The sequence below is a fragment of the Flavobacterium tyrosinilyticum genome, from assembly GCF_023656565.1.
Lineage (GTDB): Bacteria > Bacteroidota > Bacteroidia > Flavobacteriales > Flavobacteriaceae > Flavobacterium > Flavobacterium tyrosinilyticum.
The window spans coordinates 1,106,539-1,195,282 of the sequence record NZ_JAMOKG010000001.1; the positions used below are offsets into that span (position 1 = coordinate 1,106,539).

General features: G+C 31.9%; 82 protein-coding genes and 1 tRNA gene (1 of these 83 cut by a window edge). 31 read left to right on the forward strand and 52 right to left on the reverse strand.

The annotated features are described in order from the left end of the window. The 5 genes from NCC77_RS04915 to dusB all read left to right on the forward strand — a co-directional run. Positions 1-1,978, forward strand: partial view of a 1-acyl-sn-glycerol-3-phosphate acyltransferase gene (locus tag NCC77_RS04915; RefSeq protein WP_250834592.1) — the 3' portion only. 1,700 nt of this gene lie to the left of the window's left edge; 1,978 of the gene's 3,678 nt are visible here — the last part of the coding sequence; its start codon lies off the left edge, out of view; its stop codon occupies positions 1,976-1,978. After that, positions 1,975-3,492 carry a phytoene desaturase family protein gene (locus NCC77_RS04920; protein ID WP_250834593.1) on the forward strand — a complete coding sequence of 506 codons (1,518 nt, stop codon included), beginning with the start codon at positions 1,975-1,977 and terminating at the stop codon, positions 3,490-3,492. The genes NCC77_RS04915 and NCC77_RS04920 overlap by 4 nt, the downstream gene beginning before the upstream one ends. Positions 3,493-3,499: 7 nt before the next feature. Beyond that, positions 3,500-5,164, forward strand: coding sequence for a C45 family autoproteolytic acyltransferase/hydrolase (locus NCC77_RS04925; protein WP_250834594.1), 1,665 nt, complete (start codon positions 3,500-3,502; stop codon positions 5,162-5,164). Then, entirely contained in the window at positions 5,161-6,450 is a 1,290-nt protein-coding gene (gene flxY, locus NCC77_RS04930; protein ID WP_250834595.1) for a flexirubin biosynthesis putative acyl-CoA ligase FlxY, read from the forward strand. The genes NCC77_RS04925 and flxY overlap by 4 nt, the downstream gene beginning before the upstream one ends. Before the next feature lie 148 nt (positions 6,451-6,598). Beyond that, the gene (gene dusB / locus NCC77_RS04935) at positions 6,599-7,591 is read left to right on the forward strand and encodes a tRNA dihydrouridine synthase DusB (RefSeq protein WP_250834596.1); all 993 of its coding nucleotides are present in this window, start codon (positions 6,599-6,601) and stop codon (positions 7,589-7,591) included. Between the two features lie 61 nt (positions 7,592-7,652). Here the strand turns inward: dusB and NCC77_RS04940 are convergent, their stop codons facing one another. The 5 genes from NCC77_RS04940 to rbfA form a co-directional block, all read right to left on the reverse strand. Next, positions 7,653-7,928 (reverse strand): Txe/YoeB family addiction module toxin, encoded by a 276-nt coding sequence (locus tag NCC77_RS04940; protein WP_109191262.1) that lies wholly within the window; start codon positions 7,926-7,928, stop codon positions 7,653-7,655. Positions 7,929-7,933: 5 nt separating this feature from the next. Beyond that, positions 7,934-8,191 carry a type II toxin-antitoxin system Phd/YefM family antitoxin gene (locus NCC77_RS04945; RefSeq protein WP_250834597.1) on the reverse strand — a complete coding sequence of 86 codons (258 nt, stop codon included), beginning with the start codon at positions 8,189-8,191 and terminating at the stop codon, positions 7,934-7,936. A gap of 120 nt (positions 8,192-8,311) precedes the next feature. After that, positions 8,312-9,739 carry an MATE family efflux transporter gene (locus NCC77_RS04950; RefSeq protein WP_250834598.1) on the reverse strand — a complete coding sequence of 476 codons (1,428 nt, stop codon included), beginning with the start codon at positions 9,737-9,739 and terminating at the stop codon, positions 8,312-8,314. A gap of 171 nt (positions 9,740-9,910) precedes the next feature. After that, on the reverse strand, positions 9,911-11,110 hold the full coding sequence (locus NCC77_RS04955; protein WP_250834599.1) for an ABC transporter permease: 1,200 nt from the start codon (positions 11,108-11,110) through the stop codon (positions 9,911-9,913). 1 nt (position 11,111) lies between these two features. Then, on the reverse strand, positions 11,112-11,504 hold the full coding sequence (rbfA, locus tag NCC77_RS04960) for a 30S ribosome-binding factor RbfA (protein WP_095930618.1): 393 nt from the start codon (positions 11,502-11,504) through the stop codon (positions 11,112-11,114). Positions 11,505-11,628: 124 nt separating this feature from the next. On the opposite strand from rbfA, the gene NCC77_RS04965 reads away from it, so the two are divergent. The 3 genes from NCC77_RS04965 (at position 11,629) to NCC77_RS04975 (ending at position 17,002) form a co-directional block, all read left to right on the forward strand. After that, positions 11,629-12,048 (forward strand): CBS domain-containing protein, encoded by a 420-nt coding sequence (locus tag NCC77_RS04965; RefSeq protein WP_250834600.1) that lies wholly within the window; start codon positions 11,629-11,631, stop codon positions 12,046-12,048. A 365-nt stretch (positions 12,049-12,413) separates the two neighbouring features. Further along, positions 12,414-15,404, forward strand: coding sequence for a SusC/RagA family TonB-linked outer membrane protein (locus NCC77_RS04970; protein ID WP_250834601.1), 2,991 nt, complete (start codon positions 12,414-12,416; stop codon positions 15,402-15,404). Positions 15,405-15,421: 17 nt separating this feature from the next. Continuing rightward, a complete protein-coding gene (locus tag NCC77_RS04975) occupies positions 15,422-17,002 on the forward strand; it encodes a RagB/SusD family nutrient uptake outer membrane protein (RefSeq protein ID WP_250834602.1) in 1,581 nt (526 codons plus the stop codon). A 66-nt stretch (positions 17,003-17,068) separates the two neighbouring features. On the opposite strand, the gene NCC77_RS04980 is transcribed toward NCC77_RS04975, so the two are convergent. From NCC77_RS04980 to NCC77_RS05070, 19 genes are all read right to left on the reverse strand, one after another. Further along, complete coding sequence (locus NCC77_RS04980; RefSeq protein ID WP_250834603.1) at positions 17,069-18,322, reverse strand: murein hydrolase activator EnvC family protein; 1,254 nt, start codon at positions 18,320-18,322, stop codon at positions 17,069-17,071. A gap of 23 nt (positions 18,323-18,345) precedes the next feature. After that, positions 18,346-19,125 carry a lipoprotein insertase outer membrane protein LolB1 gene (gene lolB1 / locus NCC77_RS04985; protein WP_250834604.1) on the reverse strand — a complete coding sequence of 260 codons (780 nt, stop codon included), beginning with the start codon at positions 19,123-19,125 and terminating at the stop codon, positions 18,346-18,348. A gap of 13 nt (positions 19,126-19,138) precedes the next feature. Beyond that, positions 19,139-20,491 carry a tetratricopeptide repeat protein gene (locus NCC77_RS04990; RefSeq protein WP_250834605.1) on the reverse strand — a complete coding sequence of 451 codons (1,353 nt, stop codon included), beginning with the start codon at positions 20,489-20,491 and terminating at the stop codon, positions 19,139-19,141. A gap of 47 nt (positions 20,492-20,538) precedes the next feature. Then, positions 20,539-21,555 carry a sugar phosphate nucleotidyltransferase gene (locus NCC77_RS04995; RefSeq protein WP_250834606.1) on the reverse strand — a complete coding sequence of 339 codons (1,017 nt, stop codon included), beginning with the start codon at positions 21,553-21,555 and terminating at the stop codon, positions 20,539-20,541. Positions 21,556-21,619: 64 nt separating this feature from the next. Beyond that, positions 21,620-22,054 carry a dUTP diphosphatase gene (gene dut / locus NCC77_RS05000; RefSeq protein WP_198855027.1) on the reverse strand — a complete coding sequence of 145 codons (435 nt, stop codon included), beginning with the start codon at positions 22,052-22,054 and terminating at the stop codon, positions 21,620-21,622. Positions 22,055-22,082: 28 nt separating this feature from the next. Next, on the reverse strand, positions 22,083-23,543 hold the full coding sequence (locus NCC77_RS05005) for a lipopolysaccharide biosynthesis protein (protein ID WP_250834607.1): 1,461 nt from the start codon (positions 23,541-23,543) through the stop codon (positions 22,083-22,085). A gap of 95 nt (positions 23,544-23,638) precedes the next feature. Beyond that, entirely contained in the window at positions 23,639-24,085 is a 447-nt protein-coding gene (locus NCC77_RS05010) for a GNAT family N-acetyltransferase (RefSeq protein WP_250834608.1), read from the reverse strand. A gap of 792 nt (positions 24,086-24,877) precedes the next feature. Further along, entirely contained in the window at positions 24,878-25,738 is an 861-nt protein-coding gene (gene atpG / locus NCC77_RS05015) for an ATP synthase F1 subunit gamma (RefSeq protein WP_250834609.1), read from the reverse strand. A gap of 90 nt (positions 25,739-25,828) precedes the next feature. After that, positions 25,829-27,406: a F0F1 ATP synthase subunit alpha gene (atpA, locus tag NCC77_RS05020; RefSeq protein ID WP_111378768.1), complete on the reverse strand. Its 1,578-nt coding sequence runs from the start codon at positions 27,404-27,406 to the stop codon at positions 25,829-25,831. A gap of 37 nt (positions 27,407-27,443) precedes the next feature. After that, complete coding sequence (gene atpH, locus NCC77_RS05025) at positions 27,444-27,977, reverse strand: ATP synthase F1 subunit delta (protein ID WP_250834610.1); 534 nt, start codon at positions 27,975-27,977, stop codon at positions 27,444-27,446. 4 nt (positions 27,978-27,981) lie between these two features. Continuing rightward, a complete protein-coding gene (locus NCC77_RS05030; protein ID WP_095930604.1) occupies positions 27,982-28,482 on the reverse strand; it encodes a F0F1 ATP synthase subunit B in 501 nt (166 codons plus the stop codon). Positions 28,483-28,572: 90 nt separating this feature from the next. After that, positions 28,573-28,770, reverse strand: coding sequence for an ATP synthase F0 subunit C (gene atpE / locus NCC77_RS05035; RefSeq protein WP_008465835.1), 198 nt, complete (start codon positions 28,768-28,770; stop codon positions 28,573-28,575). A gap of 33 nt (positions 28,771-28,803) precedes the next feature. Then, positions 28,804-29,979, reverse strand: a complete 1,176-nt coding sequence (gene atpB / locus NCC77_RS05040) for a F0F1 ATP synthase subunit A (protein ID WP_250834611.1) — start codon at positions 29,977-29,979, stop codon at positions 28,804-28,806. Between the two features lie 118 nt (positions 29,980-30,097). Then, positions 30,098-30,490 (reverse strand): hypothetical protein, encoded by a 393-nt coding sequence (locus NCC77_RS05045; RefSeq protein WP_250834612.1) that lies wholly within the window; start codon positions 30,488-30,490, stop codon positions 30,098-30,100. A 58-nt stretch (positions 30,491-30,548) separates the two neighbouring features. Continuing rightward, positions 30,549-30,776 (reverse strand): AtpZ/AtpI family protein, encoded by a 228-nt coding sequence (locus NCC77_RS05050; protein ID WP_095930601.1) that lies wholly within the window; start codon positions 30,774-30,776, stop codon positions 30,549-30,551. Next, positions 30,757-31,155, reverse strand: a complete 399-nt coding sequence (locus tag NCC77_RS05055) for a bactofilin family protein (RefSeq protein ID WP_250834613.1) — start codon at positions 31,153-31,155, stop codon at positions 30,757-30,759. The genes NCC77_RS05050 and NCC77_RS05055 overlap by 20 nt, the downstream gene beginning before the upstream one ends. Positions 31,156-31,167: 12 nt before the next feature. Further along, on the reverse strand, positions 31,168-33,780 hold the full coding sequence (gene porW / locus NCC77_RS05060; RefSeq protein ID WP_250834614.1) for a type IX secretion system periplasmic lipoprotein PorW/SprE: 2,613 nt from the start codon (positions 33,778-33,780) through the stop codon (positions 31,168-31,170). A 90-nt stretch (positions 33,781-33,870) separates the two neighbouring features. Beyond that, a complete protein-coding gene (locus NCC77_RS05065) occupies positions 33,871-34,566 on the reverse strand; it encodes an ABC transporter ATP-binding protein (protein WP_095930598.1) in 696 nt (231 codons plus the stop codon). 81 nt (positions 34,567-34,647) lie between these two features. Further along, complete coding sequence (locus tag NCC77_RS05070; protein ID WP_250834615.1) at positions 34,648-36,108, reverse strand: DUF5687 family protein; 1,461 nt, start codon at positions 36,106-36,108, stop codon at positions 34,648-34,650. Between the two features lie 128 nt (positions 36,109-36,236). Between NCC77_RS05070 and NCC77_RS05075 the strand changes: the two genes are divergently transcribed. From NCC77_RS05075 to NCC77_RS05085, 3 genes are all read left to right on the forward strand, one after another. Continuing rightward, positions 36,237-37,289 (forward strand): 2Fe-2S iron-sulfur cluster-binding protein, encoded by a 1,053-nt coding sequence (locus NCC77_RS05075; RefSeq protein ID WP_250834616.1) that lies wholly within the window; start codon positions 36,237-36,239, stop codon positions 37,287-37,289. Between the two features lie 160 nt (positions 37,290-37,449). Further along, entirely contained in the window at positions 37,450-37,758 is a 309-nt protein-coding gene (locus tag NCC77_RS05080; protein ID WP_250834617.1) for a hypothetical protein, read from the forward strand. 140 nt (positions 37,759-37,898) lie between these two features. Beyond that, positions 37,899-38,333 carry a hypothetical protein gene (locus tag NCC77_RS05085; protein WP_250834618.1) on the forward strand — a complete coding sequence of 145 codons (435 nt, stop codon included), beginning with the start codon at positions 37,899-37,901 and terminating at the stop codon, positions 38,331-38,333. A 200-nt stretch (positions 38,334-38,533) separates the two neighbouring features. On the opposite strand, the gene NCC77_RS05090 is transcribed toward NCC77_RS05085, so the two are convergent. Both NCC77_RS05090 and NCC77_RS05095 read right to left on the reverse strand, forming a co-directional pair. Further along, positions 38,534-39,544 (reverse strand): glycosyltransferase family 9 protein, encoded by a 1,011-nt coding sequence (locus tag NCC77_RS05090; protein WP_250834619.1) that lies wholly within the window; start codon positions 39,542-39,544, stop codon positions 38,534-38,536. Positions 39,545-39,587: 43 nt separating this feature from the next. Further along, positions 39,588-40,193 carry a DUF4254 domain-containing protein gene (locus tag NCC77_RS05095; RefSeq protein WP_250834620.1) on the reverse strand — a complete coding sequence of 202 codons (606 nt, stop codon included), beginning with the start codon at positions 40,191-40,193 and terminating at the stop codon, positions 39,588-39,590. A 110-nt stretch (positions 40,194-40,303) separates the two neighbouring features. Here NCC77_RS05095 and upp point away from each other — a divergent pair, with 110 nt between their 5' ends. Next, positions 40,304-40,957 (forward strand): uracil phosphoribosyltransferase, encoded by a 654-nt coding sequence (gene upp / locus NCC77_RS05100; RefSeq protein ID WP_250834621.1) that lies wholly within the window; start codon positions 40,304-40,306, stop codon positions 40,955-40,957. Here the strand turns inward: upp and NCC77_RS05105 are convergent. Then, complete coding sequence (locus tag NCC77_RS05105) at positions 40,952-41,881, reverse strand: DUF6427 family protein (protein WP_250834622.1); 930 nt, start codon at positions 41,879-41,881, stop codon at positions 40,952-40,954. The genes upp and NCC77_RS05105 overlap by 6 nt on opposite strands. A 142-nt stretch (positions 41,882-42,023) precedes the next feature. Here NCC77_RS05105 and NCC77_RS05110 point away from each other — a divergent pair, with 142 nt between their 5' ends. Then, positions 42,024-42,254, forward strand: coding sequence for a DUF6341 family protein (locus tag NCC77_RS05110; RefSeq protein WP_041519835.1), 231 nt, complete (start codon positions 42,024-42,026; stop codon positions 42,252-42,254). Between the two features lie 42 nt (positions 42,255-42,296). On the opposite strand, the gene purD is transcribed toward NCC77_RS05110, so the two are convergent. After that, positions 42,297-43,571: a phosphoribosylamine--glycine ligase gene (gene purD / locus NCC77_RS05115; protein ID WP_250834623.1), complete on the reverse strand. Its 1,275-nt coding sequence runs from the start codon at positions 43,569-43,571 to the stop codon at positions 42,297-42,299. Positions 43,572-43,693: 122 nt separating this feature from the next. Here purD and NCC77_RS05120 point away from each other — a divergent pair, with 122 nt between their 5' ends. Both NCC77_RS05120 and NCC77_RS05125 read left to right on the forward strand, forming a co-directional pair. Beyond that, positions 43,694-45,004 carry a phenylacetate--CoA ligase family protein gene (locus NCC77_RS05120; RefSeq protein WP_250834624.1) on the forward strand — a complete coding sequence of 437 codons (1,311 nt, stop codon included), beginning with the start codon at positions 43,694-43,696 and terminating at the stop codon, positions 45,002-45,004. A gap of 42 nt (positions 45,005-45,046) precedes the next feature. Continuing rightward, complete coding sequence (locus NCC77_RS05125) at positions 45,047-45,577, forward strand: ORF6N domain-containing protein (RefSeq protein WP_250834625.1); 531 nt, start codon at positions 45,047-45,049, stop codon at positions 45,575-45,577. Between the two features lie 35 nt (positions 45,578-45,612). Here NCC77_RS05125 and NCC77_RS05130 read toward each other — a convergent pair whose 3' ends face one another. The 13 genes from NCC77_RS05130 to NCC77_RS05190 all read right to left on the reverse strand — a co-directional run bounded on the left by NCC77_RS05130 (position 45,613) and on the right by NCC77_RS05190 (position 59,773). After that, positions 45,613-46,380 carry a glycosyltransferase family 2 protein gene (locus NCC77_RS05130; RefSeq protein WP_250834626.1) on the reverse strand — a complete coding sequence of 256 codons (768 nt, stop codon included), beginning with the start codon at positions 46,378-46,380 and terminating at the stop codon, positions 45,613-45,615. Positions 46,381-46,409: 29 nt separating this feature from the next. Continuing rightward, positions 46,410-47,393, reverse strand: a complete 984-nt coding sequence (locus NCC77_RS05135; RefSeq protein WP_177211503.1) for a UDP-glucuronic acid decarboxylase family protein — start codon at positions 47,391-47,393, stop codon at positions 46,410-46,412. 1 nt (position 47,394) lies between these two features. After that, positions 47,395-48,519: a glycosyltransferase gene (locus NCC77_RS05140; RefSeq protein ID WP_250834627.1), complete on the reverse strand. Its 1,125-nt coding sequence runs from the start codon at positions 48,517-48,519 to the stop codon at positions 47,395-47,397. Further along, a complete protein-coding gene (locus NCC77_RS05145) occupies positions 48,512-49,699 on the reverse strand; it encodes an O-antigen ligase family protein (protein ID WP_250834628.1) in 1,188 nt (395 codons plus the stop codon). The genes NCC77_RS05140 and NCC77_RS05145 overlap by 8 nt, the downstream gene beginning before the upstream one ends. Beyond that, a complete protein-coding gene (locus tag NCC77_RS05150; protein ID WP_250834629.1) occupies positions 49,696-50,487 on the reverse strand; it encodes a glycosyltransferase in 792 nt (263 codons plus the stop codon). Before NCC77_RS05150 ends, NCC77_RS05145 begins: the two co-directional genes overlap by 4 nt. Further along, complete coding sequence (locus NCC77_RS05155) at positions 50,480-51,487, reverse strand: O-antigen ligase family protein (protein WP_250834630.1); 1,008 nt, start codon at positions 51,485-51,487, stop codon at positions 50,480-50,482. The genes NCC77_RS05150 and NCC77_RS05155 overlap by 8 nt, the downstream gene beginning before the upstream one ends. A 377-nt stretch (positions 51,488-51,864) precedes the next feature. After that, complete coding sequence (locus NCC77_RS05160; protein ID WP_250834631.1) at positions 51,865-52,944, reverse strand: glycosyltransferase; 1,080 nt, start codon at positions 52,942-52,944, stop codon at positions 51,865-51,867. Next, the gene (locus NCC77_RS05165; protein WP_250834632.1) at positions 52,931-54,232 is read right to left on the reverse strand and encodes a flippase; all 1,302 of its coding nucleotides are present in this window, start codon (positions 54,230-54,232) and stop codon (positions 52,931-52,933) included. The genes NCC77_RS05160 and NCC77_RS05165 overlap by 14 nt, the downstream gene beginning before the upstream one ends. Before the next feature lie 85 nt (positions 54,233-54,317). Beyond that, entirely contained in the window at positions 54,318-54,854 is a 537-nt protein-coding gene (locus NCC77_RS05170) for a hypothetical protein (RefSeq protein WP_250834633.1), read from the reverse strand. 104 nt (positions 54,855-54,958) lie between these two features. Beyond that, positions 54,959-55,942, reverse strand: coding sequence for a hypothetical protein (locus NCC77_RS05175; RefSeq protein WP_250834634.1), 984 nt, complete (start codon positions 55,940-55,942; stop codon positions 54,959-54,961). 12 nt (positions 55,943-55,954) lie between these two features. After that, positions 55,955-57,631: a DUF6909 family protein gene (locus NCC77_RS05180; RefSeq protein ID WP_250834635.1), complete on the reverse strand. Its 1,677-nt coding sequence runs from the start codon at positions 57,629-57,631 to the stop codon at positions 55,955-55,957. 139 nt (positions 57,632-57,770) lie between these two features. Beyond that, positions 57,771-59,255: a GH3 auxin-responsive promoter family protein gene (locus NCC77_RS05185; protein WP_250834636.1), complete on the reverse strand. Its 1,485-nt coding sequence runs from the start codon at positions 59,253-59,255 to the stop codon at positions 57,771-57,773. A gap of 11 nt (positions 59,256-59,266) precedes the next feature. Next, complete coding sequence (locus NCC77_RS05190; protein WP_250834637.1) at positions 59,267-59,773, reverse strand: peptidase; 507 nt, start codon at positions 59,771-59,773, stop codon at positions 59,267-59,269. Positions 59,774-59,986: 213 nt separating this feature from the next. Here NCC77_RS05190 and NCC77_RS05195 point away from each other — a divergent pair, with 213 nt between their 5' ends. From NCC77_RS05195 to NCC77_RS05210, 4 genes are all read left to right on the forward strand, one after another. After that, positions 59,987-60,166, forward strand: a complete 180-nt coding sequence (locus NCC77_RS05195) for a Sec-independent protein translocase subunit TatA/TatB (protein WP_008465789.1) — start codon at positions 59,987-59,989, stop codon at positions 60,164-60,166. Between the two features lie 243 nt (positions 60,167-60,409). After that, positions 60,410-61,819 (forward strand): DUF1266 domain-containing protein, encoded by a 1,410-nt coding sequence (locus NCC77_RS05200; RefSeq protein ID WP_250834638.1) that lies wholly within the window; start codon positions 60,410-60,412, stop codon positions 61,817-61,819. A gap of 59 nt (positions 61,820-61,878) precedes the next feature. Beyond that, a complete protein-coding gene (locus NCC77_RS05205; protein WP_250834639.1) occupies positions 61,879-63,273 on the forward strand; it encodes a DUF1266 domain-containing protein in 1,395 nt (464 codons plus the stop codon). A gap of 140 nt (positions 63,274-63,413) precedes the next feature. After that, entirely contained in the window at positions 63,414-64,811 is a 1,398-nt protein-coding gene (locus NCC77_RS05210) for a glycosyl hydrolase family 8 (protein WP_250834640.1), read from the forward strand. A 61-nt stretch (positions 64,812-64,872) separates the two neighbouring features. Here NCC77_RS05210 and NCC77_RS05215 read toward each other — a convergent pair whose 3' ends face one another. Both NCC77_RS05215 and NCC77_RS05220 read right to left on the reverse strand, forming a co-directional pair. Continuing rightward, the gene (locus NCC77_RS05215; RefSeq protein WP_250834641.1) at positions 64,873-65,499 is read right to left on the reverse strand and encodes a hypothetical protein; all 627 of its coding nucleotides are present in this window, start codon (positions 65,497-65,499) and stop codon (positions 64,873-64,875) included. 241 nt (positions 65,500-65,740) lie between these two features. After that, positions 65,741-67,864, reverse strand: coding sequence for a Tex family protein (locus tag NCC77_RS05220; protein WP_250834642.1), 2,124 nt, complete (start codon positions 67,862-67,864; stop codon positions 65,741-65,743). 115 nt (positions 67,865-67,979) lie between these two features. On the opposite strand from NCC77_RS05220, the gene NCC77_RS05225 reads away from it, so the two are divergent. Continuing rightward, entirely contained in the window at positions 67,980-68,249 is a 270-nt protein-coding gene (locus NCC77_RS05225) for a DUF1294 domain-containing protein (protein ID WP_250834643.1), read from the forward strand. Between the two features lie 153 nt (positions 68,250-68,402). On the opposite strand, the gene rpiB is transcribed toward NCC77_RS05225, so the two are convergent. Beyond that, positions 68,403-68,834 carry a ribose 5-phosphate isomerase B gene (rpiB, locus tag NCC77_RS05230; protein WP_250834644.1) on the reverse strand — a complete coding sequence of 144 codons (432 nt, stop codon included), beginning with the start codon at positions 68,832-68,834 and terminating at the stop codon, positions 68,403-68,405. Positions 68,835-69,764: 930 nt separating this feature from the next. Here rpiB and NCC77_RS05235 point away from each other — a divergent pair. Further along, on the forward strand, positions 69,765-71,246 hold the full coding sequence (locus tag NCC77_RS05235; protein WP_250834645.1) for a T9SS type A sorting domain-containing protein: 1,482 nt from the start codon (positions 69,765-69,767) through the stop codon (positions 71,244-71,246). Positions 71,247-71,286: 40 nt separating this feature from the next. On the opposite strand, the gene NCC77_RS05240 is transcribed toward NCC77_RS05235, so the two are convergent. Then, positions 71,287-71,520, reverse strand: a complete 234-nt coding sequence (locus tag NCC77_RS05240; protein ID WP_095930570.1) for a putative signal transducing protein — start codon at positions 71,518-71,520, stop codon at positions 71,287-71,289. Between the two features lie 110 nt (positions 71,521-71,630). On the opposite strand from NCC77_RS05240, the gene rnr reads away from it, so the two are divergent. The 3 genes from rnr to NCC77_RS05255 are packed head-to-tail and all read left to right on the forward strand — an operon-like array spanning position 71,631 to position 75,204. Next, a complete protein-coding gene (gene rnr / locus NCC77_RS05245; RefSeq protein ID WP_250834646.1) occupies positions 71,631-73,814 on the forward strand; it encodes a ribonuclease R in 2,184 nt (727 codons plus the stop codon). Positions 73,815-73,837: 23 nt separating this feature from the next. Beyond that, complete coding sequence (locus NCC77_RS05250) at positions 73,838-74,506, forward strand: head GIN domain-containing protein (protein WP_248728823.1); 669 nt, start codon at positions 73,838-73,840, stop codon at positions 74,504-74,506. Between the two features lie 14 nt (positions 74,507-74,520). Beyond that, positions 74,521-75,204, forward strand: coding sequence for a LysE family translocator (locus NCC77_RS05255; RefSeq protein WP_250834647.1), 684 nt, complete (start codon positions 74,521-74,523; stop codon positions 75,202-75,204). A gap of 275 nt (positions 75,205-75,479) precedes the next feature. Here the strand turns inward: NCC77_RS05255 and NCC77_RS05260 are convergent. The 4 genes from NCC77_RS05260 to NCC77_RS05275 form a co-directional block, all read right to left on the reverse strand. Then, positions 75,480-75,550, reverse strand: a tRNA-Cys gene (locus tag NCC77_RS05260). 94 nt (positions 75,551-75,644) lie between these two features. Beyond that, a complete protein-coding gene (folB, locus tag NCC77_RS05265) occupies positions 75,645-76,004 on the reverse strand; it encodes a dihydroneopterin aldolase (RefSeq protein WP_250834648.1) in 360 nt (119 codons plus the stop codon). Between the two features lie 2 nt (positions 76,005-76,006). Next, positions 76,007-76,303: a hypothetical protein gene (locus NCC77_RS05270; protein WP_250834649.1), complete on the reverse strand. Its 297-nt coding sequence runs from the start codon at positions 76,301-76,303 to the stop codon at positions 76,007-76,009. A 2-nt stretch (positions 76,304-76,305) separates the two neighbouring features. Further along, complete coding sequence (locus NCC77_RS05275; RefSeq protein ID WP_250834650.1) at positions 76,306-76,524, reverse strand: hypothetical protein; 219 nt, start codon at positions 76,522-76,524, stop codon at positions 76,306-76,308. Between the two features lie 142 nt (positions 76,525-76,666). Between NCC77_RS05275 and NCC77_RS05280 the strand changes: the two genes are divergently transcribed. The 5 genes from NCC77_RS05280 to NCC77_RS05300 all read left to right on the forward strand — a co-directional run bounded on the left by NCC77_RS05280 (position 76,667) and on the right by NCC77_RS05300 (position 81,455). Then, on the forward strand, positions 76,667-78,784 hold the full coding sequence (locus NCC77_RS05280; RefSeq protein WP_250834651.1) for a glutamine--tRNA ligase/YqeY domain fusion protein: 2,118 nt from the start codon (positions 76,667-76,669) through the stop codon (positions 78,782-78,784). Positions 78,785-79,873: 1,089 nt separating this feature from the next. Then, positions 79,874-80,353 (forward strand): hypothetical protein, encoded by a 480-nt coding sequence (locus NCC77_RS05285; protein ID WP_250834652.1) that lies wholly within the window; start codon positions 79,874-79,876, stop codon positions 80,351-80,353. Between the two features lie 93 nt (positions 80,354-80,446). After that, positions 80,447-80,773, forward strand: a complete 327-nt coding sequence (locus NCC77_RS05290) for a YtxH domain-containing protein (protein ID WP_095930164.1) — start codon at positions 80,447-80,449, stop codon at positions 80,771-80,773. A 74-nt stretch (positions 80,774-80,847) separates the two neighbouring features. Continuing rightward, on the forward strand, positions 80,848-81,198 hold the full coding sequence (locus NCC77_RS05295; protein ID WP_250834653.1) for a competence protein: 351 nt from the start codon (positions 80,848-80,850) through the stop codon (positions 81,196-81,198). 2 nt (positions 81,199-81,200) lie between these two features. Beyond that, on the forward strand, positions 81,201-81,455 hold the full coding sequence (locus NCC77_RS05300; RefSeq protein ID WP_250834654.1) for a DUF6327 family protein: 255 nt from the start codon (positions 81,201-81,203) through the stop codon (positions 81,453-81,455). A 25-nt stretch (positions 81,456-81,480) separates the two neighbouring features. Here NCC77_RS05300 and NCC77_RS05305 read toward each other — a convergent pair whose 3' ends face one another. Then, positions 81,481-82,461: an SPFH domain-containing protein gene (locus NCC77_RS05305; protein WP_095930167.1), complete on the reverse strand. Its 981-nt coding sequence runs from the start codon at positions 82,459-82,461 to the stop codon at positions 81,481-81,483. Positions 82,462-82,715: 254 nt separating this feature from the next. Further along, complete coding sequence (gene gltX, locus NCC77_RS05310) at positions 82,716-84,221, reverse strand: glutamate--tRNA ligase (RefSeq protein ID WP_250834655.1); 1,506 nt, start codon at positions 84,219-84,221, stop codon at positions 82,716-82,718. A 161-nt stretch (positions 84,222-84,382) separates the two neighbouring features. Here gltX and NCC77_RS05315 point away from each other — a divergent pair, with 161 nt between their 5' ends. Further along, positions 84,383-87,784, forward strand: a complete 3,402-nt coding sequence (locus NCC77_RS05315; protein ID WP_250834656.1) for a hypothetical protein — start codon at positions 84,383-84,385, stop codon at positions 87,782-87,784. After that, positions 87,781-88,200 (forward strand): rRNA maturation RNase YbeY, encoded by a 420-nt coding sequence (gene ybeY, locus NCC77_RS05320; protein ID WP_177211524.1) that lies wholly within the window; start codon positions 87,781-87,783, stop codon positions 88,198-88,200. The genes NCC77_RS05315 and ybeY overlap by 4 nt, the downstream gene beginning before the upstream one ends. 344 nt (positions 88,201-88,544) lie before the next feature. Here ybeY and NCC77_RS05325 read toward each other — a convergent pair. Beyond that, positions 88,545-88,744, reverse strand: a 200-nt coding sequence (locus tag NCC77_RS05325) for a hypothetical protein (protein ID WP_250834657.1), incomplete at its 5' end; no start/stop codon positions are given.

Consider the following 88,744-nt stretch of genomic DNA (forward strand, 5'->3'; position numbering starts at 1 on the left):
ACTTGGTTTTAAACCTTCAACTTATAATTTATTTTTTGACCATTTAGATTTTGATTTCAAACCGATTTCTGCCAATGATTATCTTCAAATTAAAGCACTTCAACTACAAGAATTTATAACTGAAAAAAATGGTTTTTATACCATTTCAACTTTAGTAAAAGTATCGCCAGAACAACGCGATACGTTTGTAAAATCGGCTTCAGCAAAAGAAAACGTAATTGCAATCGATCGCCAGCAGATGAACGAAACGTTTTTCAGCACCTTAAAAACCGATTTTAATTCGCTTGTAAATTATTCTTTTGTAGCCGTAATTTTAATTTTGTTTTTCTTTTTCCGAAGAATCGAATTGGTGATCATCAGCTGTATTCCAATTGCTTTGACGGGAATTGTAACCGCAGGAATTATGGGCATTTTTGGCATTCAAATGAATATTTTCAGTATGATTGTCTGCACTTTGATTTTTGGTCACGGAGTCGATTTTAGTATTTTCATGACCAGCGCATTGCAAAAAGAATACACTAATGGTGTCAACGAAATTGCAATTTACAGAACCTCAATTATTCTGGCAGTTATCACAACAATTTTAGGAATTGGTGCAATGATTTTTGCCAAACATCCAGCACTTACTTCAATTTCATTGGTTTCGCTAATTGGAGTTTTTGCCGCGTTGATCATTACTTTCATTTTCTATCCGATTTTATTCAAACTGTTTTTATCAAATCGTCCTAAAAAAGGAAATCCGCCTTTTCAATTGCGAACTTTTGTTCATGGTGTAATTTCGTTTGCTTATTATGGTTTGGGCGGTATCGTAATGTCGATTTTCAGTTTTACTATCATGCCGATTTTGCCTTTCAGCAAAAAAACAAAAATGAAAGCTTTCCGATATGTGATTTCAAAATTCATGAAATCGGTATTGTATTCCAATCCATTTATACGCAAAAAAGTCATTAATAATTTTAATGAAACTTTTGAAAAACCCGCAGTAATTATTGCCAATCATTCTTCATTTATAGACATTCTAACAATCGGAATGCTGAGTCCAAAAATCATTTTCTTGGTAAGCGACTGGGTTTACAATTCTCCTATTTTTGGCGGTGTTGTGAGAAAAGCTGGTTTTTACCCAGTTTCTGAAGGTTTGGAAGGTGGAGTTGAACATTTACGCAAAAAAGTAGAACAAGGTTATTCTTTAATGGTTTTTCCAGAAGGAACGCGTTCAGAAAGCAATGTGGTGAAACGATTCCACAAAGGTGCTTTTTTCCTTGCTGAGGAATTTAAAATTGATATTATTCCGGTGGTTATTCATGGTGCTTCGGAGTTAATTCCAAAAGGCGATTTTGTCATTCACCACGGAAAATTGACCGTTACTATTTTAGAAAGAATTGCTCCAGATGATCTTTCTTTTGGAACTAATTATACCGAAAGAACCAAACAAATAAGTACTTTCTTTAAAGCAGAATATCGCAAAATAAGACAAGAACTTGAAGGTCCGGATTATTTCAAAACAATGCTAATCAACAGTTACGACTATAAAGAAATCGAGGTTGGAAATAGCGTAAAAAAAGATTTGAAACAGAATCTGGAAGTTTATTATAATTTAAACAAACACATTACACCAAAAGCAAAAATCCTTCATTTAGGAAATGATTACGGTCAGTTGGATATTTTGCTCGCTTTGCAGGAACCACAGCGAAAAATAGTTTCTTTTATAAATGATGAAGAAAAATTGCTGGTTGCCAAAACGAATTATATCGTTACAAAGAGAAAAATAGTTTATCTCGACAAATTAGAATCCGCACTTGAAGGTCATTTTGATGTACTCTTAATTTCTGATGAAAGTTATAACGTAGAAATCGAAAAAGTAATTTCTAATGTTTCTATTATAATTTTAGTCAATTGTTCTCGTTTGAAAAATCAGTTTGAGAATTTTGAAATTGCTTCTGAAGAAAATGCTTTGCTAGTTTTAAAGAAAAAAGAATGAAAAAACAGTACGATGTAGTCATAATTGGCAGCGGTTTAGGCGGATTGGTTTCTGCGGTAATTCTGGCGAAAGAAGGCTACAGCGTTTGTGTACTCGAAAAAAACAATCAATATGGTGGAAATCTTCAGACTTTCGTAAGAGATAAAACCATTTTTGATACGGGAATTCATTATATCGGAGGTTTAGGCGAAGGCCAGAATCTTCATCAATATTTCAAATATATTGGAATAATGGATCATTTGAATCTAAAAAAACTGGACGAAAATGGTTTTGATATTATTTCTTTTGATGACGATCAAACTGAATATCCGCATGCTCAGGGTTTCGAAAATTTCATTCAGCAACTGACAAAATACTTTCCTGAAGAAAAAGAAAATCTCGAACAATATTGCCAGAAAATAAAAACGGTCTGCAAAGCATTTCCGCTTTACAATCTAGAATCGGAAGGAAAATATGATGATGAAATTTTAGCGCTTAACGCAAAAGAAACGATTGATTCTTTTACTCAAAATGAAAAGCTGAAAGCTGTTTTGGCTGGATCTAATTTTCTCTACGCCGGAATTCCTGATAAATCGCCTTTTTACGTTCATGCGCTTGTAGTCAATTCGTATATCGAAAGTTCGTGGCGATGTGTAAATGGCGGAAGTCAGATTACCAAACAATTGCTGAAACAATTAAAAAAATATGGTGGTGAGTTTTTCAAACACAAAGAAGTCACAAAAATCGAAGTCGAAAACCAAAAGGTAAATTCGGTACAAATGAAAGACGGAACCGAAGTTTCTGGATCGTATTTTATTTCGAACATCGAACCTAAAACGACTTTGAAAATGGCTGGTCAGGAAAACTTTAGAAAACCGTTTTTCAATAGAATTCAAAATCTGGAAAGCGTACTTTCTGCTTTCAGTTTATACATTGTTTTTAAACCTAAAACTTTTAAATACATCAATCATAATTATTACCATTTTAAAAGTGCTAATGATGTCTGGACCGCTTATGATTATGATGAAAATTCGTGGCCAAAAACTTTTATGGCTTCTATGAATCCGTCGAAAAAAGACGAAGAATGGGCAGATGGAATGACGTTTTTGACTTATATGAAATATGATGATGTCAAAGCTTGGGAAAACACTTTCAATACTACTTTTGAAGAAAACGACCGAGGAGAAAGTTATGAGGAATTCAAAACCAAAAAAGCTGCAAAGTTTTTAGAAGAAATCGGGAAAAAATTTCCTGGAATAAAAGAATGCATTAAATCGGTTCATACTTCTACTCCACTTTCCTATCGCGATTATATTGGCGGAGACGGCGGAAATATGTACGGATATGTTAAAGATTCAAATAATCCGATGAAAACTATGATTCCAACTAAAACTAAGGTAGAAAATCTTTATCTTACAGGCCAAAGTATTAACATGCACGGTGTCTTGGGAGTTACGGTTGGAGCGGTCATAACCTGCTCTGAAATTGTAGGAAAAGAATATCTGCTGGAAAAAATTAAAAAAGCATCTGAATAATTGCATCATGAAAAGCCGAATTTTTTATTTCTTTCTTATCGGTTTTTTAAGCTTGATGACTTCCTGCGGTACTTCAAAATCAAAAAAACATATACCAGATATCACTGCTTTTAATTCGACAAAACCTATTGTCGAAAAAATATCAGACAGTATTTTTCTCTCTGGAAAAAATTCACTTTTAAAAAACAAACAAGGTCTTTGGGAATTATACGTAGAAGGTGATCCGCTCGAAATTGGACTTTCGACTGGCGCATTGACTGATTCTCTTTTGCACAAACAACAGCGCATTTTTTTCTCAAAAATAACCGATTTAATTCCGTCAAAATTCCAGCAGAAAATGCTCCGTCAGTTTTTAAAATGGTACAATCGTAAATTGTATCTAAATGTTCCTGACGAATATCAAACCGAAATTTATGGCGTTTCGCAATATACATCAAACGAGTTTGACAATATTGCACCGCAATATCAGCGCGGTTTGTACTTACATGCCGCTCATGATATTGGACACGCGTTACAAGATTTGGCATTAGTGGGCTGTTCTTCTTTTGCGGCTTGGAACGAAAAATCGGAAGATGGAAATTTAATTCTGGCTCGAAATTTTGATTTTTATGTGAATGATGCTTTCGCGGAAAATAAAATCGCGGCCTTTATAAAACCAAAAGAAGGATATCCGTTTATGATGGTAACATGGCCCGGAATGATTGGCGCTGTTTCTGGAATGAATTATGAAGGATTGACTGTAACGATAAATGCTTCTAAATCTAAAATTCCGCTTAGCGCGAAAACTCCGATTTCGATCTTGACCCGAGAAATTTTGCAACATGCGAAAAATCTGGACGAAGCCATTGCCATTGCAAAAAAAAGAAAAGTCTTTGTTTCTGAATCCATTATGGTTGGAAGCGCTAGTGATAACAAATCCATTTTAATTGAAGTTTCTCCAAATAAAATGGACATTTATGATGTTCCAAACAGCGATCAATTAATTTGTTCGAATCATTTTCAAGGTGAAGCTTTTGCAGCAGATAAACGAAATCTGGAACAAATTGCCAACAGCCATTCTGAATACCGTTATGAAAAAATGCAGGAATTGCTGTCTGAAAATCCGAAAGTAAATCCTGAAATTGCTTCAAAAATTCTTCGAGACAAAGATGGCTTAAAAAATATTTCTTTGGGATATGGAAATGAAAAAGCCTTGAATCAACTTTTGGCACATCACGGAATTATCTTTAAACCAAAAGAAAAATTAGTTTGGGTTTCGGCAAATCCGTTTCAATTGGGTGAATTTGTCTGTTATGATTTAAATCTGATTTTTGGTGAAAACCATAATGCAGCAAAATCTTTTCAAAAAGAAAATCTCAATATTGCCAAAGATCCTTTCTTAGAAACGACCGCTTTTCAGAACTTTAAAAAATTTAAAATTGAAGATCATAAAATAGATTCGATTTTAGAAAAGAAAAAAAACGTTTCTCCAGAGTTTCTTCAGAATTATCAAGCATTAAACCCTGATTATTGGGTTGTATATTATAAGGTAGGATTGTACTTTTACCAAAAAAAGGAATTTCTTCAGGCCAAGCTTAATTTTGAAAAGGCTTTAAGTCATGAAATCACTACAGTTCCCCAAAAAGAAGAGATTGAAAAATATTTAAAAAAAGTCAAAAGAAAATTACAATGATTCCAGCAATAGAAAAAGATTCTTTAGAAGAGATTAAAATTTTTCAAGAAAAAAAATTAGCCGAACTTTTAGCTTATATCAGCGAGAATTCTCCTTTTTATAAAAGACTTTTTGCAGGACAGAATATTGATATTTCGAAAGTAAAAACACTGGAAGATTTACAACATTTACCTGTTACAACCAAAGAAGATTTACAGCAATATAATGATGATTTTTTGTGCGTTCCGCAACATAAAATTATAGATTACGCTTCGACCTCAGGAACTTTAGGCGATCCCGTTACTTTCGGTCTAACCGATTCTGACTTAGATCGTTTGGCTTATAATGAAGCGATTTCGTTTGCTTGTGCCGGAATTGCAGAAGGCGATGTGGTACAGTTAATGACCACAATTGATAGAAAATTTATGGCTGGTTTGGCTTATTTTCTTGGTCTTCGAAAACTGAAAGTTGGCGTAATTCGTGTTGGCGCTGGAATTCCAGAAATGCAGTGGGATTCTATTTTAAAATACAATCCGTCTTATTTGATTACGGTTCCTTCTTTCCTTTTAAAATTAATCGAATATGCTGAAATGCACGGAATCGATTATAACAATTCGAGCATAAAAGGTGCCATCTGTATTGGGGAATCTTTGAGAGAGCAGGATTTTTCAATGAATATTCTATCGAAAAAAATCACAGATAAATGGGATATTAAATTGTTTTCGACTTATGCTTCTACCGAAATGAGCACCGCTTTTACAGAATGTGAACACGGAAAAGGCGGACATCATCACCCAGAATTGATCATTGTTGAAGTTTTAGACGAAAATAATCAGCCAGTAAAAAACGGGGAAACGGGCGAACTAACCTTCACTACTTTAGGAATTGAAGCGATGCCTTTACTGCGTTTTAAAACGGGAGACATGGTTCAGTTTCACGACGAACCTTGCGCTTGCGGAAGAAATACTTTACGTGTTGGTCCAGTTGTTGGCCGTAAAAAGCAGATGATCAAGTATAAAGGAACAACGCTTTATCCGCCAGCGATGAACGATGTTTTGAGCAGTTTTGATAATATCGAAAATCATTTGATTGAAATCTCTACAAACGATTTAGGTACTGATGAAATCCTGATTAAAATCGCGGTAAAAAATCAAACCCCAGAATTTTTACAAGAAATAAAAGATCACTTTAGAGCCAAATTGAGAGTGACTCCAAAAATAGAATTTGCTTCAAAAGAAGTTTTGAATCCGCTGGTTTTTAATCCAATGAGCCGAAAACCAATTCGATTTTTTGACTATAGGTCTTAATATAGGAGCAAAGTAACAAAGCAACAAAGGTTCAAAGGCTGTTAATCAGTACTATAAAAAACCTTTGTCACTTTGTTACTTTGAGCCTTTGTCTCTCGAATTGTGCCAATTCGACTAAAATGTTGTAATTTTGCAAAAAATTACGAAGATGGTCAAGATTGGCAACATAGAATTACCTGAATTTCCTTTATTACTAGCTCCGATGGAAGATGTTAGTGATCCGCCGTTTCGCAGGTTATGCAAAACGCATGGAGCGGACATGATGTACTCTGAATTTATTTCGTCGGAAGGATTAATTCGTGACGCTATAAAAAGCCGCATGAAGCTGGATATTTTTGATTACGAACGTCCTGTTGGAATACAGATTTTTGGTGGTGATGAAGAAGCGATGGAAATGTCGTCTAAAATTGTTTCTACTGTAAAACCAGATTTAGTGGATATCAATTTTGGATGTCCGGTAAAGAAAGTCGTTTGTCGTGGTGCTGGGGCAGGAGTTTTAAAAGATGTTGATTTGATGGTGCGTCTAACGAAAGCAGTTATCAAAGGAACTGATTTGCCTGTTACGGTAAAAACGCGTTTAGGCTGGGATGAAAGCTCAATCAATATTGATGAAGTTGCAGAAAGGCTTCAGGATATTGGTGTTCAGGCTTTAACAATCCACGCAAGAACTCGTGCTCAAATGTATAAAGGTCATTCTGACTGGTCGCATATTGCGCGTGTTAAAAACAATCCAAGAATTACAATGCCTATTTTTGGAAATGGCGATATCGACAGCCCTGAAAAAGCATTAAAATATAAAAATGAATACGGAATTGACGGAATCATGATTGGCCGTGCTGCAATTGGTTATCCGTGGATTTTTAACGAAATCAAACACTATTTCAAAACTGGCGAGCACTTGCCTGCTCCAACGGTTATTGATCGTGTTGAAGCTGCAAGAAACCACTTAAAATGGTCTATGGAGTGGAAAGGCGAGCGTTTAGGAATTGTAGAAATGCGTCGTCATTACACCAACTATTTCAAAGGAATTCATTCCTTCAAAGAATTCAAACAAAAGTTAGTAACAACTGATGCTCCTGAAGATTTATTCGCTATTATGAAAGAGATTGAAGAGGTTTATGCTGGATATGAGTTTGTTTAAAATAATCTTTGATAAAGAACTATAAAAAGAAAGACCTTCAAAAATTTGAAGGTCTTTCTTTTTAATCATCATAATGGAATCGACATTGTAAAATCACACATTTTTGATCAACACTTTTCGTTCCTGAAACTTTGTAAACCAGCCGATGCTCTCCTGTAATTCGGCGAGACCAAAAACTTTTTAAATCATGTCTTAAAGGCTCGGGTTTTCCAATTCCTTTAAAAGGATTCTCCCGAATAGATTTTATTAATTCTTTTATTTTTATCGCGGTATCTGTATCGTTTTCTAACCAATATTCAAACTCTTCCCAACCATTTTTAGTAAAACAAATATCCATACAATCTAAATTTCATCTGGGTTAAAGTCCACAAGTTTTCCTTTTTCCATTTGTTCTATAGATTCTGAAAGTCTTTTTCTATTTGCTTTAGTTGATAACAAATGTTGTGTTTCTAATATTGAATTGTATTCCTTCATAGAAATTATTACAACCGCATCTTCTTCCGAATTTCTCGGAACAACAATTATTTCTGATGATTCTGAAACTTCATCAAAATAATTTTTAATATTCTTTCTTAATGTTGATATCGTAATTGCCTTCATAAATTGGTACTTTAAAACGTACGTTCAAATGTACAATATTTTACATTTATAAACTGGCTATGTAGAATATTTAACTTTTAATTGAAAAAAGGCCTTCAATTATGAAAGACGTTTTCTTTATTATACTTGAACTCTCTTCCACCTTCCTCTTTTATAGAAAAATATTCCCGCTAAAGTGATTGCGGTTTCTGCAACTGGAATCGCAATAAAAACACCAGTTGGTCCCATATTGAAATGTTTGGCTAAAACAAAAGCAAGTGGAATTTGAAACAACCAAAAACCAAAGAAGTTAATTCCGGTTGGTGTCCAAGTATCTCCTGCTCCGTTGAAAGTATTGATTAAAACCATTCCGATTCCGTAGAAAATAAAACCGATACTCATAATCTGTAAAGCTTCAACTGCAATAGTTTTTACTGCTTCATCATTTGTAAAAAATGATATTATATATTTTCCAAAAACCAAAGTAATAATCATAATCGAAGCCATGAAAAGTACATTATATCTGGCTGTTGTATAAACCGATTTTTCTGCGCGCTCAATTTGTTTGGCTCCTAAATTCTGTCCTACCAAAGTCGCAGCGGCATTACTCAATCCCCAAGCTGGAAGTATGAAAAACATCATAATTCTTAAAGCCGTCTGATAACCTGCAGAACCGTGATCACCGCCCGTCGTCGCGACTAATTGTGCTAAGAAAATCCAGCTGCAAGATGCTATTACAAATTGCAAAATTCCAGGTGCTGCAATTTTTACTAAAGCCCGTATCTGTTTAAAATCGGGAGCAAAATAAGGAATCTTAATTTTTAAAATGCCGTTCCCAAAAAACAAATGATAAACCTGATATAAAACCCCAATACTTCTTCCGATAGTGGTTGCCAAAGCTGCACCAACTAGTCCGAAAGCGGGAATTGGCCCTAAACCATTAATTAAAATCGGACATAAAATAATATTACAAATGTTCGCAATCCAAAGACTTTTCATGGCAATGGCAGCATTTCCAGCTCCGCGAAAGATTCCGTTTATTAAGAACAAAAGCATAATGCACAAACTAGAGCCAATCATAATCTGAGTAAATTGGAAACCATGTTCAGCAGATTCTACAGAAGATCCCATTAAAATCAAAATCTCTTTGGCATATATAATTCCTAAAATGCTCATTATACTATTGATTGCAAATGCAATTATAATGGCTTGCATTCCGGCTTTTGCTGCAGCGACAGGATCTTTTTCTCCGATTCTTCGTGCAACAACTGCTGTTGCTGCCATACTCATTCCGATGGCGAGAGAATAAATTACTGTCAATACAGATTCGGTCAAACCAACAGTCTGGATGGCAAAACTGCTATGCTCTAAATGTCCGACGAAATATAAATCGACTAGGGCAAAAACCGATTCCATCATCATTTCTAAAACCATCGGAATGGCTAGTAGAATTACGGCTTTTTTGATACTCCCAGAAGTATAATCAAAAGATTCGTCGCCTTTTAAGGCTTGTTTTAGTGTGGTAAAAATTTTGGAAATCAAACTTTCCTTTATAGATGTTTCTGTCATGATATTTTAGGATAAATGATAAAATTGGTTCAGATGTAGTTGCAATCTGAACTGGAAAAGTAAACGTAAGTATCCTAATTATTCTAAAAAATAAAATAGGATTAGGCAGAAACAATCATATGCTGTAGATTTTCAAGGCAGTAAATATAAGTAATATTTCTAAAGAAGAAATTAATCCAGTAATTTTTTACTTACTCGGCTGCTTGCAATTAATGAAGCAACAAACCCTAATGAAATAATGGTCGTCATTACTATTAGAACATTTTCTATTGTAAAAACAACAGGGTAAGCCAAAGTTGGCGTGATCATGATAAGTTCAAACTTCTGCTGTAATAGGACAAGGACTATACCTAAAGCAAGTCCGATTAAACCACCAAAAACACTCAATAAAGTACCTTGAAGCAAAAATATTTTTCGAAGTCCCGTAATGTCTGTTCCTAAGTTGAACAGCGTTTTAAGATTTCCTTTCTTTTCTAAAATCATCATAATCAATGCGCCAATCAAATTAAAAAGAGCCACAATAATTACTAAGGTAAAAATCAGATAAACTGCAATATTTTCGGTATTTAGCATTCTATACAAAGACTCGTTTAGCTGTGCTCTATTTTTTAAAGTGATTTTATTTTTAAAAATAGATTTGAGCTGAGTCTTTACTGCTCCTTCATCTGCATTTTCTTTTAATTTAAATTCAATTCCAGAAATCTGATTTGGTTTGTACATGAGTAATTCCTGTGCCAATCCTAAATCTGCAAATACATATTTTGAATCTAAATCTTCACTGATCGAATAAATTCCAACAGGCAAAACATCGGTTTTAGTGAACGCTTCTTCTGGATTTTCGATTGCGCCTTTTCCTGGTTTAGGAGCAAAAACCTGAAGTGGGTTTTCAAAATCAAGAATTCCCATGGAGAAATTTTGAGCTAATCCGTAACCAATTACAACCTGATAACTGTCTGGTTTTAGCCACTGTCCATTAAAGAGTTTTTTCTTAATATCGTTAACAACTGGATAAACACTATCAACTCCTTTTAGATAAGTAACTTGTTGTTTGTCTTTAAATAAAAACAAAACACGCTCTTCTATAATTTTGGTATAAGAAGCAACACCATTGATTTTCTTAATTTCGTTTTCCTGATCGGGAGTAAGTAAAAAAGACTTTCCATAGGTATTTGTCAATTTTAAGTCCGGATCAATTTCGTTTGTAAACGAAAGACTAAAAACTTTAAGTCCGCTAAAAACAGATAAAACCACAAACAAAGCCATAGTACCAACAATGATTCCCATGCTGGCAATACGGTTAATAATATTGATAGCATTGTTTTTACTGCTGCTAAAAATATATCGTTTGGCTATGTATAAGGGGAAATTCAAATTAGGACTTTCTTCTTTTTTCTAAAAGATCTCTGTTTTCTATTGGGTTTTCTTTTCCTGCAAGTGCATTGTCGATTTTCTCGATGTAATCTAATGAATCGTCTATGAAGAATACTAAATTTGGAACACGGCGCAATTGTAAACGTACACGTTGTGATAAATCATGTTTGATTAAAGTGGTATTGGTTTTAATTGCCTCTAAAGTTTCTTTGGCTTTTTCTTGTGGAAAAATACTTAAATATACTGTCGCCACAGACAAATCTGTAGTTACACTCACTTTGGATACAGAAATTACCAAATTTGTAATTCCGTTTTTTCTCACTTCACCTTGCAAAATGTCAACCAGATCTTTCTGAATAACACCGCCTATTTTTTTCTGTCTATTTGTTTCCATACTGCAAAAATACTAAAATTTAGTCGTATTACATGCTCTTTTAATTGTTTTAAAAGCTGATAAAGGTCATAGCTTTTGAGGGAATTATTCTACATATTTGATATAAATATAAAACTAATCTATCATGAAAAAAAGAGAACCAATTAGTCATATTATGACTAAAACTGTAGTGACTGCAAACGAAAAAGATGATCTTAAAAAAGTGGTCGAAAAATTAAAAGCACATGCAATACGTCACATTCCGATTGTAAAAGGTAAAGAAGTTGTTGGAATTATTAGCCGAACGGATATAAATCGATTAACTTTTGGAGCTTTATTTGAAGGTCAGGAAAATGCCGATGAAGCGATATTAGAAATGTTAACTATTTCTCAGGTTATGACTTCGAAACCGAAAACAGTATCATCTGATACCATAATAAGAGATTTGGCTGAGATTTTTGTAAAAGAAGATTTTCATGCTCTTCCAGTTGTTGACAATGGAGAATTGAAAGGAATTATTACTACAACCGATGTCATGAAATATCTCTTAGAACAGTACGATTAACAAATATCAATCTCACATACATTTAATCTTAAAAGTGGCAGAGCATTCTTCTGCCACTTTTGTTTTTTATACAACACATATTTCAATAAATTATATAATTTCTTAAACATCATAACAAAAAATCAACCCATATTTGATTATTAAATAATTTTATTATTGTTAAAATTTTACATTTTTTTTGATAAAAATAAAATTAGTAATACTAAACTTAAAAAGCAGTAAATCAGCGTTTCAAAGAAAAAAAGACTCAAGGATTCTTGTAAAAAAGAACTTATTCAATTCAAAACTAACAGGATAGAACAGGATACTAAGGGTTTCTGTTATAAATAAGTTTAAACAACTTTAACTAACCGAAATCTATTCTTATGAAAAACAAAATTAGCCATTTGTTAATTTTGATCTTTTCCATTTTTGTGCATCTAACCACACTGGCACAAAACAAAATGGTAACTGGATCAATCACGGATTCCAACGGAATTCCAATTCCCGGCGCGAATATTGTCGTAAAGGGCTCACAAATCAACACCATTTCCGACTTTGATGGAAAATATTCCATAAACGCCAATACAGGAAGCGTTTTAATTTTTAGTTCTACTGGTTCTAAAACAATCGAAAAAACGGTTGAACAATCTTCCATTATCGATATCACATTAAGCGATGAAGTTGCCGAGCTTAAAGAAGTAGTTGTTGTGGGTTATGGAACTATGAAAAAAAGTGATTTAACGGGTTCGATCGCACAAATTAAAGGTGATGTTCTTAATACCGTTACCAGTTCTAATCCATTAGAAGCTGTTCAAGGACGAGCTGCTGGTGTAGCTGTTTTAAACAACGATTCTTCTCCAGGTTCTTCTCCGAAAATAAGAATTCGCGGAAACGGATCTGTCAGTGCAGGTAACGATCCTTTAATTGTTGTTGATGGTTTTCCGCTTGTAAATAGTAACTTAAACGACATTAGTTCTAACGACATTGAGTCTATGGAGATTCTTAAAGATGCTTCTTCAGCAGCAATTTACGGATCCAGAGGAGCAAACGGTGTTATCTTGATTACTACAAAAAGAGGTAAAAAAGGGCAAAATAATTTAGAGATCGTTGGTACTCAAGGAATCTCAACTCCTACCCGACTTCCTAAAACATTAAGCAGAGATAGTTTTGTCAATTTTATAAATGATGCCTACACGTATTCTACAGGAAAACCTGTTTACTCTGCTACCAATCCTGCCCCAAATATTAACACCGACTGGCAAGACGAAATTATCCAGAATATGGCGCTTATGCAAAACTATTCTTTGTCTTTTAGCGGAGGAAAAGACAATACAACTTATCTGCTTTCTGGAAATATTTTTTCGCAAGATGGAATCGTAGAAGCATCTGGTTTTAAGAAACTAACTCTTAGAACCAATTTAAATCACGAATACAAGCCTTGGCTTACCGTTGGAACGCATTTACAAGTTGGCCGTTCGCAAAGAGACATTCGAAACAATCCGACTGGAGATATCTTCAGATATGGGTGGCCAACAATACCTGTAAAAAATCCTGATGGCAGCTGGTATTATGCCACAGAAGATCCTGCAGTAAGCTCTTATTTTGAAGGAACTTGGAATCCTGTTTCGGAGGCATCAGAAATGACAAACGAAATTTCTACAGATCGTATTCTTGGCGATGTGTATGCCCATTTTAAAGTTGCAAAAAACTTGACTTTCAAAACCAATTATGGCGTAGATATTTCTAATGAAAAACAATATGAATACTACACTTCAAAATCTACAGCTGGAATTGGATCTGGAAACACAGGAACTGGAGGACAATATTACAGAAGACAAAGTTCTCAGCTAACCGACAATATTTTAAGTTATGCTAATACTTGGAAAGATAAACACAGTCTTACCGCAACAGCCGTTTATTCATGGCAAGAATATGTTTATGAAGATTTGGGAGTTAAGGGCTCTGGTTTTCAAAATGATGCAACGGGAGCAAATGATATTACATATGCAGATCGAGCAAGTATTACCAATTCTTCAAACAAATATTCTAGCAAATTAATTTCCTGGACAGCCAGAACTTCTTATGCTTACAACGAAAAATATCTTATAACCTTAACTGGGCGTTATGATGGATCTTCTCGTTTTGGAAGCAACAACAAATGGGGATTTTTCCCTTCTTTGGGACTCGGCTGGAATGTTGACAAAGAAAACTTTCTTAAAGATAGTAACGTAATTTCTGCTTTAAAACTTAGAGCTAGTTATGGTGTTACGGGTAATCAGGAAATTGGTAATTATCAATCTTTGTCTAAACTTGTTAAGGCAAATTATGTGTACGATAACAATCCGATTTTTGGATTTGTGGAGACAATTGGAAATCCTGATCTGAAATGGGAACGCAACATTCAGTACAATGCTGGAGTCGATTTAAGCTTATGGAAAAGATTTGATTTGAACTTAGATTTTTATCAGAGACAAACTTCAGATCTTTTATACAACGTTCCTATTCCTACCACTTCTGGTTATTCTAGTATGCTTCAGAATATTGGCGAAGTCAAAAATATTGGCTTTGAAGTTACGGCAAGAGTAAAAGTAATAGACTCTAATTTTAAATGGGATATAAGCGGTAATTTCTCTAAAAACAAAAACGAAATTGTGAGCCTTTACGGAGACGTAAGCCGTATAAATGTTGGAAGTTCTTCTGCTGGAATTGCTAAATATCTAGTTGTTGGCCAGCCTGTAAATAGTGTTTGGGCTAGAGAATCTGCTGGTATTATTAAAACTCAAGAACAACTGACGGCTTATCAGCAAATACGTCCAACAGCACAGCTTGGAGAAGAAATGTATGTGGACAAAAACAACGATAAAATCATTAATAATGACGATTACGTAAATATCGGAACAACTTCTCCTGATTTCTTTTACGGAATATCAACTAATCTAAGTTATAAGAATTTAACGTTAGACATTTACGGACAAGGGGCAACTGGTCTAGCTTCTGATGAAGATAGCAATTATATGATTTTTGGTGAAAACCAGATTCAGAACAGAAATTATATTCCGACTCAATATGCTTATGATAGAATGTGGAGTCCGACAAATCCGTCTGGAAATTTCCCAAGAGCAGGTGCTAAAGATGTATACCTGTCTGATCGTACAAACGGAGATTGGAATTATTTTGTAGTTAAAAACATTAAACTAGCTTACAATTTATCTAACGTAATCAAAAGTGTTGATTGGGTAAAACAATTAAACGTGTATGTGAATGCACAGAACTTTATCAATATTGCAAACCACAGAGGATATAATCCAGAAAGCGGAAATGTAACTTCTCCTTATGTAAAAACAATGCTGATTGGTTTTACTGCGAAATTTTAATTTAAAAATCTACACAAATGAAAATTCTAAAATATATCTTTTCGGGTTGTGCATTATTGCTTTTTTCACAGTGCACCGATTTGGCTGAAGAACCTTTTACTTTCCTATCGCCTAGTAATTACTATAAAAATGCAGATGAATTAAATACTGCTTTGGTAAGCGTTTACGATGGCTATCAAAATGGCTTTAATGGAAATTACAAATATATTATGTACTTGGAAGTGTTAACCGAATTTGGTTCGCCTGCTTACGCAAAAGACGATGCCCAACTTTGGAACGTTTGGTCAGACATGAATAATGCTGATAAAATGGTGATTACCAATTGGGATGATGCCTACAACATTATCAACCGAGCAAATTTAGTTATTGGCAGAGGGGAAGATGTTGAAATGGACGAAACGCTTAAAAAGAGATATTTTGCCGAAGCACGATTTCTGAGAGCGGCAACGTATTACAATTTAGTGCGCATGTACGGCGGTGTTCCAATTCCGGAAACTTTTACAGAAGGTTTAAAAAACTTGGCAATACCAAGAAAAACAACAGAAGAAACCTATGCTTACATTATTGCTGATCTTGAATATGCTGAGGAAAATTTACCTCAAAAATCTAATTATCAAAGCGACAACATTTGGAGAGCTTCAAAAGGAGCTGCGCAAGCCCTGCTTGGAGATTTGTACCTTACAAGAGGAAGCATGACGGGCGACAAAACCTTTTTTCAAAAGTCTAAAGAGTACACCACAAAAGTTATTCAGTCTGGTCAATACGATTTACAAGCCAACTTTAAAGATTTATGGTATTGGTGGAATATCAACAATAAAAACGGAATAGAATCTGTTTTTGAAATGCAGTATGGTGGTGTCGAAAATGAATACAACAATAACCATGTTATGTTTGGTGTAAATATAACTGAGACGACATTGGGCTGTTATATGTATCACAGATTCGGTCCTTCAATTCAGCATTATCTTTCTTATAACAATGACGATACAAGAAAAGAAGGAAGTTTTTTAACAAAAGTAAATGTCACTGAAAAAGGAAATTCAAGTCATATTTTGCAAACCATCGAATTTGTTCCAGCTGATAAAGGTTTCTTTCCCGGATCGAAAGGATGGAAAACGGCCTCTCCAGGAAATCTGAAATTTTATGATAGAACCGAAAGTTCTGCTTCGCTAAAAAAACCTCAGGCAAATTCTTATGTCATTCGTTATGCCGATGTGTTGCTAGATTATGCCGAAGCAGAAAATGAAATCAACGGTCCTGCTGCCGCTTACGCGTATGTAAACAAAGTACGAAACAGAGCAAAACTGCCAGATTTAACTCCAGGCTTAAGCAAAGAGCAATTTGCAGATGTCATTTATAAAGAAAGAGGATGGGAATTTGTTGGAGAGGGATTATTATTTTTTGATGAATTGAGAACCAATCGAATTGGGAAAAATGTTTCCGAACATGTAAAATATGGAAATGACAACGGAATCAACATGTACGTAAACAATCCTTTACAGTTTGTTCCTTCTAAAAATTTCTTATTTAAAATTCCAAGATATGATTTAGATTCTAATCCTGCACTGATTCAAAATCCTGATAACGTAAGCAATTAAAACAGAAAAACCTTTCCATCAGTTTGATGGAAAGGATTTTTTATAGGATAATCTTTTGGAAGAACTTTATCTACTTTGCAGCCATCCTTCTGGATTATTATTCGATGTGTTTTGAAGAATCAAGAATTTAATAATAGTTTTTCCTGTATCACCACTTGTTCTCACTTTTCCAATGTTTTGCTTAATAGTCACTTTATCTCCCTGACTAACAGAAACTGAACTTAAGTTCTGATACACGGTAAAAAAGTCTCCATGCTGAATCACGACTGCTTTATTCACAGGTGATAAAACGATTACTTTAGAAACTTCTCCAGCAAATACTGCTCTAGCGCTTGCCCCGTCTTCTGTTGTAATCTCAACTCCAGAATTGTGAACTGTAATTGAAGGATGCAATGGGTGTGGCTGATCTCCATATCCAAGAGAAATAAATCCTTTTTCAACTGGCCATGGTAATCTTCCTCTATTTGCTTTAAAATCTGCAGCTAAAATTTTATCTTCTGGTGTCAATGCAATTTTAGAAGAAGACACTGGTGCTTTTGCTTCACTAGATCCTGGATTCGCTTTTGCTCTTTCTGCAGCTGCTTTTCTATTGGCTTCAGCAATGGCTTCACGGATTAAACGATCAATTTGTTTATCAATTCTTTTCGCTTCACTTTGTTTTGATCTGATATCTGCAGCAATTTTATTCTTATCCTTTTTAAGGGCATTAACTAATTTCTGCTGTTCTTTTTTTTCTACTTCCAGCGTAACTTTCTCTTTCTGGTTTTCAGCAATTACCTTCTTTTTTATTTGTCTTTGTCCATCCAATTTAGCATTAAAATCTACTAATTGAGCCGTTTTGGACTGAATTTCAAGACCTTGATTTTTTCTAAAAGCAGTATATTGTTTTAGATATTGTGCCCTTTTATAGGCTTGTAAGAAACTTTCAGAAGATAAAATGAACATTGCACGGCTCTGTTCAGAACGGCTTTTGTATGATTTTAAAATCATCTCAGCATAATCTTCTTTTAGAACTTTTAGTTCTTTTTTAAGTTTATTTACCTGAACCTGATTAATATACATATCATTACTAATCAGCCTTTCTTGTTTTGCTGTAGTATTGATTAATTTCTCTTTTAGCTTGATTTTGTTTGCCTGAATTAAATATTCATTCACAGCAGATTTCTCTTTTTTTCGAACAGACTGTAGCATCTTTTCGTTATCTCTGATTTCCTGCTGAATTTGAGCTTTACGCTGCTCCAGTTTTTCTTGCTGAGAATCTTGCGCCCATACAAATGTAGTGGCACAAACTAAAACTAGGCTTAGGAGAAATTTTGGCATCTTTCTATTTTTATTTTGCAAATTTACTTAATTGTAACTTTTTTATAACCGCTTGGAACACTATACGGAAAAGAAAGTTCTTCATTAAATGAAATATTGTTGTAATTCAAGTTAATACTTGTTTTTCCTTTTGGCTGCACTGCATTGATTTCGATACTTGTAGGCAAGGCTCCTTGATCAAAATTTTTAGTGTCAGAATACGCAATTTGTAAAGTTCTATTTTCTGATGGCTGCGAAATTTCTTCTTTCTGAATTAAATATTTCTCTCCGTCTAAGAAAAAGGTTTTCTTCAAATTGGCATTTTTTTCTTCGTCTAGTCTAAAAAGATTATCTACAATAGTTTGAGTATATTTTCCTTTTCTCAAATCATCAAATGCTTCTCCAACCAACAGATTCTGAACTTTAGAATAATCTAAATCTGTTCCTAACCATTTGCTTAAACTAGTAAAATCACCTTCGTAATATGTACTGTTTATTTTCTCATAATAACTTACTGCATCAGGTGTTATTAAAGCTTTTGCCATTGTAATTCCTAAGAAACGAATGCTTATTAAAATCTGCTTATCCTTTTCGATTCTAATCTCAGCCGTAACATTTTGGCTTTGTTTTTCATCAACATATTTTGCACTTGCTTTGATGTATAAAGTCGAAAAATCTAACTTATTATCGTAATGTTTTTCGATTACTTTTTTGTCTTCTTTTGGTGCAATTGTCTGGCTTGTATTTCCTTGCACTGCTACTGCTTTCGATTTACATGAAATTACAGCAATAGACAATACTAGTATTGATATATATTTTTTCATCTGATTCTCTTTTTTATTTTTTCTTCTTTAATACTTCATTTGCCTTCAAAAAGTATTCCTCTTTTTTCTTTGCATCTCCCAACCCATTGTAAGCCTCTCCTAACTGAATATTAAAATTTGATTCTAATTTTACGTCATCCACCACATAATCAAGACCCATTTCTAAGACGGTTTTTGCATTTTTAAACTGCTTAAGCTGATTACTTCCTAAACCAGCATAGTAATAAAACTGAGCCTGACTCGGATAAACTTCGATCAGCATCATGGCTCTTTTGGTCATTGGTTCGTATTGTTTTGCTTGAGCATAAGCTTCCAGCAATAACATATTGGTTTCAAGATCTGTATCTGAATTTGCCTTTAAATCTTTTTCATAATATTTAATGGCATTTTCAAATTGTCCTTTGCTATGATAAAACTTTCCAATTTCTTTAGCAACGTCAACATCTTTGTCATTATCAAAGTAAGAAATAGCTTTTTCTAAATCGGCAGAATACTGTGGATTTTTATTTACATAAATCAAAAATTCATTCAAAGTTCTATGTTTGATTTTTGAATCGATTTTTGAACTTGCTAAAATCACATTCATCGATTTTATAGCTTTATCTGCCTGATTGGCATCCAAATAAGTTTTGAACAAACTCACTTGCGCCCATTCTGAATTTGGAATTTCTTTTGCCAATTGCTTTGCTACTTCAAGCGATTTTTCGTTTTCATTACTTTTTGAATATAAAAGAATTAAGTTCAAATAATTAGATTCTTCTTTTGGATCTTTTTTAATCTGTTGAATCAAATTATCAATTTCGGCATTCTGATATTTTCCTTGCGATAAAATCTGCGCTTTATAAATTTCGCGATCAGACGATTTTCCGAACTTATCGTTCATTTCGTTAATCGCTGTCAATGCCTTGTCATACTGATTGGTAATCATGTACAACGAAATCAAATCGTCTTTATATTCTTCGTCAAAAACAATTATTTTTTGAATAATTTCAATTGCCAGCGGATAGTTTTTTGTCTCATAACTTACATCGTAAATTCCAAGCCAAAACCATTTGTTTTTAGGATCAAGCTGTGTTGCTTTTTCAAAGGCATCTTGTGCGTTTGGGTATTGCTTAAGCGCCAGATAGTTTTTTCCTAATTCAAAATAAGCAACTGCATCATTGGGTTTCAGTTTAATACATTTCTCCAATGATACAATGGCTTTATCATAATTTTCAATCCCTTTTTGTTTTAAAGATTCATAAAATGAGTCTTGATATTCGTCTGGTGCCATAGCAATATCTTCGGGTTCTGTCTGTGCAAAAACCGAAAATGATATACTGAATAAAGCAAAAAACAAAACTGTAAAAACTCTTTTTTTGATCATTTGTAAAATTACATTTTAAACAAAACGAAAATCTGCTAATTCTTATTTTATTCTAAAACAGCGTAATCTCCAATACTGATGCTTGTAAATTTACCATCGTAACTTACATGGTTTCCAATCATTGCATTATCAAGATTAGCATTTTTAATTTTAGAATATGTTTGTACCAAACTGTTTTTGATTGTACTGTCTGTTACGTGACATCCATTTCCAAGAGAAACATTTGGTCCAATTGTCGTATTCTTCAAAACCACATTTTCTCCAATATAACAAGGAGGAATAATTGTTGAATTCTCTAAAGTCACGCCATAATCTACTAAATGTACTCCGTCATTATGAAGAAAACCTAACATTCTAGAATTAGTCTCAACAGTAACATCTTTGTTTCCGCAGTCCATCCATTCGTCAACACTTCCTGTCTTGAAAACTTTTCCATTTGCCATCATCGCTTTGATACCGTCATTAATCTGGTATTCTCCACCATTCTGGATATTATTATCCAAAACATTTTGAAGTTCATTTCTTAAAACTCCAACTTCTTTAAAATAATAAATCCCAATAACAGCTAAATCGCTTACAAACTCTTTTGGTTTTTCAACCAATTCTACAATTTCATTATTTTGGTTTAGTTTTACAACACCAAAAGCCTCAGGCTGATCTACTTGTTTTACCCAGATTACAGCATCTGCTTCTGGATCCAATTCGAAATCTGCTCTAATTAAAGTATCAGCATAAGCAATTACTGCTGGTCCTGAAAGAGAATCCTTAGCACACATAATAGCGTGTCCTGTTCCTAACGGCTGATCTTGACGGTAGATTGAAGCTTTAGCTCCTAATCCTTTTGCTAAATCTTCTAAACTTGCCACAACATCGTCTCCAAAGAAAGCTTCATCTCCTAAAATAAAAGCAACTTCTTCAATTGGTTCTTTCAATATTTTGGCAATATCTTCTACTAAGCGGTGTACAATAGATTTTCCCGCAACTGGAATTAATGGTTTTGGAACAGTTAATGTATGAGGCCTCAATCTTGATCCGCGGCCCGCCATTGGCACAATTATCTTCATTTTTTACTTGATTTTATGTGAAGAATTTATAAAAATCTTCATTGGGTTTGGTCTTTCTTTTTTATTATTTCACTCCAGTGCTTCCAAAGCCTCCTTCACCTCTTGATGTTTCAGTAAGTGTTTCAACTTCGATCCATTCTGCTCTTTCGTGTTTAGCAATAATCAACTGCGCAATTCGCTCTCCATTTTCGATTACAAAATCGTCATTAGATAAATTTACTAAAATTACTCCTATTTCTCCTCTGTAATCTGCATCAATAGTTCCTGGCGAATTTAAAACCGTTACGCCTTTTTTTGCAGCCAGACCGCTTCTTGGTCTCACTTGCGCTTCGTAACCAATTGGCAATTCGATAAAGAGTCCTGTTTTTACAATAGTTCTTTCTAAAGGTTTTAACGTAATTGGCTCTATAATATTGGCACGCAAATCCATACCTGCAGAAGCAATCGTTTCGTAATTTGGTAAATCGTGCTGTGATTTATTGATAATTTGAATTTTCATTTTTAAATATAAAATTTTTAAAAGCGTCTTATTTTCTCTTCATTATTCCTTTAATAGTATCTTTTTCAAAATGGTAAACCATATATATAAAAACTAAAAGAAGCGGAATTCCAACATAATATTTTTCTCTAAATCCGTAAAAAGAGATAATTGAAAACAATATTGAAACGCCTAGATAAGCGCCAATTTTGTTCATGTCGTAAGGAATCGGGTAATATTTATTTCCTAAAACATAAGAAATAAGCATCATACTTCCGTAAGCCGAAATAGTCGCAATTGCAGAACCGTAATAGCTATATTTCGGAATTAATAGATAATTTAAAATCAAGGTCACAATTGCTCCTACAATAGAAATGTAAGCTCCAATTTTTGTTTTATCGGTCAGTTTATACCAAACTGATAAATTGTTGTAAATCCCTAAAAAGAAATTTGCCAAAATAATTAGGGGCACAACTTTCATGGCTTCCCAATACGATTTGTTGTCTAATAACAAATATTTCAAAACGTCAGCGAAAACAATTACACCTAATAAAATCAATGATCCTAAAATCACGAAATACTTGGTAATTACCGCATAAGTCTGTGGTGCATTTTCATTTTTAGCATGACTAAAAAAGAAAGGCTCAATACCTAATCTAAAAGCGGTTGCAAAAAGAACCATAAACAATCCCAGTTTGTAACAAGCAGAATAAGCTCCAACTTCAGACTTTGCTAAATTTTCTGGAAGTAAATATCCTAATAGAATTTTATCGAAATGTTCATTTACTGCAAACGCTAGTCCAGCCACTAAAATAGGCAATCCATACTTCATCATTTTCTTCCAAAGCACAGGATCGAATTTTCGTCCAAGCGAAAGATAATTTGGAGAAAGTACAATAAAAGTTGCCAAACTTGCCAAAAGGTTTGCAATGAAAATATAAGCAATCTGGAAATTTTGAACATATAAATTATCCCAAACCGAATTCGGATTTTCTGTCGCCAATTTTGGCAGATACAACAAGAAAAAAATATTCAGCAATAAGTTTATCACCACATTTCCAATCTTGATTGCCGCATAAACCATTGGTCTCTGATTGGCTCTAAGCTTAGAAAACGGAATTAAAACAAGCGCATCTAAAACTAAAATCCAAACGGTATAAGTAATGTATTGAACATCCACTTCTGCTAGATTTGCCAGCGTATTTCTAAAAATTAATCCAACAAAAAGAAAGATTATTGAGGTCCAAAATATAGAAATGGTAGAAGTGGCTATTACATTTTTCTTATCTTCTTCGGCACTGTAAAATCTAAAAAAAGCCGTTTCCATTCCGTAAGAAAGAACTACGTTAAAGAAAACCATCCAAGACAATACAATTGAAACTTCACCATACTCAGCCGTAGGCAAAATTCCTGTATATAATCTCACTAGTAAAAAACTCAGCATTCTCGGTAAAACTGTTGCCAGTCCGTAAATTGCCGTTTGTTTGAATAGATTTTTATATAATCCCAAAATATAATTCTAATAATGTTTGTAAGACAAAAATAACCATTTCTTTTGTTTAATGGCGCTTTTGTTGATGCAATAAAGAAAACTTCTGATCGTTTTTAGACAGTCATTTTATTTTCATCTAAAATTTTGACAAAATGAAATCCTTTTGGAACATAACCTTGATTATAATAAAATCGATGAGCTCCAAAATTTCCTGTAAAAGCATCTAAAACTATACTGCTGCAATTTAACTCAATTGCCTTTTTTTCTATATAATCGGTAAGCAATTTTCCAATTCCTTTAGATCGCTGATCTGGATTAACAACAAAATTGTCAATTTCTAGATATTTTCCCGTCCAAAGCTTTGTAGCCGACCAGCAACCTGTTAGACCGAGACAGATATCATCTTCAAATATTGCAATCTGAATATAGTTATGCGGAACCATTTCAGAAAGAAATGATTGATACTTTTCTAGAGATATATTAGGATATAGAAATCGAATTGTACTTATTTGAGCCACCATTTCCTCAATGGTCGCAAGCTCTTTTATTTGTAAAGCCATTGTTTAAAAATGAAATAGAATTCAAAAATACTCAAAATATAATAATGAAAGAATCTGTTTTCCATCATAGATCTATTCTACTTAAACGTCTTTAACTAATTTTATTGAACATTAATTGTAGTAAAGAAAAAATAAATTCACATTTTATACGTTTTACATAAGAGCAATTGCTTTAAAAAACTTCTTTATAGCAGACAAAACTGAGGAATGTCTAGGCAAATTACTGAAACAGTGATAATATTTCATCAATCTACTTACTCACAGATAATTACAACTATTTTTTAACACAACATGTGAAATATATAAAACAAACATGAAAATTATGTAACATTTTTTTTACAGTCTTTTTTTAAATTTGTCTCAAAGGGAATGAGAAAGCTAGTAACAACCCTTCATAAAAAAGAAAGCACTGGGACTAATAAAGCTTGTTTGTTCCCATAAAAGACAAAGCATAAGGGATTGATTCAGCTGTATTGTAACCCTAACAAAAACAGAGCACTGGGACTGATAAAGCTTGTTTGTTCCCAAGAAAGACAAAGCACAAGGGATTGATTCTGCTGTATTGTAACCCTTAAAAAAACAGAGCATTGGGACTAATAAAGCTAGTTTGTTCCCATGAAAGACAAAGCACGCAGAGTTATCTGTCTATTTTTATAAAATGGTAGTGATTCTCAACTTAACTGTAATTTGAGAATCACCATTTTATAAAATTATTTTTAAAAAAGAATAAAACTTCCAATAAAAAGAAAAGCCAGCTAATGCTGGCTTTTCTTTTATATATTATAGGATAAATTATCCATTCAAAGCTTCTGCTCCACCAACGATCTCCAAAATCTCACTTGTAATCGCAGCTTGACGAGCTTTGTTATAAGTTAATTTCAATTGGTTTCTTAATTCAGTTGCGTTATCTGTTGCTTTGTGCATTGCAGTCATACGCGCTCCGTGCTCAGAAGCAAATGAATCACGAATACCTTTATACAATTGCGTTTTTAAAGACTTAGGAATTAAAGCCAATACAATTTCTTCTTTTCCTGGTTCAAAAATATAATCTCCAGAAACAGCAGCACCATTAGTATTAATAGGCGCTAACGGTAAAAACTGCTCTACTTGAACAATCTGAGTAGCAGCATTTTTAAACTGATTGTATACTAGCTCAATTCTATCGTATTCTCCAGATAAGAATTTCTCAGTCAAATTATCTGCAATTCCAGCAACATTTTCAAATGTTAAATGATCAAAGATTGCATTATGATGACCGTGAATTTTATGTGTTTTAACTAAAGCATCACCACCTTTTTTACCAATAGCAAAAACGTCAACTTGCTTTCCAGCATAAAATTCAGTACGATTTTTAATCTCTTTAATAATATTCGAATTGAAAGCACCGCAAAGACCTCTGTTTGAGGTTACGGCAACTAACAATACTTTTTTTACTTCACGCTGTGTAGTGTAATCTCCTCCTATTTCACCTTCTAGTGTAGCAGAAAGATCTTGCAATAACTCCGTTAATTTCTCGGCATAAGGACGCATTGCAGTGATTGCATCTTGTGCTTTCTTCAGCTTTGCAGCAGAAACCATTTTCATAGCCGATGTAATCTGCATCGTCGATGAAACGGAAGTAATTCTATTACGGATTTCCTTTAAATTTGCCATCTATTAATTAGAAAATGCGACAATTTTAAAATTAGATAATTAGAATAATGATGAAACATTATCTAATTATCTAATTTATCAATTATCTAATTAGTTATATTTTGCTGAAACTTCTTTTGCTGCTTTTTCGATAACATCTGTAATAGCGTCATCTAATTTACCAGCTTTCAAAGCGTTAAGTGTATCTTTATGTTTGCTGTTTAAGTAAGCTAAGAAATCTGCTTCGAATTCTTTTACTTTATTAACAGGTACATTTCTTAATAAGTTTTTAGAACCAGCGTAGATAATAGCTACTTGGTTTTCAACTGTATAAGGATCATTTAAACCTTGTTTCAAGATCTCAACGTTTCTTTTTCCTTTTTCAATTACGTTTAAAGTAACAGAATCTAAGTCAGAACCAAATTTAGCGAAAGCTTCTAATTCACGGAATTGAGCTTGGTCTAATTTTAAAGTTCCAGAAACTTTTTTCATTGATTTAATTTGAGCATTACCTCCAACACGAGATACAGAGATACCTACGTTAATAGCAGGACGAACTCCAGAGTTGAACAAATCTCCATCAAGGAAGATCTGACCATCTGTAATCGAGATTACGTTTGTTGGAATATATGCAGAAACGTCACCAGCTTGAGTTTCGATAATTGGTAAAGCAGTTAATGAACCACCACCTTTTACGATAGATTTGATAGAATCTGGTAAATCGTTCATGTTTTTAGCGATACCATCATCAGCAATTACTTTACAAGCACGCTCTAATAAACGAGAGTGTAAGTAGAAAACGTCTCCAGGATATGCCTCACGTCCCGGTGGTCTTCTTAATAAAAGAGAAACCTCACGGTAAGCAACAGCTTGTTTAGATAAATCATCATAAACGATAAGAGCTGGACGACCAGAATCTCTGAAATATTCTCCAATTGCAGCACCAGCGAATGGAGCGTAAACTTGCATTGGAGCCGGGTCAGAAGCATTAGCAGCAACGATAACTGTATAAGCCATTGCTCCTTTTTCTTCTAACATTTTAGCGATTCCTGCTACAGTTGAAGCTTTTTGTCCAATTGCAACATATATACAGAATACAGGTTTTCCTGCATCGTAAAATTCTTTTTGATTTAAGATTGTATCGATACAAACAGTAGATTTACCTGTTTGACGGTCACCGATTACAAGCTCACGCTGTCCACGACCAACTGGAATCATAGCATCAACTGCTTTTACTCCTGTTTGTAATGGCTCAGTTACTGGCTGACGGAAGATAACTCCAGGTGCTTTTCTTTCTAAAGGCATTTCGTATAAGTCACCACCGATTGGTCCTTTTCCATCAATTGGAAAACCAAGAGTGTTAACTACACGTCCTACCATTTGCTCACCAACTTTAAGAGAAGCAATACGTTGAGTTCTTTTTGCTGTAGATCCTTCTTTAATTCCAGTTGATGGTCCTAATAATACAACCCCAACATTATCCTCCTCAAGATTCAATACGATACCTTCCATACCGTTATCAAATTCCACTAACTCACCATATTGAACATTAGATAGCCCGTAAACACGAGCAATACCATCTCCAACTTGAAGTACTGATCCTACTTCCTCTAGCGTAGCACCAGATTCAAAACCTTCTACTTGCTTTCTTAATATTGCTGAAATTTCAGCAGGTTTGATTTCCGCCATCTTAATTTATAATTTAGACACTTTTTGTGTTATAAAACTAATTACTTAACTCTCTTTTTAATACTTGTAATCTGTTAGCAACTGAAGCGTTGTACTGATTATCTCCTATTCTCAAAATAAATCCACCAATAATTGAAGGATCTACTACATTTTCTATTGTAATTTTTTTATCTGATAAAGTTGCAACTTTTGCCAAAACTTTAGCTTCTAAAGCTGCATCCATTGGAATAGCTGTTGTAACTTTTGCTACTTCAACACCATTACTTTCATCAAATAATTTATTGTATTCTAATGCAATTGCATTTAGAATTTCGAATCTTTTGTTTTCAAATAATAAATGGAACAAACCTTTTGTTACTCCATTTACATCTGCAAAAACTTCCAAAAGAGCACTTTCTTTAACTTCAACAGTAGTTGTTGGGTTTTGGATAAATGTACTCAATTCTTGATTCGTCTCAATTGCATTCGCAATTGATTTCATATCGTTATTGACAGCTTCGGCAACACCTTTAGAGTTTGCTAAGTCTAGAATTGCTTTTGCATAACGAATTGCTGCTCTTGTACTTGCCATAATCTTAGTTTAACTTTACGTCACCTAATAATTTCTCTACCAATTTAGTTTGAGATTCTTTATTAGATAGTTCTTCTTTCAATAATTTTTCAGCAATACTCAAAGATAGAGTTGAAACTTGAGATTTCAATTCTGCCATTGCAGCATTTTTTTCGCTTTCGATAGCCGCTTTAGCTTGATCAATCATTTTTTGACCAGCTTCTTGAGCTTCGTTTTTAGAATCAGCAATCATTTTCTCTTTCATTTCGCGAGCTTCTTTCAACATCGCGTCACGTTCTGCACGAGCTTCATTCAAAATTCTTTGATTATCAGCTTGTAAATTTTCCATTTCTCTCTTTGCGTTTTCAGCAGAAAGCAATGCATTTTTAATACCTTCTTCTCTTGCAGTAATAGATTCCATAATTGGTTTCCAAGCAAATTTTACTAAAAGCAAAATTAATATTACCAAGATTAAAGCCTGCCAGAAGAATAATCCGAATGAAAAATCGTTAATTAACTTATCCATTTTATATAACTATATTAAATATTTAATTTCTTTTTTAAAAGTAACAACATCTTTAACCAACCGTTAAAGATGCTGTTATTTCTCTCTTTATTATTTTCCTAAGATCAAAGCAGCGAATGCTAAACCTTCTAATAAAGCCGCGATAATAATCATCGCAGTTTGAATTTTACCAGCAGCTTCTGGCTGACGAGCAATAGCGTCCATAGCAGATCCACCGATTTTACCTAAACCTAAACCTGCACCGATTACTACTAAACCAGCACCTACTAAAGTTGGAATTGTTCCCATAACTATTTATATATATAAAATTAAACTTCTAAATTAAATAATTGCTGTTTCGTCTTCATGGTGGTGAGCATGATCATGATCTTGAACTGCCATACCAATAAACAATGATGATAACATTGTAAAGATGAATGCCTGTAAAAATGCAACTAAAATTTCAATAACAGAGATAAATAATGTCAATCCTAATGAGATTGGCAAATCTGCTGCTAAATTTTTTCCAACAAAAATCATTGCGATCAAACTCATAATTACTACGTGACCTGCAGTAATGTTTGCGTACAAACGAATTAATAATGCGAATGGTTTTGTTAATGTTCCTAAAACCTCAATTGGAGCTAAGATAATTTTCATTGGAACTGGTACTCCTGGCATCCAGAAGATGTGTCCCCAATAATCTTTGTTTGCACTAAATTGAGTAATGATAAATGTAAAGGCTGCTAAACAAACTGTAATAGCAATATTTCCTGTAACGTTGATTCCTAGCGGAGTCATTCCTAATAAGTTTAAGATCCACACAAAGAAAAATACAGTTAATAAGTAACCCATGTATTTACGGTATTTTTTCTCTCCAATATTTGGAACAGCAATTTCGTCTCTGATGAAAATTACTAATGGTTCTAAAACTCTACCAAATCCTGTTGGGATTGGTCCTTTTTTATATGATCTTGCTAAACCAGTAAACATTACTAATAATAGTACTGATACGAAAAGCATTGAAACAACATTTTTAGTAATTGAAAAATCTAATGGTTTTTCATTTGAAGGATGACCGTGCTCATCAAAGTTGATTGTTCCGGCAGCATCTGTTTTGTAAATTTTACCGTGAACTAATTTGTAGTAGTTACCATCAACTTCTGCAACTTCTTCTCCGTGGTGTAATTTTGAAGAAGAAAAAACTTTTAAACCACCATCAATTAAAATAACTGGTAATGGGAAACCGTAGTGTTTATTTTCTTTTTCATCTGAAAAGAAAACAAAGTCATGAGAATCTTGTAAGTGGTGATCAATAAAAGCACCTACTTTAGCCTTTGGATCAAGAGCAACATGCTCTCCTTCTTCGTGAGCAGTATGTGAAACTACTTTCTCTTCGTGAGCTGTTTCAGTTTGAACATGCGTCGAATCATTCTCTTGATTTGCAAAACCCATAATAGGTAGAGAAGCTACAAAAGCTGCAAGAATAAAGCTGAGTGGTTTGTTTGAAATCACCATATCGTGGAAAATCTTATTTTTTTACGTTTCTAAAATTTGGTGCAAAGGTACATTTTTTATTAATATTCAAAAGGATATGAAAAATTATTTTTAAACCTTGTTTTAAAGAATTGTTATTTTAACGCTTTTCATTTAATAATCGGACAGTTAAAAGCGTCTGAAATAACAAAAACAGCACAAATGTTATAAAAAAACTGACTTTTTCAACATCGCTTTCTCCCATTTTATTTTTTAAGATCGGCTGAAGAAATAAATAGGCTAATAACATTTGTGTAAAAGTTCCAAATAAAAATGCCATTCCGACAATTTCAAAATTCTTCTTTTTTACTATTAATAATATAAGGTATAATAAAGACGAAATCGCGAAGAAAGAAAAATACAGTATTTCTAAACTGTAATGAAACTTCTCCGTACTAATTTCACTAAATAAAAAAGCGGCTTTATGAATACAATAAGTTCCTAAAGCAAGACATAACAAATAAAAAACTGGTTTGTAATTTTTTGAAAGCATTTAAAATAATTTTTGTGCAAAGATGCAACTTTTATCTTAAGGCATTTTTATTTACAAACTACTTTGTTTTATTGATATCGTTTACTTGTCGGATTACATTGTACAATGCAACTCCAACACCGGCTAATACAAAAATGGTGTTATAATATACTTTTGGACTTGGGTGTTTCTCGTCGAGCCAGGTTCCGAAATAAGAGAATACGAAAATGATTACTCCCATTTGAAAGGGAATATTAATAAATGCCAACCATTTATTCCTCCTATTATTATTCGGCTCCTTTTCCATCTTCTAGCATTATTACTGTATTTGAATGCGCAAGCATAGTACAGGTTGCTGTAAAGTCAGCTCCTGGTTCTATTGAAAGTTTTCCTACTGCTACTTCTCCATGAATTTGAGCAGTCGATTTAATATTAAGCGTTTCAAGAACTTTTATTTTTCCATGAAATTCTCCTTCGATGTCTGCATTGTTACAGATAATTTCTCCTTTAATAACTCCTTTTGCTCCTATCACAATTTTGCCCTGCGAAGTAAAATTTCCTATCAACTCACCGTCTAATCTAAAGTCGGCTTTAGAGACTATATCTCCTATTATTGATGTTCCTTCAACAATTCTATTAGTTTTTCCTAATTGTTCAGTTCCGTTTTTTTTTACTTTTTCAAACATGGCGGTTAAGATTTAAGGGGTTTTCGGGGTAAGGTATGCGTCTAGATTCTTTTTAATCTGAACAATTTTGTAATTATCATTTGATATAATTATTGCTTGATCTGGGATTTTATATTTCTTATCTTCTCTGAAAACTCCAGCAATATCATTTGCATAAGCTTCAGATTTTAAACCATGAATAACTACAAAACTTTCTGTTTTATTGTATTTATCTAGAGATGTTGTCAATCTTTCGTAGTTTTCAACTAATAAAAACACTCTAATTGCTTCTTCTATTCTTTTAACCGCCTTTGTATCGTTGTTTGCAACACGATATAGTATTTTCCAGTTTTTAGTATCTGTTGTTGTAAAGTTAAGTTTCTCCAAAATAGGAACTTGTTTTTCTAAAATCTCTCTTGCATTTTTACCTTCTTCACTATTTGGGTAATTATCTGCAACGTTCTCAAGTCCTTTTTTATAGGCTTCTAAACCATATACTTTTCCTGAAGTATTGGCTTTTAGTAATTCGTATTTTGAAACAATATCATCTCCCGAATATTGATTAATTAGATTATCAATATTGGCCAAGACTTCATCAAAATGTTCTTCTTCAAAAAGTTTATACCATTTTTGATATTCTTTGTCTGGACTAGAATTTGGATCGTCTTCTTTATTGTTTAGAATGTGAGCATATCTCGAATCTGGATATTTAGATGAAATCTCTGCTTTTATAGCTTCAGCTTTTGCCGGATTTGTAATTTGATAAATTTTATACAAATTATACATTGATGGCAATACCAATTTTTCTTCAGGATTGTTCTGAAGCAGTTGTTCTAGCTTGTTGCTAGCCAAATTATATTCTTTAAACTTCTCCTTATATATAAGTCCTAATTGATAGTATGAAAAATTACGCTCTTTACCAATACTATCCATTGCAGTTTGCGAATTCGGAAGCTGTTTTACATAATAAGCTACAGTATATTTTTCTGGCACAATTGTATCATTCAGTACATTGGCAACTTCTTTGGTAGAAATCGTATCATTCATAGCATCGCTATTTGCACCTTTTATACCTGACAATCGCCAGTTTCCGCCCATAGTTCTGTTACCCCACATTTTTTTAAACTGTAGTTTTCCGTAAGCAACTGTTGTTGGATTATAAAAATAGAATGAACTGGCATTATCATTTCCTCCAGGAGGCATTCCAACTCCTTCTGGTTCTACTGGTTTACCTAAAGAATTAGGATTAACAGCTCCATTTCCTGAAAAATCTGCTTGAGAGTTTCGGTCTATATTAGCTAATCGTTCTTTTTCCTTTTCTTCTAAAAGTTTTTTTGCTTCGTCTTTCTTTTTAAGTTCTGCAATATAATTTTCGAAATAAACTTTCTTATCGTTTGGTGGCAGATTATATACTTTAATGATACTGTCATTGCGTTTTGCAATAGCTTCGTATTTAATTACATCATCAAGATTTTTTCTGTTTTTTTCTATATAAGCATATTCCCTGGTTTTAGGATCCAGTTTAACCAAAGTACTATCATAATACTTTGCCGCCATCGAATAATCTGTATTTTTAAAATACATGTTTCCAATGTTTCTATAAGCAGAAGCCATTAAATACGGATCTTTAGATTTTCTTCCTAAAGACTTATTGTAAAATTTTAATGCGTTTTCTTGATCTTTCTTTTTATCATAATAAACTCCCATTTCATAAAAAAGAACATCATAATAAGGACGATTTTCACGATCAGTCACCAATTTATTAAATGTTTTCAAGAAAATCGTATCATTATCTTTTCCATAATCAAACATCTGCGCTTTTTTCGCATAAGCGTGCATCATGTACTTTCGATCTGCTTTTCTGTTTAAATCAATAACCGCATCATAAAAATAAATGGCACTGTCACGTTTTCCTTCTGCCTGATACATTTGACCAAGGATAAAACGATATCTTGCACGTTCTTCATTATTTCGAGTAAATTGTTCTGCAACTCTAAGTCTAGAAACAGCACTGTCTTTTTGTTCCAGATTTAGAAAAGCTTCTGCCAAAAGTGCGTTGGCATCTGCATAAGTCTGTTTATCTAAATCTGTCTTTTTAAGTAAAATTTTGATGTTCTTAAGAGCAATCGCGTCATTACCTAGACGCATGTTGGTTTTTTCACGCCAGATTTTTGCCGTATAAATATTATTGCTTTCTGGATATTTGTATAAAATATAATTGAATGCCTCAATTGCCGGAATAAAACGCTGATCGTAATATCTTGCTTTTCCCAGCATCAAATACGCTTCGTCAATCTGCCAGTTTCTTTCTCTTCCGCCAATATTCATGGAGTGCTTTTGAATGGCTTTTGTTGCTTTTGTTTCTGCCAATTCAAAATCAGGATTTTTTGCTTTTTCGGCTTCAGAAAAATTTTCGTCGAACTGCATTTTTTCAATTGGCAGTTGCTTCCAGAAATTATCTTCGTTATTGGCCTGAATGGACTTTAAACCTTTGTCTAAACCAATTCCTCCATTGTAAAGAATGTTATATTTTGTCCCGATCGAGTGGGAACTTCGAGCCAAAAAGGTATTTTTTTTGGTAGAACAAGCTATCAAAAAGAATAAAAAAACGAAAGTAAAACTATATTTAAGAGTATTCTTTTTCAATAGAAAAGAGTTTAAAACAGATAACTACTAAAAATTGGTTTTAGTATATTCATTTGTAAAAATACGCTTCTTTTTGAAATATAGAAATTCTTACACAGCAAAAAATAATTCTAGTTCTTGTAAGGTTTCTTCTGAGGTCTGAATATCTTTAACAATTTCTCCTTTATTAAGCGCCACAATACGATTGCAAACTTCTACAGTATGCTGTAAATCATGACTTGAAACCAAAACAGTTACATTTGGATCGTCGGCTAATTCTTTGATAATTTTTTTTAATCGGCTCACTGTTGTGGGATCTAAATTTGCAAAAGGCTCATCTAAAATTACAACTTCAGGATTACCAATAAGTGTGGCAATAATACCTGCTTTTTTCTGATTTCCTTTAGATAAATCGCGAAGGTATTTTTTGTTGTTCAAAATTTCACCGTTAAAAAACTCCTCGTGTTTTGCTAGCAACGCATCAATATCTGCCTTATTCTGATTGCGTAAATCACCAATAAAATAAAAGTATTCTTCTGGAGTTAAATACCCGATAAGGAAATTTTCATCTAAAAAAGATCCTGTAAAAGATTTCCAATTCTCGCTTGTATTTACCTGAATATCATTACTTTTTATATATCCCGTTGAAGGCTGGATTAGATCTAAAAGTAAACTGAAAAAAGTCGTTTTTCCAGCTCCGTTATTTCCCACCAAGCCAAAACTTTGTCCTTTTGGGATTTCTAGATTATTAATGTTTAAAACTGTTGTTCCGTTATATGTTTTTGAAAGCTGATTTACTTGTATCATAATAATTTTAGATTGTTGATTTCAGATTTTAGATATAAAATGAAGATAATGATCTCATTTTCAAATTGACAATTTATCTAATTAACCCTTTTGTTTATAAGCACTTATTGTACTGTATTTTTCTATTTTGTACCTCTTTTCTATTATTGAAAACACTTTTTCTTTAAAGATAAAACCCAAAATTCCTGCTCCTGCAACCAAACTTAATGCTACAGTTTTATCTGCAAAACGAAGTCCAAGCCAATACAATAATAAAGGAAGGAATATTTTTGGCAAAGACAGAAGCATCGAATTTACATTAAACGCTTTTTTATCTCCAAAAGCACCACCAGCACTGCTTAAATCAATTGGTGTTTTAGTAAAAGCACCTCCCAAAAGTACCAAATGAGAATTTACGCCAATATTATAAATTGCACCAACTACAATCGTTAGATAAACTTCCCATCCGTAAAAAAGATAAAAAGATGCTAGAATTGTAGAAATAAAAGTAGCAATTACAATTAGCCACCATTTTGCGGTAATATAACCTCTATACGGAATATTCTGTGTCATCATTAATTGATAATATGAACTATCCCAGCTGGGTACAAACTGTCCGAAGACAAATAGAAATCCTCCTGAAACGAATATTCCAGCAAAAATTTGCATAGCAGGCGGTTGATGTGTATTTCCGAAAAAAATCAATCCGTAGAATAAAAAGATCACACTCATTACTATAGTAGTCTTTGATCTTTTATTTCTTTTGATAAGTCTAATGTCATTTTTAAGGAAAGTCCCCAAAGTACCAAACTGATTTAGCCAAGAAAGATTTTCTGTAGAGGCAACATCATGTTTTACAGAAAGTCCTGCATCGAGATATAAATTCTTTTCGAAGTATTTAAATGTAAAATAATGAAATGCAATTAATACTAAAATCGGAATCAAGAAAAACCCATCTATTTCATAAAAGCTTTGAAAAAATGGAGTTGTAAACTCCGTAATATCAAATAATTGATAATACTGCGCACCTCCTAGAACTACAATTAGCAGTAGAAAAAGAGCAAATAATCTATCGATATTGCTTAAAATAATATTCAGAAAATTGTTAATGTAAATAATAGATATTACTCCCAAATGCCAAAAAATAATTTGGACAACATCATATCCGTTTAAAATTAGGACAACTGTAAATGGAATAAAAAATAAAGCATGTATCCAGTTAAAAAAGGATAAGATGGTTTTACCTAAAGAAAAATGAACAATAGTTGTTTTCTTTAAAGGAAGAGCTAGCAAAGGTTTGATGTTTAATACAGGAATTGACTGTAATAACAATCGAACTGCTAAATCGCCTAGAAAATAATAAATTAGAAATTTGTTTAAAGTTGCCAGAGGTTCCAAATTCATTTCCTTAAGCATATAAAATGCCCCCACGCCCATAGCAATAAAAATTAATGAAAAATAGATCATCAAAAAACCTATTATTATTTTCATTGTCAGATTTTTACCGAAAGATGCCGACCTAACAAAGGCCTTCCATTCGAGATAAATAAACTTCTTAATCATGGTTTATGGTTTTAATATTTTTGTAGTAAGAGACCAAATGTAGGAAAACGTTACAAAAAAAGTTAAAAAAAATAATTTCGTGCTAAAATTTTAATAGTGGTTTGCTACTTTTGCATAAAAATTCTATCATGCCTTCATTCTTAAAACTTATAATTAAAGAGGTTAAACGCGAAACTGCAGATGCTGTTTCGATTCTTTTTAATGTTCCTGAAGAACTAAAATCTGACTATAAATTTATAGCAGGCCAATATATAAATTTAAAATTAACTCTTGATAACCAAGAAATTAGACGTGCATATTCTATTTGCTCTGCACCAGACAGCGGCGAATTAAGAATTGCTGTAAAAGCAGTAAAAAATGGTCTTTTTTCTCAGTTTGCCAATACAACCTTAAAAGCGGGAGATGTTCTTGAAGTAGGCCAGCCTGAAGGTAAATTTACTTTTGAACCAGATGCTGAAAGACAAAAAAACTACGCGGCTTTTGTTGCAGGAAGCGGAATTACTCCAGTTCTTTCTATCATAAAATCGGTTTTAAAAAATGAACCAAAAAGTTCATTTGTATTGGTTTACGGAAATAAAACTCCTGAAAGCACCATCTTTCACCAAGAGCTTCACGATTTGCAATTACAATATGTAGGCAGGCTTTTTGTGCATTATGTGTACAGCCAAGCAAAAGCTGAAAATGCTTTATTTGGAAGAATTGAAAAATCGGCTGTAAATTTTGTTTTAAACAACAAACACAAAGAACTTCAATTTGATAAGTTTTTCCTTTGCGGACCAGAAGAAATGATTAACACCGTTTCTAATGTTTTGAAAGAGAAAAATGTAAAAGAATCAGCTATTAAATTTGAGTTGTTCACGTCTTCTTCTGAAGAACATGAAATTCAGGGTTCTCAAGAAGGACATACAAAAATTACTGTTTTGGTCGACGATGAAGAAACTACTTTTGAAATGTCTAAAAAACAAACTATTCTTGACGCAGCTCTAAAACAAGGTGTTGACGCTCCTTATTCTTGTCAAGGCGGAATTTGCAGCAGCTGTTTAGGCCGTGTTACAAAAGGAAGCGCAGAAATGACTAAAAATTCTATTTTAACAGATGGCGAAATTGCTGAAGGTTTAATTTTAACTTGTCAAGCACATCCAACATCAGAGACCATTTATGTTGATTACGACGACGTTTAGTCTTTAAAATTCCAATATCAAAAATTCCAAATTCCAATCTTTCAATTGGGATTTGGAATTTTTTTTGTTTAATTGCGTTTCTACTCTTTGTCAAAGTTTAAAACTTTGATAAAGATGTAACTTGTAATTTGGAATTTAAAAATTTGAAAATTATTTATTTATGAAATCTGTACGAGAAATTTTTAGAAATAAAGAATATCTTTTGGAAGAGCCAGAAGTTATGAAGCTGGTTGATTACTGCGAAGAACTTCAGGACGAAATTGTTGAATTTAAATTTCAAAAAACCGACAATAAAGAACTTGCTTTACTAGACATGATCAAAGAGGTTCTAAAAGGCTGTGATGCCATCGAAAGAGAACAAATGGAACATGAACGCTACGGTTATGACGCGCCAAATTATCAGGAAACTATTGCAAATCTAAAAAGTTACATTTACAGTCGCTGCCGTGATGAGAAAATTTGGCTCTAATTGAAATAAAAGCAAAATTTTGGATAAATATTGCTGATTTTTCATTAAATTAGGAGTATAATTACGGCAATCTTACTCTCATTGTTTTGAGATTTTGTGGAGCTAAATCAAATTTGTCAAACATTTAAACATTAAATATCATGACAGCTCACGTTCAACACTTTCATTTATATCTATTTATTATGCTTGTTGTAACTGCTTCGCTATGCGTTTTGGCAGTTATTATAAAAATGAAAAACAAAAAAGGCCCTAAGTTGCTCGAAAGAGAAAAATACAATTCGACTTTGACCGAAAAAATGGTAGAAGTAAAAAAGACAGATTCGAACATCTTTAATATCTGGCCTTATGTAAGCAGACTTAAATCGGCTAAAATTTTATCTAAAAAAATTAAAGATCACGACTTAATTTACAAAATTTACAGAGATTCATCTGATAAATTCGAACACATTCTATTGTCAACCGAAGACAAAAATAACTTTGTCACCATTATAGTAAACAAAAAAAGAAAAAAAACTATCGGATACTCTTTCCTCGATTCTAATGAAAGATACGATTTAAACAAAAATATTGCTTAAATATTATTTTTACCAGCAATACTCCAGCCGGGAAAAATATTTATAGAAACAAATGAAAGAAGCTCCAGAGAAACGACTATATTATGAAAAATATGTCGCTCCTCTGGAGCTTTAATATTGTAGACGTTATTCCTTGCTATAAATATTTCGCTTCTCCGAAGCTTGCAAGTAACTATCGTTTTAGCCTGTTTTAAAAATATTTATAAAAGCTGTTCTGTAAGTTTGTCAACAACCTGTTGCGGTAAAATTGTCCTCATCGCATCCTCATATCCTTCAACAACTTTATTGCCATAAACTGAAGTTGGTAATTGTGGATATTGATTTCGGTCTGAAGTTAGGGCGTTTTCTAAGCTTTGATTGAAAGGCAAAAATCCAGCATAAGGATGTGTCGCACCCCAAAGAGTAACAACTTTTACGCCCAGCATTGCTGCAATATGCGCATTTCCAGAATCCATAGAAAGCATTACATCAAGATTGCTGATCAATTGTAATTCCTGCTGAAATTTAATTTTCCCAGCCATATTAATTACATTTTCAAATGGTTGTGCAAGAGAATCTAAAATTTCGATTTCTTTTTTTCCTCCGCCAAAAAGCAAAATTTTATATGATGAATTTTCAGCCAATTTTTCAATTACCTCTTTCATTAAGTCCAAAGGATAAACTTTAGAATCATATTGTGCAAAAGGCGCAATTCCGATAAGCTTTTGATTTTCATTTCCGATAATGTCTAAAACATCAGAACTTAAAACTGCTTTTTCAGGAAATGCTGGTTTCGATAAATCTAAAGGAAAACCTAATTCTTCAAACACTTTTACATGTCTTTCAAACATGGTTGGCAATTGTTTGAAAATCTTATTTTCTTCACGCGTTAATTCTTTTTTTCCTTCTCGGCCTTTATCAACGGTTGCTCTTTTTTTTCCGCTTAAAGCGAAAAGCAAACTCACAATCTTAGATCTTAAAACATTATGAAGATCTGCAAACGCATCGATTTTTAGTTTTTTTACATCTTTAAATAATCGTAAAAGTCCAAGAAATCCTTTATGTTTTTCTTTTTCATCAAAAGCAAAAAATTCAAGATTCGGAATTCCCTCAAAGAAAGGTTTAAAAAACGGACGTGAAATAACGGTCAATTTTACCGTTGGATATTGTTTTACAAAAGCTCGTAAAACAGGAACCGTCATGGCGACATCTCCCATTGCGGATAGTCTCATGACGGCTATATGCTTAATTTTGCTAGACAAGTCTGCCAAATTATTATTTTTTATTTTGATACAAAACTGGGTTCAAATCATCGTCGTTGTACATTTTCATTTGTTTGTACACTTTCATGAATTTATCTCCGTTTTCGATATCTGTCAATAATTCTTCAATTGCTGTAGATAAATCTGTTCTTTGTTCTAAAAGAATATTTAATTTTTCCTGACATTTATCTCTGTGCTCCTGAGAAGCTTCAGCACGATTAGCTTCTTCATTCATATGATAAATTTTTAAAGCCAAAATAGACAATCTGTCAAAAGCCCAAGCTGGACTTTCAGAATTGATTTTCGCTCCGTCTTTTACTTTAACATCGCTATACTTTTGTAAAAAGTAGCTATCTATATATTCCACCATATCAGTACGTTCCTGATTTGATGCATCAATTCTTCTTTTTAAAGTTAATGCCGCAACTGGGTCAATCTGCGGATCACGAATAATATCTTCAAAATGCCATTGAACGGTATCAATCCAGTTTTTTAGATATAACAAATGCTCGAACTTATCTTTTGGATAAGGGTTATTGATCGGCTGATCTACATTATCAAACTGGTGATAATCTTTGATGCTTTGCTCGAAAACAGAATATGCTAATTTTGAAAACATGTTTTTATTTTTTTATAAAACAAAGATACTTTTTATACTTTTATACTTTGAAAAAAAACAGCAATTTTTCAATTATTCTTAAAAAACAATTGCTCTTCTAAAAAAATAATATGAAAATCCATTATATCTCTGAGAACAACAGTGTGTTAAATCATTTTTTAGGCCAAATCCGAAATGTAAATGTTCAAAACGACAGTATGCGTTTTCGTAGAAATATTGAGCGCATTGGAGAAATTATGGCTTATGAATTAAGCAAAATTTTGCCTTATAAAAAAGTCGAAATTCAGACGCCTCTAGGAATTAAGAGCACCACAGAAATTGATGCCGATTTGGTATTATGCCCAATTTTAAGAGCTGGATTACCACTTCACAATGGGTTTTTAAATTATTTTGATCATGCCGAAAACAGCTTTGTGTCTGCCTGCAGATATCATCCAAATAATGACGACGAATTTGAAATTCGAGTTGAATATCAAGCTATTTCAGATTTAAATAATAAGACTGTTCTGCTTCTTGACCCAATGCTGGCAACTGGACAATCAATTGTTGCTGTTCATAAAAAATTAGTAGAAAATGCAACTCCAACAGAAATACATATTGTTGTTGTTATTGCTGCTCCAGAAGGAATTGCTTACCTAGAAAAAAATCTTCCAGAAAACTGCCACTTATGGGTTGCTTCTTTAGACGAAAAACTAAACGAAAAAAACTACATTGTTCCAGGACTTGGCGACGCTGGCGATCTTGCTTACGGAAGCAAATTATAACTGAGAGAAAAAAGTAAATAAACTACACACAATCAAGGTATAATATACAATTTCGTTGTTCAATTTCTGCTGTACATATTCGACATGACTTGCTGCCATTATTGTTAATGGCGCAATACTGAACAATAATAAATCGTTACTTTTATTTGGCGAAATAATGTAAACAAATACTGCTATAAAAAAACAAGCTACAATTTTCTTGTATGAAGAATGTACAATTTGTGGTCTGTTTGACAGCGTCATTAGCATGGAAGTAACAAAAAATAGCGCTACAGCTGTGTATATAGAAAGTGCTGCGTTTTCGTAATTATTCTTAAAATAATCTATTCTAAAATCGACTACAGCTCTTTCTTGAATGAAAGTTAAAGCATCAATATTTAAAATTAATGATGTCATGTAGAACAAAATTATTACGGCCAAAAGTGCTATAAAAGGCAAAACCCAGTTTCTATAATCTCTTGAAACGTGAAAAATAATAGAGATATAAACCAATATGATAAAGAGAATACTCCAAAATTGAAATAAAGAAGCTACAAAAATCCAAAATGCAGCATCAAATATTTTTTCTTTTGATGCTTTAAGAGATTGCAGCGAAACTAATCTTCGAAGCGCCAATAAAATGAAAAAATTGGCATAGATAACATTGGAGTCATTAAAGATTGTTGGAAAAAATAAAATAAACAACAAGTAGAAAAGTATCGCGTAACCGTTGTCTTTACTAAGTCCGTTCTTTTTTACGATAAAATTAATCATAAAAAAAGAAGCCAAAATAAAGCACAACAAACTCACTTTTTGAAAAGCCAAAAAATAAGAAGTAACCCAAGATGGGTCTTTAATTTGGAACATAAAAAAGAAAACCAGTATTAAAATTACAACCAATGAATAATTTAATGGTGTAGATTTTTTAAAAACACTTGTTATCATAAGGATATTTTATACTTTTGTGATTGTAAAGATAATACTTGTTTAAAAGGAAAAACCTAACAAGTTGAAAAAAAGATTTGGTTTACCGAATTTTATCTTCAAGGCATTACACAACAATAAATAACATATAATTTTTAAAATTATGACAGCTTTTTTTGAAGGAATTCAATACCTATTTGTTAACATTTTGTTTGCTCCTCTTGACTTTTTACGTCATTTAGAATTAATTACTTGGTTTGGTGCAAACACTATTAACTGGATTTTTATGATCATCTGTGCATGCGCAATCGTTTATTGGATTAAACAATTACGTATTTTTGATGACGCTGGAACAGAAAACCAAGATACAACGGCTCATTCATTTTTAAAATAAAAAACCAAACCCTTTAATTAAAAAGGGCTGGTGAATTTATTTTTAGATTAAATCGAAACCGATATCTTTTCTAAAATACATCTTATCAAAGCTTAGTTTATCTATGTTTTGGTAAGATTTTTTTATGGCCTCCTGGAAATTATCTCCATAAGAAGTTACAGCAATTACACGTCCTCCATTAGTAACGACATTTTCTCCATCTAATTTTGTTCCTGCGTGAAAAACTATAGAATCTGTAACATTTTCTAAACCTGTAATTACTTTTCCTTTTTCGAAATCTTCAGGATAACCGCCAGAAACAACCATAATTGTAGTCGCACTTCTCGGATCAACTTCTAAAGTAAATTCGTCTAATTTTTGATCAGCAACTGCTAAAAACAATTCAACCAAATCCGATTTTAATCTAGGAACCACAACTTCAGTTTCTGGATCTCCCATTCTAACGTTGTACTCAATAACGATAGGTTCGTTTTTAACATTAATCAAACCAATAAATACGAATCCTTTATATTCGATTCCGTCTTTTTGGAAACCTTCGATTGTTGGTTTTACAATACGTGTTTCAATTTTTTCCATTAAAACAGCGTCAACATAAGGAACTGGAGAAACTGCTCCCATTCCGCCTGTGTTTAAACCTGTATCTCCTTCTCCAATTCTTTTGTAGTCTTTTGCCGTTGGAAGAATTTTATAGCTTTTTCCGTCAGTTAAAACGAAACAGCTTAATTCGATTCCGTCCAAGAATTCTTCGATAACAACTTTTGCACTTGCTGTTCCAAATTTTGCATGAACCAACATATTTCTCAATTCTGTTTTTGCTTCTTCAAGATCTTGAATAATCAAAACACCTTTTCCAGCTGCTAATCCATCTGCTTTTAAAACATAAGGCGGCTGTAATGTTTCTAAAAACTCACATCCTTTTTCAACTGTTTCAGCAGTGAAACTATCATAAGCTGCAGTTGGAATATTATGTTTCATCAAGAATTCTTTTGCAAATTCTTTACTTCCTTCTAATTGAGCACCCAATTTTGATGGTCCAATAACCGGAATATGTTTTAAACTTTCGTCGTTTTTAAAATAATCGTAAACTCCTTTTACCAACGGATCTTCTGGCCCTACGACTACTAAACTTATATTTTCTTTAAGCACTAATGCCTTTACTGCTTCAAAATCAGTTGGAGATATTGCAACGTTTTCAGCAATTGCAGCAGTTCCCGCATTTCCAGGTACTACAAAAAGTTTTTCGCAAAGCGGACTCTGAGTCATTTTCCACGCAAATGCATGTTCTCTTCCGCCTGATCCCAATAGTAAAATTGTCATGGTGTAGTTGTATTTAGTTGTGGTACAAAAATACTTGCTTTTGTACGTAAAAAATAATTAAATCTTTAAAAAGTTGTTGAATCATTTCGAAACATTATTTTTGACGAAAATTATTCTGAAAAATGATTCGCCTTTTTGATATTTCGCTAAAATTAAATGGTTTTCCTATAGAGAAAGCCAAAGACGAATTGGATAAAATTGTTCATTTTTCTGAAGAAGAATTTGCTTCGTTTCTTCAAAACAAAAAAGCAGAAATTGTTGATTTTCATTTAAAAAACAACCCTTTTTACAAAGAGTTAGCAGGAAATACAACCGCACAAAATTGGGAAAATCTTCCTATTTTAAATAAACAGAATTTACAAAAACCTCTGGAAGAAAGACTTTCAAAAGGTTATTTTAAAAAATCTGTTTACCTCAACAAAACTTCTGGATCAAGCGGAACTCCTTTTGTTTTTGCTAAAGATAAATATTCACATGCTTTAACTTGGGCTTCCAACATTATGCGCTTTGGTTGGTTTGGAATTGATTTTAACCATTCGTATCAGGCACGTTTTTACGGAATTCCAATGGATTTTATTGGATATCAAAAAGAACGTTTCAAAGATTTTTTGAGTCATCGTTATCGTTTTCCCGTTTTTGATTTGTCTGATGAAGTGTTGGAAAAATTTCTACAAAAATTCAAAACCGCAAAATTCGATTACCTCAACGGATATACCAGTTCTATTGTTTTGTTTGCCAAATATTTGGAAAAGAAAAATATTGTTTTAAAAGATATTTGTCCAACTTTAAAAGCTTGCTTTGTTACTTCGGAAATGCTTTTTGAATCGGACAAAAAGCTTTTAGAAAAGCAATTTGGCATTCCGATTATCAGTGAATATGGCGCGTCTGAATTGGATTTGATTGCTTTTGAAAATCCAAAAGGCGAGTGGCAAGTTAATGCTGAAACCCTTTTTGTCGAAATTTTGGATGAAAACAATAATCCTGTTCCACATGGAACAGAAGGAAAAATTGTGATTACTTCTTTATACAACAAAGCAAATCCTTTTATACGATACGAAATTGGCGACATTGGAATTTTGGACGAAAAAAGTACACCTCAAAAACCAATTCTTAAAAAATTAATTGGAAGAACCAATGATGTTGCCATTTTGCCAAGCGGCAAAAAATCTCCAGGTTTGACCTTTTATTATGTAACCAAAAGCATTATTGAAGATGATGGAAACGTAAAAGAATTCATTATCAAACAAACTAAAATTGATACTTTTGAAATTGAATATATCTCTGAAAATGAATTAGTTTCAGAACAAATTCAAAAAATAAAAGAAGCTATTGATTTATATTTAGAACGTAATTTAAACTTCACTTTTACAAGAAAAAATGTTTTAGAAAGAACCAATCGAGGGAAATTAAAACAATTTAAATCTTATTTATAAAAAATAAATAAAATCTTACATTTGTTTTTTAATTAAAAACTTATGGAAAATCAATCTCTTCTTTCTGAAGAAACAATTTCTAGTAAAATATATTTTATCCGTGGTCAAAAAGTGATGCTTGATGGAGATTTAGCTTTACTTTATGGCGTAGAAACTAAAAGGTTAAATGAACAGGTAAAAAGAAATTTATCCAGATTTCCCGACGATTTCATGTTTCAACTTAATGATAATGAACATAATTCTCTAAGGTCGCAAATTGCGACCTTAAAGAAAGGAAGAGGAGAACATCAAAAATATTTACCGTTTGCTTTTACAGAGCATGGTGTATTAATGCTATCAAGTGTCTTAAAAAGCGATAAAGCCATTCAAACCAATATTCAAATTATGCGGATTTTCACCAAAGTAAGACAAATGCTTTTGGATACAACCGAAATTAAAGTTGATATTCTTCAGATTCAGAAGAAGTTAGAAAATCACGATAAAAATATAGAATTGGTGTTTTCTTACTTGGATGAACTAACTGAGAAAAAGGAAAATGATGAAGAAAGAGTAAAAATTGGATATAAAAAGTAATTTTTCAAGGTCGCAAATTGCGACCTTGAAAGATTTTAAATCTTCTTTATATATTTTGATTTGATTATCAACTGAGTAAACAAAAACCTAATCATCAATAAAACAGAAAACACAAAATTATATCTGTGGAATTCTCTATAAACTCCAAAATTATGTTTGATCAATTTAAATTTTGAAGAGGAAACAGAATCTTTTCTAATTCTGTAAAAAGCCAAAGATTCTGGAACTGGTTTTGCTATTTTAATTTGTTTTAAAATCGTAAGCCATATTCTCCAATCTTGTCTTTTTTGTGACGTTTCAAGAATAATTTTCCCAAAATAATCTGCGTCATAAATAGCTGTTAGATTGCCTACATAATTGCAGAAAAACAATTGTTTATAAGTCAACGGATTTGGGGATTCAACTCTCCTATTCAAATCATTTCCTTCTTCATCAATAGAATCGTAAAAGCTAAAAGTAAAATGTAAATTATTTGCTTTTAAAAACTGAATCTGTTTTTCTAATTTTTCAGGAAACCATAAATCATCAGCGTCTAAATAGGCAATATATTTTCCTGTGGCTTTTTCTAAAGCGGCGTTTCTGGCAAAACCATTTCCGCGATTTTTTGGTAGTTTAAAAAGCTTTATTCGGCTGTCTTTTTTTACAAATTCTTCAATTATAGCAACCGTATTATCGGTAGAAGCATCATCAACCAAAATCATTTCCCAGTTTGTATAGGTTTGATTTTGAGCTGACTCTATTGTTGATCTAATGAACTTTTCAGTATTATATGTTGGAGTTAAAATAGATACTAAATCGTTCATTAGAATTGAATGTCTTTCAAAGTTAAATGTTATTTAATGTAGCTTGAAAAATCTTTATGTTCTTCTTTAGCAAGTTCTTCAGGAGATAATGATTTGAAATACTCATAGGTAATTTTCATTCCCTCTGCACGGTTTACTTTTGCTTCCCAACCTAACAATTCTTTTGCTTTTGTGGTATCTGGCTGACGCTGTAATGGATCGTTTATTGGCAATGGATGATAAACCACTTTCTGATTTGTTCCTGTCAGTTTTATGATTTCTTCTGCAAAATCTTTAATTGTAATCTCATCTGGATTTCCAATATTTACAGGATACACATAATCTGAATGCAACAATCTGTAAATACCTTCAACTTGGTCATCAACATAACAGAAAGAACGCGTTTGCATACCGTCTCCAAAAATTGTTAAATCTTCTCCGCGAAGTGCTTGTCCGATAAAAGCTGGAATTACACGTCCGTCGTTTAATCGCATTCTTGGTCCGTAAGTATTAAAAATACGAACGATTCTAGTTTCTACGCCATGAAAAGTATGGTACGCCATTGTTATAGATTCCTGAAAACGTTTTGCCTCGTCATAAACACCACGCGGGCCAATTGTATTAACGTTTCCGTAATATTCTTCTGTTTGCGGATGCACCAAAGGATCTCCGTAAACTTCTGATGTTGATGCAATCAAAATTCTGGCTTTTTTTACTCTCGCCAATCCAAGTAGATTATGAGTTCCTAAAGATCCTACTTTCAAAGTCTGAATCGGAATTTTTAAATAATCAATTGGGCTTGCCGGCGAAGCAAAATGCAATATATAGTCTAAATCTCCAGGAACATGAACAAACTTAGTAATATCATGATGATAAAATTCAAAGTTTTCTAGTTTGAATAAATGTTCAATATTTTTAAGATCTCCCGTAATCAGATTATCCATTCCGATTACAAAATAACCTTCTTTGATAAATCTGTCACATAAATGCGATCCTAAAAAACCTGCCGCTCCGGTGATAAGTATTCTTTTCATATTATACTGATTGTTCTCTATAAATAGATTCGAGAACCTTTATTTTTCTATAAATATTATGGTGCTTTTCAAATGTCTCTTTTGCATTTTTTGAAAACTCATTATATAGTTTTTCATCTTGAAGTAAAAGATTAATTTTTTTACTAAACTCTACAGTATTATTTTCCTCAATGCAATAACCGTTATAATCATTCACAATCAAATCCCTGTTTCCATCACAATCTGAAACTACACTTGGAATTGACAATGCCAAACTCTCAATAACTGAATAAGGAAGTCCTTCGTATCTGGCTGTTGATAGATATAATTTTGATTTACTTATGATGTTTAAAACATCTTCCCTTGTTGTCCAATTTAATAAAGTAACTTTATTTTTTAAATTGAATTTTTCTATTAAATCTTCAACTTGTCTTATATGATCTGAATGATGTCCTAATCCTAAAATTACCAAATGTACATCAACAATTTTATTAAGTTCATATAAAACTTCAATCAATTCTTCAATATTTTTTTGATAACAAGGTCTTCCTACTGTACATAAATATTGATCAGGCCATGTTTTCGGTATAGATAAATTGTAAATTTTTTCTATTGGTTCTATTGCATTGTTAAACAGATCTGTTTTAGATTTTGCAAAACCAACCTCATTTACTGCTCTGTTTAATTCGGATTGAGAAGAGGCCACTAAAACCGTTTTTCCTTTGGAAAGCATTTTTTCAATTTTCAAAAAAAACAATCTTTTAGTTTTACTTTCTGTGCTTAAAAAAGAAAATGCTTGAGGTGTATGTAAGACTTTTATTCCTGTTAAGAAACCGACTATCCTTCCAATCACACCACCTTTTGTACTATGTGAATGAATTAAATCTGGTTTTTCTTTACGAATAATTTTCCATGCTTTTAAAATTGCCTGCAAATCATATCTAAAAGATATTTCTCGATATATAGGAAGTCTATAGCAACCTATTGGTTTAGCATCTTTGTCTACAAATTCATTTTTAGTATCAGAATCGCCATGAATCACTATATTCTCAAAATCCTGGGTATCTAAATTATGAAGTATCTGTCTTAGAGAAACATCAACCCCTCCTACTGAATGTAAAATATGCGCAACTTTAATTTTATTCATCTTCTTTTCTCTGAAGCAAAATTAGTGTAAATATACCAAACAAATAACAACCAAATTGTCTGTAAAATATGTTCTCTACAATAAAAAAAAGTAGAAAAGCAATCACTATTGCAATTTTAAAAAAATCTAGTCGTAATTCTAAAAATAATACAACAAAAATTGCTGTGAATAAAAGAAAAGCGATGATTCCCCCAACTAAATAAAAATCAATGAACTGATTATGGGTGTTAAATTTTTCTGATAAAAAATATTCTCTTTTCGATTGATTTTTGATACTTGATGCATAGCAATCAAGTAAATTATTCTTTATTTTTTGATATCCGTCAAAACCCGTTAAAAAACTAAAATCATCTTGTTTTGTCATTTTGTAAGCACAATTCCAAATTACAATTCTGGGTTCATAATCAGAGGCTTCTTGCAATGATTTTTCTAAATTATTTTTTATAAAAAATCTTTCTCCAATATTTTTGTTTGACATAACCATAACCACAAACAAAAGTGCCAACCCAAATGCATATAGAATTTTTTTATACCATTTTGTTTTAAAATAAAATATAAAATATACTCCCGCAATTGCAAAAACTGTAATAATTGAAATTCTGGCTGAAATCAATAAAATAAATCCCAGTAAGACAACAGAATTGAAACTATAAAGTTTACACCATTTTGAGGTAGTTATTGCTTTTTCTATGGATAATAAGAATCCGAGTACAGCAATAAATCCAATATATGGACGCTCCAAAAGCAATAATTTGTTTACCTCAGCTGTATTAGAAAAAGGCAGAATTCTTGTTTGAAAATAATATATTCCTATAAGAAACAATGAAATTAAAACACAGGCATCAATACCTATTAAAACCACTATCTTTAATATTTTTATATCTTTTATTTTAGACAATAAAATCGAAATCCAAACTGTTAATAATAATCCTTTATAAACTCTAAAATCAAAGGATAAATTGCCATACAATGCAGATTTGATTATTAAATAAAACATTAAAATCAGCAAAATACTTTTTGAATAAGAGTTGGATTTAAATGCTTTAATTTCAAAGTTTATCAAAAACAAAATGGTCAACAATATAAGACCAAGGTTAGGTAATGCTTTTGAAAAGAAAAGCACCAGAATCATAAAATATGCTGTATAATTATATATGTTCTTCTGTATTAAGATTTTCATTTTTTTATCTTTTTTAGGAACAAAATAAAACTATATGGAAGAATTAATAGTATATAATTTCTTATAAGCCCGTAAATTGGATAAAAACCAAAATAAAAGTTTTCCTTTATAATTTTAATTCTACATCTTACTTGTTGTTTTCTTTTTTGTATTGAAATACCTTTTTCGTTAATCTCAATTTGTGTGAGATATTCACTAATATTAGCCAATTTAAATGATTTTGAAATGGCAAAGAAAAAAGCATAATCTTCAGCTGATTTATAATTAAGAGAGTACATTCCGACCGTTTTTAATATTTCACAAGAAAAAGTAACAGCTGGATGAATAAGCATCGAATTGAAATACATTTTTTTCTTTATATCTCTATCTTTCAATGGTAAATCGATCGAATATAAAAAATTATCATTATTATCAACAGCCAAAACATTGGAACCTACTATTTTAATATCTGGATGAACTTCTAAAAAGTCTTTTTGAATAGCAAACCTTTTTCCCAGACAAATATCTCCGCAGTCTAATCTGGCGATATATTTATATCCTTTTTCTAAAATAATTTTTAAACCTGTATTTAATGCTGTTTCAATTCCTTTGTTCTGTGGTAAATATTCAAAAAATACTTTTCCTTTTGCTTTAAAGCTATTCACAGCTCTATTCTCATCAAATTTATTCACACTGCCATCATCAACAATCAAAACATCTAATTCATCATCTTCATCAATGGATTGAATGGATTTCATTAATCCATCAGAATTATTATAATACGGTATTAAAAGAATGAGATTATTCATTTTTTAAAATTAACGGTTTATATCGCATTCTAATTAAAATTGCCAAACAGAGCCAAACTCCATAAATTCTAAAAGTATCTATCTGAAGCCAGTTAATGTAGAGTCCTAAAAGCGAAATTAAAGCAATCATTAAAATAACTTTTTCTTCATCTTTTGCCTTTTTCATTAAAAGCTTAATTTCATTTAGAGAAAAATAAAGCAGCATTAAAAATAAAGCAATTCCAACTAAACCTGTTTCTGCAAGGAGTCTTGTGTAAAGATTATATCCCGGTGGAAATGCTTTTTCCTTTTTATTCTTATAATGCAATTCGAACTCGTAATTATTTCTTGTTGCCCAAGAAGGATAATGAGTTCTATTATGGTAAGCCTGCTGTCCAAACCCAACTCCTGTAATTGGATTTTCTGAAAAAACCTGCAATGCAGCATACTGCATTCCGAATCGGGACTGATTGGATACGTTTTTGGTTAAATTTTTTTGAAAGTTTAATGAATCCATTTTCTCGGTGACCGAATGAATTACTTTTTCCCCTTTAAAAATAAGCAAAACTGAAAAAACAACTAAAAATATCACTAAAAAATTGATAACGTATTTCTTAAATCTCACGTCCTTATATAAGAAAATTAAAAAAACAAATCCTTGAAAAAATATCACGATTAATCCTGTGCGTGATCCTGAAAAGTAAGTCAGAACAAAAACAGCAAACGTTGGCAAAAACCTTGTTAGTCTTTTGCTTGTGAGAATATAACTGAACATCCAGCCAGAAATCGTAATAAGATAAATAGCTAAAAAAGGCGGTTCGTAAGTTATTGTCGAAATTCTGCCTTCTGGATGAAGATTAACCTCTAAGAAAGGGAAATAATTAAATCCTTTTAGAATTGGATATAAAAACACATATCCAAAAATGGAGATTAAAATTTCGAAAAAACCATATATAGAAGCTACAATTAAAGAATAAAGAAACACTTTCCGTATTTTAGAAAGTGCTTCTTTCAGTTCCATTTTAGCTAAAACGTTGATATAGAAAATAAAAAATACAAAAGCAGAAATAAGCAAAGCAAAATATTGTCGTATAAACCTATTTGTACCACTTATACTCTTAAAATAATTAGAACTAACCGAAGATGCATTTAATATTGTTGTTATTAAACACCAGATTATAAACAACATTACAAGCTGAAAAAGAAAATTTTTGTACGGAAAAATTATTCTTTTTGTTAAAGAGGTATTTATAAGTAAAAATAAAAATCCGGCAAATAAAAAAAGCGCTCCAGATTCTGTTTTAAATTCTCCCAAAAATGATATTCCTTCATAACTATTAAATGGAAAAAAGAAAAGACCTAAGAAAAATAATATATTATATGTTTTTGCAAGCACTATCAGCGTTTTTTTGTCAATTTATTTATCTTTCTTATTGTTTCCGAAATCTTTGGATGATACACTAATTGAATGCTTAAAATTAATAAAACCAATAAAAAGGATTCTTTTTTAATGATAATTTTTAATGCTATTCTTTCATACAACCCTTTGTCTTGAAGAATTTCTTCATTATATTTTTTTGATAATTCATATACTTTTTCATGAAAAACCATATTCTTTATATAGTTCCATTTTGTTTTGAATTGAATTTTTAATACTGAACATTTATATACTAAATAAAAAACTCTTTGAACAAATCTAATCGCTTTTAGTTTCTCCAATTCATCATCTGAAATGCTCAAATCGTATTCTTTTTTATAATCAAAATAGTATTTTTCAAGAGCTTTATAAAAATAATCATTTTCAATAGTCTTTCTTGATTTACTATTTGCTACATCTCTGTAATAATAACCAGCATAATCGATAAATAAAACTTTCTCCGCTTTATTAAAAGACTTAATATTAAACATATTGTCTTCTTCAATTACTCTGTTACCAGGAAAACGAATATTATTTTCGAAAACAAAAGTTCTCTTGTAAATTTTATTCCAGACAGCAAATAAATCTTCTACTTTTAAAAGGTTTGGAAGAATTTGTTCCTGTATCATGTCTTTTGTAAATATTAAATTGGTACTAAAACCGTGATCTTTAATAATATACTTACCATCTCTTCCTAATATTGTTTTTGAAACTAAAATATCAAGATTGTTGTCTATCGCATTTTTATAGAGATTCTCAAAAAAATCTATTTTAACAAAATCATCGTTGTCCAAAAATCCAATATATTGTCCTGAAGCTATTTCTATTCCAGCATTTCTAGCTTCAGCAATTCCTTTGTTTTTTTGACTAATTAGATTTATTCGATTATCTTCTTCTTGATACTTTTGAATTATTTCTAAACTGTTATCTGTAGATCCATCATTTACAAAAATAAATTCACAATCTACAAGCGTCTGACTTAAAAGTGACTTTATACAATCATGCAAGTAATCTTTTGCATTGTAAACCGGAATAACAACACTTACCTTAATTATTGTCATAACTGTAGTTTTCTTTCAAAATCAAACTTGTTTCTTTATATGCAAAATACCACATACCTAAAACAATAAATATCTGAATGATTATTAAAGTAATTGCGGTTCCTTTTTCCTGATATAAATATGTTAGTATAAAATTAATAGTAAAATTTAGAATTGTAGCCAATGCAATTACTCTAAAATAAAATATGTCTTTACCTAAATTTAAAAGAATCTGTTTACCAAACATGGTGTCTAAAAACGATAATAGTGGTATAAGGATTATTATTCTAAATAACAGCACAGACGGAAGCATTTCTTTACCATAAATAATAGAAATTATTTGCTCTGCAAAGCAAAAACAAATAATAACAATCAAAGAGAATATAATTGATCCAACTATCGTTATTTTTCTTATTTTTAGAATTGCTTTTAGCTTGTCTAAAGCCATTTCGGTTGAGATATATGGAAAAATAGCGTTTGAAACTGGTGTTTGAAGATTACCTATTGCACGGGCTAGTTTCTCTGCTGCCGAAAAGTAACCTACTGCTTGATTTCCTGCAAAAATTCCTAAAATTAAGGTATTAGTATTGGTAAAAAGCGAAATTTTAAGCTCTGACAAAAACATAAATTTTGCTCTATTGAGCTGTTCTTTTATTCCTTTAACAGGCTGTAATTTAAAGCTAATCTTAAAATCTTTCCAAATATAAAACAATGACAAAATACCTGCAATCAGAAACCCTAAAGCATTAAAAACCGGAACTAAATAATAATCAGATTTTTTAGTTACAAAAACAAAAAGTGCAAGGGCAAATACTGTTTTAGTAATTAAATTTAAATATGTTACATACTTCATTTTTTGGATTCCGTGAAAAAACCAAACAGGAAAAATAGCCTGACCTAAAATAGATCCAAAGGAAAATAAATATATGTACCAGTATGCTCTAAAAATATCAAACAAGAAAACAATTCCCATCATTACAAAAAAACTTATACTTACCAGTATAAGTTTGGCAGACATTATTTGATTAAAAATCAAGATTTGTTTTTCGCGATTATTTATTGCTAATGAAATATCACGTGTACCAGTCGAATTAAATCCATATTCTGTTACAATTTGAAAATACGTTGCAAAAGCTAAGGAAAAAGACAAGAGTCCAAAATACTCAACTCCTACAACTCTTATTAAATAAGGGAAAGTAATTAATGGTAAAATAACATTTAAAGTCTGAAGAACAAAAAGATATACAAAATTCGAAGCTAAAATTTTGTGCTTTTTATATCGTTGAAATATATCAAAAATTAGCTTCAATATCTTTTGGTTTTAGAGTAAAAAGAAGGCTATACCTTTTTTTGAAGGAACAGCCTTAAAATATTAATTATATCATTAACAAAAACTACATTTTAACCCCTCTAACCATTTCAATTTGAGGATAAATAATTTCCTTTGTTAAAAAATACGGATCATAATCTTCGCCTTTTTTTATGAATGTTGCTGTACCGGCTGCTTCATCAAATTTTATAAAATCATTTGGCGTAAAATATTTTAAAATATCTTTCTGTTCAATTTTAAATACTCTTCCTTCAAAGCTTAATATAATTGAATTTATTGTAATTGGATTTTGCTCTTTATTTGAACTTATATCAAAACGAATGTCATTTGGTAAAATCCCCTCCGGAATACTAAATGTTATTTGTTGAGATTCAGCTTTTCCTTTTACACCGTTATATACAGTATTTTTAGCATCAAAATAAGAAATTGAAGGATCTTTGTAAAAAAGAATAAGTTCATCGTCTTTTTCAATTTTTAAATCTACAATCACATCAAAAGTATTGGCTTTTACTTCTTCAATTGGTTGTACTTCTTCTTTGTTTTTACAAGAAATAAATAATGTTAATAAAACTAAATTTATAAAAATCAACTGTTTTTTCATTTGCTCTTTTTTTTTTTGCAAAAATATATATTTACTATTTATGCTGAAATTTTTTTTGTTCGGTTCAATCCAAATTTAATTTTGAAAAATCTTATGCTTCTATCCTATAAACCGGCTAAATGCTTTTGTCTTTTATAAAATGATTTAAAAAATCCTAAGAAAATATATGCCAAAACAAATGTAATTGGTAGTAAAAATTTCAGATTACCATTGACAAATTTAACTAACTGTAAATTTAAAATGATATTATTTTCTTTTATAATCTTGTCAAAACCTATTAGCTCTACTCTCTGGATTGCTTGTTCATTTAATAAACCGTCTTTACTTTTAATAATATCGTTTAATTGTGTGTTTTCATTATAGTAGATCAATTTATCATTTTTTAAATTCCCTTTCGACGAATTTGATAAATTATTTAATATACCATCAATTTGTCTAATTATAGAATCTGTCTGCTGAATTTTCAATTCAACATTATGATATACTACTTTCTGAATTTTCGAATAATAATCTGAAGTATTTAAATATTTTAAAAGCGGTGTAGTTAAACTTTCCTCTGTAACTTTATGATTAGTAAATAAAAGTAAAGTTTGATAATTATAATTTTTACTTGTCACATTTTCCTCTAATACTTTTTTTATGTCACCATCTTCAGCCATCAATTTTATTAATTGAAAATTTTCAGGTTTATTCTGAATGAAATTATAAACGTCAGCAATAGGCTTTACTTCAATTAGTTTGAGATTTTTAGTGTCCGAAATCCCTACAACTTCTTTTAAGAAAAGAGTATCGTTCTCTTTGATTTTCGAGTTGATCAAATCGACCTTTGCATATAAATAATCTGCACTCCCAAAATTTGGCGCAACTATAATTTCGTGCCTATAACTTTTTTGATTTTGATCCAAAAAAATCCCAAGTCCAAAACCAACAACAACTAAAATCAAGACTATAACCCAATTTCGTATAAAGAATTGAATACTTCTAAAAATAGAAGTATTAATTCTAGCAAAAAAACTATTAACCTTCTTTGAAATCAGAAGTAAATCAATCTCTTGATCTTCTGTATTCTGCGGTACTTTTGTACTCATTTAAAAGCGCTATTATAAATTGAAAATCTGTTCTAAAATTTTAATGGTAATCAAATAAGTTGGTTTTACACCTGTTGTTCCTAATCCGCCTGAAGCCAAAGTGCTTCCTGTTTCTAAAGGATTATCTGAAGCATAATACGCATAACGAACTTTAATATCGTGTGGTACGCTTTTTCTAATTTTTGATGCCGACTGAATTGCTTTTTGGTAATAAGAACCTTCCATTTCTAGACCAATTACCCCCCAAGTCGATTCGTGGAAAAACTTCAATAAATCTCTATTTTGCAATGAAGTTCCTAAAACGGTAACCATCGCTCCTTCATAAATATCAATATCATTTCCTTCGAACATTGCACCAGTAAGTTCATTTTCAAAGAAATAATTATCAGCCGTTCCTTCGTTAATATGTGCAGACGGAATCATGATATCTCCTTTTCCACCTTCTAAAATTCCCGCTTTACCCATAATCGAAACCGATTTTACATTTAGTAAAGTTTCTTTTTTATATGGTTTTAAAAGTTCGTCGATTGTTTCATATGCCTGTTCGCCAAAAGCATAATCCATTACGATAATTACTGGTTTATCTTCCCCAACATTAGCGTGAGAAAAGGCTGTTTTTGACCAATCAATTTTAGCAGTATCAAAAATTTGAACATCGATATTAGTTCCTGAGCAATCTGGCAATGAAATCATTCCGTTTTTTAAAGCCAAATCTTCTACTTGAGATCTAATTTCTTTTGAACCAGAACTGCTTAATTCTTCATAAATAAAGAAATCTGTTTTTCCTTTATATTTTGTTTTTAACAATGGCGTTGCAAAAATCGAATTCATTACACTGTGCATGTTAGCACTAATGACATGAATTGGTCTTTTCAGCAAATCGTTTGCTTTAAGAACTTCTTTGATGTTTGTTGCCCAAATTTCTCCGTGAATATGGTGTCCCAGACGCTCACGTAAAACTGGGCTAAAAGTAATTGTACGTTTATTATTTTCAACAATTTCTTCGATTGCTAATTTTCCTAACCAATAAATAACGTGCAAGAAGCGATCTGGCGCAGTTTCTGAACCAAATGCGTCGTAAATGTCTAAAACCTCTTCAAAAGTTCTTGCCAAAATATTCGCAACGTGAGAAATCGCTTTTTCTTTTTCTACCAAAGTAAGCTTTTTGGTCTGCATAACAGCTTGTTCCAGTTTCTGCCAATCGCGAGAAACCTCTCCTCCATCGTCTATTAAAACTCTATTTTTAATTTTATGAGATTCAATGAAAATGAAAGTCAAGTGGGTTAGAATATCGTAAATGTCTGAACGTCCACGCGTGATTTCGACATTCATTTGCTCTTCGTCGATTCTATAGCAGTTTCTTCTTCTTTTTGGAGGAACAATTGCCTGGAAATGCGATTTAGAATATCCTTCGTCTGAAGTTAAATTGATAAAACGGCATTGCTCAATTCCTACCGGAAGACGCTCAATAACGTAGAGAAGTCCGTTAAGTTCTACTTTTTCTTCGGCAATATTCCCGTAAATCTCAGGACGTAATGCCAATAATGATTCTCTTAAACTATCGCCCGAAACTCCCATTGGTTTGTAAAAACCACGGTTGAATAAATGGCGCATTGTAATGTACATTTTTTCTATCGCCGCAGAAGATTCCTGCGCTCTAGATCTTGATATATGTTTAGTTTCTTTCATGTCTTTTTATTTAAAAAATCAACTCTCTTTTTAAAGAAGATTCGAATATTTCGAAAGGCGAAAGTAGGAATTATATATATAACTTTAAAGAATTACCATTTAACAAATTGTTAGAAGGTTTTTTTGAAAAAGCTAAATTCTACTTTAAATTATCTGCAATATCTCTATTATTGGATAATCTAGGAAGTTTATTTTGCCCGCCCAGTTTTCCTTGCGATTTCATGTAATCTTGGAATCCATTTTTAGAAACTTTCGTGATCACTACTTTTCGTAAAACGTTTCCGGTAATTAAATCATCGTAATAAATGTTTTGCTTACGCATTGAATTGTCAATCGTTTCTGCAAAAATTTCCATGTCTTCAGGCTCTTTTTCAAATTCTATTAGCCATTCATGATAAGGTAATCCGCTTGCAGGCGTTATTTGTGGTGCAACGGTAAATTCGTTAATTACAATATTAGTAGAATTTACGGCTTCTTTCATCGCATTTTCGACCTCATTGGCAATTACGTGTTCACCAAAAGCCGAAATATAATGTTTAATACGTCCAGAAACTATAACACGATGCGGAGCCAAAGAGGTAAATTGAATTGTGTCTCCAATGTTATAACGCCAAAGTCCTGCATTGGTCGAAATAATCAAAACGTAGTTTACTCCTACCTCAACTTCTCCAATTGTATATACTTTCGCGTTTTCGTTAAAGAATTCGTCTGCTTTTATAAACTCGTAAAAAATACCAGATTTCAAAAGTAACAACATTCCTTTTTCTTTCTGTGAATCCTGATAAGCAAAAAATCCTTCAGAAGCAGGAAACAATTCAATACTATCTACTTTTCGGCCAATCATGTTTTCAAATTTGGCGCGATAAGGCTCATAATTAACGCCTCCGTAAATAAACAGATTAAAGTTTTTGAAGATTTCGCCAATCTTTTTTCCGCCGCTTTTTTGCTGTAAACGTTCAAAATACATCTGAACCCAAGACGGAATTCCCGAAATCACCGACATATTTTCTTTGATTGTTTCATCAGCAATTGCATTTACTTTGGTTTCCCAATCTTCAATGCAATTGGTTTCCCAAGATGGCATTCTATTTTCCTGTAAATATTTAGGAACAAAGTGTGCTACAATTCCAGAAAGTCTTCCGAATTTAATTCCGTATTTTTCGGTTAGAATTGGACTTCCTTGCAAAAAAATCATTTTTCCATCAATAAAATCAGCATTTCCCGTTTCATGAATATAATGTAAAATCGCATTTCGGGCCGCTTCTATATGAAAAGGCATTGATTCTTTGGTTAGCGGAATAAATTTTGCTCCCGAAGTTGTCCCCGAAGTTTTAGCAAAATACAATGGTTTTCCTTTCCATAAAATATCCGATTCGCCTTTTACAACCTTTTCAACATAGGGTTTTAAATCTTCATAATCTCTTACAGGAACGCGTTTCTGAAAATCCTCAAAGTTTTTTATCTGATCAAAATGATGATCTTTTCCAAATGCAGTACTTTTTGCATTCTCTATCAAGCTTTTAAAAACCTTTTGTTGGGTTTCAACTGGTTTTTCAGTCCATTTAAGGGTTTGTTTATATATTTTTCGGGCAAAAATTTTTGCCGCAATTGACTTAATTGACATTTTCAGTGGTATTATTTTTTGTCACTTTTCTTTTTGTCTTGAGATTTTGCCTTCAGCTCTTTTTCTGTTTCGGCCACGTCTTCTCTTAGTTTTATTTCTGCATCAGATGCTTTCATATTTAAATCTGAAGCATCTTCAACAGATTCTGCTAAGATAGAATCTTTATTAAATTTTGAATAATCTAATTCCCCTTTTAAAACTTTCTGAATCCCTTTTATATAAGCTTCATTTTGTTTTAAAGCCGTTTCTAAAGAATCTGATTTAATAGCCAGTTTCGTAGCATTTCGTTTTAATTCTGTCGAAGAATATCCAGGAATAAATTCACGAAGTGGGGTAAATGCAATAATGAAAGTGGTAACCAAAATTAGAAATATTCCGCCTAAAGTAAACGTTACAAACACATTCATTAAAGTAAGCTTAAAAGAAAAGATCTCTTCAAAAGTGTCTTCATTTAAAATTACTAATCGGTTTTTAATGAATAGTTTTTTCCTAAAATTCTTTTTCTTATTCTTAGTCATTCTACTTCTTTATGCTAGCAAATATAGTAATTAATCGTCATGATATTTGTTCTAAAAATTTCATGAAGAGCTATAATTTACGATTTTATAAAATATTTAACGTGGTCTAATCGAAATATTTTAAACTAAAAATACTTCTATTTCGTATATTTCTATATACCTTTGCGGAATAATTAAGATAAACAATTTGCTTCGGCATTAAATATATTAGTCATGGGAAGATTAGGTCTTACAGAAATCCTTGTTATCGTAGGTATTGTGATATTACTTTTTGGAGGTAAAAAAATTCCAGAATTAATGAAAGGTTTAGGAAGTGGAATTAAGGAATTTAAAAACGCTGCTAAAGACGATCAACCTGCTGCTTCTAAAAAACAAGAAGAAGAAACGAAATAATAAATTCGAAAAAATTATTAAGTCCCAAATTACAAATGTAGTTTGGGATTTTTTTTATGTCCTTTTTTCTGCGTTTATGAAAAACTTCATAATACAAAAAGGGTTGTTACTACACTTTATAATCAATAATCTACCACTTATTTAGATTTATTTAATATATTATTTTTCTTACAATTATATTGCATTTTGAATTATCTTTGCCGATGGTAATTTTGGGATTAATTCCCTATAATGTTGATAATTATGAGTTTATTTTCTAATGAAAAGGAAAAAGTGTATGATCAATACTCTGATGTAATAAAATGGATCAATGCTGCAACACTTGTATATCCAGAAGCCGATAAATGGTTTCAAGAGAATTTAACAAGTGAAACTATTAAAAATGCTGCCGAATATGTCACAGAATGGGAAATCATTGACAAGGATACTGCAGATCAGCTTATGTCAAACCTATATTATGGTGGAGGCAATTTTAAAAATTACCAAATGAAAATTGGGAGTTTAATAGACGAAATGCGTGGTAAGCAAAGACAAAATAAAAAAAACAACAGGATAAAAAAGATTTTAAAAAAATCTGCTCTCATTTATATACAGCAAAAGTATCCTGAAATTGGTATTATAGCATCTGATTTAACAAAAGGAATATATTTAGCTTCACGTTTATATTTGGTAGGCATTTATTCTTTTGAAGAAGCTATGTCTGCCTCTGTGAAAATGGCTCAAAAACTTCAAAAATATTTTAACAGCTGGGATGAATGTATGGATAATCTATTTTGGGGTATACAATGTGAGGATGGCGAAAGTGTATATGACCCTGATTCTCATCTTGTTCAAAAACGTCGTCTTTATAATAAATTGAAAAAACAGAAAAACGGTACTTATGCCATCGAGTGGAAAATGCCATTAATAGATAACTCGAATGCTTCTACTATTATATATCCTGACACAGTAAAATGGATTAACGCGACAAAAGCATATTATAACGTAGTTAATCAAGTCACTCCGCATTTGTTTTGGCCAGCATTTGGAAAAGAAAGTATTATAACATTTTTATTTAATGTCTGGGGTATTGAAAAACGCGAACAAGCCCATGAAGTAATAAAAAATTTATGGGACCCAGATATTGATGGATTCTTGTTTGAAGAGTGGCGATACATGAATGGGATGACTTTAGCCGAATATATTGAATATAAATCAAATCATAAAAATTTAGACTTTGAATTAGAAAATAAACCTGACGATTATCACGAACGCCGATTTCGTTTACTTCATGCCATTATGAACAGCTATAGTAAACAAGGGAATCTTGCCCGCCACATGTTTACTGTCATTCAATCAGCTTCCATGTTTCATTTAGCAGGTTATTATAGTTATAAAGAATCCTTGAATACTTGTTTAAAAGCTGCTAAAAAAATCCAGGAAAATTTTACTTCGTGGGATGAGTATATAGATAGTTACTTTTTGAGCGAGCAATTATGTTCAGATGATATACTTGAAAATCCTCTTGAGTACGTTGATTTGGAAGATGGTGAGTTACTTAACTTTAAAAATAAAGGAACATTGTTTAGGTTAAAAATATATGAGTGGTTAAAAAGAGAACCAGATTCTGTCTATAATATTCCATGGAATACAGAGCTGAAAAAAGAATGGTAAACTTTTCTGGTAAGTAAAATTTAGGTAAGTGATTTAAAAAGCATATATCGGATATAATTATGAATGAATCTTCTGAAAATAAGAAAAAAAAGAATAATGAGTATTCTGACTCTGTGAAATGGACTATTGCTGCTTATGCTCCTACACTTGTTAGCGATGGGTTACAACCACTATTTGTTGGCGGGGTTTCAAAAAAAGATTTTTCAAGCGACTTAGTTGAAAAAGAATTAAAGATTTTTAGGGAAAATTGGGGCATTATCGACAAGGAGACTGCTTATCATACTATGATATACTTATACAATGATGGCGGAAATTTCCTGAGCTATAAGACAAAGATCGGGGCTTTAATAAATGAAATTTATGGCGATAGAATTGGAGAAAAAGAAAAGGATGAAAAAGAAAAAAGAAAAAATATTTTAAAAAAAACTGCACGTATTTATACCTTACAAAGGTATCCAGAAGTTGGTATTGTAGGAAATGATTTAACTAAAGGGTTATATTTCACCTCTTGTTTATATTTAGCAGGTATTTACTCTTTTGAAGAAGCAATGACTATTTCTATAAAAATGGCTAAAAAAGCACAAAATTCATTTAAAAGTTGGGATGAGTATATGGAGAATGCTTTTTGGGGTGCTCAATGTGAATTTGGGTCCAGTCCGTATGATTCAGGTTCTTCTATGTCTAAAAGACGAAATTATTACTATAATGAGAGAGAAATAAAAAACGGTATTTATGTTATTGATTGGAAAACGCCTTTAATAGATGAATGGAAGATTTCTAATGTATTAGAATATCCCGATACGATAAAATGGTTCAATGCAGCAAAAGCATTACTTCACGTTAGCAATGGTAATACTCCTCATCTGTTTCCAATGGGTTTAATGGATGAATCTAGTAAACAATCAAGTTTAGAAATGCTAGAATCAGGTTGGGGCATTCGCAATCGTAAAGATGCCAATGAAACAATACATAAATTATCAGAAGGAAAAATGCACAATGAAAGATTTCTAAATGAATATGAATATATTAAAAAAAATGCAAATTATAATAAAAAATTCTGTGATTTAGTCAACCTCATTGTAGAAAATTATGGTGATAGAGGCATTCTTGCATGGGATTTATATAGAGCAATGTATTTAATATCGGCTTGTTATACAGTGGGCTTTTATACTTATGAAGAGTCTTTAAATAAATCATTAATTGCTGCTAAAAAAATACAGGAAAATTTCGATTCTTGGGATGATTACATGAATAATTATTTCTTAGGCTATCAATATTGGTCGAGAGATATACTTAAAAATCCTCTTAGAAATCCTCCTTTACCGAAACACGGAATGCTAGATTTTAATGAATCTGGAACAGCATATCGAAAAAAATTATACCAATGGTTGAAAAACGATAAAGATTCTGTTTATAATATTTCATGGAATACCGAATTAAAAAAAGAATGGTAGTTTTTATATCCTAATATTTCCAAAAAGATTTAGATGTAATTCCATATTTAGATAACTTATAAAGTCCCAAATTACAAATGTAGTTTGGGATTTTTTTTATATCTAAAAATTCTTACTTTTAGAGTCCCAAATTTTTACATATGAAAAACTTAATTTTAGTGATGGCTTTTCTGCTTACAGCAGAAAGTTGGTCACAAACTCAACCCTTTCCCGCCAATAAGGTGTACGGAAACGGAATTATGGCAGTATCCAAAAACAGTCAGGATGCAAAAGAAAGTTACGACACTTGGAAAATCAATTTTGTCGAAACCTGTAACAATGGTCGGTACAGGGTAAAATTTGACAATCCAGGTGAAACCGTTTCTGAAGGTATTGCATACGGAATGCTCCTTTCTGCTTATATGGCCGATAAAATACTCTTTGACGGTTTCTGGCTTTACTACAAAGACCATGTAAATGGTAATGGCGTTATGAACTGGAAAATAAACGGATGCTCAGGAACAGCAGGTGCAAACGGAGCTACAGATGCCGAACTAGATGCAGCATTTGCTTTAATTGTTGCCGATTATCAATGGGCAAGTTCTGGAAGCATCAATTACAAAAGTGATGCAAAAGCGCTTATTGCAGCAATTAAAAATTATGAAATTGAAGCCAATACTTTTGTTTTAAAACCTGGAGATCAATTCGGCGGAAGCCAAATTACCAACATATCCTACTTCTCTCCTGCTTATTACCGAGCTTTTGGTGTTTTTACAAACGATGTAGTTTTTTGGAATCAGGTTGCATCTAAAGCTTATACGGTTATCAACAATAATTTGACACAAAATAATGCCGTTGGCGGATTAGTTTCTGATTGGTGTGAAGCTTCTGGGGCTTATTCAGCTGAAGCTAATAGATATGCTAATACAGGAAAAACCTATACTTATGATGCCGCTAGAACTCCTTGGAGAATTGCCGTTGATTATCTTTGGTATGGAACTCCAGATGCCAAAACCTATTCTAAAAAATCATCCGACTTTGTTCGCGTTAATCTAGGAGGTTCCGCAAACATCAAAGACGGTTATAACCAAAATGGAACCGTAATCGGACAATGGCATAATGCCACGTTTGTAGGTGCTTTTGCCTGCGCAGCCATGGCTGGAGAAAATCAAGCACACTTAAATGCTTCTTATAATGATCTAAAAAATCTCAACGAACCAAATAGTTATTTCAATCATACCCTTAAAACATTATATTCCCTATTACTAACAGGTAATTTCTATTTACCATTAAACGCCACATTATCTAATGATACTTTCGATCTTGAAAAATCTACAGTCACGCTTTACCCCAATCCGAGTGCTGATCGAATCACAATTAACGCGGCTGGGCAATCTACTATCTCGATAATTTCTTCTTCTGGAAGTATTATTCATCAGCAAAAAACAACTTCAGAATTGACAGAAATAAATTTAGCTAACCAATCAAGAGGTGTTTATTTTGTAAAAATATCAAATGCAGATTTTAAAAGCATTACCAAAAAAGTGATTTTGAAATAACTCTAAATCAAAAACTCCCAAATTACGATTGTAATTTGGGAGTTTTTACTTAAAGTAATTGTTATTTACACTTATTTTTATCAAAAATAGATGTAATCTGGTTTAATACTTTGTCAAGCTCAAATGTTTCCTTTTCAATTGCTTTGCTTATTTTAGTACAATCTGCAAATTCTTGCTTGGCCATTTTTTTCATGGTCGCATCTGTTCCGTATGATTTTACTACATTTCCCATTGTGTTATAGCCAAAAACTAAATGGTCTGTTTCTTTTTTTCCAAAAAAATAAGACGAACTAGGTGACCTGAAAGTATTTCTTCTGGCATCTCCCTTATCAAAAATTTTACCTATTTTAAATTCTTTAACATACACAATTTCAAACCAATGTTTCTTTTTTGAATTAGAAAATTTTCCTGAAAAAATATTGGCACTGGTTAAATAAAGATATTCCATTGTAAATATACCGCCTGATTCACCAGTGTATACTATTTTAGTAAGCTCTTTGCTTGGTATTTTTTCAGTGTCTGAATCTTCATTCGCTTTAAAAGTTACTTTCGAATCATCATCATCAACTAGTTTTGCTAAACCTGTTTTTTGAGTTCCATCTGCTAAATACAAAACTGCTTTAAGAAATTTTGCTTGTCCTACAGTAGAACATAATAATGCTATTAGAATTAAAAAGTTTTTTTTCATAAGTATTTTTGGGGTTTTAATTTCGGGCAAATATAGTAGTATAGGTAAGAATTATTTTAAAAAATAAAGCCTAACAACTTATATTCAATCTTAAATCAAGTTTAGTTTACTCATTATCAAAGGTTCTAAAACAGATAAAAATGAGTTACAGAATTTAAACTGAAACTGATTTAAACTAAAAACGCCCAAACTTCAAAAAGTTTGAGCGTATTATTATGTTTCCTAATTAAAAAATAGAGTTTTATAAAATCATCGTTAGCTGAATTCTCTTTCTATCTTCATCAACCTCAGTAACTTTTACATCAACATGCTGATGCAGTTTCACCACTTCGTTCACGTCACTTACAAATCCGGCTTTTAACTGAGAAATATGAACCAATCCGCTTTCTTTGATTCCGATATCAACAAAACAGCCGAAGTTGGTGATGTTATTCACAATTCCTGGAAGAATCATCCCTGTTTTTACATCTTTAATCGATTTTACGTTTGCATCAAATTCAAAAACCTTAGCCGCCTTTCTTGGGTCCAATCCAGGCTTTTCAAGCTCTTTAATGATGTCTTTCAGGGTAAGTAAACCTATTTCTGGTGTTACATACTTTTCAGGCTTAATAAGCGCTGTTTTCTCTTTATTTGCAATTAATTCATTTAAAGAAATATTCAAATCTTTTGCCATTTTTTCAACAACCGAATAAGCTTCTGGATGCACCGCCGAATTATCCAACGGATTTTTAGCATTTGTAATTCTAATAAACGCTGCTCCCTGCTGATACGCTTTATCTCCTAAACGAGGCACTTTTTTCAACTGTTTTCTATCTTCAAAAGGCCCGTTTTCAGAACGATACTGTACAATGTTTTCAGCCAGCTTCTCCCCGATTCCACTCACATAACTTAGTAAATGTTTACTTGCCGTGTTGATATTAATTCCAACCGAGTTTACGCAACGAATAACAGTATTATCTAATTCTTCTTTTAATTTAGTTTGGTCAACATCGTGCTGATACTGCCCTACTCCAATCGCTTTTGGGTCGATTTTTACCAATTCGGCCAACGGATCTGAAAGTCGTCTTCCGATAGAAACCGATCCACGAACCGTTACATCATAATTTGGAAATTCTTCTCTCGCAATTTTTGAAGCCGAATATACTGAAGCTCCAGCCTCAGAAACTATAAATACCTGAACTGGTTTGTCAAACGCGATTTTTTTGATGAAAAATTCAGTTTCTCTCGAAGCCGTTCCGTTTCCAATAGAAATCGCATCAATTTGATAAGCGTTTACCATAGAACGAATTTTTTTAATCGCCATAGATTCTTCGTTTTGAGGCGCGTGCGGATAAATGGTTTCGTTGTATAACAAATCGCCTTTTTCGTCCAGACAAACCACTTTACAACCGCTTCTAAATCCAGGATCGATTGCCAAAATACGTTTTTCTCCCAAAGGCGGGGCCAATAATAACTGACCTAAATTGTTGGCAAAAACCTGAATAGAATTCGCATCGGCTTTTGCTTTTGCTTCTTGCAGGGTTTCATTTCCAATTGCCGGATTCAATAAACGTTTATAACTATCCTCAATTGCTAATTGCAAATGAGCTGTTGAATTATTTTGTTTTTTAATGATAATTTCGTCAATAACATCATACGCATCGTCGATATCAACATCGATTTTCATTTTAATAAAACCTTCATTTTCTGCGCGTAACATTGCTAATAAACGGTGTGCCGGCGCTTTTGTCAAAGGTTCTTCCCAATCAAAATATTGGTTGAATTTCTGTGCTCCTTCTTCTTCGGCTTTCTTTTTAACCACTTTTGTAGTGATAGTCGCTTTTCGCTGAAATAATCTACGAAGCTGTTTACGAACATAAATGTTCTCGTTGATCCATTCGGCTACAATATCTCTTGCACCTTGAATAGCGGCTTCTTCGTTAATAACATTTTCATTAATGTACTGTGTTGAAATAAAATCAATATCAGCATCACTTTCAGATATAATCAATTTCGCCAAAGGTTCCAAACCGAATTCGCGCGCAACATCGGCTTTTGTTTTTTTCTTCTTTTTGTATGGAAGGTAAAAATCTTCGATTTCTTGCAAATCAAAACTGTCTTCAATTTTTTTCTTCAAATCTGGCGTAAGTGCTTTTTGCTCTTCAATAGATTTTAAAACGGCTTCTTTACGTTTTATAAGTGTATCATAATCTTTTTGAAGTTTTGCAATCTGCTCAATTACAGTTTCATCAAGATTTCCGGTAGCATCTTTTCGGTAACGCGAAATAAACGGAATCGTACAGTCTTCTTCTAATAATTTTACTGTGTTTTGAATACTAACTGCTGGCGCCTGCACAGACTTGGCAATGAATTGAATATTAGTCATACTTTTAATGAAATGATTTTCTTACTTAAAATAGTGTAATTTACTTGTTAAAACATTTCTGCAAAATAGTAAATCATTTGGCTAAAATAATATCTTTGTTTCTAATTTTAAACCAATGGAAGTTTTATTACTATATTTTTTATTTATAAATTTTCTCGTTTTTATTTTCGCTGGATATGACAAATCTCAAGCTCGAAAAAATAACCGAAGAATTCCTGAAAAAACCTTGTTTCTCATGGCTTTGATTGGAGGTTCACCGGGTTTATTAACAGCGATGTTATTATTTAGACATAAAACGAGTAAAACTTCTTTTATTGTAAAGTTTGTTTTGATTTTAGTAATTCAAGCATCACTTATAATTGCCTTTCTGAATTACAAAAAGTAGATATTAACATTGTTGATAACTCAAAAAACAGTGTTTTTACAAAAGTTTAAATAACTGAATTATAATTACTTAAATAAAAAACCGGGCAAATTAAAAAATCGGCCCGGTGTGTTTATTACTAGGTGCGAAGCACCGAATTTTTTTTTTGCCTTTTTATGCACAAGCAATTTTATTCACTCTATTTTGGTGTCTGCCTCCTTCAAAAGCGGTATCAAGGAAAGTTTCAACGATTTCAACAGCCTGATGAATTGATGTAAATCTCGCTGGAATACTCACAATATTTGCATCATTGTGTAAACGAGTTAAATAGGCTATTTCTTTAGTCCAGCACAATCCAGCTCTTACCTTAGGGTGTTTATTAACAGTCATTGCAATTCCGTTACCGCTTCCGCAGATAACGATTCCAAAATCAGCTTTTCCTTCAGATACATCATTTGCCACCGGATGTCCATAATCAGGATAATCAACAGAAGCATCAGTATCTGTACCATAGTTAGTTACTTCATATCCTCTAGCATTCAGCATTTCAACAATTGCTTTTTTATATTCTGGCCCTGCGTGGTCGTTTCCTATCGAAATTTTCATTTTTCTATACTATTAAGTTGTGTTATGCAAATTTACTCAATTAATAAATGGTTGCTACGAATTACACCAATTTTCACAAATTATTTTCTTTTTCAATACTATATAAACATTCCAATATAAGTTCCTGCACTTTCGTGTAATTCGTTTCAAAAAAACAAGAATCACAACTATCTTACTGTCAAAACATTATAGGTTATTAACAATTTTAATAACTCTATAACTATCTCATAATCAATGAAGAATAAACAGAATATTTGTTAAAATTTTGAGGTGTTAATAGGAGTTTGTAATTGCTTGATATTCAATTAACTTTAAGTTAACAGAAAATGTTAATAAGTTCGAAAAGAAAATTAGAAGTTTTTTTTGGTTGTTTCAAAAAAATGCCTAATCCAAAACAGGAATTAAATATGCAAGAAAAGTTTCGTGAATTTTTGGAAAAGTTATCAATATCAAAAATACCATTTTCAACAGAAATCAACATATCAACTTATCTACAAAATCAATTCAAATTTGGTTGTCAACCGTTGTTAATTAAAATACAAAAAGTCTTATAAATTAATCATTTAACTAAAAATAACTATGTTGATAACTCACAATAACTAAGAGAAACTTCATTTCAATACTTTTAAAAAAAAATTTATTCGACATATTAACACACTATAATAACCAACAAATTTTTTTAAATTTTTAAAAATCTTTTTTGTTGTATTTAATATATGTTGAAAACTAAAAAAGTTGAAAAGGAAAAAAAATTTTGATGAATTGAATTTTAGTCTTTTTTTGAGTTTGTTTGAATCTGTTTCAGACGATTTTGAGAGGATTGTTGAGAATTTACTTGACTTTTTGGAAATGGTTTGGATTTAGTTTAAAATGGATGCATTTACTTGTTAATATGTTTATTTATATTTACCTGAAATTTAAAATCAATTTATGAAAAAAACTTTACTTATTCTTTTATTTCCTTTAATGAGTATTGGACAAACTCAAATTGGAACTGATATCAATGGAGAAGCCGCTAATAATTATAGCGGTTCCAGTCTCAGTTTATCTTCAGATGGCAATGTGGTTGCTATTGGTGCTTCTGTTGATGCTGGAAACGGAACGAATTCAGGTCAAGTGCGTATATTTAAAAATATATCGGGTGTGTGGACTAAACAAGGACAAAGTATCAATGGAGAAGATGCTTATGATGATAGTGGTTCTAGTATTAGTTTATCTTCAGATGGAAGTGTGGTAGCCATTGGTGCTCGCTACAATGATGGTAATGGAAAGGATTCAGGTCATGTGCGAGTATATAAAAATATATCTGGAGTTTGGATCCAGCAAGGAACTGATATTGATGGAGAAGCTGTTGAAGATTATAGTGGATGGAGTGTTAGTTTATCTTCAGATGGAAGTATCGTAGCCATTGGTGCTCCTGGAAATGATGGAAGTGAGGGATATACATTCTATAAAGGTCAAGTTCGAGTATATAAAAATGTATCTGGCGTTTGGACTAAAATTGGAGCAGATATCGATGGAGAAGCCGCTTTTGATCAAAGTGGTGATAAGGTTTGTTTATCCTCAGATGGTAGTGTGGTAGCGATTGGTGCTATTTATAATAATGGAAATGGAACCCAATCTGGTCACGTTCGAGTTTATAAAAATGTATCTGGCGTTTGGACTAAAATAGGAGCAGATATCGATGGAAAAGCCTCTTATGATCGAATTGGTTCTAGTCTAAGTTTATCTTCAGATGGGAATGTGCTAGCGATTGGTATGCCTTTCAATGAGTTAATTGGATCTTCTTCATCTTCAGGTCAAGTTCGAGTATATAAAAATATATCTAATGTTTGGACGCAACAAGGAGATGATATCAACGGAGAAGCAATTTCTGATTTAAGTGGTTCCAGCGTTAGTTTATCTTCAGATGGAAGTGTGGTGGCAATTGGAGCTCCTTACAATGCTGGAAACGGAACGAATTCAGGTCAAGTTCGAATATATAAAAATGTATCTGGCGTTTGGATCCAACTAGGAATTGATATTGATGGAATAGCTACTAATGATAGAAGTGGATCAAGCGTTAGTTTATCTTCAAATGGAAGTACGGTTGCTATTGGTTCTCCTCTTAATGCGGATAATGGACGCAGTTCAGGGCAAGTTCGAGTTTATGATTTATCGGCGGTTTTAAGTTCTGACAGTTTTGTAATGGAACATTTTTCAATCTATCCTAATCCAGTATCAGAAGTTGTAAACATCATTTTAAAAGAAGATTTAAAATTAGAAAAAGTAAATATTTACAATACTTTAGGACAATTAGTTAAGACAGAAAAGAATAAGGTTATCAATGTAAATTCTTTATCTAATGGAACTTATTTCTTTGAAATTATTACAGATAAAGGAAAAGCAACAAAAAAAATCTTGATTAATTAAAAAAATGATTAGAAAGGCTGCCAGATGGTGGCCTTTTTATCTATACAATTTTTAGCGGATTATTGAGATTGTCCAGAATTTGTTGGACTTCTTCGAAATCGTTTGGATGAACTTTGAGTTTGATGCCACCGAGTGCGTTGGAGTAAAATGGCATGACGGAGAGTGTCATTTCGTTTTCAAAAAAGAACGGAATTCCTTCTTGCTCTAGTAAGTGTTTGAGAACTACGGTTTCGTGCAGATAATTGAATACGGCAATCGTTTTGAAGCTTTCCATTTTAGGTCTTTTTGTAAATGTACGAAAAGTTATATTTTTAATAATTCTATTTGCTAAAAAGTATTATCTGATATCTTATTTGTAATTTTAAGCCTTATTAGAAAAGATATATGAGTAAGAAAATTAGAAAGCCGATAAAAAAGGAGAAAGATTTCTCTGGAAAAATACTTAAGATTTTATCGCAAAATGCTAATAAACCTTTCAATTACAAACAAATAGGAGCTAAGCTAGAACTTGATGATACAAATAGTAGAAATCAGATTATAAAAGATCTAAAGATCCTTGCAGCTCAAAAGAAGATTATAGAAACAGAACCTGGAAAATACTTGATTAAAGCAGTAAGCCAAGATTACTACGAAGGAACAATAGATATGACGAGCAGAAAAACGGCATATTTTATTTGTGATGAATTTGAAGAAGATGTTTTTATTCCGACCAATAATTTGAATCGTGCATTAGATAAAGACAAAGTAAAAGTTTACGTTTATAACCGTAGAAAAGGAAAAAGACCTGAAGGTGAAGTAATTGAAGTGGTCGAAAGAGATAAAACAGAATTTGTTGGTGTAATTGATATGCAGCCAAATTTTGCTTTTGTTTCTACTGCAAATCCTAAAATGTATACCGATATTTTTATCCCTAAAGATAAAATTGGTGAAGCAGAAAACGGTGATGTTGTTTTAGTTAAGATTGAAGATTGGCCAAAAAGAGCCGATAGTCCGTTTGGATCTGTAATTCGCGTTTTAGGTAAACCTGGAGAACATAATACTGAAATTCATGCTATTTTAGCCGAATATGGCTTGCCAGCAGATTTTCCTGTTGAAGTAGAGGTGTTTGCGCAAAAGCTGGACACTTCGATTCAGGAATCTGAGATTGCAAAACGTCGTGATATGCGTGATACACTTACGTTTACGATTGACCCAAAAGATGCAAAAGATTTTGATGATGCCTTGTCTTTCAAAAAGTTAGAGAATGGAAACTTTGAAATTGGAATTCATATTGCCGATGTTTCGTATTATTTAGAAGAAGGAACAATCCTAGATGATGAAGCATATCAAAGAGCAACTTCGGTTTATTTGGTCGATAGAGTAGTGCCAATGCTCCCAGAAGTATTGTCTAATTTTGCTTGTTCGCTACGTCCAAATGAAGAGAAATATACATTTTCTGCAGTATTTGAAATTTCGCCAACTTCACAAGTTATCAACCAATGGTTTGGAAGAACAGTAATTTATTCTGATCAACGTTTTGCTTACGAAGAGGCTCAGCATATTATTGAAACAAAAGGAAATAATACCATTCCAGTTGATATTTCTATTACTGGAGAATCGTATGTAGTTTCAGATGAAATTGTTGAAGCCACTTTAAAATTAGATGAATTAGCTAAGATTTTAAGAAAGAAAAGAATGCAGCAAGGCGCTATTTCTTTTGATAAAGTGGAAGTGAAATTTAATCTTAATGAAGAAGGAGAACCAGAAGGAGTGTACTTTAAAGTTTCAAAAGATGCTAATCATTTGATTGAAGAATTTATGCTTTTGGCTAACAGAAAAGTAGCAGAATACATTGGTAAACAAAAGAAAACCTTTGTTTACCGTATTCACGATGAACCAAATGAAGATAAACTGGTTGCCATGCAAACTGTAATTGCTAAGTTTGGTTATAAAATTGATTTTAGGACAAAAGGTGATATAGCAAAATCAATAAATGCTTTAATGGAAGAAGTAAACGGTAAGAAAGAACAAAATCTTATTGATACTCTTGCCATTAGAAGTATGAGCAAAGCCAAATACTCGACTGATAATATTGGTCACTATGGCTTAGCTTTTGATTATTACAGCCATTTTACATCGCCAATTCGTCGTTATCCAGACGTTATGGTACACCGTTTGTTGCAGTATTATTTGGATGGAGGAGCTTCTGTAGATGAGGAAACTTACGAAACCAAATGTCTGCATTGTTCAAACATGGAAAGTTTAGCTACTAATGCTGAGCGAGATAGTATTAAATACATGCAGGTTAAATACATGCAGGATCATCAGGATGAAGAATTTCTTGGTGTTATTTCTGGCGTTACCGAATGGGGAATTTATGTTGAAATCGTTTCTAATAAATGCGAAGGAATGGTAAGAATCAGAGAAATAAAAGAGGATTACTATACTTTTGACGAAAGACAATATGCATTGGTTGGAGCAACTTCAAACCGTTTACTGCAGTTAGGAGACGAAATTTATGTGAAAGTAAAAAATGCCGATTTAGTTAAAAAACAACTGGATTTTCATTTTTTAAGAAGAGCAGAATAAATAATTAATTTAAAAATAAAAGTATGAGAAAGCTAATTATTGGAGCAGCAATTTTATTTGTACAAATGTCTTTTGGTCAGGTGACCAAAGAGTTAGGTGATTTTGATACCGTAAAAGTATTTGATAAATTAAGTGTAAAATTAGTTCAGTCATCTGAAAATAAGATTGTTATAAAAGGAGCAAGAGAAGCAGAGGTTGAAGCGGTTAATAAAAATGGTATTTTAAAATTAAGAATGCCTTTTCCAAAACTTTTGTCTGGAAATGATCTTGATATTACATTATACTACAAACATTTAGAACTTATTGATGTTAATGAAGGAGCAGAGGTAAAAAGCAGTGAAGCTATCAAAGCAACTTCTTTTAAAGTAAGTGCGCAAGAAGGAGGTGTTATTAATGTTGATTTGAATGTTGATAAACTCAAAGTAAGCTCTGTTTCAGGAGGTTCTATCACTTTGACAGGAAAAGCAGAAAATCAAGTTGCAAGTTTAGGAGCAGGAGGTTATTTACTTGCTAGTAAATTAGAGACTTCTCAGACTACTGTAAGCGTTTCTGCGGGCGGAAAAGCCGATGTTAATGCTTCTACCCTTGTCGACGCAAAAGTGAGCGCAGGAGGCTCTATTTACATTTATGGAAAACCAAAGCAAATAAACCAAAAAACTGTTTTTGGCGGTAAAATAGAAGAAGTAAAATAACAAGTAGCAATTTGATGATTAATGATATTCTAGCGGGACTTCCCTGGGGACTTGTTCTTAGTTTTATGGTAGGTCCGGTGTTTTTTGTTTTATTAGAAACCAGTATTACAAAAGGATTTAGAGCTGCAATGGTTTTTGATCTTGGAGTAGTACTAGGTGATATTTTTTTTATTGCTATTGCTTATCTAGGAAGTTACCGTTTGATTTCGAGTTTAAAAGACGATCCAGCGCTTTTTATCTTTGGAGGAATAATTATGCTTTCCTACGGTATTATTTCGTTTGTAAAACTAAAGAAAGAGGAAAAAATAAACGATGAAGAAATTGATCGTGACATTCTGAAAAGAAACTATGGCAGTTTGTTTGTAAAAGGCTTTTTATTGAACGTTATTAACATTGGAGTTTTAGGCTTTTGGCTGGCAGTAATTATCTCTGTAGGACCAAAGTTAGATATGCAGACTTCAAGAATGATGACCTTTTTTGCTGCCGTAATTATCACTTATTTATTAATTGATTGTGCTAAAATTTTATTAGCCAAACAGTTAAAATCAAAAATGACTCCAACTAATATTCTTAAGATTAAAAAAGGAATTAGCATTGTTTTAATGGTTTTCGGATTTGCTTTAGTAATTCAAGGATGGTTTCCAAAAGAAAAAGAAATGGTTAAAAATGCTTTCGAAAGAATAGAGAAGAAGAAGTAGTTGCTAATAACTCAAAAATATAAAATTAAACCTCTGAATTTCAGAGGTTTTTTTGTGTTTATAAGTGTCAGTTTAGAACTTTGTCAAAGTTTAAAAATTTGACAAAGTTGACAACAGTTTGTCATTTCGACGAAGGAGAAATCTTCGCAAGTAACTCCGTAATAATTGTCCAATCTTTGTAGAGCTTCTCGTGGAGATTTCTCCTTCGTCGAAATGACAAGATTGTGGAAAGTTTAGGCATAAAAAAAAGAGACACATTTCTGTATCTCTTTTTGAGGCATCGTCCGGATTCGAACCGGAGTAGGAGCTTTTGCAGAGCCCAGCCTAGCCACTCGGCCACGACGCCATTACTTGAACGGTTGGCAAAAGTAACTAAAATCTTTAAATTTCAAAAGTTTCGAATGAACTATTTTAAAAAAATACAGATTTAATTGCAGTGATTACTTTCTAATTTCCGTCATTTTTATAGTAACTGACTCAACATCACCACCAATAGGCGGATTTATTTTAGAAACCCAAACTGTAGTTTTTTCTACTGTTTCTATCTCTGCCAGCACACGAATATTGATTCTTTTGGCAACATGCTCTAATAAATGCGAACGAATTGCCATTTCTTCGGCTACAATTTTGTTCAAATGAACATAATCTACAGTGTCTAAAAGATGATCTGTTTCTGCTGATTTCTGTAAATTGGTTTTAATTTTTAGATCTACTTTGTAATCAGATCCAATTTTTCCTTCTTCAATTAAACATCCGTGGTAAGAGAAAGTGCGAATGTTTTTAAGTTTAATAACTCCCATTTTTATAATTTTATTCTTGTAGTGTTTGGATTTTGATAATTGGATGTTACAGCGTATACAGTAACTATTTTGTTAACTTCATCAACTGTAAAATGAATAGTGTAAGGAAATTTTTTCAAAGGTAGGGTTCGAACAGTATTGTATTTTTCTTCAAAAAAAGGAAAAGTATGTAAAGTTTCTACGTATTCTTGATATTCATTGAAGAATTTTGTTCCTAGTCCGTTTGAAAGAGATTCGTAGTATTCTCCAATTTCATCTACTTCTAAATCAGCGCGTAAGAGAATAATTATTTCAAACATTACTATTTATTCCATTTTGCGTTGAGTCTTTTTTTCGATTCTTCCCAGCTTACAAAATCCTCAGGTTTAGCATTCTTTATACGATCTAAAACCATTTCTTGCTGCCATAACGGAATTTCATTCTCAACATTTTCATTTACAGAAACATCTGGAATATGCTTAAAAAAACTAATAAAAGTTTCGTAAAAATCGTCTGGAATTGTAACAGTTAATTGTCTCATAATTCTTAATATTTGTACAAAAATACTAATAAAATTAATTTCAAGTTTCAGCTTTAACGTTTCATGTTTTGTGCGACTTAAATAACTTTAAACCTGAAACCTGAAACCTTTTTTTTATCTTTGCTAAAATTACTATAAAATAATGGCATCAGAAGAGAAATCACTCAATTTTATTGAACAAATCATAGAGGAAGACGTAAAATCAGGTCTTTCAAATACTAAACTTCGCTTTCGTTTTCCACCAGAACCTAATGGTTATTTACACATTGGGCACGCAAGTTCTATTGCGTTAAATTTTGGTTTAGGAATTGATTATCAATCTCCTGTGAATTTACGTTTTGATGATACAAACCCTGAAAAAGAAGAACAGGAATTTGTTGATGCTATTAAAAAAGATGTAGAGTGGCTAGGATATAAATGGGCAGAAGAATGTTATGCATCAGATTATTTCCAACAATTATACGAATGGGCAGTTTTATTAATTAAAAAAGATAAAGCTTATGTTGACAGTCAGACTTCTGAAGAAATGGCGATCCAGAAAGGAACTCCAACAACTCCCGGAACTGATAGCCCTTACAGAAATCGTTCTGTTGAAGAAAACTTAGATTTATTCGAAAGAATGAAAAACGGTGAATTTGAGGCTGGTACACATATTCTACGTGCAAAAATTGACATGAAATCAACAAATATGTTAATGCGTGATCCAATTATGTACAGAATTTTGCATAAAGAACATCACAGAACTGGAGATGCTTGGAAAATATACCCAATGTACGATTGGGCACATGGACAAAGTGATTATTTAGAGCAGATTTCTCATTCGTTTTGTACACTAGAATTCTTGCCTCACCGTGAATTATACGATTGGTTTTTAGATCAGATTTTTGATGAAAATAAACTGCGTCCAAAACAAAGAGAATTTGCAAGACGTAACTTATCGCATACTGTTGTTAGTAAAAGAAAATTACAGCAACTAGTTAAAGAAAAGCATGTTAACGGTTGGGATGATCCAAGAATGTCAACCATTTCTGGATTAAGAAGACGTGGTTATACAGCGGCTTCTTTACGTAATTTTGCCAATACAATTGGTATTGCAAAACGTGATAATTTAATAAATGTATCAGTTTTAGAATTCTGCATTCGTGAAGATTTGAACAAAATTGCGCCTCGTGTAATGGCTGTTTTAGATCCTGTAAAACTGGTAATTACCAATTATCCAGAAGGAAAAGAAGAGTGGTTAGAGGCTGAAAACAATCAAGAAGATGAAAGTGCAGGTTTCAGAAAAGTGCCATTTTCTCGTGAGTTATACATCGAAAGAGAAGACTTTTTGGAAGAAGCTCCAGCTAAATTTTTCCGTTTAACTTTAGGAAAAGAAGTTCGTCTTAAAAATGCTTATATTATTAAAGGTGAATCAGTTGTAAAAGATGAAAACGGTAATATTACTGAAATTCATGTAACGTATGATACCGATTCTTTAAGCGGAAGCGGAACAGAAGCAAGCCAAAGAAAAGTATCTGGAACATTGCATTGGGTTTCAATTCAGCATGCATTAGAAGCAGAAGTTCGTTTGTATGATCGTTTGTTTACAGATGAGGCTCCAGACAGTTATAAAGAGAAAAATTTCTTAGATTTTGTGAATCCAAATTCTTTAGAAATTGTAACTGGATATGTTGAACCAAGTTTATCAACAGCTCAAAATGAAGATAAATTTCAGTTTCAACGTTTAGGTTATTTTACTGTTGATAAAGACTCAACTACTTCAAAATTAGTATTTAATAAAACAGTTGGATTAAAAGATGCTTGGGAAGAAAAGGGTAAAAAAGAAGAAAATAGCATCAATAATTCTTTGAAAGATATCAACAAATATTTTAAAGTTGAGAGTAAACCAGAGCGTATTGCAATTGAAAGTGCGATAGGGGAGAACATCAAAAATATCTCTACTTTTTCTCTTTTACAAAATTCTTTGAAGAAGAATATCAACAATAATAAAGCTTCGCTGTTGTTTTCTCAATTTATTTTGAAGTATTCAAACTGGAAATCAACCGATTTTGAAGAAGAAGATATTAAGAAATTATATTCAATGTCTTTAAAAAGTGAATCTACTTATGTAAGGTCAAAAGCACTTTTAAATTTGAGAGATATTGAAAGTGAAAGTTTCAAAGATCAATATGATGATGAAATTTTGAAATTATATTCAAATCCACCAAAAAATGCTTCAGAAAGAGAAATTGAAATTCTTTCTGAAATGGTAAAGAAGTAATATCAACTAAATTTATGAAAAGCGCTTTTATAAGCGCTTTTTTTAATTATATAGATTTACTATTGAAATATATAAATTTATAATTTTTATAGATTAAAAGTGACTTTCATAAATTGATTTTAATAGAAAATAAAATTATGTTGGATAAGAAATTCACTTTTTAATTTTTCGTCTATTTAGAAGCTTTATTTGAGTTTTTGCTTCTTTTAAGTCCCAATTTTGCTCGAAAGGTAGTTTTAATAAATTAAATTTATAAATATAATATTTTAAATTAATTATATTTATTATTTATAAAATCTATTATATTTTAAATTTATATTTATTTTATAGATTAAAAATGACTTTCATAAATTAATTTTAAGAGGAAATAAAAAATGGTTAAATAGAAAAGACCTTTTTTAAATTTTCATGCAGCAAAACTCCTTATTTCATCTTTTTTCTTTTTTGACTCCAATTTTCTTCTCCAAATCTGAAAAATTCAGTTTTTTCCTAATTTTTAAAATTTTGACTTCAATTTTTAATTTATAAGTTTTATTTATTGATATTTTTTAATTTTAGTATTTAATTATTATTTAATAAATTGATCATAAAATTAAAAATAATAGTTTTTATATATTGATTTTAACATTCATAAATTGATTTTAAGACGTTTTTTAAACTTGATTGATAGATAACTCATTTTTTAGATTATTGTTTATTTACGGTCTTTATTTACTTTTTTACTGTTGTTTTAGTCAGTTTAACGGCTTGTTAACACACAATTGTTTATAAAGTTGCTATTTTTAACTCAATACCAAAAGTCAGAGATGATTTTTGTAAAAAATTAAAATTTGCCGTAAAGAATCTAAGTTGAAATTTATTGTTTTTAGAAACTCGTAATTTTTATAACAATAGATTTTCAAAACTGATTTCCTAAAAAGACAATTTTATGTTCTGATTTTTATTATGATGTAATTTTGATAATATTTCCCGTAAAAGATATTTTTTCAAATTGTATCGTAATGTATAAAATTCCATAATGTTGAATTTGAGTGAAAGTTTAGTTTTTAAATTTCAGGTCTGACAATTTTTAATTTAAATCTAATTATCATGAAAATTTTATATTTCGCAGTAGCGCTATTATTTGCAAACGTTGCAATTTCGCAAACACATCAAATTACAAAACACAATGGAGAACAACTTGATGTAAATTTTATTAAAAACGAAAATGGCTTTGTTTATTATTCTTTAAACGGAAGTTCTGAAGAAATCAAAATTAGTAAACATGCTGTTTCATCAGTTACAAACAAACAGAGTAAACAAACTCAGAAAGTTTCTGATAAAATAGTAGTGGATTCAAAAGATGATTACAAAATGGTAACTGTTCTTCCACAAGAAAAAACAATAGGACTGAAACAAGTTGCTAGTTTTACTGGTGTCTCAACAAGGACAAAAGGGGAACCGCCAATTGCAAATCAGAACCAGACTGCTATGAGAATCAAATCTAAGTCAGCTTCAAATGGATATCCGTTTGTTAGCATTGTTGAAAAAGCAGATGGTAAGTATGAAGCTGTAGCTTATGTGTATTAATAATATTGTTAATTTTGTATAAATTACAATTAATCAAAGTTTTATCATTTTAAAAAAGAGTATCTTTATTAATAATTTTAAATTGTAACTATCATGTCTAAGAATTTAAATACAGCAGCAGCAATTTTAGCTGCAGCAGCTGCAGGAGCGGCAATTGGAATTTTATTTGCTCCAGATAAAGGATCAAAAACTAGAGCAAAAATTAAAGAAGGTATCGATGATGCCAAACATAATCTGAAAGATTCTTTTGATGCCAGCTCTGAAGTTCTTCGTGAAAAATTTACGAGTGCTACTCATAATCTTGACGGAACTTTGAATGAGTTACTTTCTAATGTTAGCCATAAAACAGAAGAAGTAATCACTTTTTTAGAAACTAAATTGGCTGATTTAAAAGCACAAAACGCTAAATTTCAGAAATAATAATTGTATAAAGCACATTACTTGCTTATTTTTATAAGAAAGTTTTGTGCTTTTTTTTATCTAAAATTTTAATTATGGCTTTTGAAGAATTAAAAGAAAACACTGAAAAAGTTCAAGATCAGGCTAAAGAATATATTGATAGTCATTTAGCTTATTACAAACTTTGGGGTTTTAAGGTTGCAATGAAATCGACAACTTTGATCTTTAAGTTTACCTTGATTTTATTATGTTTCAGTATGGTTATGATTTTTGGATCTTTTGCTGCAGCGTACGCTTTTGGTTCTTTGTTTGAAAGTAATGCCCTCGGATTTTTGGCAGTAGGAGGGATCTATCTTTTCTTTACCATTTTACTTTTCTTTCTAAAGGATAAGTTTGTTGAAGGACCAATTTTGGAGAAATTTTCAGAAATCTTTTTTAATGATTAATTATGGAAAGAAAAAAATACTCTTCGTATGCTGAGATTGAAAGAGATCTGGAAATTCTAAAACTAGAAAAAGAAATCAATTATCAAAAATTGGTTTTAAGTTTTCAGAAAACTAAGGAAAGCATAACACCGCAAAATATTGTAAATGGTTTTGTTTCATCTTACACAGGTTATATCAAAAAATCATTTCCAGAAATTTTACAATCTATTTTACCATTTGTGATCAATTGGTTTATAAATAAAAAAAGAGGCAATTAAGCCTCTTTTTTATTTTCTAAAATTATTATTGAACATCTGGTTGAATGTCATCTTCATATCCAGATTGAGGTTGAATAGGTTTTGGTTTCTCTACTTTTTTATTGTGTTTTTTCATCATTTCGCCAACTTGGTTTGATGCTGTAAATGATGCAACCATATTATTCAACATATCACTACCAGCTTGTGGAGAATTTGGAAGTAAAATTAAATTAGAATTTGCATCAGCTCCAATTGCTTGTAAAGTATCATAATGCTGTGTCACTACAATTAGGGCAGAAGCTTCTTGAGAATTAATTCCAACATTGTTCAAAACTTCAACACTTTCTACAAGACCTCTTGCAATTTCACGACGCTGATCTGCAATACCTTGACCTTGCAAACGTTTACTTTCTGCTTCGGCTTTTGCTTTTGCAACGATTCTAATTCTTGAACTTTCAGCTTCAAATTCTGCAGCCGTTTTTTCTCTGTCCGCAGCATTAATTCTGTTCATTGCATTTTTTACCTGAATGTCTGGATCAATATCGGTAACCAAAGTATTGATGATATCATATCCGTAAGTAGACATTGCTTCGTTCAATTCACGTTTTACTGCAACTGCAATATCATCCTTTCTTTCAAAAACATCATCCAATTTTAGTTTAGGAACTTCGGCACGAACGACATCAAATACGTAAGAAGTAATTTGATCGTGTGGATATTCAAGTTTATAAAAAGCTTCATATACTTTTTCCTGAATTACTTTGAACTGAACAGAAACTTTCATTTTAATAAAAACGTTGTCTCTAGTTTTAGTTTCGATGATAACATCTAACTGCTGAATTTTAAGATTTACTCTTCCAGCTAATCTATCAACCAACGGAATTTTAAGTTGTAATCCAGAATTTCTAACACTTTGAAATTTTCCAAATCGTTCGATAATAACAGACGATTGCTGTTTTACAGTAAAGAAAGACGACATGAAAATGAAGAATGCCAATACTAAAAAGATAATAAATGCTGTACTCATGGTTATTTAGTTTAATTTATGAATTTCGGTAAATTACGAAAATTCTTCTAAATTAAAATTTTAAAACATTAAAAAAACGCTAAGAACATTTTTGAGATGTTGCTTAGCGTTTGTTTTTTTAACCATTAAGGTATTAAGAAAATTAAGATCAAAGCTTTGTCAAGAGAATTAAACTTAGCTTTATGAACTTTTAAGTTCTGTTTTTTACCATCAAGAAATGCTTAATTAACTTAATATCTTAATGGTAAAATTTTTTACAAAGAAGAAATTGCTTTCTGAATTCTAGAAATAGTTTCTTCTTTTCCAATGATTTCAACAATGTCAAATAGGTGAGGACCTTTAAGAGCTCCAACCAAACTTAGACGAAAAGGTTGCATTACTTTACCCATTCCGATTTCGTTTTTGGTTAACCAATCTTTTACAATTGTTTCAATATTTGCAGAAGTAAAATCTTCGATATTTTCTAAAACAGAAATCAATTCTTGCATTAAAGTTGGAGTTTCATCTTTCCAATTTTTACTTGCTTTTTCATCATAAGATGAGGGCGGTTGGAAAAAGAAATCAGTCAAATCCCAAAATTCAGAAACAAAGTTTGCTCTTTCTTTAATCAAAGAAACAATTCTTGTAAGATCATATTTAGAAACATCAATGCCTTTTTCTTCTAAAATAGGAGAGAAGGTTTTGGCTAAATCAGCATCATTTTGTTTTACTAAATATTGGTGATTGAACCATTTGTTTTTCTCTGGATCAAATTTTGCTCCAGCTTTGTGAACTCTGTTTAAGTCAAAAGATTGAGCTAATTCTTCTAAAGAAAATAATTCTTTGTCTGTTCCGTCATTCCATCCAAGCAAAGCAAGGAAGTTTACAACTGCTTCCGGGAAAAATCCTTTTTCTCTATAACCAGATGAAACGCTTTCTTCAGTTTTCCATTCTAATGGAAATACTGGGAATCCCATTTTATCTCCATCTCTTTTTGATAATTTACCATTTCCAATTGGTTTTAAAATCAAAGGTAAATGAGCAAATTCTGGAGCTTCCCAACCAAAAGCTTTGTATAATAAAACGTGAAGTGGCATAGATGGCAACCATTCTTCACCACGAATTACATGTGATGTTTCCATCAAATGATCATCGACAATATTGGCTAAATGGTATGTCGGCATTCCATCACTTTTGAACAAAACTTTATCATCCAAAAGATTAGTTTCAAACTTCACATCACCGCGAATAATATCTTTCAAATGTAAAGTTTCGTCAACTGGAGTTTTAAAACGGATTACATAATGTTCTCCATTATCAATTCTTTTCGAAACTTCATCAGCAGAAATTACTAAAGAGGTATCTAACTTTTCACGGTTTGTATGATTGTAAATAAATGTTTTTCCTTCAGCTTCATGTTGTTTTCTATGTGCATCCAAAGCTTCTGGAGTATCAAAAGCATAATAAGCCCAACCAGAATTGATTAATTGATCTGCATATTGCTGGTATAAATCTTTACGTTCGCTTTGTCTGTATGGACCAAATTTTTCATTTTTTCCAACTGTTTCTTCGGGAGCAATTCCTAACCATTCAAGAGCTTCCATAATGTAAGTCTCTGCACCTGGAACAAAACGAGTCTGATCTGTATCTTCAATTCTCAGATAAAAAACACCGTTATGTTTCTTTGCAAATAAATAATTAAATAGGGCAGTACGAACTCCGCCAATATGTAATGGTCCAGTCGGACTTGGTGCAAAACGCACACGAACTTGCTTTGACATTTGTTTAAATTTTGTTGCAAAGATACGTTTTATGATTTTAGATTTCAGAATGTTGATTTTAGATTTTGAAATCTTAGAACCTTAGCGTCTTAGTAACTTAATCTTAAAAAGGTATTATTATAATTACTACTTTTATAGGTTATAATTAAAACAGATTTATTTTGAAAACATCATCTGCAATATATCAAAAGCTAGAGGCTTTCATTAAGAAATATTATACCAACGAATTGATAAAAGGGATATTACTTTTTACTGGTTTTGGTTTATTATATTTTCTATTTACGCTTTTTGTAGAGTACTTTCTTTGGTTAAAACCTCTGGGAAGAACTTTTCTATTTTGGTTATTTGTTGGAGTTGAAGTTTTCCTTTTGGTCCGTTTAATTCTTTTTCCATTGTTCAAGTTATTCAAACTTCAAAAGGGAATAGATTATACTCAAGCTTCAAAAATTATTGGAAATCATTTTACAGAAGTAAGTGATAAGCTGACGAACTTTTTGCAATTGTCTTCTGAAAATAATAATGAAAGTTCGGAATTGGTTTTAGCTTCAATCGAACAAAAAGCAAATTCTTTGCAACCAATCCCGTTTGGAAATGCCATCAATTTTAAAGCAAATAAAAAATATTTGCCATTGGCTTTAGTTCCAATTGTGCTTTTTGCAGTGTTTTATATTTCTGGAAATAGCAATATTATTTCACAAAGTTTGAATAGAGTAGTGCATTTCAATTCTGCTTTTTTACCGCCAGCTCCTTTCAAATTTGTGGTTTTGAATTCGAATTTGCAAGCAGAGCAAAACAAAGATTTTGTGATCAAAATGGAATCTGTTGGGAATATAGTTCCAGAAAATGTAATGATTCATATTGGCGATGAAAGTTATTTTATGGAATCTTCTCAACCTGGAAAGTTTGAATTTAAAGTGGAGAAACCAGCAGAAGATATTCGTTTTTCTTTTGAAGGAAACTCGGTAGTTTCTGAAGAATATGATTTGAAAGTTATCACTGTTCCGTCAATTGCAAACTTCGAAATGGTTTTGAATTTTCCTTCTTATCTAAAGAAAAAATCAGAGACAATTCAAGGAACTGGAAATGCAATTGTACCTGAAGGAACAACTGTAACTTGGAAAATGAATACCAAATCTACACAAGAAGTAGCATGGAAAAGAGATAATGAAGTTTTTAAGTTTAATAAGGTGGAAAATGAGTTTAAATTGGCTAAAAATATTAGTCAAAATACAGAATATCAAATTCTTACGTCTAACGATAAGGTTAAAAACTACGAGAAATTAGACTATCAGCTCTCTGTGATAAAAGATCAGTTTCCAACCATCAATGTTGGGCCAGCGCCAGATAGTTTGAAGTTAGATAAGAACTATATTCTAGGTAGATTGGGTGATGATTATGGACTTTCGAAACTGCAAATTGTATACTATGAACGTAACAAACCTCAGTCTGCTAAGCGTGGAAACATTCCTGTAAAGGCTGCAGTATTTGATCAGTTTGTTTTTAATTTCCCAAGCAATCTCCCAGTAGAAGAAGGAGTGTCTTACGAGTACTATTTTGAAGTTTTTGATAACGATGCACCACACGGATTTAAGAGTACAAAGTCTTCTACATTTTCAGATCGTGTAGCTACAACAGATGAAATTCAGGATCAAGAATTACAACAGCAAAATCAAAATATTAATAGTTTATCTAAATCTTTGAAGAACCAAACAAAGCAGATTTCAGAAATGGATAAGCTTCAGAATACAGGAAAAGAAAAAGATAATTTAGAGTTTAAAGATCAGCAGAAGATCAATGATTTTATCAAACGTCAGAAACAACAAGACGAAATGATGAAACAATTCTCTGAGAAAATGAATCAGAATCTGGATAAGTTTAAAGATGATAAGAAAGATAAAACTGCTGAAGATTTACAAAAGCGTTTAGATAATGCACAGAAAGATTTAGAAAAGAATCAGAAATTATTAGACGAATTAAAGAACTTGAATGATAAATTAAACAGCGAAGAACTGTTTGATAAGATGGAAAAGTTCAAACAAATCAGTAAAAACCAATCTCGTAATTTAGAACAATTGGTGGAGTTGACCAAGCGTTTTTATGTTTCTAAGAAAGCAGAGCAAGTTGCTGAGAAACTAAATAAACTGTCAGAACAACAGGAACAGTTATCTAGTAAAGAGAAAGAAAATACGAAAGAGAAGCAAGATGAAATCAATAAATCTTTTGATAAGATTCAGGAAGATTTAAAAGATTTGAAAGAGGAGAATAAGACTTTGAAGAAACCTTTGGATATTCCATCTGATGCTTCTAAAGAAAAAGATGTAGACAATGATCTTAATAAAGCTTCTGAAGAATTGAGCAAAAAGAATACTTCTGCGGCTAAGCCAAAGCAGAAAAGTGCGGCTAAGAAAATGAAGTCTATGGCTCAAGAAATGCAGAGCGAAATGGAAGGTGGAGAACAAGAACAATTGGAAGAAGATGTAGCAATGCTTCGTCAGATTCTAGATAATCTTTTGGCTTATTCTTTATCACAAGAAGATGTGATGAAACAGTTCAAAGCAATGAAATTGGGTTCCTCTACATTTACAAAGAACATCAAGATTCAGCAGAATTTGAAACAGCAGTTTAGACATGTAGATGATAGTTTGTTTGCACTTTCATTACGTAACCCAAAGGTAGCAGAAGACGTAACTAAAGAAATTGGAAATGTACAATACAACATGGACAAGGCGATTGAAACTTTAACTGATGTTCAAATTCCAAGAGGAGTTTCACACCAACAATATGCAGTTTCATCTGCTAATAAGTTAGCCGATTTCTTGAGTGATCTATTAAATAATATGCAGATGTCTATGCCTAAACCAGGAGCGGGAAAACCTAAACCAGGAGACGGACAAGGAATGCAATTGCCAGATATTATTCAGAAACAAAAAGGACTTGCTGATAAGATGAAAGAAGGCATGAAACCTGGACAGCAATCTGGAGATAAACCTGGAGAAGGTAAAGATGGAAAGTCTGGACAAGGGCAAAATGGACAAGGAAAAGAAGGTCAGGGTAAAGAAGGACAAGGTAACAAAAGTGGAGATAAAGGTTCTTCTGGTAAAGAGGGTAAGAGCGGAAAAGGAGAGAAGAACGGTAATGAAGGAGAAGATGGCGAAGGAGATGCTGAAGCTATAATGGAGATATACAAAGAGCAAGTTAAACTTAGAGAAGCATTACAAAAGGAGTTAGCAAAGAAAGGTTTGGATGCTCAAGGAAAATCTATAATAGACCAAATGAAACAATCTGAAAAGCAGATTTTGAACAAAGGATTTAAGAATGAGAACCTGCTGCGTATACTAAATATACAACAAGAATTATGGAAATTAAACAACGCAGTTCAGCAACAAGGGCAAGATACACAAAGACAATCTGAAACTAATAAGGCTGAATTTAATAACCGTTCAAATGCTTTGCCAAGTTCATTATTGGAATATTTAAACAGCGTTGAGATATTAAACAGACAATCACTACCTTTGCGCTCGAATTTTAATCAAAAAGTTCAAGAATACTTTAATACAAAATGATAAATTTTAATTACGAAACAGATTTTACTTTAGGAGACGAGCAGGCTTTTAGTGACTGGCTAAGCGCTGTAATTGTTTCTGAGAATAAGAATGAAGGCGAGATCAACTATATATTTTGTGACGATGAATATCTACATAAAATCAATGTAGAATATCTAGATCACGACACGCTTACAGATATTATTAGTTTTGATTACTCTGTTGGTAACGAGTTAAATGGAGATATTTTTGTTTCTGTAGAACGTGTTGCAGATAATGCAAAAGATTTCAATGTTTCATTTGCTGAAGAACTTAAGAGAGTGCTGTCTCATGGTATATTACATTACTGTGGATACAAAGATAAATCAGAAGAAGAAGCTCAATTAATGAGACAAAAAGAAGAAGAGAAGATGAAGATGTTTCACGTGGAACAGTAATTGAATCTCTTTTTAATATATATGTTTCACGTGGAACGTTTTTGGTTTTTGATTTTTGATTTTTAAAACGTTCCACGTGAAACATATTTAAGAAGAATAGAAGAATTTTACAACGTTCCACGTGGAATGTTAAAGTAAAGAATTCGTATAAAAGATTAAATCGTTCCACGTGGAACGATTTTTAGGTTTGAATTTAAAGAGAATGAAGCAGATGTTTCACGTGGAACATGGTTAAAAAATGTTCTTTGGATGTTTAGAATGGATGTTTAGAATGGAAGTTTAGAATGGAAGTTTAGAATGGAAGTTTAGAATGGAAGTTTAGGATGGAAGTTTAGAATGGAAGTTTAGAATGGAAGTTTAGAATGGAAGTTTAGAAATGTTTCACGTGAAACATTTCTTTCAGAAGTTCTGCTTTGAAAGTTCTGCTTTGAAAGTTCTGCTTTGAAAGTTCTGCTTTGAAAGTTCTGCTTTGAAAGTTCTGCTTTGAAAGTTCTGCTTTGAAAGTTCTGCTTTGAAAGTTCTGCTTTGAAAGTTCTGCTTTGAA

What these genes read in the sequence shown, in the direction of transcription:
- dut (WP_198855027.1), bottom strand. Translation starts at nt 22,054, where the DNA reads ATGAAAATTCAAATTATCAATAAATCACAGCACGATTTACCAAATTAC.
- NCC77_RS04970 (WP_250834601.1), top strand. Translation starts at nt 12,414, where the DNA reads ATGAAAAACAAAATTAGCCATTTGTTAATTTTGATCTTTTCCATTTTT.
- NCC77_RS04925 (WP_250834594.1), top strand. Translation starts at nt 3,500, where the DNA reads ATGAAAAGCCGAATTTTTTATTTCTTTCTTATCGGTTTTTTAAGCTTG.
- NCC77_RS04965 (WP_250834600.1), top strand. Translation starts at nt 11,629, where the DNA reads ATGAAAAAAAGAGAACCAATTAGTCATATTATGACTAAAACTGTAGTG.
- NCC77_RS05300 (WP_250834654.1), top strand. Translation starts at nt 81,201, where the DNA reads ATGGAAAGAAAAAAATACTCTTCGTATGCTGAGATTGAAAGAGATCTG.
- purD (WP_250834623.1), bottom strand. Translation starts at nt 43,571, where the DNA reads ATGACAATTTTACTATTGGGATCAGGCGGAAGAGAACATGCATTTGCG.
- NCC77_RS05240 (WP_095930570.1), bottom strand. Translation starts at nt 71,520, where the DNA reads ATGGAAAGCTTCAAAACGATTGCCGTATTCAATTATCTGCACGAAACC.
- NCC77_RS05130 (WP_250834626.1), bottom strand. Translation starts at nt 46,380, where the DNA reads ATGAACGATTTAGTATCTATTTTAACTCCAACATATAATACTGAAAAG.
- NCC77_RS05045 (WP_250834612.1), bottom strand. Translation starts at nt 30,490, where the DNA reads ATGCTTTCAAAAAATTACAAACCAGTTTTTTATTTGTTATGTCTTGCT.
- NCC77_RS05255 (WP_250834647.1), top strand. Translation starts at nt 74,521, where the DNA reads ATGATTAATGATATTCTAGCGGGACTTCCCTGGGGACTTGTTCTTAGT.
- NCC77_RS05185 (WP_250834636.1), bottom strand. Translation starts at nt 59,255, where the DNA reads ATGTCAATTAAGTCAATTGCGGCAAAAATTTTTGCCCGAAAAATATAT.
- NCC77_RS04920 (WP_250834593.1), top strand. Translation starts at nt 1,975, where the DNA reads ATGAAAAAACAGTACGATGTAGTCATAATTGGCAGCGGTTTAGGCGGA.
- NCC77_RS05160 (WP_250834631.1), bottom strand. Translation starts at nt 52,944, where the DNA reads ATGACAATAATTAAGGTAAGTGTTGTTATTCCGGTTTACAATGCAAAA.
- NCC77_RS05225 (WP_250834643.1), top strand. Translation starts at nt 67,980, where the DNA reads ATGGAAGTTTTATTACTATATTTTTTATTTATAAATTTTCTCGTTTTT.
- NCC77_RS05120 (WP_250834624.1), top strand. Translation starts at nt 43,694, where the DNA reads ATGATTCGCCTTTTTGATATTTCGCTAAAATTAAATGGTTTTCCTATA.
- NCC77_RS05285 (WP_250834652.1), top strand. Translation starts at nt 79,874, where the DNA reads ATGAAAATTTTATATTTCGCAGTAGCGCTATTATTTGCAAACGTTGCA.
- NCC77_RS05210 (WP_250834640.1), top strand. Translation starts at nt 63,414, where the DNA reads ATGAAAAACTTAATTTTAGTGATGGCTTTTCTGCTTACAGCAGAAAGT.
- NCC77_RS05075 (WP_250834616.1), top strand. Translation starts at nt 36,237, where the DNA reads ATGCCTTCATTCTTAAAACTTATAATTAAAGAGGTTAAACGCGAAACT.
- NCC77_RS05205 (WP_250834639.1), top strand. Translation starts at nt 61,879, where the DNA reads ATGAATGAATCTTCTGAAAATAAGAAAAAAAAGAATAATGAGTATTCT.
- NCC77_RS05200 (WP_250834638.1), top strand. Translation starts at nt 60,410, where the DNA reads ATGAGTTTATTTTCTAATGAAAAGGAAAAAGTGTATGATCAATACTCT.
- ybeY (WP_177211524.1), top strand. Translation starts at nt 87,781, where the DNA reads ATGATAAATTTTAATTACGAAACAGATTTTACTTTAGGAGACGAGCAG.
- rbfA (WP_095930618.1), bottom strand. Translation starts at nt 11,504, where the DNA reads ATGGAAACAAATAGACAGAAAAAAATAGGCGGTGTTATTCAGAAAGAT.
- NCC77_RS04995 (WP_250834606.1), bottom strand. Translation starts at nt 21,555, where the DNA reads ATGAAGATAATTGTGCCAATGGCGGGCCGCGGATCAAGATTGAGGCCT.
- NCC77_RS05050 (WP_095930601.1), bottom strand. Translation starts at nt 30,776, where the DNA reads ATGGAAAAGGAGCCGAATAATAATAGGAGGAATAAATGGTTGGCATTT.
- flxY (WP_250834595.1), top strand. Translation starts at nt 5,161, where the DNA reads ATGATTCCAGCAATAGAAAAAGATTCTTTAGAAGAGATTAAAATTTTT.
- NCC77_RS05080 (WP_250834617.1), top strand. Translation starts at nt 37,450, where the DNA reads ATGAAATCTGTACGAGAAATTTTTAGAAATAAAGAATATCTTTTGGAA.
- NCC77_RS05305 (WP_095930167.1), bottom strand. Translation starts at nt 82,461, where the DNA reads ATGAGTACAGCATTTATTATCTTTTTAGTATTGGCATTCTTCATTTTC.
- NCC77_RS05275 (WP_250834650.1), bottom strand. Translation starts at nt 76,524, where the DNA reads ATGAGACAATTAACTGTTACAATTCCAGACGATTTTTACGAAACTTTT.
- NCC77_RS05155 (WP_250834630.1), bottom strand. Translation starts at nt 51,487, where the DNA reads ATGGAACTGAAAGAAGCACTTTCTAAAATACGGAAAGTGTTTCTTTAT.
- NCC77_RS05135 (WP_177211503.1), bottom strand. Translation starts at nt 47,393, where the DNA reads ATGAAAAGAATACTTATCACCGGAGCGGCAGGTTTTTTAGGATCGCAT.
- NCC77_RS04990 (WP_250834605.1), bottom strand. Translation starts at nt 20,491, where the DNA reads ATGATCAAAAAAAGAGTTTTTACAGTTTTGTTTTTTGCTTTATTCAGT.
- NCC77_RS05150 (WP_250834629.1), bottom strand. Translation starts at nt 50,487, where the DNA reads ATGAATAATCTCATTCTTTTAATACCGTATTATAATAATTCTGATGGA.
- NCC77_RS05270 (WP_250834649.1), bottom strand. Translation starts at nt 76,303, where the DNA reads ATGTTTGAAATAATTATTCTCTTACGCGCTGATTTAGAAGTAGATGAA.
- NCC77_RS05125 (WP_250834625.1), top strand. Translation starts at nt 45,047, where the DNA reads ATGGAAAATCAATCTCTTCTTTCTGAAGAAACAATTTCTAGTAAAATA.
- NCC77_RS05140 (WP_250834627.1), bottom strand. Translation starts at nt 48,519, where the DNA reads ATGAATAAAATTAAAGTTGCGCATATTTTACATTCAGTAGGAGGGGTT.
- NCC77_RS05175 (WP_250834634.1), bottom strand. Translation starts at nt 55,942, where the DNA reads ATGAGTACAAAAGTACCGCAGAATACAGAAGATCAAGAGATTGATTTA.
- NCC77_RS05290 (WP_095930164.1), top strand. Translation starts at nt 80,447, where the DNA reads ATGTCTAAGAATTTAAATACAGCAGCAGCAATTTTAGCTGCAGCAGCT.
- NCC77_RS05055 (WP_250834613.1), bottom strand. Translation starts at nt 31,155, where the DNA reads ATGTTTGAAAAAGTAAAAAAAAACGGAACTGAACAATTAGGAAAAACT.
- NCC77_RS05065 (WP_095930598.1), bottom strand. Translation starts at nt 34,566, where the DNA reads ATGATACAAGTAAATCAGCTTTCAAAAACATATAACGGAACAACAGTT.
- dusB (WP_250834596.1), top strand. Translation starts at nt 6,599, where the DNA reads ATGGTCAAGATTGGCAACATAGAATTACCTGAATTTCCTTTATTACTA.
- NCC77_RS05180 (WP_250834635.1), bottom strand. Translation starts at nt 57,631, where the DNA reads ATGAAAGAAACTAAACATATATCAAGATCTAGAGCGCAGGAATCTTCT.
- NCC77_RS05110 (WP_041519835.1), top strand. Translation starts at nt 42,024, where the DNA reads ATGACAGCTTTTTTTGAAGGAATTCAATACCTATTTGTTAACATTTTG.
- gltX (WP_250834655.1), bottom strand. Translation starts at nt 84,221, where the DNA reads ATGTCAAAGCAAGTTCGTGTGCGTTTTGCACCAAGTCCGACTGGACCA.
- NCC77_RS05105 (WP_250834622.1), bottom strand. Translation starts at nt 41,881, where the DNA reads ATGATAACAAGTGTTTTTAAAAAATCTACACCATTAAATTATTCATTG.
- lolB1 (WP_250834604.1), bottom strand. Translation starts at nt 19,125, where the DNA reads ATGAAAAAATATATATCAATACTAGTATTGTCTATTGCTGTAATTTCA.
- rpiB (WP_250834644.1), bottom strand. Translation starts at nt 68,834, where the DNA reads ATGAAAATTTCGATAGGAAACGACCACGCAGGGCCAGAATATAAAAAA.
- NCC77_RS05085 (WP_250834618.1), top strand. Translation starts at nt 37,899, where the DNA reads ATGACAGCTCACGTTCAACACTTTCATTTATATCTATTTATTATGCTT.
- NCC77_RS05220 (WP_250834642.1), bottom strand. Translation starts at nt 67,864, where the DNA reads ATGACTAATATTCAATTCATTGCCAAGTCTGTGCAGGCGCCAGCAGTT.
- folB (WP_250834648.1), bottom strand. Translation starts at nt 76,004, where the DNA reads ATGGGAGTTATTAAACTTAAAAACATTCGCACTTTCTCTTACCACGGA.
- NCC77_RS04950 (WP_250834598.1), bottom strand. Translation starts at nt 9,739, where the DNA reads ATGACAGAAACATCTATAAAGGAAAGTTTGATTTCCAAAATTTTTACC.
- NCC77_RS05170 (WP_250834633.1), bottom strand. Translation starts at nt 54,854, where the DNA reads ATGAAAAAACAGTTGATTTTTATAAATTTAGTTTTATTAACATTATTT.
- NCC77_RS04940 (WP_109191262.1), bottom strand. Translation starts at nt 7,928, where the DNA reads ATGGATATTTGTTTTACTAAAAATGGTTGGGAAGAGTTTGAATATTGG.
- NCC77_RS05280 (WP_250834651.1), top strand. Translation starts at nt 76,667, where the DNA reads ATGGCATCAGAAGAGAAATCACTCAATTTTATTGAACAAATCATAGAG.
- NCC77_RS05215 (WP_250834641.1), bottom strand. Translation starts at nt 65,499, where the DNA reads ATGAAAAAAAACTTTTTAATTCTAATAGCATTATTATGTTCTACTGTA.
- atpE (WP_008465835.1), bottom strand. Translation starts at nt 28,770, where the DNA reads ATGGGAACAATTCCAACTTTAGTAGGTGCTGGTTTAGTAGTAATCGGT.
- NCC77_RS05145 (WP_250834628.1), bottom strand. Translation starts at nt 49,699, where the DNA reads ATGAAAATCTTAATACAGAAGAACATATATAATTATACAGCATATTTT.
- atpA (WP_111378768.1), bottom strand. Translation starts at nt 27,406, where the DNA reads ATGGCGGAAATCAAACCTGCTGAAATTTCAGCAATATTAAGAAAGCAA.
- rnr (WP_250834646.1), top strand. Translation starts at nt 71,631, where the DNA reads ATGAGTAAGAAAATTAGAAAGCCGATAAAAAAGGAGAAAGATTTCTCT.
- NCC77_RS05195 (WP_008465789.1), top strand. Translation starts at nt 59,987, where the DNA reads ATGGGAAGATTAGGTCTTACAGAAATCCTTGTTATCGTAGGTATTGTG.
- atpB (WP_250834611.1), bottom strand. Translation starts at nt 29,979, where the DNA reads ATGGTGATTTCAAACAAACCACTCAGCTTTATTCTTGCAGCTTTTGTA.
- NCC77_RS05295 (WP_250834653.1), top strand. Translation starts at nt 80,848, where the DNA reads ATGGCTTTTGAAGAATTAAAAGAAAACACTGAAAAAGTTCAAGATCAG.
- NCC77_RS04975 (WP_250834602.1), top strand. Translation starts at nt 15,422, where the DNA reads ATGAAAATTCTAAAATATATCTTTTCGGGTTGTGCATTATTGCTTTTT.
- atpH (WP_250834610.1), bottom strand. Translation starts at nt 27,977, where the DNA reads ATGGCAAGTACAAGAGCAGCAATTCGTTATGCAAAAGCAATTCTAGAC.
- NCC77_RS05030 (WP_095930604.1), bottom strand. Translation starts at nt 28,482, where the DNA reads ATGGATAAGTTAATTAACGATTTTTCATTCGGATTATTCTTCTGGCAG.
- NCC77_RS05235 (WP_250834645.1), top strand. Translation starts at nt 69,765, where the DNA reads ATGAAAAAAACTTTACTTATTCTTTTATTTCCTTTAATGAGTATTGGA.
- atpG (WP_250834609.1), bottom strand. Translation starts at nt 25,738, where the DNA reads ATGGCAAATTTAAAGGAAATCCGTAATAGAATTACTTCCGTTTCATCG.
- NCC77_RS05095 (WP_250834620.1), bottom strand. Translation starts at nt 40,193, where the DNA reads ATGTTTTCAAAATTAGCATATTCTGTTTTCGAGCAAAGCATCAAAGAT.
- NCC77_RS05090 (WP_250834619.1), bottom strand. Translation starts at nt 39,544, where the DNA reads ATGAGACTATCCGCAATGGGAGATGTCGCCATGACGGTTCCTGTTTTA.
- NCC77_RS05250 (WP_248728823.1), top strand. Translation starts at nt 73,838, where the DNA reads ATGAGAAAGCTAATTATTGGAGCAGCAATTTTATTTGTACAAATGTCT.
- NCC77_RS04980 (WP_250834603.1), bottom strand. Translation starts at nt 18,322, where the DNA reads ATGCCAAAATTTCTCCTAAGCCTAGTTTTAGTTTGTGCCACTACATTT.
- NCC77_RS05010 (WP_250834608.1), bottom strand. Translation starts at nt 24,085, where the DNA reads ATGGCTTTACAAATAAAAGAGCTTGCGACCATTGAGGAAATGGTGGCT.
- NCC77_RS05190 (WP_250834637.1), bottom strand. Translation starts at nt 59,773, where the DNA reads ATGACTAAGAATAAGAAAAAGAATTTTAGGAAAAAACTATTCATTAAA.
- NCC77_RS04945 (WP_250834597.1), bottom strand. Translation starts at nt 8,191, where the DNA reads ATGAAGGCAATTACGATATCAACATTAAGAAAGAATATTAAAAATTAT.
- NCC77_RS05070 (WP_250834615.1), bottom strand. Translation starts at nt 36,108, where the DNA reads ATGATTAAGAAGTTTATTTATCTCGAATGGAAGGCCTTTGTTAGGTCG.
- upp (WP_250834621.1), top strand. Translation starts at nt 40,304, where the DNA reads ATGAAAATCCATTATATCTCTGAGAACAACAGTGTGTTAAATCATTTT.